Annotated in this window: 97 protein-coding genes, 1 pseudogene and 1 riboswitch (1 of these 99 running past the window's edge); of the genes and pseudogenes, 65 read left to right on the plus strand and 33 right to left on the minus strand. The window is 51.2% G+C overall.

Annotated features, from left to right (window positions below):
• Positions 1–350: 350 nt before the first annotated feature.
• Positions 351–545, minus strand: a complete 195-nt coding sequence (locus tag HEQ50_RS02170) for an LBP_cg2779 family protein (protein ID WP_168898831.1) — start codon at positions 543–545, stop codon at positions 351–353.
• Positions 546–807: 262 nt separating this feature from the next.
• Here HEQ50_RS02170 and HEQ50_RS02175 point away from each other — a divergent pair, with 262 nt between their 5' ends.
• Positions 808–978, plus strand: coding sequence for a hypothetical protein (locus HEQ50_RS02175; protein WP_168898832.1), 171 nt, complete (start codon positions 808–810; stop codon positions 976–978).
• Between the two features lie 738 nt (positions 979–1,716).
• On the opposite strand, the gene HEQ50_RS02180 is transcribed toward HEQ50_RS02175, so the two are convergent.
• From HEQ50_RS02180 to HEQ50_RS02200, 5 genes are all read right to left on the minus strand, one after another.
• Positions 1,717–2,079 carry a hypothetical protein gene (locus tag HEQ50_RS02180; protein WP_168898833.1) on the minus strand — a complete coding sequence of 121 codons (363 nt, stop codon included), beginning with the start codon at positions 2,077–2,079 and terminating at the stop codon, positions 1,717–1,719.
• Positions 2,080–2,124: 45 nt separating this feature from the next.
• Positions 2,125–2,814, minus strand: coding sequence for a thiaminase II (tenA, locus tag HEQ50_RS02185; protein WP_168898834.1), 690 nt, complete (start codon positions 2,812–2,814; stop codon positions 2,125–2,127).
• 33 nt (positions 2,815–2,847) lie between these two features.
• On the minus strand, positions 2,848–3,501 hold the full coding sequence (locus tag HEQ50_RS02190) for an energy-coupling factor transporter transmembrane protein EcfT (protein WP_168898837.1): 654 nt from the start codon (positions 3,499–3,501) through the stop codon (positions 2,848–2,850).
• A complete protein-coding gene (locus HEQ50_RS02195; RefSeq protein ID WP_168898839.1) occupies positions 3,498–4,910 on the minus strand; it encodes an ABC transporter ATP-binding protein in 1,413 nt (470 codons plus the stop codon). Before HEQ50_RS02195 ends, HEQ50_RS02190 begins: the two co-directional genes overlap by 4 nt.
• 231 nt (positions 4,911–5,141) lie before the next feature.
• Positions 5,142–5,696: an ECF transporter S component gene (locus tag HEQ50_RS02200; protein WP_168898841.1), complete on the minus strand. Its 555-nt coding sequence runs from the start codon at positions 5,694–5,696 to the stop codon at positions 5,142–5,144.
• 84 nt (positions 5,697–5,780) lie between these two features.
• A riboswitch (TPP riboswitch) is annotated at positions 5,781–5,872 on the minus strand.
• A 215-nt stretch (positions 5,873–6,087) separates the two neighbouring features.
• Between HEQ50_RS02200 and HEQ50_RS02205 the strand changes: the two genes are divergently transcribed.
• From HEQ50_RS02205 to HEQ50_RS02235, 7 genes are all read left to right on the plus strand, one after another.
• A complete protein-coding gene (locus HEQ50_RS02205; protein ID WP_168898843.1) occupies positions 6,088–7,260 on the plus strand; it encodes a D-alanyl-D-alanine carboxypeptidase family protein in 1,173 nt (390 codons plus the stop codon).
• A gap of 239 nt (positions 7,261–7,499) precedes the next feature.
• Positions 7,500–8,666: a serine hydrolase gene (locus HEQ50_RS02210; protein ID WP_168898844.1), complete on the plus strand. Its 1,167-nt coding sequence runs from the start codon at positions 7,500–7,502 to the stop codon at positions 8,664–8,666.
• A 354-nt stretch (positions 8,667–9,020) separates the two neighbouring features.
• Positions 9,021–9,836 (plus strand): HAD-IIB family hydrolase, encoded by an 816-nt coding sequence (locus HEQ50_RS02215; protein WP_168898845.1) that lies wholly within the window; start codon positions 9,021–9,023, stop codon positions 9,834–9,836.
• Between the two features lie 85 nt (positions 9,837–9,921).
• Positions 9,922–11,214 (plus strand): PTS transporter subunit EIIC, encoded by a 1,293-nt coding sequence (locus HEQ50_RS02220; protein ID WP_168898846.1) that lies wholly within the window; start codon positions 9,922–9,924, stop codon positions 11,212–11,214.
• Positions 11,195–12,004 carry an alpha/beta hydrolase gene (locus HEQ50_RS02225; RefSeq protein WP_168898847.1) on the plus strand — a complete coding sequence of 270 codons (810 nt, stop codon included), beginning with the start codon at positions 11,195–11,197 and terminating at the stop codon, positions 12,002–12,004. Before HEQ50_RS02220 ends, HEQ50_RS02225 begins: the two co-directional genes overlap by 20 nt.
• A gap of 61 nt (positions 12,005–12,065) precedes the next feature.
• Entirely contained in the window at positions 12,066–12,881 is an 816-nt protein-coding gene (locus tag HEQ50_RS02230) for a Cof-type HAD-IIB family hydrolase (protein WP_168898849.1), read from the plus strand.
• Between the two features lie 82 nt (positions 12,882–12,963).
• Complete coding sequence (locus tag HEQ50_RS02235) at positions 12,964–13,614, plus strand: hypothetical protein (RefSeq protein WP_168898851.1); 651 nt, start codon at positions 12,964–12,966, stop codon at positions 13,612–13,614.
• A gap of 111 nt (positions 13,615–13,725) precedes the next feature.
• Here the strand turns inward: HEQ50_RS02235 and HEQ50_RS02240 are convergent, their stop codons facing one another.
• A complete protein-coding gene (locus HEQ50_RS02240) occupies positions 13,726–14,682 on the minus strand; it encodes a nucleoside hydrolase (RefSeq protein WP_168898853.1) in 957 nt (318 codons plus the stop codon).
• A 169-nt stretch (positions 14,683–14,851) separates the two neighbouring features.
• Here HEQ50_RS02240 and HEQ50_RS02245 point away from each other — a divergent pair, with 169 nt between their 5' ends.
• On the plus strand, positions 14,852–15,895 hold the full coding sequence (locus HEQ50_RS02245; protein ID WP_168898855.1) for a PrsW family intramembrane metalloprotease: 1,044 nt from the start codon (positions 14,852–14,854) through the stop codon (positions 15,893–15,895).
• Here HEQ50_RS02245 and HEQ50_RS02250 read toward each other — a convergent pair.
• Positions 15,880–16,635, minus strand: coding sequence for an alpha/beta hydrolase (locus tag HEQ50_RS02250; RefSeq protein ID WP_168898856.1), 756 nt, complete (start codon positions 16,633–16,635; stop codon positions 15,880–15,882). The genes HEQ50_RS02245 and HEQ50_RS02250 overlap by 16 nt on opposite strands.
• A 49-nt stretch (positions 16,636–16,684) precedes the next feature.
• Here HEQ50_RS02250 and HEQ50_RS02255 point away from each other — a divergent pair, with 49 nt between their 5' ends.
• Positions 16,685–17,680 (plus strand): NAD(P)/FAD-dependent oxidoreductase, encoded by a 996-nt coding sequence (locus tag HEQ50_RS02255; protein ID WP_168898857.1) that lies wholly within the window; start codon positions 16,685–16,687, stop codon positions 17,678–17,680.
• A 538-nt stretch (positions 17,681–18,218) separates the two neighbouring features.
• Here HEQ50_RS02255 and HEQ50_RS02260 read toward each other — a convergent pair.
• Positions 18,219–20,309 (minus strand): LTA synthase family protein, encoded by a 2,091-nt coding sequence (locus HEQ50_RS02260; RefSeq protein WP_305066822.1) that lies wholly within the window; start codon positions 20,307–20,309, stop codon positions 18,219–18,221.
• A gap of 366 nt (positions 20,310–20,675) precedes the next feature.
• Here HEQ50_RS02260 and HEQ50_RS02265 point away from each other — a divergent pair, with 366 nt between their 5' ends.
• A complete protein-coding gene (locus HEQ50_RS02265; protein ID WP_168898861.1) occupies positions 20,676–21,341 on the plus strand; it encodes a histidine phosphatase family protein in 666 nt (221 codons plus the stop codon).
• Positions 21,342–21,356: 15 nt separating this feature from the next.
• The gene (locus tag HEQ50_RS02270; protein WP_168898863.1) at positions 21,357–21,791 is read left to right on the plus strand and encodes a GNAT family N-acetyltransferase; all 435 of its coding nucleotides are present in this window, start codon (positions 21,357–21,359) and stop codon (positions 21,789–21,791) included.
• 153 nt (positions 21,792–21,944) lie between these two features.
• Here HEQ50_RS02270 and HEQ50_RS02275 read toward each other — a convergent pair whose 3' ends face one another.
• Positions 21,945–22,424, minus strand: a complete 480-nt coding sequence (locus HEQ50_RS02275; protein WP_168898865.1) for a C40 family peptidase — start codon at positions 22,422–22,424, stop codon at positions 21,945–21,947.
• A gap of 202 nt (positions 22,425–22,626) precedes the next feature.
• Between HEQ50_RS02275 and HEQ50_RS02280 the strand changes: the two genes are divergently transcribed.
• From HEQ50_RS02280 to HEQ50_RS02290, 3 genes are all read left to right on the plus strand, one after another.
• Positions 22,627–23,097, plus strand: a complete 471-nt coding sequence (locus HEQ50_RS02280) for a MerR family transcriptional regulator (RefSeq protein WP_168898866.1) — start codon at positions 22,627–22,629, stop codon at positions 23,095–23,097.
• Positions 23,098–23,230: 133 nt separating this feature from the next.
• A complete protein-coding gene (locus tag HEQ50_RS02285; RefSeq protein ID WP_168898868.1) occupies positions 23,231–23,755 on the plus strand; it encodes a PadR family transcriptional regulator in 525 nt (174 codons plus the stop codon).
• 17 nt (positions 23,756–23,772) lie between these two features.
• Positions 23,773–25,215 (plus strand): MFS transporter, encoded by a 1,443-nt coding sequence (locus tag HEQ50_RS02290; protein WP_168898870.1) that lies wholly within the window; start codon positions 23,773–23,775, stop codon positions 25,213–25,215.
• Between the two features lie 101 nt (positions 25,216–25,316).
• Here the strand turns inward: HEQ50_RS02290 and HEQ50_RS02295 are convergent, their stop codons facing one another.
• Positions 25,317–28,091 (minus strand): MMPL family transporter, encoded by a 2,775-nt coding sequence (locus HEQ50_RS02295; RefSeq protein WP_168898872.1) that lies wholly within the window; start codon positions 28,089–28,091, stop codon positions 25,317–25,319.
• A 202-nt stretch (positions 28,092–28,293) separates the two neighbouring features.
• Between HEQ50_RS02295 and HEQ50_RS02300 the strand changes: the two genes are divergently transcribed.
• Together HEQ50_RS02300 and HEQ50_RS02305 are read left to right on the plus strand one after the other, a co-directional pair.
• Entirely contained in the window at positions 28,294–28,536 is a 243-nt protein-coding gene (locus HEQ50_RS02300; protein WP_168898874.1) for a hypothetical protein, read from the plus strand.
• A 204-nt stretch (positions 28,537–28,740) separates the two neighbouring features.
• Positions 28,741–29,718 carry a linear amide C-N hydrolase gene (locus tag HEQ50_RS02305; RefSeq protein WP_168898876.1) on the plus strand — a complete coding sequence of 326 codons (978 nt, stop codon included), beginning with the start codon at positions 28,741–28,743 and terminating at the stop codon, positions 29,716–29,718.
• 182 nt (positions 29,719–29,900) lie between these two features.
• Here the strand turns inward: HEQ50_RS02305 and HEQ50_RS02310 are convergent, their stop codons facing one another.
• A complete protein-coding gene (locus tag HEQ50_RS02310) occupies positions 29,901–30,887 on the minus strand; it encodes a YdcF family protein (protein WP_168898877.1) in 987 nt (328 codons plus the stop codon).
• A gap of 117 nt (positions 30,888–31,004) precedes the next feature.
• Between HEQ50_RS02310 and HEQ50_RS02315 the strand changes: the two genes are divergently transcribed.
• The gene (locus HEQ50_RS02315; protein WP_168898878.1) at positions 31,005–31,628 is read left to right on the plus strand and encodes a glycoside hydrolase family 73 protein; all 624 of its coding nucleotides are present in this window, start codon (positions 31,005–31,007) and stop codon (positions 31,626–31,628) included.
• A 163-nt stretch (positions 31,629–31,791) separates the two neighbouring features.
• On the opposite strand, the gene HEQ50_RS02320 is transcribed toward HEQ50_RS02315, so the two are convergent.
• Positions 31,792–33,111, minus strand: coding sequence for a class A beta-lactamase-related serine hydrolase (locus tag HEQ50_RS02320; RefSeq protein WP_232842653.1), 1,320 nt, complete (start codon positions 33,109–33,111; stop codon positions 31,792–31,794).
• Positions 33,112–33,358: 247 nt separating this feature from the next.
• Here HEQ50_RS02320 and HEQ50_RS02325 point away from each other — a divergent pair, with 247 nt between their 5' ends.
• From HEQ50_RS02325 to HEQ50_RS02345, 5 genes are all read left to right on the plus strand, one after another.
• Complete coding sequence (locus HEQ50_RS02325; protein WP_168898880.1) at positions 33,359–34,147, plus strand: TerC family protein; 789 nt, start codon at positions 33,359–33,361, stop codon at positions 34,145–34,147.
• 291 nt (positions 34,148–34,438) lie between these two features.
• Entirely contained in the window at positions 34,439–35,305 is an 867-nt protein-coding gene (locus tag HEQ50_RS02330) for an NAD(P)-dependent oxidoreductase (RefSeq protein WP_168898881.1), read from the plus strand.
• A 329-nt stretch (positions 35,306–35,634) separates the two neighbouring features.
• Positions 35,635–36,060, plus strand: a complete 426-nt coding sequence (locus HEQ50_RS02335) for a hypothetical protein (protein WP_211089172.1) — start codon at positions 35,635–35,637, stop codon at positions 36,058–36,060.
• 172 nt (positions 36,061–36,232) lie between these two features.
• Positions 36,233–36,520, plus strand: a complete 288-nt coding sequence (locus HEQ50_RS02340; RefSeq protein WP_168898882.1) for a type II toxin-antitoxin system RelB/DinJ family antitoxin — start codon at positions 36,233–36,235, stop codon at positions 36,518–36,520.
• 2 nt (positions 36,521–36,522) lie between these two features.
• On the plus strand, positions 36,523–36,831 hold the full coding sequence (locus tag HEQ50_RS02345; RefSeq protein ID WP_168898884.1) for a type II toxin-antitoxin system YafQ family toxin: 309 nt from the start codon (positions 36,523–36,525) through the stop codon (positions 36,829–36,831).
• 69 nt (positions 36,832–36,900) lie between these two features.
• Here HEQ50_RS02345 and HEQ50_RS02350 read toward each other — a convergent pair whose 3' ends face one another.
• From HEQ50_RS02350 to trpX, 5 genes are read right to left on the minus strand one after another with little or no spacing between them, the layout of a single operon-like run.
• Positions 36,901–37,206, minus strand: a complete 306-nt coding sequence (locus HEQ50_RS02350) for a hypothetical protein (protein WP_168898886.1) — start codon at positions 37,204–37,206, stop codon at positions 36,901–36,903.
• Between the two features lie 29 nt (positions 37,207–37,235).
• The gene (locus HEQ50_RS02355; RefSeq protein WP_232842654.1) at positions 37,236–37,694 is read right to left on the minus strand and encodes a GNAT family N-acetyltransferase; all 459 of its coding nucleotides are present in this window, start codon (positions 37,692–37,694) and stop codon (positions 37,236–37,238) included.
• Positions 37,678–38,448 carry an ABC transporter ATP-binding protein gene (locus tag HEQ50_RS02360; protein ID WP_168898887.1) on the minus strand — a complete coding sequence of 257 codons (771 nt, stop codon included), beginning with the start codon at positions 38,446–38,448 and terminating at the stop codon, positions 37,678–37,680. Before HEQ50_RS02360 ends, HEQ50_RS02355 begins: the two co-directional genes overlap by 17 nt.
• On the minus strand, positions 38,441–39,340 hold the full coding sequence (locus tag HEQ50_RS02365) for an ABC transporter permease (RefSeq protein WP_168898889.1): 900 nt from the start codon (positions 39,338–39,340) through the stop codon (positions 38,441–38,443). Before HEQ50_RS02365 ends, HEQ50_RS02360 begins: the two co-directional genes overlap by 8 nt.
• Positions 39,340–40,335: a tryptophan ABC transporter substrate-binding protein gene (trpX, locus tag HEQ50_RS02370; RefSeq protein ID WP_168898890.1), complete on the minus strand. Its 996-nt coding sequence runs from the start codon at positions 40,333–40,335 to the stop codon at positions 39,340–39,342. Before trpX ends, HEQ50_RS02365 begins: the two co-directional genes overlap by 1 nt.
• 693 nt (positions 40,336–41,028) lie before the next feature.
• Between trpX and HEQ50_RS02375 the strand changes: the two genes are divergently transcribed.
• The 7 genes and pseudogenes from HEQ50_RS02375 (at position 41,029) to HEQ50_RS02405 (ending at position 49,861) form a co-directional block, all read left to right on the plus strand.
• Positions 41,029–41,919, plus strand: coding sequence for a DegV family protein (locus HEQ50_RS02375; protein WP_168898892.1), 891 nt, complete (start codon positions 41,029–41,031; stop codon positions 41,917–41,919).
• A 791-nt stretch (positions 41,920–42,710) separates the two neighbouring features.
• The gene (locus HEQ50_RS02380) at positions 42,711–43,682 is read left to right on the plus strand and encodes an ABC transporter substrate-binding protein (protein WP_168898893.1); all 972 of its coding nucleotides are present in this window, start codon (positions 42,711–42,713) and stop codon (positions 43,680–43,682) included.
• Positions 43,683–43,697: 15 nt separating this feature from the next.
• Positions 43,698–44,666 (plus strand): ABC transporter permease, encoded by a 969-nt coding sequence (locus tag HEQ50_RS02385; RefSeq protein ID WP_168898895.1) that lies wholly within the window; start codon positions 43,698–43,700, stop codon positions 44,664–44,666.
• The gene (locus HEQ50_RS02390; RefSeq protein ID WP_168898897.1) at positions 44,596–45,366 is read left to right on the plus strand and encodes an ABC transporter ATP-binding protein; all 771 of its coding nucleotides are present in this window, start codon (positions 44,596–44,598) and stop codon (positions 45,364–45,366) included. Before HEQ50_RS02385 ends, HEQ50_RS02390 begins: the two co-directional genes overlap by 71 nt.
• A gap of 575 nt (positions 45,367–45,941) precedes the next feature.
• Positions 45,942–47,279: pseudogene (locus HEQ50_RS02395) on the plus strand (APC family permease).
• Positions 47,280–48,024: 745 nt separating this feature from the next.
• Positions 48,025–48,735, plus strand: a complete 711-nt coding sequence (locus HEQ50_RS02400; RefSeq protein ID WP_168898899.1) for a cyclase family protein — start codon at positions 48,025–48,027, stop codon at positions 48,733–48,735.
• A 13-nt stretch (positions 48,736–48,748) separates the two neighbouring features.
• Entirely contained in the window at positions 48,749–49,861 is a 1,113-nt protein-coding gene (locus HEQ50_RS02405; RefSeq protein WP_168898901.1) for a 5-methyltetrahydropteroyltriglutamate--homocysteine S-methyltransferase, read from the plus strand.
• A gap of 345 nt (positions 49,862–50,206) precedes the next feature.
• On the opposite strand, the gene HEQ50_RS02410 is transcribed toward HEQ50_RS02405, so the two are convergent.
• Both HEQ50_RS02410 and HEQ50_RS02415 read right to left on the minus strand, forming a co-directional pair.
• On the minus strand, positions 50,207–50,899 hold the full coding sequence (locus HEQ50_RS02410) for a CPBP family intramembrane glutamic endopeptidase (protein ID WP_168898902.1): 693 nt from the start codon (positions 50,897–50,899) through the stop codon (positions 50,207–50,209).
• Between the two features lie 35 nt (positions 50,900–50,934).
• Complete coding sequence (locus HEQ50_RS02415) at positions 50,935–51,318, minus strand: VOC family protein (RefSeq protein ID WP_168898903.1); 384 nt, start codon at positions 51,316–51,318, stop codon at positions 50,935–50,937.
• Between the two features lie 217 nt (positions 51,319–51,535).
• Between HEQ50_RS02415 and HEQ50_RS02420 the strand changes: the two genes are divergently transcribed.
• The gene (locus HEQ50_RS02420; protein WP_211089174.1) at positions 51,536–53,059 is read left to right on the plus strand and encodes an ABC-F family ATP-binding cassette domain-containing protein; all 1,524 of its coding nucleotides are present in this window, start codon (positions 51,536–51,538) and stop codon (positions 53,057–53,059) included.
• Positions 53,060–53,161: 102 nt separating this feature from the next.
• The gene (locus tag HEQ50_RS02425) at positions 53,162–53,755 is read left to right on the plus strand and encodes a L,D-transpeptidase (RefSeq protein WP_168898907.1); all 594 of its coding nucleotides are present in this window, start codon (positions 53,162–53,164) and stop codon (positions 53,753–53,755) included.
• 86 nt (positions 53,756–53,841) lie between these two features.
• Here HEQ50_RS02425 and HEQ50_RS02430 read toward each other — a convergent pair whose 3' ends face one another.
• From HEQ50_RS02430 to HEQ50_RS02440, 3 genes are all read right to left on the minus strand, one after another.
• Positions 53,842–54,753, minus strand: a complete 912-nt coding sequence (locus HEQ50_RS02430) for a proline-specific peptidase family protein (protein ID WP_168898908.1) — start codon at positions 54,751–54,753, stop codon at positions 53,842–53,844.
• Between the two features lie 89 nt (positions 54,754–54,842).
• Entirely contained in the window at positions 54,843–57,281 is a 2,439-nt protein-coding gene (locus HEQ50_RS02435; RefSeq protein WP_168898910.1) for a Xaa-Pro dipeptidyl-peptidase, read from the minus strand.
• Positions 57,282–57,581: 300 nt separating this feature from the next.
• On the minus strand, positions 57,582–58,982 hold the full coding sequence (locus tag HEQ50_RS02440) for an APC family permease (protein ID WP_168898912.1): 1,401 nt from the start codon (positions 58,980–58,982) through the stop codon (positions 57,582–57,584).
• Positions 58,983–59,459: 477 nt separating this feature from the next.
• Between HEQ50_RS02440 and HEQ50_RS02445 the strand changes: the two genes are divergently transcribed.
• From HEQ50_RS02445 to HEQ50_RS02490, 10 genes are all read left to right on the plus strand, one after another.
• Entirely contained in the window at positions 59,460–59,885 is a 426-nt protein-coding gene (locus tag HEQ50_RS02445; protein ID WP_168898914.1) for a bis(5'-nucleosyl)-tetraphosphatase, read from the plus strand.
• Complete coding sequence (locus tag HEQ50_RS02450; protein ID WP_168898916.1) at positions 59,875–60,435, plus strand: guanylate kinase; 561 nt, start codon at positions 59,875–59,877, stop codon at positions 60,433–60,435. The genes HEQ50_RS02445 and HEQ50_RS02450 overlap by 11 nt, the downstream gene beginning before the upstream one ends.
• 82 nt (positions 60,436–60,517) lie before the next feature.
• Complete coding sequence (locus HEQ50_RS02455; protein ID WP_168898917.1) at positions 60,518–60,982, plus strand: Fur family transcriptional regulator; 465 nt, start codon at positions 60,518–60,520, stop codon at positions 60,980–60,982.
• Between the two features lie 76 nt (positions 60,983–61,058).
• On the plus strand, positions 61,059–61,598 hold the full coding sequence (locus HEQ50_RS02460) for a hypothetical protein (protein WP_168898918.1): 540 nt from the start codon (positions 61,059–61,061) through the stop codon (positions 61,596–61,598).
• A 20-nt stretch (positions 61,599–61,618) separates the two neighbouring features.
• Positions 61,619–62,566 (plus strand): DUF6681 family protein, encoded by a 948-nt coding sequence (locus HEQ50_RS02465; protein WP_168898920.1) that lies wholly within the window; start codon positions 61,619–61,621, stop codon positions 62,564–62,566.
• A 534-nt stretch (positions 62,567–63,100) separates the two neighbouring features.
• Entirely contained in the window at positions 63,101–63,841 is a 741-nt protein-coding gene (locus tag HEQ50_RS02470; protein ID WP_168898922.1) for an amino acid ABC transporter ATP-binding protein, read from the plus strand.
• Between the two features lie 20 nt (positions 63,842–63,861).
• Positions 63,862–64,698 carry a transporter substrate-binding domain-containing protein gene (locus HEQ50_RS02475; RefSeq protein ID WP_168898924.1) on the plus strand — a complete coding sequence of 279 codons (837 nt, stop codon included), beginning with the start codon at positions 63,862–63,864 and terminating at the stop codon, positions 64,696–64,698.
• A complete protein-coding gene (locus tag HEQ50_RS02480) occupies positions 64,695–65,333 on the plus strand; it encodes an amino acid ABC transporter permease (protein WP_168898925.1) in 639 nt (212 codons plus the stop codon). The genes HEQ50_RS02475 and HEQ50_RS02480 overlap by 4 nt, the downstream gene beginning before the upstream one ends.
• A 19-nt stretch (positions 65,334–65,352) precedes the next feature.
• Positions 65,353–66,006: an amino acid ABC transporter permease gene (locus HEQ50_RS02485; protein ID WP_211089176.1), complete on the plus strand. Its 654-nt coding sequence runs from the start codon at positions 65,353–65,355 to the stop codon at positions 66,004–66,006.
• Between the two features lie 392 nt (positions 66,007–66,398).
• Positions 66,399–66,569: a hypothetical protein gene (locus tag HEQ50_RS02490; protein WP_168898929.1), complete on the plus strand. Its 171-nt coding sequence runs from the start codon at positions 66,399–66,401 to the stop codon at positions 66,567–66,569.
• Between the two features lie 85 nt (positions 66,570–66,654).
• On the opposite strand, the gene hflX is transcribed toward HEQ50_RS02490, so the two are convergent.
• Positions 66,655–67,932, minus strand: a complete 1,278-nt coding sequence (hflX, locus tag HEQ50_RS02495; protein ID WP_168898931.1) for a GTPase HflX — start codon at positions 67,930–67,932, stop codon at positions 66,655–66,657.
• A gap of 444 nt (positions 67,933–68,376) precedes the next feature.
• Here hflX and HEQ50_RS02500 point away from each other — a divergent pair, with 444 nt between their 5' ends.
• From HEQ50_RS02500 to HEQ50_RS02530, 7 genes are all read left to right on the plus strand, one after another.
• The gene (locus HEQ50_RS02500) at positions 68,377–70,008 is read left to right on the plus strand and encodes a peptide ABC transporter substrate-binding protein (RefSeq protein WP_168898933.1); all 1,632 of its coding nucleotides are present in this window, start codon (positions 68,377–68,379) and stop codon (positions 70,006–70,008) included.
• A 280-nt stretch (positions 70,009–70,288) separates the two neighbouring features.
• On the plus strand, positions 70,289–71,914 hold the full coding sequence (locus HEQ50_RS02505) for a peptide ABC transporter substrate-binding protein (RefSeq protein ID WP_168898935.1): 1,626 nt from the start codon (positions 70,289–70,291) through the stop codon (positions 71,912–71,914).
• Between the two features lie 758 nt (positions 71,915–72,672).
• The gene (locus tag HEQ50_RS02510) at positions 72,673–74,301 is read left to right on the plus strand and encodes a peptide ABC transporter substrate-binding protein (RefSeq protein ID WP_168898936.1); all 1,629 of its coding nucleotides are present in this window, start codon (positions 72,673–72,675) and stop codon (positions 74,299–74,301) included.
• A gap of 192 nt (positions 74,302–74,493) precedes the next feature.
• A complete protein-coding gene (gene opp3b, locus HEQ50_RS02515; RefSeq protein ID WP_168898938.1) occupies positions 74,494–75,423 on the plus strand; it encodes an oligopeptide ABC transporter permease in 930 nt (309 codons plus the stop codon).
• An 11-nt stretch (positions 75,424–75,434) separates the two neighbouring features.
• Positions 75,435–76,460, plus strand: coding sequence for an ABC transporter permease (locus HEQ50_RS02520; RefSeq protein WP_168898939.1), 1,026 nt, complete (start codon positions 75,435–75,437; stop codon positions 76,458–76,460).
• Positions 76,461–76,473: 13 nt separating this feature from the next.
• Complete coding sequence (locus HEQ50_RS02525) at positions 76,474–77,574, plus strand: ABC transporter ATP-binding protein (protein WP_168898941.1); 1,101 nt, start codon at positions 76,474–76,476, stop codon at positions 77,572–77,574.
• The gene (locus tag HEQ50_RS02530) at positions 77,574–78,533 is read left to right on the plus strand and encodes an ABC transporter ATP-binding protein (protein ID WP_168898943.1); all 960 of its coding nucleotides are present in this window, start codon (positions 77,574–77,576) and stop codon (positions 78,531–78,533) included. The genes HEQ50_RS02525 and HEQ50_RS02530 overlap by 1 nt, the downstream gene beginning before the upstream one ends.
• 424 nt (positions 78,534–78,957) lie before the next feature.
• Here the strand turns inward: HEQ50_RS02530 and HEQ50_RS02535 are convergent, their stop codons facing one another.
• Entirely contained in the window at positions 78,958–79,614 is a 657-nt protein-coding gene (locus tag HEQ50_RS02535) for a histidine phosphatase family protein (protein ID WP_168898944.1), read from the minus strand.
• Between the two features lie 99 nt (positions 79,615–79,713).
• Positions 79,714–81,570, minus strand: a complete 1,857-nt coding sequence (locus tag HEQ50_RS02540; RefSeq protein WP_168898946.1) for a cation:proton antiporter — start codon at positions 81,568–81,570, stop codon at positions 79,714–79,716.
• 805 nt (positions 81,571–82,375) lie between these two features.
• On the opposite strand from HEQ50_RS02540, the gene helD reads away from it, so the two are divergent.
• From helD to HEQ50_RS02565, 5 genes are all read left to right on the plus strand, one after another.
• Positions 82,376–84,673 (plus strand): RNA polymerase recycling motor HelD, encoded by a 2,298-nt coding sequence (gene helD / locus HEQ50_RS02545; protein WP_168898947.1) that lies wholly within the window; start codon positions 82,376–82,378, stop codon positions 84,671–84,673.
• 652 nt (positions 84,674–85,325) lie between these two features.
• Positions 85,326–86,249 (plus strand): type I pantothenate kinase, encoded by a 924-nt coding sequence (coaA, locus tag HEQ50_RS02550; protein WP_168898949.1) that lies wholly within the window; start codon positions 85,326–85,328, stop codon positions 86,247–86,249.
• 11 nt (positions 86,250–86,260) lie between these two features.
• Positions 86,261–86,851 carry a hypothetical protein gene (locus HEQ50_RS02555; RefSeq protein WP_168898951.1) on the plus strand — a complete coding sequence of 197 codons (591 nt, stop codon included), beginning with the start codon at positions 86,261–86,263 and terminating at the stop codon, positions 86,849–86,851.
• 150 nt (positions 86,852–87,001) lie between these two features.
• Entirely contained in the window at positions 87,002–88,543 is a 1,542-nt protein-coding gene (gene guaA, locus HEQ50_RS02560; RefSeq protein WP_211089177.1) for a glutamine-hydrolyzing GMP synthase, read from the plus strand.
• A gap of 822 nt (positions 88,544–89,365) precedes the next feature.
• The gene (locus HEQ50_RS02565; RefSeq protein WP_168898954.1) at positions 89,366–92,680 is read left to right on the plus strand and encodes an LPXTG cell wall anchor domain-containing protein; all 3,315 of its coding nucleotides are present in this window, start codon (positions 89,366–89,368) and stop codon (positions 92,678–92,680) included.
• 159 nt (positions 92,681–92,839) lie between these two features.
• Here the strand turns inward: HEQ50_RS02565 and HEQ50_RS02570 are convergent, their stop codons facing one another.
• The 4 genes from HEQ50_RS02570 to HEQ50_RS02585 all read right to left on the minus strand — a co-directional run bounded on the left by HEQ50_RS02570 (position 92,840) and on the right by HEQ50_RS02585 (position 95,537).
• Positions 92,840–93,982 (minus strand): hypothetical protein, encoded by a 1,143-nt coding sequence (locus HEQ50_RS02570; RefSeq protein ID WP_168898956.1) that lies wholly within the window; start codon positions 93,980–93,982, stop codon positions 92,840–92,842.
• 43 nt (positions 93,983–94,025) lie between these two features.
• A complete protein-coding gene (locus HEQ50_RS02575) occupies positions 94,026–94,445 on the minus strand; it encodes a hypothetical protein (RefSeq protein ID WP_168898958.1) in 420 nt (139 codons plus the stop codon).
• Positions 94,446–94,598: 153 nt separating this feature from the next.
• On the minus strand, positions 94,599–95,288 hold the full coding sequence (locus tag HEQ50_RS02580; RefSeq protein WP_168898959.1) for a hypothetical protein: 690 nt from the start codon (positions 95,286–95,288) through the stop codon (positions 94,599–94,601).
• Between the two features lie 42 nt (positions 95,289–95,330).
• On the minus strand, positions 95,331–95,537 hold the full coding sequence (locus tag HEQ50_RS02585; protein ID WP_168898961.1) for a helix-turn-helix transcriptional regulator: 207 nt from the start codon (positions 95,535–95,537) through the stop codon (positions 95,331–95,333).
• A 167-nt stretch (positions 95,538–95,704) separates the two neighbouring features.
• Here HEQ50_RS02585 and HEQ50_RS02590 point away from each other — a divergent pair, with 167 nt between their 5' ends.
• The 3 genes from HEQ50_RS02590 (at position 95,705) to HEQ50_RS02600 (ending at position 99,990) form a co-directional block, all read left to right on the plus strand.
• Complete coding sequence (locus HEQ50_RS02590; protein ID WP_232842655.1) at positions 95,705–95,989, plus strand: helix-turn-helix domain-containing protein; 285 nt, start codon at positions 95,705–95,707, stop codon at positions 95,987–95,989.
• A 133-nt stretch (positions 95,990–96,122) separates the two neighbouring features.
• On the plus strand, positions 96,123–98,657 hold the full coding sequence (locus tag HEQ50_RS02595) for a M1 family metallopeptidase (RefSeq protein ID WP_168898963.1): 2,535 nt from the start codon (positions 96,123–96,125) through the stop codon (positions 98,655–98,657).
• 256 nt (positions 98,658–98,913) lie between these two features.
• Positions 98,914–99,990 carry a hypothetical protein gene (locus tag HEQ50_RS02600; protein WP_168898964.1) on the plus strand — a complete coding sequence of 359 codons (1,077 nt, stop codon included), beginning with the start codon at positions 98,914–98,916 and terminating at the stop codon, positions 99,988–99,990.
• Positions 99,991–100,229: 239 nt separating this feature from the next.
• Here the strand turns inward: HEQ50_RS02600 and HEQ50_RS02605 are convergent, their stop codons facing one another.
• The 3 genes from HEQ50_RS02605 to HEQ50_RS02615 all read right to left on the minus strand — a co-directional run bounded on the left by HEQ50_RS02605 (position 100,230) and on the right by HEQ50_RS02615 (position 103,625).
• Entirely contained in the window at positions 100,230–101,633 is a 1,404-nt protein-coding gene (locus tag HEQ50_RS02605) for a C69 family dipeptidase (protein ID WP_168898966.1), read from the minus strand.
• A 100-nt stretch (positions 101,634–101,733) separates the two neighbouring features.
• Positions 101,734–103,110 carry an NAD(P)/FAD-dependent oxidoreductase gene (locus HEQ50_RS02610; RefSeq protein WP_168898967.1) on the minus strand — a complete coding sequence of 459 codons (1,377 nt, stop codon included), beginning with the start codon at positions 103,108–103,110 and terminating at the stop codon, positions 101,734–101,736.
• Between the two features lie 74 nt (positions 103,111–103,184).
• On the minus strand, positions 103,185–103,625 hold the full coding sequence (locus tag HEQ50_RS02615; protein ID WP_168898969.1) for a MarR family winged helix-turn-helix transcriptional regulator: 441 nt from the start codon (positions 103,623–103,625) through the stop codon (positions 103,185–103,187).
• A gap of 177 nt (positions 103,626–103,802) precedes the next feature.
• Between HEQ50_RS02615 and recQ the strand changes: the two genes are divergently transcribed.
• The 8 genes from recQ to araA all read left to right on the plus strand — a co-directional run.
• Entirely contained in the window at positions 103,803–105,587 is a 1,785-nt protein-coding gene (gene recQ / locus HEQ50_RS02620) for a DNA helicase RecQ (RefSeq protein ID WP_168898971.1), read from the plus strand.
• A 387-nt stretch (positions 105,588–105,974) separates the two neighbouring features.
• Positions 105,975–108,218: an excinuclease ABC subunit UvrA gene (locus HEQ50_RS02625; protein ID WP_168898973.1), complete on the plus strand. Its 2,244-nt coding sequence runs from the start codon at positions 105,975–105,977 to the stop codon at positions 108,216–108,218.
• A 175-nt stretch (positions 108,219–108,393) separates the two neighbouring features.
• Positions 108,394–108,984 carry a sugar O-acetyltransferase gene (locus HEQ50_RS02630; RefSeq protein ID WP_168898975.1) on the plus strand — a complete coding sequence of 197 codons (591 nt, stop codon included), beginning with the start codon at positions 108,394–108,396 and terminating at the stop codon, positions 108,982–108,984.
• A gap of 189 nt (positions 108,985–109,173) precedes the next feature.
• The gene (locus HEQ50_RS02635; RefSeq protein WP_168898977.1) at positions 109,174–110,271 is read left to right on the plus strand and encodes a GntR family transcriptional regulator; all 1,098 of its coding nucleotides are present in this window, start codon (positions 109,174–109,176) and stop codon (positions 110,269–110,271) included.
• Positions 110,272–110,886: 615 nt separating this feature from the next.
• The gene (locus HEQ50_RS02640; RefSeq protein ID WP_168898979.1) at positions 110,887–112,287 is read left to right on the plus strand and encodes a sugar porter family MFS transporter; all 1,401 of its coding nucleotides are present in this window, start codon (positions 110,887–110,889) and stop codon (positions 112,285–112,287) included.
• Positions 112,288–112,323: 36 nt separating this feature from the next.
• On the plus strand, positions 112,324–113,925 hold the full coding sequence (locus tag HEQ50_RS02645; protein ID WP_168898980.1) for a xylulokinase: 1,602 nt from the start codon (positions 112,324–112,326) through the stop codon (positions 113,923–113,925).
• 17 nt (positions 113,926–113,942) lie between these two features.
• Complete coding sequence (locus HEQ50_RS02650; protein WP_168898982.1) at positions 113,943–114,671, plus strand: L-ribulose-5-phosphate 4-epimerase; 729 nt, start codon at positions 113,943–113,945, stop codon at positions 114,669–114,671.
• 51 nt (positions 114,672–114,722) lie between these two features.
• A protein-coding gene (gene araA, locus HEQ50_RS02655) for an L-arabinose isomerase (protein WP_168898984.1) crosses the window boundary here: on the plus strand, positions 114,723–115,343 show its 5' portion. It continues 804 nt past the right edge of the window; the window shows 621 of its 1,425 coding nt (coding positions 1–621); its start codon is at positions 114,723–114,725; its stop codon lies off the right edge, out of view.

The raw sequence follows: 115,343 nt of genomic DNA on the forward strand, positions 1-115,343 counted from the left end.
AGTCAAATTTGGTCTCAGCCGTGGGATTTACCAAGCGATTTTTCTTGGTAAATGGCGTCTTTGAGACGCGGGCTGACGGCTCAAAGCGAGGGAAAAGACTGTACTTTGGCTTTTCCCGATCCTTCCCACCGCGATCCAGACCAAATTTGGCGAACGGTAAGGCGGCCAGTACGCGATAATCATATTATAATGGGTGATATTCTTGTCACACCAAGGATTCTAGCTGGTTTCTATCTTTCAACCTTTAGTCATTTAAGTTCAGGAGACACCAAAGCGTCTGGACGATTGGCCCAGACGCTTGTTTTTTGCAGAATGAAAACGGAATTTGTAAACTCGATGGCTGTAACTGGCTAATTAGGCTTGGTGGCGATCAGACTCTTCAAGGCACTTTGCTCGTCACTGGTTGGTGCGAGCTCGCCTGATTTGATGGCGTGATACTTTTCGACCGAAATGCGAGAGCCGAAAGCCATTTCACCGTCAGTTTTATCGTATTTCTTTTGGTAGGCGATGATTGCTTCAGCAAGATCATTTAATTCTTGACTCATTAATATCCCTCCAAATGATAATCCAAATTACTGCTTACGTTTATTATACTAAAGTTTTGCAAAAGCGGTGAAATAACCCTCGATATCTGCAAGTTTTTTTGCATTCTACTTGATGAACGGGCGAAAATTGCGTAAACTTATATCCAATATAACAATTCCTGTCGCATAGTGGGAAAATTGTTAACGCAATTTGGTCAACTTGTCACGGTTTTGTGATATTGCTGTCTTATGCTAGGCGGTAAAAAGATGAAGGGGTGCCAGGATGAATCTCAGACGTGTTATCTCTAGTTTGACCATGGCTGTGGTCGTGCTAGCCATTGTGAGCGGAATTTCCTGGTTCACTATGGGGAAGCGCACGATCACCCACGTGGTCACGCACGCGGAGACCGTCAATGTGATGCGTACGCGGGCCTCACAGATTCGTCTAAAATAAACGCGGGAACATGCCGCCACTGGGGTCGGGGAACCGGCTGAATCACTTTAAAATTCGGTAATCATATTGATTACATGACTACAGTCTCTTGTAGTTTATCAAGCGGGGAAACGGGCTAACTTCGGTTAGTCCGTTTCTTTTTCGGTTAAAAAGAAGTTTGTCGAGAAATAAAAAGGAGGCTAAACTGGCCGCCTTACCGTTCGCCAAATCTGGGCTGGAACGCTGGGGAAGGACCAGGCCAAGCCTGATGAAGCGGTCTTGGCCTTCGCTTGTAACCGCCAAGAAGCGGCGTTTCCAAGTCGTCCATTCAAGACTGGAAGTCCACCAGCCTTGAATGCCCCGGCTGAGCCCAGATTTGGTTCACTCACGGCTAGAATGGTGACGGACTTGTCTTTTGACCCAAAATGATGGGAGGGAGAAAAAGTTGGCCAGTATGCCGTGCTAATGGGTAGTATCGCCGGAGGAGGCCAGGGATGGAGCCAGTCGTGGGTGCAAAGTTAGCTGGTGTTTCTTAGCCAGGTTACTTTGCAGGACGACCTTGGAGACGTGATTTTCGGCTCTAAGGCGAGGGGCAAGACCGCTTTGTGGCTTGCCCCGGTCCCCACAACAGGCGGAATCCCTGGCAGCCGCAGGCGACTGTTGCCGGTCAAGAGCTAGCCTCGGATACATGGTGAGATTTCAGTGACCAAATAAAATCGCGCGCCCCGATTACCGGGACGCGCGACGTTTAGCTGTAAATTAGAAGTGAAACCAGTCACTTTGGTTGCGGCGAACCTCGCCACGTAGACCAAAGAAGTAGATCATAAAGGCGGCCACGAGAACGGCCAACACAATGGTCCAGAGCCACGCTTGGGTGTAAATAAAGGTGAAGTACGCAAAGCCCAACGTGCTCAAGATGATGAGCACCAGATTCACCGGCAGATTCTTGCTGTGAATAAAGGCGGTCGCTAGCGTCAAGACCACCGCACTACCGAACATGTTATCGCCGGATGCGCGACTACCCAGGCCGTTAAATAGCGCATAAACTGCAATCAGCAGTCCCACCAGTAAGGCCAGATAACCAAAAGACTGTAAGAACGTTAATTGTCGTAATCGTTTCATTGCCGACACCTACTTTCTCTCGTACGGTGCCTTTATTATACCGCATTAGTTTTCGGCTGAAAAATCTGACGGCTTTGTTGGGGTGGGCAAGTCCCAGGTCTCATGATCGAGGGCCATTTGCCAGAAGTTCAATTCATACCAGCTACTGCGCGCGAAGATCGTCAGGAGATCTTCCTGATTTTCCGGCGTGGCCACGTGGTTGGCCAACGCCAACTGATCGGTCATCATCCCGGTATAATCATCGGCATCGTAAGTGTTGAGCCAATCCTGGTAGATAGGCACGGGCGAACCGGCCTGGGCGAGCTCCTGTCCAATCTCGGCGTAGAGCCAGTAGCACGGCAGCAGTCCCGCCACGGCCCCCGCCGTTCCCGCCGCTGCCAGTGCGCGGTACAAATGACTCGTGTAGGCGTATCCGGTTGGCGCAATGGGCGTTGCCGCCACTTCAGCGGCCGTGATTTGCAGGCGGTCAAAGAATGTTTGCCGCACAGCGATTTCCCCCTGACGAAGGTGTTCGGCCCCGGCGTGGAGTTGGCGGGCAACCCGCGGATCGGTACTCTGATCGGCGGCTAAATCGTGTAGCTTGCCGAATTCTTGTAGGTAATAGTGATCCTGAATGAGATAGTACCGAAACGTCGCCAGTGGCAGGGTTCCTGCGCAAAGCTGCGTGATAAAGGGATGGTGTTTGGATGCGGTCCATGACGCTAATGTCGCTTCGTGTGCGCGATCAGTAAACATAGCAAAAAACTCCTTTGTGAACAGATAGTGAGACTAGGGTAGACCCACGAATAGGCCGACTTGAACCAGTAACAAGCTAATGCCGAATAACCACCAATCACGCGCCACGAGGGGCACCGTTAAGGCGTGTGTCCGCGGTGCGTCCTCGACGAATCCGTGTGACGTCATGGCGGCGGCCAGTTGATCTGACCAATTCATGGCGGCTAGGATAACTTTGAAATACAACCGGGGCGACCACACGTGCAGGACCTCACCGCGCATCAACGCAGCGGCGCGGACGGTTGCCACTTCCGCTTGAATCTTGGGCATCAGGTTAAAGGCCGCCAGAAAACCATAGGCGAACTTGCTGGGTAGCTTGGCGTTTTGTTCCAGCGAACGGGTCAGCCACAGGGGCTTCGTGGTCAGCGTAAACCAACCGCCCATGTAAACGTAGACGAACATCCGCGTGAAGAGTACGATCAGAAAGTGGGGCGAGGCATTCCCCCGTAGCATTAGGGACCACACCAACGTGCCGGCAAAGAATAGCGGAACCAGCGTCAACCAGAGCAATCGCCGCCAAGGGATGTGGTTAATGAGCATCAACCCTAGGCTAACCACAATCAGGGCCACGTTGACACTCCAAACTTGTGCGAAGGAGACCTCCAGCGCAATCAACACGAGTAAAGCGAGTTTGAGTGAAGGATTCATGTGCGCACCCCCTGATAAGTGAGTTGGTGGTCGGCCAGTTGTAAATGCAGATCGACCAGATCGTTTAGACCACTGAGCTGGTGGCTGATCAGAATTAGCGTGAGATTTAAGTCGCGTTGAACCGTCGTGAGAATGTGCATGACCGCTTGAATGGAAGCGTAGTCGAGACCTTTGAGCGGTTCGTCTAAGAGGAGGACTGCTGGGGCCATGATGAGCATACAAAGCAGTTGTAACTTCTTTTGTTGCCCACTGCTGAGCGAGTAGAGCACCCGATCATCGCGGCCCGCCAGGTTTAACTGCTGGAGCAGCTGTTGAATTCGGGTCGACGTGAAATAGGTACTGTTACCGTATTTCTGCGATAACGCCAGTTCCTCCGCCACCGTGACGTTGAGAAATTGTGCGGAAGCGGCTTGAAACATCAGGCCAACCTGCCGCGCGTAGTGCCGCTTATGAATCTTCTTGATATCGGTGTCGCGGTAGGCAATGTGGCCCTGATAGCGACCTAAGCGCACGAGGGCCTTAAACAGCGTGGACTTGCCACTCCCATTGGGGCCGGTGATCAGCGTGGTGCGATGCGCATAGAACTTGAGATTCTGTGGCGTCAACAGCTGCCGGTCACCGTGTGTCAAGCCTAACTGGGTGCCCCGGAGGCAGACGGTCAGTTGGTCGTTGGGTAGTTGAACGTGTGTCAGCTGAAGGCGTTGTGGCGTAAAGGCGGCAAACCGGGTTTGCGTTTCTGCGGTGGAGAGCAGGTGAAGTTGCCCGTCCGCTAAGACGGCGAGGTGGTCAACCCACTGCTGATAACCACTGAGGTCGTGATCGGCGAGGATAATCGTTTTCCCCCGTTTTGTGCAGAGGGCGACCAATTTTTCAAGTAAGACCAGTCGCGTTGGGGGATCGATGCTGGCGAAGGGTTCATCGAGGAGAATGACATCGCTGTCCATGGCCACGATGATGGCCAACGCCACTTTTTGTTGTTCGCCACCGGATAGTTGCATGAGTTTCCGGTGCTTCAGTGGGGTGATCCCAACGAAGGCCAGGGCCGCATCGCTTCGCCGTGGGATTTCGGTGGCGGGAACTTGTTGATTTTCCAGTGCAAAACGTAATTCGTTTTCCACGGTGTCCATGGTAAATTGCGTGCTAGGCTCCTGAAAGAGCATGGCAACGGTGCTGGCCCGCTGTCCGGGTGCAATAGCGCTGAGCGGCTGATCATCAAAGGTGATGGACGCCGGTTCATCGTTTGGGAGCAAGCCAGCGATGAGTTTGAGTAATGTAGACTTTCCGCCACCTGAGACACCGGTCAGCAGAGAAAACTTGCCCGCTGGAAAGGTGCCAGAAAGCCGATCCAACACAGGCCGAGCCTGCTTGGGATAGGTGTAAGTGAGTGCGTGTACCGTGACGGTTGCCAAATGAATTCCCCCAATACTTGACGTGACTTCATGGTTAAATGCCCGCGGCTGGCGCCATCTCCAGCCTTCTCCGGCTAGTGAAAATTGGGAACATCATGCGGTCATTTTTAGCCAATCGTTGCCGCATATAGGTGCGAATCCGATTAGCTCAAATGAGTGGTTGAGGCCGAACGAGAAGAAAGACTGCGCGATGATCGGCACAGCAGCCGTGGGCCAAAATACAAGCGCAAGTTAGTTCTTTAGAACGTGAGCCCGAACCAACAGATTGTTGATGAGCTTGGTCAGTACCCCGCCGAAAAGGAAGACGGAGACGAACCGAACGCAGACCAACAGGAGCAACAACGGCAGATGGTAGGCCGCATATCCGTTACGAAACAGGTCCCAAGTAAAGGTCACAACGGTCGTGGTCAGTGCGCTCAAAGCCAGCGTGAACCAGCCGTAGCGCTTGTAACCGGTGAAAATGAACCCGAGTTCGGACCCAAAACCTTGAAGGACACCGGAAATCAATGTGCTAGCGCCCCACATGCCCCCAAGAAACATTTCAACAACGGCTCCAAGCAGTTCACCGAGTGTTGCCGAACCCGGAATCCGAATAACAAAGCCGGCCAGTGGCCCCGCCATGACCCAGATACCGATGACCAATTCGTTCGCCAACGGTGACAGGCCCACGGGTGCTAGTGCCGCTTGTAGAATGGTGTAAACCGGCCCAATTGCCCAGAAAATAACTCCCATAAAAAATGCAATAATTGTAACCAAAATAATATCTCGAATATGCCAACGTTTCATAAACAGTCGCCTCCAAAATTTTAGACGCTGAGGGGCCACCAATGCTAAAAAATCCCCACTAAGTCCATTAGTGGGGTTCATTGATAGCTATTGATTACGCGTTCCCTTCGCTGGTATTAGCCAGAGCAGGTTCAATGGGTTTGTTCTCAGCCGCGATGGCACCCCAGTCGTATTTGATTAATTTCTAGCTTAACGAGTTCGCGAGAGAATTGCAACCATCGCTTAGAAAATTCGTTTCTAGCCTATAAGCAGTTGTGCCACGCAATAGTTTTTACGAATACGTTACATCAGCGTCGATGAGGGTCGTGTCGCCTATCACTGGGAGGGAAAGAGTGCTATTCTAATCATTAGTCAGCTTAATTATTGTAAGATTGGAAGGATTCGCAAGATCATGCGTAAATTACAGAAGAACCGCGGTTTAATCGCGTTTGCCGTTGCGATGATGGTCGGCGGTGTCGTCGGTCCCACGACGCCCGTTCACGCGGCAGCGGGGTATCGGACCGTGAGCACCAGGTCAATTAAGAAAACACCCTATCACAAGAAGAGTCGCCGGGGCGCCATTTTCAACAAGGCGCACACACGTAAGGTGATTAACCTAACTGCCCATCCCAACACCACGTGGTATGCCACCAAGCGGGCTACGCTAAAGCATGGGAAGACGCGGGGCGTTTACCTGTACGTTAGAAATGGTAAGGGCAGTATCAAGGGCTGGATCTGGCACAATTACCTCAAGGTGGGTAAGGCCCCCTTTACCTTGCGTAAGGCCAAGGCGGCAGTGGCGATGGATGCCAAAACGGGTAGGGTGGTCTGGGCCAAACACGCCAATACGGCGCGGCCGATTGCCTCCGTTTCCAAAGTGATGACGTTGTATCTAACGTTGAAGAAGATTGATGGTAAGGCCAGTAACTGGCATCATAAGATTAAGATCACCAGTCGGGGTTTGGTGTCCATGAGTCGAAGTGCAGCGTATGGCGGTTTTCACTTTAAATTAAACCACAAGTACACGGTGCGTCAGCTCTACTACGCGGCTTTCCTGGATTCGTCCAACAATGCGGCGATTGCGTTGGGACAGTGGGTCGGTGGCAGTAACGGTAAGTTCATTCGGAAGATGAACGCGCAAGCCAAGGCCTGGCACTTAGGCCAAGCACACTTCGTTTCCGCTTCCGGGCTGGAGAATAGCGATCTGCGGACTTACGGTTACGCCTATGGTAAGGCCAACGCCAACAAGGTTTCGGCCAAGGATGTCGCGTTGATGGCCCGCCACCTTATCACGCGCTACCCACGCGTCTTGAGGGATGGCAAGATTGGGTCGATGAAGGTCAACGGCCAGACCTGCCATAACTATAACAATCTGTTGAAGGGTCGGAAATACTACCGCGCCTCACTGAGGGTGGATGGTCTGAAGACCGGCTACACGCCTTTGGCCGGGTACTGTTTCGTTGGTACGGGCCAGAAATCCGGCAAGCACCGGGTCATTACGGTCGTTTTACACGATGAAGATGAATTTACGGAGACCAGATCGGTGATGACCCACGCCTACGGATTGCGGAGTATGAACAACTAATTGCTATTTAAAGTGCCTACCGGACAAAATGTGCGGGAGGCATTTTTGATCGAAACAGTCCTGCAACCACTTCACCGGATAAAGGTAAAGCTGATAAGTTGTTAAGCGTCCAAACGGTGGATTACGGGAAAATTACGTCCCCAACAACTAGGTTACAAAGCCGGCTTGCCCCTTGTTGCTTGGTCATTTTACATGGTAGGCTGGTTGATAGTGATAACCAAAGAGGAGATTTACATACGATGAAAGTTTCAAAGTTTAAAGGCGCGCTGATGGCCTTGCTCTTTACGGTGACGCTAGGGGCCGCCGTGAGTGTGCAAGTGACCGCCGACGCTGCAACGTATACGACTGTTTCGAGTAAGACCGTCAAGAAGACGGCCTACCACAAGAAGAGTATGTCGGGGGCCATTTACAATCAGGCACATAACAAACGGATTGCCACAATGAAGGGCTATCCAAATACAACGTGGTACGTGACGAAACAAGCCACGTTAAAGCACAGCAACTCCAAGGGCATTTACTTCTACGTGTCCAATAAGGGCGGCTCGGTCAAGGGCTGGATCTGGCACGGTTACCTGAAGAAGGGGAAGGCGCCGTTCGGCCTGAAATATGCTAAGAACGCCGTTGCGCTTGATTACACCACGGGAAAGGCCGTCTGGTCCAAGAGTGCCAACACGGCGCGGCCAATTGCATCCGTGTCGAAGCTGATGACGCTGTACCTGGTCTTGGACAAGGTCGACAGCGGTTCCGGTAAATGGACGGACATTGTGAAGACCAATAACAGCGGTCTGGTTGCCATGGGCAACAGTGCCAGCTGTGGCGGCTTTAAGTTCTACAGTAACCATAAGTACACGGTTAAAGAGCTTTACGATGCCGCACTATTGGATTCATCCAACAATGCCGCCATTGCGCTGGGCCAATGGGTCTCCGGAAGCAACGCCAAGTTCATCAAGAAGATGAACGCCCAGGCGAAGAGTTGGGACCTGGACAAGGCCAGCTTTGTCTCCGCCTCAGGCTTGGAAAACAGTGACCTGAAAGTCTTTGGCTACAGCTACGGTAAGGCTAACGCCAACATGGTTTCCGCCAAGGACGTGGCGCTGATTGCCCGGCACCTGATTCAGGACTATCCGCGGGTCTTAACGGACGGTTCCGTGGGCTCGAAGACGGTGAATGGTCAGCTCTGCTACAACTACAACAACATGCTGCCCGGTCGAAAATACTACAAGTCCAGCCTCAACGTGGATGGTTTGAAGACGGGGTACACGCCACTTGCCGGTTACTGCTTCGTGGGGACCGGTCAGAAGGCGGGTAAGCACCGCGTGATCACGGTGGTCCTGCACGATGAAAATGAATTCACGGAGACCCAATCCCTGATGAATCACGCCTACAGCTTGGGGATGGATGCGTAATTAACCATTACCGTTTGCGAAATCTAGGCTGGTGATTATCCGCGTCATCTGACTCAGACTGTCGTGGTTAACATTGGATGACTTAGCATCTGGTCATCGAGGTTTAGCTTAGATATGAATTGAATAGATTTGAAAATCACGTTAGCGGTCGCTGGCGTGATTTTTTGTGACCAACAATTTCTGTCGGCGACTAATTCAGTTAAATGTAATTCTGCCAACAAGTCGTTTACCCTACCGGAATCGCCGTTGTATCAACGTTTGTTTTATGATTTTATTTGTAGGATTAATGCGTTGTGCTCGGCGTTTTCATCAGGTATGCTGGGAGTATGTTCAGTTCAGAAAGGGTGGAGACGGATGCGACCCAAAGTGATTGCAACGGATTTAGATGGAACGTTTTTAGATGATGCGGGGCACTTTGCGGTTGCCCGTTTTGACGCACAGCTGGCCGCCTTGGCGCGCCGGGAGATTCACTTTGTCGTGACCACTGGCGATCCCTTAGACCACGTTCAGGCGTTATTTGCGCCCCTGAGTCGGCGGGCAAACCTGACTTATATCGTCGAAGATGGTGCGCTCACCGTGACGGGACAGGGTGAACAATTGCAGTCTCAAGCGATTCCGACGGATGATTGGCGTGCGGCCGTGAGTTGGCTGAAGACGACCCCGGTCATGGCAGGCTGTTTCGTCATTGCTTGCGGTCGGGATTGCGCGTATACCGAGCTATCGGCAACCAGCCAACGGTTTGCCGACTCCCAAGCGTTTTATCCGAGTCTGACGAGTGTTGCAGACCTCACACAGGTCACGGACGCGATTCTCAAGTTAGATGTGACGTGGCTACGGACCGAGGTGAGTGCGCAGGTTACCGCGTTCAACCAGCACTTTCAAAACTGCCTCGTGGGTACCAGCAGCGGTCTGGGCGGGATGAACGTCACGTTACCGCTGGTGAGCAAGGCGTCCGCCCTCCTCGCACTCGGACGAATTTGGGGCGTTTCGCCGGATCAAATGGCGGCGTTTGGTGACTCCGGGAATGATCACGCCATGCTAGAGATGGTGGGGCAGGGATTTGCGGTTGCAAATGCCGATCCGGCAATCATCACGGGGCCGGTCAAACGGTTGGCAGCGACGAACCAACAGGGGGCCGTGAGTCACCAGATTGATCAGTGGTTAGTTTAGGTGACTGCCACACGAACCGAGTGGCCTGATTAAGTCACGCCACTCCCTTTGCCGTACAATCAACGGTGTTGGGGGGATGACGGTGATGGTTGAACAAACAAGTGAACTAGGTCGGGGCTTCATTAGTCTAGAGATCAAGTTTCGACGCAATCGACAAATACGGGCGATTTACCAGGCCTTCCGTCTGATTTTTCCGTTAATTTTAGTCGGGACCTTGGCCGATTTCATCAATCAAGCTTGGCTACAGCGGAGTGGTTATTACTACCAGACTTTGCACGTGGCCAAGTGGGCATTTCAGCTTAATTTATGGCGGGATTATCTGGGCCTCTTAAGCGCAGGCGCACTGGGATTAACGGTCATCCTAGTGGCGTTTGCGGTGAGTTTCTACCTGGTGATCCCGGCCACGCCAGTGCTGGCTGACCGCTTAATGGCGGGAATCCTCGCCATGCTTACCCTCAGTGTCTGCAACGTGAACCGTCAATCGCTGGTGACGCATCGGCCCATCCAGTGGGTTGCCAGCAACTCGGACTTATCCGGGATTTTGATCGGTATTTTAGTGGGATTGATCGTTGGAAATGGGTATCGGTGGCTGATTAGACATCAACGGGTGACCCAGCATCCGTTAAGACAGACAGTGGGGACGGTCAGTCTCTGGCTCATTGTTTTGACGGGACTTGGTTTTGCCTGGGCCAGCACCCAAACGGTGGGCCTCAATGCGGCCGTTCAGACGTTGACACGGTGGCCCTTTCAGTTGCCCCATACTCTAGGAACCTTGTTGGGCTTTGGCCTAGTGACGGGCGTCGGTCAATGGCTCGGTCTGCTGGGGCCAATCGCCAGTGTTGGGGGCCAATCGGTAGCGGCAATTCAGAACTTAGCGGCCGTTTTAGATCATAGCGGTTGGCAGATTCCCCATCCCATTACGGTGCATACGGTCGTGGATGTGTACGCGACGAGTGGTGGGCCGGGGATGGTCTTAGCCCTGTTGCTGGCAATCTTTCTGGTACAACACAATCAACGACAACGGCGGCTGGGCTGGACTTGTTTGGTCCCGACATTAGGGAACTGTAACGCACCGCTGTTAATCGGTCTGCCCGTCGTCCTGAGCCCCATCTTACTGGTGCCCTTTATCTTGGCGCCACTACTCTGCATCGCCATGAGCTGGGGCTGTCTCGTGTTGCGGTGGGTCCCCGCTGTGGCTTACCCCTTAGCAAACGGCACACCGGGCATCTTGCAGGCCTATTTAGGAACTGGCGGCAGTTCGGCGGCTTTGTTACTATCAGTGATCGAACTCGTCTTGAGTACGATGATTTATTATCCGTTCGTGAAGTGGGCCAGCATAGCGGAGGAGGCGGTGACTCATGATCCAACGATTTCGTAGTGTGCTCGTGATTGGCTTGGCCCTCATCTTGCTGTGTGTCCCGGGATTTCTCTGGCGGCCACAGCAGCGCGCCGATGTTCAAGCGACCTATCGTAGTCAGATGGCCCCGGTCTTCTTAGTTCCCGGGTCGAGTGCCACACAGAATCGATTTGACGCCCTGGTTGCGGGTCTTAATCAGAAGACTCCCCGGCGGCACAGCCTGTTACGTGTAGAGGTCATGACGGATGGTTCTTTGAAATACACGGGGAGCATTCGCGCTAACGATACGCAGCCAATCATTGTTGTGGGGTTTGAGAATCATCACGATGGTTATGCGACGATTCAAAAGCAGGCCAAGTGGTTTACGATTGCCTTTCGAGCCCTTCAGCGGACATACCATTTCAATCACTTCTCTGCCATGGGGCACTCTAATGGTGGCTTAGTCTTGACCATCTTTTTGGAGGATGATTTGGCGAAAACGCAGGCCCACGCCGATCGGTTAATGACCATCGCCTCGCCATTTAACCTTGAGGAACCGGACCAGAGTGTCAACACCCCCTTGTTTAAGCAACTCATCGCGGGGAAAAATCGCTTACCTAAGGCGTTGACCGTTTACTCGATTGCCGGCAGCAAGGGGTATGATGGCGATGGTATCGTGCCCTTCGACAGTGTAAACCGCGGGAAACTGATCTTTCAGGGGCAAGTTAAGAGTTTTACACAAATGACGGTGACCGGTGCAAACGCCAATCACGCCGACTTACCAGAGAATCAGCAGATTATTACCCTTATCCGGCAGGACCTTTTAGCCTAGACGTGGTTCACTTCACGACCAGGAACGTGTAAACTAGAGGGTATACGGAGGACAAAAACGAATGATAAAAATGATTGCGCTCGACCTAGACGAGACGTTACTGAACACCGATAAAACGATCAGTGAAGAGAATGCGGCCACTTTACGGCGCTTGCATTCAGCAGGCATCAAAGTGGTATTGTGCACGGGACGCCCAATCAATGCGATTTGGGGTTATCTGGAACAGCTGGGCTTAACGACTAGCGAAGACTACACGATTACCTTCAATGGCGCGTTGGTCATCCAAAATACGACGAAGGAAGTACTGGCGCAGAGCGGGTTAAGTAAGCACGATTTCCAACCACTCCATGCGTTTGCGCAGGAGAATGGCTACCCGTTAGACATCTTGGACTTTGATCAAGTCTATCCTGTGGCGGATCTGACGCCCTCGGTCTATCAGCACATGCTAAAGGCCCCGATGGACTTCGTGCCGACCAAGTTCGCCGATTTACCGGATCACCTCTTCAGTAAGGCGGTTATGGCGACGGATGCCCCGATCTTAGATCAGGTCGTCAACAACTTGACGCCGGCCTTGCATGATCAGTACCACGTAGTCCGTTCACAGCCAAAGATTCTGGAATTCTTGGCGGCGGATATGGACAAGGCCGTTGGCTTAGGCCAATTGTTGACCCACTTTGGGTGGGACTTCAGTAATCTAATGGCCTTTGGTGATGCCGAGAACGACTTGGGCATGATTAAAGCCGCTGGCGATGGGGTGGCCATGTTAAATGGGCAACCGGAGATTAAGGCCGCCGCTGACCACCAAACACCAACGACTAATAATGAAGCGGGCGTGGCTGCATACCTGAAGCAACGTTTTGCAGATCTCTTAGCGTAACGGGAGCGATTCGTTGCAATTTTAGAACAGCCATGGCAGTATAAAAGATATATTGCGTGAATGAATAAGGAGGAGTATGGTCATGAAACGTTTAGTGGTTAAGTTAGGATTAACAGTGATGGCATTGGGGACTTTAGGTGGTGTGGTTGCGCCCAGCATTTCGGCGAGTGCGGCCAAGAAGCCAACTATTAACAATACCGATCTGAAACGGTACTACAAGAGTGCCAAATCCAAAACGGCTTTTTATTTTAAGACGTACAAATCAGGGGGCAAGACCGGATCTATGCTGATCCTGGGCGACTTTGGTTCGAAACCTAACGTAAAGTATGGTGTGCCAACGTCGACCAAACTCAGTAAGAATCGGCAAACGCTGACGACGAAGTATAAGCTGATCCAATTTAAGACGGCTAATAAGAAGACCACCACCTCGTTGACGAAGAAGACCTACACCTTCAAATTAACGAAGAAATCCAGTAACAAGTTCACCGCCAAAATTGCCGGAACCAAGGCCAACCGGCATTTGGCAACGACTGGTAAGACTTATACGTATACCAGAACCAAGACGAGTCCAGCAGCGGCTTATAGTAAGAAATATGCGCGGCCGGTCCTGTATAAGGAATACATGAAGGCCTTCTCATCCCTATCGGCAGCTCAACAAAAGAAGTTTGCGAACCAATATGCGGATAGTGGCGTTAAGACCATGACCAATAACTTTAATTACAAAGTCAAATAAGTGAAGCGCGAACGGTACTGCCAGAAGTGGTGGTACTGTTTTTGATTTTCGTCGCGTTAAAAAAGCCCCGTCCATCACGATCGATGGGCGGGGCTTCAAATCATTAAAGAATTAGTTCTTCTTGAACAGTGCCGTCAAGTATTCCATAAAGGTCTTCAAGTAACGGTCCTTATCAACCGCTACGGCAACCTTGACGTTGGTAGGTTCGTTCAACCGGTTATCATCACCGATAGTCCGGCCATAGGTTTCCTTGTTGTAGTTAACGACCATGTTCAGGTCGATTGTCGTCACGAAGCTTGGGTCCAAGGCTACCCCAACGGCGAGGGGATCGTGCAAAGCACAGCCGCCTAAGTTATCGTTGACGTCAACGTAGGCTTGGATGTAGTAGTCCACGATGTCGGCAAACTTTTCACCGGCATCGGTACCCAAGTCACGCCATTGTTGGGTTTCCTTCTTGGTTAAGAGGGTCCGTAGCGTCACGTCCAGACCCACCATTGTTGAATGCATAGGGCTGGTTAAAACGGCGTTAGCGGCTTCAGCATCTTGGTTGATGTTGGCTTCGGCGTAGGCCGTTACGTTGCCGGGAACCGTCAAGGCCCCACCCATGAAGGTCATATTGCCGATTTCCGTAGCAATTTCTGGGGCCTTCTTGATGGCAGCGGCCAAGTTGGTCATGGGACCAGTTGGGACTAACGTCAAATCTTTGCCATACTTGTGAACAGCATCGATTAAGAAGTCCACGCCGGATTCCTTTTCGATAGACCGCTTAGGTGCGGGAAGTTCGACTTGGCCGATCCCGTTTTCACCGTGGATGTCGGCACTCACTTGCATCCGGTCAAAGTGATCGCTGGTTGAGGAGTGACTTTCACCCAAGTATACGGGAATGTCGGTGTGACCGAGCAGTTCCAAAATCTTCAATGAGTTTTGGCCACCAGCTTCGACCACCACGTTGCCGTAAGAACCGATAATCCCGATTAAGTCTACGTCTGGAGCACCCAAGGCGTAAGCAATTGCCAAGGAATCATCGATACCTGTATCTAAGTCTAGAATCATTTTTCGTTTTGCCATGATTTCGTCTATCCCCTTTGATCGATATATATTAAATGGGCTGAACACCTACTTTAACTATAATGTAACGGTTTACATTTAGCAACCCTTGTTGGAAGCAAGTTGAAGCTAACCGGCATTCACGGTAAACTAGAAGCCAAGTCGAAGCACCGTGTAAGGGGAGTAGATCATGGCGAATAAAGAGTCTGTTAAGCCGGTTAAACGGCATTTTGAGTATCACAATCATTTATTGGACGATGCCACTAAAGAGATGAACGAGTGGACGGGCGAGAACAAAGTCGTTGAAATTCATTTATTTTCAATGTTTTCGGCCGTGTTTAAACATCATGATTTGGATGATGCCGAATCCCTATTCATCGTCGGCACGAAAGAAACCACGCCTTCGCTGGAGGCCGTCTCTGCGGCGCCAGTGAAGCCCTGGCTGTTTTCTCGTGTCTTTGCGGTGTTGGGCGCTAGCTTTGTCCTATTAGCCTTGTTGTTTCTGGGATTTCGGAGTAACAATGCCGTCCCGGGGATGATCTTTATCGGGTCGTTGGCCGTTCCGTTTTCACTCATGATTATGTTTTTTGAAATTAACGTCTTCCGCAACATTTCTGTCTACCAACTCATGGCCGTATTCCTAGTGGGGGGGATTCTGTCCCTGGTCGCCACGATGATTCTGTATTCGCTGATTCCGTCCGGCAACGGTGTATCGTGGGAGTCGGCGTTAATCGTGGGTTTTATTGAAGAGACCGCGAAGATGCTGGTGATTGCCTTCTTCATTAACCGCTTCCGGCTGAACTATATCTTCAATGGCCTGTTGGTGGGGGCCGCTATCGGTGCGGGCTTCGCCGTCTTTGAGACCGCCGGGTATACCGGTCAGTATGGACTGGTTACACTGTTGATGCGCAGTTGGCAGGCCATTGGCACCCATACCATTTGGTCAGCCATCATGGGAGCGGCGATTATTTTAGCCAAGGACCGGCACCAACCCGTCACTGGGAGTAATATGGTTGCGCCCAAGTTCCTGCGGTTCTACCTGTTGGCGATCTTGTTACACGCCGGTTGGGATTGGAACGCGCCGTTTGACGTGCTGGATATCCTGTATCTTCAGCAGTGGGCACTGATTGCCATCGGCTGGCTAGCCATCTTCGTGCTGATTAACGCCGGTCTGCGAGAGGTGCGCACGCTTCAGGGACAACGCATCTTGAAGAATAGTCAGCTTGGTGGATAGAGAAAGCGGATGATCTGCCGGTCGATACCCGGATTTTCGTGGAGCAAGGAATGTTGCATGTCCCAGATGGGGCCATCTAGCTCCTCGAAACGGTAACTGCCGACGCGACCGGCCACGAGTTGGCGTAGCGGCAGGGTCGTGTTCACGGGGACCTCGCTGTCGTTTCCCGTCCGGCCAATATTACCGGCTAGGTTGAGAATCTGCAGGTGGGGGTAGGTTGTACGTAGTGGTGCGCAGCCCGGAAAGTCGGCCGCAATGCAAACGATTCGGCTGATGGTGACGGGCGCGTGCTGAGATTGATTCAGATAGTCGTAGGCAATGGTGCCCCCGGAAGAATGGCCGATGAAGTTGACGTGGGTAATCCCGTAGCGGTCGTGAAGCTGTCGTAAGACGGGCACCAACTGAGTCGCTTCTCGCTGGGCGTGCGTGTTATCCTTAAAGAGGACGGGCACCAGCACGTTGGTGGTGAGGCGCTGGTGTTGTTGCCAGCGGACGTGGCCATTGTAAGCGACTTTAGCGGTTAAGGCAAAGTGGCCGAGGTGAGGGCGGTTGAGGCTGAGCACCATGTCGCGCATGGACAGCCAGCCACCGCTGTTACCGGGCAATAGTAAGGTTGCCGTGGTCGTTTGTGGGACGCGCAGGTTCGTCAGTGCCGCTTGGCGCGCGTGCCAAGCCCCGGCGAGACCGCCAAGGGTCAGTAGAGCGGTGAATAAAATTGTCAGACCACGCAGATGTTTCATGACGGTCATCTCCTCACAGAGTTAGCATTTCAAGAATGGAGTACAGATAATGACAGAAACTTATGATATTACGATTATTGGCGGCGGTCCGGTCGGCATGTTTGCGGCCTTTTACGCCGGTATGCACAACGCGAAGACCCAAGTGATCGAAAGCCTCGCAGAGCTGGGGGGACAGGTCAATGCCCTGTATCCGGAGAAAACAATTTTGGATGTGGCGGGTTTCCCCGGCATCAAGGGCCGCGACCTCATTGCCGGTCAACAGGCCCAACTTCAGCAATTTCCGTTGACGATTAAGACGGGTGAGGCGGTCACCAACGTGGTGGCCAATGCCGATGGGTTTGCGGTGACCACGGCTCACGAGACGAGCCAGACGCGGGCCATCATCGTGGCTGTGGGGAATGGCGCCTTTACGCCGCGTAAATTGAATGTGGCCAACGCCGACGCCTTAACGGGCAAGCATCTTTTCTACAGCGTCCGTGACCTGGAGCATTTTCGAAATAAACGGGTGATGGTTGCCGGGGGCGGGGATGCGGCCATCGACCAAGCCCTGATGCTGGAATCCGTGGCTAAGTCTGTGACGCTCCTACACCGGCGGGCCCAGTTCCGAGGGTTGGCGCACATGGTGGACCTGCTCGAAGCCTCCACGGTAAACGTACAGACGCCTTACCTGATTCGCGATCTTCAGACGACGGCGGATGGCGCGGTCGATGTCACGTTGAAGCCGGTTGGCGCAACGGCAGAGATGACCCATCAGATCGTTGATGATTTGGTCGTCAGCTACGGCTTTACGGCGGATCATTCGGCTCTAGCCGCGTGGGACGTAGACCTAGCTGAGGATCATCGACTGATTGCTGTTGACCGGCAGATGACCACCAGCGTCCCGGGCATCTACGCCATCGGGGATGGGGCCACCTATCCCGGCAAGTCGCCACTGATTGCGATCGGTTATGGGGAAGCGCCAATCGCCGTGCAGGCCATCATGTCCACGTACTTCCCCGAGCGCCGCGGGCCGGTGCACAGTACGTCGATTTCACTGAAATCGTAGGACTGAATTAAATCCGGCAGTTGGCGCCACGAGACGGACTGGACGCCTTGCCGTTCGCCCCAGATGAGCTGGAACGCGGTGGGCAGGACGGAGAAATCCTGAGAAGCGGTCTTTCTCCTCGCTTAGAACCGCTACAGACCGGCGTTTCTAAGTCGCCATTCCCTAACCGGCGAGGACCAGCCGCTAAGGGAATCCCACGGCTGAGCTCATCTGGAGCTTCACTCTCGGCTAGGTTAGCAGTTGACCACGGCAATTGGTTTAAGTGCAGGCCATGAGTGAACGTTGACCTGTCGTTGTACCTGCCAGCAGTGGTGGGGGTGTCCTTCCTCAGCACTCCAACCCAGACTCTGCGAATGGCAGGTCGATCGGCTCGGACGATGTCGACAAGAACGTTTGGCTAGGACCTATCGGTGAGTCCCGCTCAGGTCGCACCTCCAGTTAAACTTTAAAATGCACGCTGATTAAATGCAAAGAAGCTATCCACTCAACCTAACGATTGAACGGATAGCTTCTTTATTTTGTCCCGAGATAACCAGTTTTATTTACCGCTGGTGTCATCTGGGTTGGTAATCTTGATCCGGTTAGAATCGGTTTGCTTGTGGTTGAGTTCCGGTGCATCCGTCTTGTACAGCCCTTGCGTGGATTTATCGCCATTCCGAGAGAAGAGGCTTGTGGACTTCAGGCCCAACTTCTTCTCCAACTTCTCGGCCTTCTGCAGGCCATCGGAGTAGTTATAATCGGCTGGATCAACGGCCGTGAAGCCCTTTGGATGGTAGAAGCGCAACAGGTTCTTGGAATTCAAGGAATCCGAGTAATTCAGTCCCTGGTTCACGTGCTTCTGCATCTTCTCAATCTTGGCCTTGAGCTTGCCCGTCGGATGAATCTCCTGCTGGGTCTTATTGCTGTAGATGGTGCCATCAACGGAGGTGTAGCCCGGGCTTTCCCAGTCGCGATTACGGAAGGCCACGACCTGGTTGTGTTCGCTTGAGAACAGGTCGGTTCCAAACTGCAGGTACTTCTTAGTGTTCATCCCCATCAGGTGCATCAGCGTTGGCAAGACGTCAATCTCGCCGCCATAGGTGTGTTCAACCTTACCTTTGGTGTAGCCGGGCATATTAAACATCAACGGTACGCGTTGAAGCTGGGCATTGTCGTAGTCGTTCCAGTCGTCCGGATCGACACCTAGCAACTTGGCCAGACTCTTGTTGGACGAGTTAGAAATCCCGTAGTGGTCCCCGTAAATCATGACCAGCGAATTCTTTGCTAACCCGGATTTGTTGAGGTAGTGGTAGAATTCCTTGATTGATTGGTCGAGATAATTGGCGGTCTTGAAGTAATTATCGACCGTTTTATCCCCGGTATCCGGTGTCTTGAAGTTACTATCCTCACTATCCAAGGAGAACGGGAAGTGATTGGAGACGGTCAGGTATTTGACGTAGAACGGTTGTTGCAAGTGTTGGAGATACTTGACGGAATCATTGAACAACAGTTTATCCTTTAAGCCATAGCCTAATGATTTATCGCCAGAGGTATCGTAGTAGCTGGCATCAAAGAAGTACTGGTAACCGAGGTTCTTGTAGGTGTTGTTCCGGTTCCAGAAGCTCCCGACATTTCCGTGGAAGACCGCGGTGGTATAACCGGCTTGATTGAAGATCGCCGGTGCGGCCTGGAAGGTATTATCGTTCCCCAGCTGGGTGAACAACGACCCTTGTGACAGGCCGTACGTTCCTGTTTCCAGCATGGTTTCGGCATCGGAGGTCTTGCCTTGGCCGACTTCATGGAAGAAGTTGTCAAAGCTGTAGGTGGACTTGCTCCGGTAGAGCTTGTTCAGAAACGGTGTGACCTCTTGGCCGTTGACCTTCTTATTGATCAGAAATTGTTGGAAACTCTCCAAGTGAATGATGATGACGTTTTTCTTCTTGGCCACCCCGTAGAGCTTCTTGTCGGGGGCCGCGTAGTTTTTGTGGACGTATTTTAAAATGCCGCTGAGCTCGGACTTCTTGGCATGGGAGCGCATCTCACTGGTGTGTCCGGACTTGATGCCGTCGTACACGGTGAAAGCGTCGAGGCCTAGGTACTTGACCACGTAGGTCCGATCGAAGGTCCGCGTTAGGAGTTGTGGCCGGTCCATTTCGCCCAACGTCAGGTTGACGGAGAAGGCGAGAAGGGCGGCGGAGGTAACGGCCAACCCCACCCGTTTATTGACGGGACGAGGATCAACGTAGATTCGACGCATTAACATCAAGACCAAGACGATGACGAGGTCCAGCCAGTAAAGGATATCGTGTGGTGAGGTCAGCGCCAGGGAACTGCCGGAGAGTCCCTGATCCACCTTGGAATAGCCCAGTACGGTGCTCACGGTCATGAAGTCGGTGAATTCCCGGAAATAAATGACGTTTATGTAGAGCAACAGGGTATTTAAGATGTCAATCAGAAAGATAAAGGGGTAGAAGAACCGTGCCCGTTTAAGGTAGAGTGCCAGTCCGAAGAGCAGCACCGTGGTTGCGAGCGGGTTTAAAATGACGATGAGGAACTGGAAGGGGTCGCTCAGTCCTAATTTGAAGTCGACGAAATAGGCGACTAATGTCTTTAGCCAGAAGAGCACAACCAGCAGGGTGACAAAGCCCATTCGTGTGCCGGTTCTGGCCCAGATTCTTTTGAAACGTTCCAAGTTATTTCGCTCCTTCATTTGTAGATAAGTAGTCTTATTCTACCATAGTTAACGGCACTTGGCTGTTGCGCGTAACACGGGTATTTTCCCTATCCTAGCAAATAACGCCGCTAGATAGTAGCTCTAGCGGTAAGTTTAGGAAAAGTTTAAGTCCCGGCCGCCAACAGCTGGCTGAAATGGGGTCCCGCCCGCCGCCTTACCATTGGTGAACTCTAGGCTGGCATAATCATCTGTCTGACAAAGAAATCAATACCATTGTCAGCGTTATTTGGTACACTAGAGTCAGAGAAAAAAGTGTCAGTAAACGAAAGGTGTGAAGACGTTATGGACAAGCAAATCACGTTGTATGTGGTGCGGCACGGACAGACTTATTTCAACATCTATAATAAATTGCAGGGTTGGAGTAATTCGCCCTTGACCGATGCCGGGATTGCGGATGCCAAGGCAGCCGGTGAACGGTTGAAAGACGTGTCGTTTGCGGCGGCGTATTGTAGTGATACCACACGCGCTGAGCAGACGGCTAAGACGATTTTAGCGGCCAACCATTCTCAGCCAGCGGCTAAATTGACCACGGCCCCGTATTTTCGTGAAGAGTTCTACGGGTACTACGAGGGCACCGACATGGCGCAGGCGTGGTACGTGGCCGGGGCACCTCACGGGGTGCCAACATTTAAGGCCATCGAGGAGAAGTACTCTATTGGCAAGGCCAAGGATTTCTTAAAGGAAGCCGATCCCTTCCGTCAAGCCGAAAATAACGAAGAGTACTGGGCACGTGTCGATCAGGCCTTTGAGCTGATTCGTGCCAATCCAGACCTCAAGGATGGCGATAAGGTCTTGATGATCAGTCACGGTAACACTCTGCTGAGCCTGATGGAACGTTATGGTCAGGGAAAATACGACCTGAGTGTGCGGCCCGCCAATGGCAGTTTAACCAAGTTACTACTGACACCGGACGACATTCAGGTGTTGAGCTACAACCAAAAAGATTAGAACGAGGATGGTTTGATGGAAATTAGAATGGCTTGGGGTAAGTTGAACCCCGTCTATCAGGATGCCTTACAGATTCGTAAGGATGTGTTCATTGGCGAACAGGGGATTGACCCACAGATAGAGCTGGATGGCACAGACGAGGATAAAATGCACTACGTGGGCTACGTTGACGATCAGCCCGTGACCACCGCGAGAATTGACATGTTGGCGGGCAACCGCGTAAAGATTCAACGGGTAGCCACGGAAAAGGCGGCCCGGCGCCACGGGTACGCCGGTGAGCTCATCAAGCAAATTATGGCGGACGCTAAGAAGTCTGATGTCACTAGGGTGGAGTTGGATGCCCAACAGACGGCGTTGGACTTCTACCAAGAGCTCGGATTTACCGTAATCGGTGAGGTCTTTGAAGAAGCGGGCATTCCGCATCGGACCATGCGCTATACGGTAGCGTAAACTTAAATTTAAAAAGTCATCACTTGTTTGGGCGCAAACGCGACAAGTGATGACTTTTTTGGCGACACAAGACCCGTTACCGCAAGCCATCTGCTTACGCGTAACGGGTCATTTTTAAGATCGTTCATTTGAATTCATGAGGTTCAGACAGAACTAGTCGGCGTTAGTAGCGGTATCCACGCGGGCATAACCAACAGCGTGCCACCATGGGGCATGAACGGCTTCACGAACCACGCCACGGTTTTGGGCGTCAATCATCTTGCCGCCACCGATGTACATCCCAACGTGGGAAATGGAACCCTTGCTGTAACCGAAGAAGACCAAATCACCCTTTTGAATGTTCTTGTAACTAACGTGCTTGTACTTGTTGTATTGGGCTTGGGCCGTCCGAGGTAACGTGGTCTTAGCACCCTTCTTGTAGATGTAGCTGGTAAACCCAGAGCAATCAAATGCAGAAGGACCAGTGGCACCATAAACGTAACGCGCACCTAAGTGGGACTTCGCAACTTTGTAAACAGACTTAAAGTTAGAATTGGAACTGGCTGATGCCGTGGTTGTGGTACTCATCGAAATAGCGAAGGCCCCAACCAAAACTAACGCAAATGCGGCTAATAGTTTAACAACTTTCTTCATTCCTACTGACAACTCCTCATGAATTATTACAATTACTAGACTACCAATGTAATGTGACAAATATGTAACAACCCGTTTGCAAACGGGTTAAATGTCTTAAACAAATCGTTACTTTTTGCAATTTAGTTGCAATATTACCCCAAACCTTGGTATTATCTAACAGGATTGGTAAGTAAGTTAACATGGGGAGGAAGCGTGAGCAATGGCAGTATTTTCAGAACAGATTCGCGAAGCCTTTGACTTTCATCGGTTAGTTTTTCGCATCGGGGAGTTATCAACCATGACCGATGTGTCCGCCCGGCAGCTACGTTACTGGGAGAAGAAGGGACTCATCACGTCACGTGAACGGGACGATGGTCAACAGGCCCGCGTTTACACGTTTAAGACATTTATTAAAGTCTCGATCATGAAATATTTTCTGGACAGTGGGTACACGTTAGCCGGTGCGGCCAAACAGGCCCAGGCACGTGAGGACCGCGTTAAGGATATTCACAAGTTTATTTCGACCGGTATGAAAGGCTTTGCCCAGATTGACGGCCAGATGGCGCTTAACCTGGGGCGTTTTGATGACGAGCGGACGTTGATGGCCGTGTTGCCAGATGAAGGCGACGTGCAGTATAAATTGCTCCCCAACGCTGAAGCCCAACGGTTGACCGCCGAAATTGATATGTAATATTAGCTAAACGGACCTGAGATGACTGCATCTCGGGCCCGTTTTCACTTTCAACTGACGATTACCAACAGTTTTTGTGGTATATATCGGGCAGATATACTATAATGAGTCACCGATAAGGGAGTTGATGCGGGTGTACGAATTATTTATTCTAGGTCAGCTGATGGATCATGCCATGTCAGGCTATCAACTGCGCAAGGCCCTAGCCACGGTGGTGGGGCAAGAACAGACCGTGAGTTATGGTGTGCTCTATCCACTGTTGGAACGATTGGCACAGCGCGAACAGATTACGCTGGTGACCGAAGCGGGGCAGTCCCGTTCGAAAAAGGTGGCCCGAATCACGTCGTTGGGCCGAGAACATTTCGCCCAGCTCGTCATGGTTCCGGTCACAATCAACAAACAGGCCCAGTTGGTCTTTCAGATTAAGTGTAACTTCCTACACCTGCTTTCGTTGACCGATCAGCGGACGATTTTGCTGGATTTTCAGAAATTTAGTCAGTTACAATTGAAAAATTTACGGGCGGTGCGCGACTATCTCGCCGATCATCCCCGGATGGTGCCGACCGATGTCGTCGATGCCCAGCAGGTGAGTCAATTACAACAAGTTCGGGCACAGGCCCAAGCCACTTGGGTGGCCGCACGCCTCGCCGAACGGTAAGTAAGGGAGCATGGCCGATGAATGGTAAACGTTTTGCGGATGATCCGCAGATTCAAAAACATCGCTGGTGGATTCTGGTGGCGGTCTGCCTCTTTACCTTTATGTCCACTCTGGACGCGAGCATCGTCAACATCGCGTTGCCCGTCATCAGCAAGGACCTCATCATTCCGATGAATCGGGCGGAATGGGTGGTATCCATCTATTTAATTGTGATTTGTGCATTATTGCTTCTGTTTGGGAGGCTCGGGGATACCCGTGGGAAGATTCGGATTTTCAAAATAGGGTCCATCCTGTTTACGGTCGGCTCACTTCTCTGTGGTTTCAGCGTTGGACTGGGTTTTCTGCTGGTGGCACGGGCGATTCAGGCCGTTGGGGCGGCCATGACCATGGCGACCAACAGTGGCATCATCACCGAAGTCTTTCCGTTTAACGAGCGCGGCCGGGCCTTGGGAATGATTGGCTCGTTTGTGGCTTTGGGAAGTATTGCGGGCCCCGGTGTCGGCGGCCTGATTCTGGCACACCTGAGCTGGGGGTATATCTTCTGGATTAACGTACCGATTGGTATCGTGGCCTTTTTGATCGGGCAACGCATCCTGCCGCGAGACATTACCATGAGTCGGCAACCGATCGACCGGGCCGGTGCCACGTTGTTTGCGCTCATCATTGTGACGTTGTTTGCCGGCGTCTTTATTGGCCAAGAGATTGGGTTTGGCCGGCCGGCGATTCTGGGTCTTTTTACCATCGCCGCGATCACCACGATCGTCTTCGTGCGGCTGGAACTGCGGTTGGATCAGCCGATTCTGGCGCTTCATTTATTTGCCAATAAGCGCTTCACTATCAGCATTCTCTGCGCCTTTCTGATCTTTGTGGCCAACTTTTTCTTCAACGTCATTGCACCCTTCTACTTGGAAAACGCGCGTAACATGCCCGCCAATTACGCCGGGTATGCGTTGATGACCTTTCCCATTGTGCAGGTCGTAGTGGCGCCGATTGCCGGGACCATTTCGGATAAGATTGGACCGGAAATCTTGACGTTTGTGGGGCTAATCCTGATTGCCATCAGTCAGGTGGGCTACATGCTGGCCAATCTGGCCACGCCATTGTGGCTCTTCATGTTTTTTGTCGGTCTCGTTGGTTTCGGCAACGGTGTCTTCATGGCCCCGAACAATGCAATCGTCATGAGCTCGGTCCCCATGAAGCACCTAGGCGTGGCCGGTGGGGTCAATGCCTTGGCTCGTGAAATGGGGATGATTGTGGGCATCTCGGTGGCCACAACCGTCTTATTTTCGGCAATGGGCCACTATGCGGGGCACAAGGTCACGGCCTACCTGCCGGCACACCCGGATATCTTTATTGCGGGGATGCACGTGGCGTTTATGGTGTCGTTGGGGATCTGTCTGGTTGCCAGCGTGATCACCGGTTGGCGGGTCTTTCACCGTGCCACGCCGGTAAAGAAATAAGCTGTCCGGCTGCGATTCGAGTCATGTTTTGTGAACGGTGAGGCGATCAATTTCGACTAAAAAAGCAACGCCCATTTGTGGGCGTTGCTTTTGTGTAGTCGTTACTTCTTATCGGTTGTGTCGTCATGACGTTTGGCCACGCGAACGGGTTTACGATCGGCACGCTTGCGTTTCCGGAATTGCATCGGCTTTTGTGCCGGGATAATAACGGAAAGCTTACCGAAGGATGACGCCATCAACGGCAAGGCCAGGTTGAAGATGATGGCGGTGAAGATCGTGATCAGCGTCACGGCAGTCAACGTCTGGGATTCTGCGGCTAAGAGACCGAGAACACCCGCAATGATGATAAACAGTGAGTGACGCATGGTCTGACCGACCTCGTGAATTCCTGGCAATAACCAGTCGAGGAGGGGACCATCATTCAGCCGATAGCTCAAGGCCAACTGGGTCAACTCGACCACCGCGAGAACGGTGAGTGGAATGAAGGCCAGCAGAGGAACTTGCCAGTTGAATTCACTATTTCCGGTAATCCAGCCCATGATGAGTTGGGTTAACTGGTAACCTGCCGCAGCAGAAGCCAGGAACGTCAAGAACCAGTAACCGGCTTGAAGCAGCGACCGACTGAACAGAACGAGCAGGAGTAGCGTAATGCCAAAGACCAGAATTAAGACCCGTGGTAAGTCGTGTTGATATTGCGACTGGATGGTGCTAGCAACGACTGGCTGACCACTGAAGGTGAGTGTGGCGTTGTTCAGTACCGTCCCACGTAATTGACTTTGGGCAACTTGTTTGAGTTGCTTTAGGGTTTGCGTGGTGGTCTTCGCATTCGGTGCCTGCTTCAACGTAATCGTTAAGTAGGTCGATTGCACCTTGGCATCCGTGTAGTTGGTCAAGGATTGTTGGAAATCACCGCTGGCAATCTGCGTTGGTGACAAGTATAAGGACTTGGCCGCTTCAGAAGACTGCAAGCCACTGAGGTAAAGGTAAATCTTATTCAAGGACTTTTGCATGCTAGACACTTGTTTTCTGGACGTCTTCAAGCTATCGCTAACCGCCTTGATGGCTTCGGCATAGTTGCTCAGACTCGATTGCGCGTTGGTTACCCCGGTGTTCACCGTGCCGACAGAATTGGAGATGGCCGTTAAGTCGTTGACGGCGGTGTTTAACTCTGTATTGACGGCGTTTAACTGGTTGATGTAACGCGTGATCCGTTTAGACGTACTCGTGGTGCCCGCAGCAGTTGAACGACTCAGTGCTGCTTGGAGCGATGACTGCAAGACGTTACTGTCACTCATTAAGGCCGTAGTCTGCGTCGTTAACTTATTGAGGCGTTTGACTTCGGACTTCAGCGTAGACTGTTTCAGATTCGTCTTATCAGACTGGAGGTCATTGCGGACGGTGCCCAACTGACCGACGATTCCCGTAATATTTTCGTTAAGGGAACTCAGTTGGTTAGATACGTAATACTGTGTAATGGGCTGACCACCCGGTTGGGTGACGGAAGTGACCGAGGCAACCCCTGGTTGTGCCTGAAGTTTCTTGGTCAGATTATCCAGTTGATAGAGTTGATTTTGATTGTCGAGGCGTTGATTGGTTGAGATGTACAGCGTGACTGGCGTTGCTTTCCCTTGGCCAAAATGCGCACTTAAAACCCGAGCACCCTGCACGGCTTGATTATTCGGAATGTCTTGGGCGTTGTCATAGTTGAGGTTTGTCCGGTTGGCAAAGACAACGGGGACAATTAGATACAGAACCACGGCGACCGCAATCCAAGGTTGCCAGAGACCGAATTTGGTCAAATGGAACCATAACTTGTGATCCTTAAGCCGTGGCCGCGTCTTCTTCGGCCAGAAGAGACTGTTGCCCAGCATTCCCGTAAAGACGGGAACCAAGGTGACACTGGCGATCCCGGTGATGGCGAAGCCGATGCCCAATAAGCCAAATGCCCGAATGGTCGAGAAATCAAAGAGCATGAGACTGCCAAAGGCGATGGTTAAACTCAACGTACTGATTAAGATCCGATAACCCAAGTCATTGACCACTTTAGAGGTGGCGGCTTGGCTGTCGGCACCATCGTCCGTCAGGTTACGCAGTTCCCGGAAGAACCAGAAGCTGGTCAGTAACGTGAAGAGGCTGATTCCCAACAGCAGGAAGATCGGCGTGTACTCGGAGTACGCAAAGTTCCAGTGATAGGCCAGGTTGGTCGCCAGGGAGAGTGTCGCAATATAACTAATTAAAATAGCTAAAAATGTGATAATCGGGGCGATGATTGACGCGAATAAAATCCCCATGGCAATTAACGCAATCAGCATGGTCATCAAGATGACGATTAACGTGAATGATGAGATGTGCTCATTGGCGGCATCACTGATAATCTCGGGGCTCGTCACGTAGGTGTTCAAGCCGACCGTTGAGATCTGTGATTTCAGTTGTGAGGTGATTTGCCGTACGGTTCCTTGATTGTGGCTGACCTCGAGTTGAACGATTTCCGTGGATTTATCCTTGGAAAGGAGTTGGGTGCGGCTCGTTGGTGTGTTGGTCATGGTCGTGATCTTTTGGACACCATAGTAGCTGGACCGCTTCTGCAATTCGGACACAGTCTTGTTGACTGAGGCCAGTTGCTTGTTTGTGAGGGCACCATCAGGGTTGTTAAAGACCGCGTTGACAGTGTACGTTCCGTTCAGGTTACGCCCCCAGTTGTTTTTGAGCTGGGTCGCCTTAACGGGTTGACTCGTATTTGCCAATTGTGGTTGACCATCATATTGAATAATCGTCTTGACATTTGGCAAGGTGACAATGGCCGCAAAGACCACGATTAACCAGAATACGAGTGCAAAAATCCGGTTGTGGTGAAGCTTTCTTATCCGTTCTCGCATATGTAATCTTAGTCCTCTCTATCTAATCAAATTCCCGCCGTGCAAGCAGGGTGCAGTTCACTCTCAATTTTACCATATCAAGGGGGAATCGGGCCGATTTTGGCTTTATTTAAGAAAGTTTAAGAAACCCTTTCGTTGACACTGAGAATAAAGCGGGTAAAGTAGAAGACCGCATACTAACTAAAAGAAAGAACGTGAAAAAATGACGAAGCACCAACAGGCTTACCATAGTCCTTTCGCGGCCATGCTGACGCGTGACCGGTTTGCCCTAGCCACCCGATTGGCGGCCCAGTACCATCTCGACGAGAGTCAGGTGATGTTTGCGTACCTTCAAATCACGGCGGCCGTTGCCGAGTCAGGCAAGACGGTCACTGCGCGCCAACGAGAGATTGACCGGCGTTTCCAAGCATTCCTGGACGATGCGGCAACGCCGAAAACACTTTGATTGCAGTTTTAGGTGTTTTCCCGTAAACTTAATTAATTAGATTAATCTTGTTTTGGATGATGGGTTTGTGGGAATGCGGGTCACGGGGCAGTCAATCGACCGTGGCCGTAAGGTTGGGGCATGTTTCCGGCAGATTACCCGCGCTACGGGCGATAACGGACATAAATTTTTTGAAGTCAAGCATACGGAAGGTGGGCGGTTGCCATGTGTACCAGTATCTTACAGATTGCCAAGGATGGGAGTCACATCTTGGCCCGGACCATGGATTGGCATGCGCTCTACGTCCAACCCCTGTTTGTCCCGCGGGGGTATCGGTGGCAGAGTGTTTTTGATAACCAGTGGCATACCAATCGTTACGCCATGATCGGTGGCGGTGGGGCCCACCACCACGAGATTGATGTTTCGGATGGCGTCAATGAGATGGGGTTAAGTGTTCAGAAGTTGACGTTTGCCAACGGTTCACGGTTGGTTGAACGGCCGACCCCGGGACAGGTTCATCTGGCACCGTATGAATTCTCCTTTTATCTGCTGGCTAACTACGCTTCCGTGGCCGACATTGAAGTGCACCTGGCTGAGATTCAGTTGATGAGTGGGGCCTACGCCGTCAACAATATTGGCGATTCCGAGCTCCATTTTGCGGTGGTCGATCGGACGGGGCGTACCGTGGTGATTGAACCCACGCATTTCCCCATGCGTATTCGAGAAAATCCGTTGGGCGTGGTGACCAACAGTAAAGATTTTGAATTACAACTTGAACGGCTGGGACAGTACGTTAACTATACCGATGATTTTGAAATGGGGACGGTTCCGTTAAACGCCCCACGGGTGACGACCGGCCGCTTCTCCGGCAAGCCCGTGCCGAGCGGGTCCTACACGCCGGGTGGCCGCTTCGTGCGCGCCGCCTACTATAAGGAACGTGCCGATTTGCCCGCCGATGAATCGGAAGGAATTATCAGCGCGTGGCACCTACTGGACAGCGTGGCCGTTCCCAAGAGTCACCAGTACCGTCCCACGTATTCCGTCTACCGGGCGGCAACGTGCAGCGAGTCGCTGACCTATTACTTCCAGCCCTACAACCGGTTAGACGTGGTCCAGTTAAAATTAACCCCGGAAATGTTGGCGTGGACCAAGCCTAAATTTTACAATGTCAGCAATCAGTTGGCGGTTACGCCCCTGAACTAAACTAAGTGACAAACAGCAGCGTGGGCCCAGACTCACGCTGCTGTTTTAGGACTGAAGGTTGACAGGTAAAACACAGATTGAAGACCTGGTGTGTGACTATCATCATCCGATAGTCACGTACTGGCCGCCTTACCGTTCGCCAAATTTGGTCTGGGACGCGTGTATGAATGTTCGATCTCAATTTAAGGAAGCATCCACAACAGGTTGGTGGCGATCATGGCAATGAGAATGCCGCGATGCAGTCGTGGATGGAGCATGATCAAAGCGAGGAACTCCCTGGCCCAACCGATGACGATGTATCCTGGTCGGGTGGGAGCGGGGTAACCGCCGGCGTGGATGCCCAGTTGGTGCGCGAGAAGTCGGGTACGGAAGAGATGGTAGCCGTTGGTAATCAGAACCACGCGCCCTCCTTGATGGGGTAATCGCCACCAGAGCTTCTGGCTATTGATTAGGTTGGTCCGAGTATTGGTCGCAGCGGTCTCTTGAATGATGCGTTCGGCGGGATAACCGTGTTGCGTGAGGTAAGCGGCCATAGCGGCGGCCTCGCTCAACGCTTCGTCGGGGCCCTGACCGCCGGTAACCACCAGGGTGACGGGATGGTCCTGGCGTTGGGCAAAGGCTAAGGCGGTATCCAGCCGCGTGCCGAGGACCCGGCCAATTTGGTCTCCGTTGAGCAAGCCCGCGCCGAGAATGACTAAAGTATCGGCGTGCCGGGACCGCAAACAGATAACGCGCAGGTAGCCGACGAGTCCCGCACCGAAGAGAACGCCAAGGTAAAGGCTAAATGCGGGAATGAAGGTCAGCCAAGGCCACACGGTATCGTTGAAGGTGCCGTGACCGACCGCGTAGATCCAGGCGACACCCAGAAAGAGCCAGACCCAGATGCCGGCGAGAAGTCCCAGCGTTAAGCGTTCGCGTTTGCGGACAATCAGCCGGGGCGTTCCCAGGATGAGCAGTAGCGTGAACAGCCCCCAAGCACCAATCAACGCGATGATCAGGCGCCCGGTACCCGCAATAAGCGGTGCCCACGGCCGGTGGGACAGGGTGGCGAGTAGCGTGATTAAGCCACCGCTAAGAACGGTAACCACCGCACTGGTTAGGCCGTGGGGGTCCCAAATCGTTAGTAAAATAACCAAGCAAATTAAAACCATACTCGCACTCAGTAGCATGGGCGGTCTCCTTTCAAGGTAAAGTTTAAGTTTTGTTGAGGCTTTGGATAATTCATTCTATCTAAAGAAAAACTCGTTATAATTGAGAACATTATAACCGAGATTGGAGGAATCCGGGTGCCACAGCGTCGAAAAGCCAAAAGAAAAACAACCCACAACCCAGCAACTGCCACCTGGATCTTCGTCATGGTCTTACTCGTCTTGGGTGGCGGGCTGCTGGCTCGCGGTAAAATCAAGACGGAAATTCAGAACCAGCGCATTGCACAAACGGCGAATAGTTCTACTGATAATGAATCTGCGGCTCAAAAAAAGTTTATCACAAAAATGGCCAAGCCGGCGGTACGCGTCTATCGACAAAACGGTCAAGTGCTACCCAGCATCGTGATTGCTCAGGCCATTTTGGAGTCCAGTTGGGGGACCTCACAACTCTTCTTGCAGGCCAATAATCCCTTTGGGGTGAAGGGGAGTTACGAGGGCCGCACCAAGTCCTTTTTAACCAATGAATACGTGAATAATAAGAAGATTTCAGTGCACGCCAATTTTCGGGATTACCCGACGCTTACCGCGGCGATCTTGGATCACGATGCCTTACTGAAACGTAGCTATTTCAAGCAAACCGTGACGGATTACCAGACGGCGGCCAAGTTGCTACAGGAAAACGGCTATGCGACGGATCCCAGCTATGCCAAGAAGCTTACCAACCTCATTGCCACCTACAACCTTAACCAGTACGACACATAGACGAACGGTAAGGCGACCTGCGTTGCTGAAAGCTGGTGCCAGCCACAGGCACTCACAAGCTAATAATATGTAACCCAAAACGGGACGGTACCGGCAATTGTGCTGGTGCCGTCTCGTTTTGGTTGAGCGAGCCGTTGCCGACTAAAAATCCGGTCGGTCAAGTTTAGTGTTCGTCATAGTAGCGTGCCAGATCATAGAGCGTCTTGGCCAAGCCATCCATCGACCGTGTCGGTGCTTGGTTGGCGAACAGGACGACCCCGGACTTGTTGCCCTCCGAGCCGTACAGGACCGTTTCATAACCGGCGCCGCTGAGGGTTCCGCGAACGCGCTTCATACTGCCACTGTAATGGTATAGCCCACCACCATAAGTTAACTTATAGTCGTTGGCCAAATCGTAATACTGATTGGTCGTCAGGATCTTACCATTACGAAGGCCCTTTTGAATCGCGTAGTAGTCAGCCGGCGTTGAGTAGTAATTACCGGCGCCTAAAAGCGAAGAGACCAGCGCTTGAGAAGCGTTGTCTGGGTTATAGTTCTTGCCATTGGCGTAACTGTAACCATTGGCCACAACACCACTCTTGGGCAGGTTGCTCCAAGCGAAGGTGTGCTTGAGGTTCAGTGGCGCAATAATCCGATCTTGGACCAGCTGATCGTAGCTCTTACCGGTGACCTTAGAGGCGATTCCGGCTAACAACGTAAAGTTGGCATTCGTATAGTTAAAGCTACCACTTTTCCCAACTGAAAGCTGGTTTAGCGTATAGTTGATTTCGGCGGATTGTGTCGTTAACAGCGTCGAAGGCGTGGACTCGGACATGTCGATGCCGGAGCGTTGATTTAACAGTTGTCGGAGCGTAATCTGGTTACTATTCTTGATGCCAGGGTAGTAACGACTGAGCTTGTTGTTCAGCGACAGTTTTCCTTGACCAGCCAACTGTTCGATGAGGGCTCCCGTCATGATCTTCTGTAGCGAAGCGATGGGGTAAATGGTCGTCGACGAATTCAACGTCTTGGTCGTAGCATCGGCGTAACCGACGTTGACGTGACTCGCACCAGTCGCGTAACTGTTGAAGAGCATGGCACTCCCTTGAAAGTGGGCGTTGTTCAAGAGGGCTTTTGCATTTTGACTGCGACTAAACGGTTCTAGTGCGCGGACGTCAACCCAGCCGATCGTGTCGCCGTACCAGGAAAACTTCGCGAATTGCACCCCGTTAGACAGCGTCGCAATCTGACTGACCTTGACGAAGCGATGTTGCCAGTTTTTTCCACTGGCATCGCGGGTCTTGGCCGAGCGTTGCGTGTAGTAGGGGGCGTAGTAATAAATCCCGTCATTACGACTGCCTTGATTGACAAAGCGGGCGTTGTAACTGGTGTTCTTGGTACTCTTAATACCCAGGTAGCTGCTGGCATCGGCGGAAATCGTCGATAGACCACCAGCGAGGGCACAAGCGAGCGTGACCCCCAAAATTGTCACAAATTTCTTCAAAATCATCATCCATTCCCTTAAAGTTGAAGCTAAGTTTCTCCAAAGCCAGTTATATGGTAACGCGGCTCCGTTACATTTTCAACATTTTATCCAGTAAACGGGTTAAGTGAACTAACTAATGCTATAAGTGGTTGTGGGGCACACTGGATAAAACAGTCGCAAGTTTAGGGGCAGTGTGGTAAACTAATCCAGATAAAAATATATTTATTCTATCGTCAACATAGATATTGAGGAGCTGAAAACACCGTTGTTACACTTTCTGGGCCAACTCTATGGGCCTTTCTTTGATCTTCACAATTGGGAAACCGTGATTACCTCGGGTAACGATTGGCTAATTATTTTTTCACTGGTACTCATCGAATGTCTACTTTCCGTAGATAATGCCGTCGTGCTTGCTGCCCAAACGCAGTCATTGCCGACGCGTAAGCAGCAGGAAGAATCCCTGTTCTACGGGATTTGGGGTGCGTACATCTTCCGGTTTATCATCATTGGACTGGGAACGTATCTGATTAATTTCTGGGAAATTAAGGTCATTGGTGCACTATATCTGGTTTTTCTGGTGTTTCAGTATTTCACCAAGACGCGGGTTAAACACACCCGTAAGCTGGTTAAGGATAAGAAAAAACGATTCTTACCCTTATTCTGGTCCGTTGTATTACAGATTGAAATGATGGATATCATCTTCTCCGTGGACTCCGTTCTGGCGTCGTTAGCGATTTCCAGCAATCCCGTGATCGTGTTGATTGGGGGCTTGATTGGGATCCTAGCCATGCGGGGAGTCGCCGAGGTGATTATGAAGCTCATGCGGCGGATTCCGGAACTGGAACCGATGGCGTATATCTTGATTGCCTTAATTGCGGTAAAGCTCTTCGTCTCGATTCCCGCCATTGACATTGAGATCCCGGCCACGGCCTTTGGGATCATTGTGATTGGCGCGATTGTCGTGACCTTGATTATTCATGTGATTCGTAAGCGGCGGCAACCGGCTAAGAAAGCAACTAAGGCCAAGGAACCGTCAAATTCAACTGAATCGTAATCTCTAGGAGGTGGCCTGCGGGTCAGCTCCTTTTTTATGGAATCGACTTTTCCCCCTCTACTAATTACTAATGTAAAATTGGCCGAATTTGTTGCACATTTTTGCTAAATTTGTAAAAGCTATTCAGGGCTGAAGAAAAATTTGGTCTAGTGAAGTCAATTAATTTGCTGCAAATCGCCTAGTTGTGGCGGCGAATGTTTACGATCGGCCTGAACGCGGGGGACTTTATCCATAGTTGATGAATGAACGTGGTACCATAGAAAGCAAGATGAATGAAGGAGGTCACGTTTTATGCAAATTGGATTTATCGGAACTGGCGTGATGGGCACTGGGATCGTGTCGAACTTGTTAAAGGCGGGCAACGCCGTCGTGGTGTATAACCGGACGAAGGCTCATGCCCAACGCGTCTTGGATGCCGGAGCCACTTGGGCGGATTCTCCTCAAGCTGTGGCCCAACAAGCTAAGCTGGTGATGACCATGGTCGGCTATCCCAGCGATGTGGAAGCCGTTTATACCGGTGAGCATGGCGTTTTTGCCGGGACTCAGGCGGACAGTATCATCGTCGATATGACCACGAGTACGCCGGCGTTGGCGGTCAAGTTAACCGGTCTGGCGCATGACCACCACATTCAGGCGCTGGATGCACCGGTATCCGGCGGGGATGTGGGTGCCAAGAATGCCACATTAACCGTCATGGTGGGTGGTGACCGCGCCGCCTACGATCAGATTCTACCGATTTTTGAACAAATCGGGCAACGCGTGAACTACTTTGGTGCAGCCGGCAAGGGCCAACACACCAAGATGGCCAACCAGATTATGATTGCCGGAACAATGACCGGATTGACGGAGATGCTGGTCTACGCCAAGGCGGCAGGCTTGGACTTGCCGCAGGTCTTAGCCACGTTGAGCAGTGGGGGTGCCGACAACTGGAGCATGGACAATTACGTGCCCCGAATCTTAAAGGGCGACTACACGCCGGGCTTCTTCGCCAAGCATTTCCTAAAGGATCTCCGAATTGCCTTACAGGAGGCCGACCGGATGAAGCTAGATTTGCCGGCGACCAAACAAGCCAAGCTGCTCTACGAAGCGATGGTCGATGACTTCGGTTTGGGCGATGACGGGACACAAGGTTTGATTAAGACGTACGAACAGAAATAACGAAACGTGGGTCAAAAGGCGGTTGGCCGTCATTTGGCCCACGTTTTTTGTACTTTAACTAAGAGGTTGCAATCCTTAGCGCTTTAATTGTAGTGGTGTAGCGGGTCTGGAGCGGTTGTTCCCAGTCTTTTGATAATTCTCAAAAGTGGGGGCTTGACCATTTGCTTGTTGGGAGAAAATAAGAAGATCCATAATGATTTAATTGGGTTGCTAATACATAGGGCGAGCGGTACGATGAAGACATAAATAGCCTTAAAGACGTTTAAGACAGGCTGGTAAGACAGTTTGGATAAAATGGGGCTAAACATGAAATTGGATGGTAATGTCACATGATTAAAACGTATCTTAAAGGCTTATTTCCGTTTGCCTTAATCTTCTTTCTCCACAATCTCAATACCCAGAATGGCGACTGGTCGTTGGCCCTTTCGTGGTGGAATGTCTACCTTGTGGTGAGCTATCTGGTCTTCTTTCCGTTGCTTTACGGGCAGTTTTGGCGGCACGTTGACCAGTCAGCCGACAAGGGCAAGCAGTTAAATCAGCCCCGAAAGAACGCTGAGCAGGAATCCTTACGCATCGGGTCAAACTATGGTAATACGGGCCATTTTGGGTTTGCCCGCATTGGAGAGGCCGATGGTGAAGAGAATACGATCGAACGCTGGGGAATGAGTCTGGTGGTTCGTCTGTTCTTAATTCTAGCGGGTCCCTTGGTTTGGATCTATCTGTGGTTGAAGCGGCAACGGAAATTAAAAAAATAGACGAAACAAACACCCCCGTTCATCATGACTTGCGAGTAGTCTGTGAACGGGGGGGAGGATGCGGCTTGGACACTATGCTTTTTTGAAATTGTAAACAAAATGCCGTAGTCTTTCAATAAATGATGATGTCATTTGTATGTTATAATGATGTCATCAAGAAAGGGGAATAACTATGGCAACGAGTGCAACAACTATTCGGCTTGATGATGAGCTTAAAGCTAAATTGACAAAAGAGTTAAGTGCTACGGGATTAAGTATTAATGCTTACTTTAACATGGCCGCAAGACAGTTAATCATTCAGAAGAAAATTCCATTCGAAGTTTTAACTGAACCAGACGAACCGACAGAGAAAACCAGACGGGCTTTAGTCGCCGCTGAGGCCAAAGAGCTGGGAATCATTCCTGATAATGTCCCCGAATTTGCTCATGTAAAAGATCTAAAAGATTTTCTGGATAACTGATGGTGTATAAACTTAAGCCGGAACCTCAATTTAAAGAAGACTATCGCAAGCTTAAACGGACAAGCCCTGAGTTAATCACTGATTTAATGCGAGCTTTAGAGCAACTGCAAATAAATGGCGTCGTTAATCAGGCGTATCAACCACACAGGCTTAAGAATCAGGGCGGTAATTATAATGGCAACTATGAATTCCATTTATTAGACGGAAAAGTGGACATTCTGGTCATTTACATGCCCCATAAAACTAATCCCGTCATCCGCTTAGTTCGAATGGGTAGACATGACGAATTGTTTCGCGGGAAGTTAAATTAAAATCAAACACCCCCGTTCATTATGACTTGCGAGTAGCCAATGAACGGGGGTGTTAATTTTTGTAAACTGTTAGTGATTTAAGACGTCTGGAAAGCGGCCTTCCGCCGTAGCCGCGTGTTTGAACTGATCAACGAATTCGGCGGCAAAGTTAAAGTCGGGTTTAATCTGGACAACCTGTTCGGCACATTGCTGCTTGGATAAGGGTTGTCGTTTAACCTGTTTTTCGGCCACAAAATCCATGATGGCCTGACTCTCTTGAGCCGAGAAGTCGAAGTTTAACAGTACCAGACTGATGCAGTCGAGGTGGGCTTGGTCGGCGAGGCGATTGAGCACGTCCAGTATCAGTGCGGACCGGTCAAAACTATTAGTTGTCATAAGGCAATGCATCCTTTCTGCGTTTAAGGTTAAAAGTTCTTGTGCAGTACCACGACCGGCGCGCCGTCTTCGGCGAAGGGGCCGGCCGTGACAACGTAGCCACAGCGCTCATAGAAGCCTTGCGCGCTGACCTCGCCGTGAATGGTACCGGTTCGGTAGCCGTGATGGCGGGCCCAGTTTTCGGCCGCCGTCAATAGGCGACTGCCCAGACCCTGACCGCGCAAGTCCTGCCGGGTGCAAATCCGCCCGAAACGCATCACTTCGGGGGATTGAGGTTCCAGGCGCAACGTAGCCACGGGGTGGGTGGCATCCTGATACAGGGTGACGTAGATCCGGTCAGCCGTATCGCGGTCGTCGAATTCAACGTCGCGAGGGATGCCACGTTCGGTGACAAAGATGGCTTGGCGCAGGGACAGAGCGGCGGCACGGTTAAACGGGGCGTTGGAAATCACGAGTTCCATGGTGAGCCTCCTATTCAATCTCGGCAAAGAAACTGTAGAGCTTCTCGGTCGTCAGGGCCTTCTTCTTAGCACCCGCCACATCGAAGGTCACCTTGCCATGATGCAGCACAATCAGGCGGTTCCCGTAGGTCAGGGCATCCTCCAAATGGTGGGTAATCATCAGGCAGGTCAACTGCTGTTCTTGAACCCGTTCGTTGGTCAGGTGCATGAGGTCTTGGCTGGTCTGTGGGTCAAGCGCAGCCGTGTGTTCATCCAGAAGGAGGATTTCAGGGCGTTTGAGGGTGGCCATCAGGAAACTCAAGGCCTGACGTTGCCCCCCGGAAAGGTTCCCGGTGGCCGTGGTCAGCCGCTCGTCCAGGCCGTTATGCATGGTGGCCGTGATTTCCTTGTAGCGGTCGAGTTGCTTGTTCAGGTGGCGTGGGGCCAGCGTTCGACGTTGTCCGCGGCGTTCGGCCAATAAGAGGTTTTCGGCCACGTTCATCCGCGGCGCCGTCCCCAGCTTGGGATCCTGAAAGACCCGGGCGAGAAAACGCGTGCGTTTCTCCACGGATTCGTGGGAAATGTCCTTGCCGTTGAGGAGAATCTGCCCGCTGTCAATGCTGAGGTCGCCCCCAATAGCGTTGAACAGGGTGGATTTTCCGGCCCCGTTAGACCCAAGTACCGTGATAAAATCACCGGCGTTGATGGTCAGATTCAAGTGGTCGAGAATCATAATCTCCTCGGGCGTGTTGCGGTTGACCTTAAGGACGACATTTTTTAATTCGAGTAATGGTTTAGTCATTGGTATCCAACCCCCGTTTCAAAATGTGCTTGAAGTTCAGCGTCTTCTTGAAGACCGGCAACATCATGCAGAGTGCCAGGATGATCGATGACAACAGGTTGAGGTCGTTGGCGCTGAAACCCAACTTGAGGACAATCAAGAGGACGAAACGGTAGAGAATACTCCCCAGGGTGACGGCTACGAGGCGCTGATTCAACGTTAAATCCCCGAAGGCCACTTCGCCGATGATGATGGAGGCCAGGGCGATCACGATGATCCCAATCCCCATGTTGACGTCGGCGTACCCGTTATTTTGCGCCACCAGAGCGCCGCCAAAGGCAATCAGACCGTTGGAAACCATCAGGCCCATAATCTTCATGTTATCGGTGTTAATGCCCAGTGAGCGGGCCATCGTCTGGTTGTCACCGGTGGCGATGAACCCTTGCCCCAGTTGCGTTTGTAGGAAGTAAATCACGAGTCCCGTAATCACGACCATGACCAGTGTCCCCAGAAAGACGCTGTCAAAATATTGTGGTAATGATGCGAGAAAATGGTTCTTAAATAACGTGGATTTTCCCAACAGTGACACGTTGGCGCGGCCCATGATCCGCAGGTTAACGGAGTAGCAAGCGGTCATGACCAGGATACCGGCCAACAGGATGGGGATGTGTCCCTTGGTGTAGAGCAGGCCAGTAATCAGGCCGGCGATGGCGCCGATTGCGAAGGCCAGTAGCGTGGCCAGCATGGGGTTCATCCCGTTACTAATGGCAGCCACGGCGGTCGCGGCCCCGAGAGGAAAGGTGCCTTCAACGGTCATGTCGGCAAAATCTAGAATTCTAAAGGTGAGGAATAACCCAACACCCAGGACGGCCCAGAGCAGGCCTTGTCCAATTGCGGATACAAATAAACTCATTAGCGGTAAACCTCCCCATGTTGTTTGGCTTCTTTAACGACCGAGGCGGGTAAGGTAATCCCGAGCTTCTGAGCCGTCTTCAAATTAATGGTCATTTCACCTTTGCGGACGAAGTGGATCGGCGTGTCGGCGGGCTTCTTACCCTTCAGAATCGCGGCGGTCATCTTCCCGGTCGTCACGCCCAGTTTGTATTGGTTGATGCTGAGCGTTGCCAAGCCCCCAGCCTTCACCATGGTATCGACAGCGGGGAAGACCGGCACCTTCTTGGCCGTTGCGGTGGCGACCAGCGTTTGCATGGCACTGGCAACGGTGTTATCGGTTGGCACGTAAATGGCATCGACTTGGCTGACCATCTGTTGACTGACCTGGTTTAAGTCGTTGGTGTTGGCGATGGAGTAGCCCTTGAGCCGGACGTGTTCTTTTTTACACAGCGCCGCGAATTGGTGATACTGCGCGGTGGCCGAGTCATCGGACGAGGTGTAAATAATCCCCAGCGTCTTCATATCGGGCATGATCTTTTGAATAAGCTTGAGCTGCGATGCCAGTGGCGCTTGGTCGGAAACCCCGGTGACGTTATTGCCGGGATGGGCGTTGCTCTTGACCAGGTGGGCGCCCTTGGGATCGGTGATGGCGCCTAGGACAACCGGCGTCGTCGAGCTAGCATTGGCTAAGGCCTGAGCGGCGGGCGTGGCAATCCCAATCATGGCGTCGGCGTCTTCGTTGACGAAGCGCGCGCTCATGGTCTTCAGATTACTCTGGTCGTTCTCGGCGTTTTGAAAATCAATCTTGACGTTCTTTCCCACGTGATAGCCCTCTTCGGCCAATCCGTGGATAATGCCCTTGTGAATCGCATCCAGTGCCGGGTGGGAGAGTAGTTGTAGAATCCCCACGGTCGGCACAGCCTTGGTCTTCGCGGCTTCCTGGTGGCTTTCCTTGACGAAGGCAAAGCCAAGAAAGACCACCAGAATGGCGATGAGTCCGTACAATCTTTTCATGGTACAATCAACCTCAATTCTCTAAGTGTTTGGGTTCTAGGTGACGGGTTATATGTAGATCCTTGTTTTTTACTACTGCATAGTGGAAACGTGTTTCATCAGGCAGGCCCCTGCGCTTAACGTCAAGAAGGCCAAAAGCCAGGACTAGGCTTTTGGCCTTCTTGACGTTAATGCTCGGAACCTAACCGCCTGATTCCAAACTCTTAAACAAAAAGAGCACCCAGTCAGTCCGGCTGGGTGCCCAAGAAAAAGGCCCGCAATACCGGATAGAAGACATCCGTGCGGGCTATTGCATCAGAAAGTTAGCCGGCGCAGATGCGAAAATCGCTCTGGGAGCTCAAGTCGCATCTACAGCGATGACGACTTGATTACCGGCTTTGCCAACGTCCATTAAGTTGAATACCAGACAGTTGCATCTAACTTTCCTTCCTTCCGTTTTCGAATAATTTTAGTGTACGGCATTGCTGAAAAAGCGTCAACCTTATTTTCATTTTTTTCGCACCGAAAACGGTGTCTTTCTTCGAGAAGTGCGGGGTGATCGGGATTTTCAGACCGTTGATTGACCGCCGCTGGTAATTCTTTGGTGACTCGTGAAGGTCTTTGGTATACTGTAGGGTAATTAAGTGAAGCGCGGTGGTTATCGAACGATAGTCATCAGTGAGACGTGACCTTCAAGGAGGCGGCCTGAAAAAGATGAAAATTGCAGTGATGACGGATACCTCAGCGGGCATTGATTTTGTCGAAGCCGAGCAGCGTCAGATTACCTTATTACCAGCGCCGATAATGTTTGGTAATCGTCAGTACCATGAATACCAAGACCTATCGACGGCGGACTATTATCGGTTGATGCGGTTGGCCAAGACCAAAAAAGTGGTGCCGACCGCGCCCCAACTTTCGATGAAGACGATTCAGGCGGCGTGCGATGAGTTGGTCAAGCAGGGGTATACCGACGTTATCATCATTGGTCCGTCGCTAGGTATTTCTGGTTTTGTGAATACCCTGGCGGCCTTTGCCGAAAGTATTAAAACCATCCATGTGTGGCCGTGGGATTCCCGGGGCATCTTGACGGTGATGGGCGATCAGGTTCGTCTGGCTGCCGCGTTGGTGAAACAAGGCGCTACCGTTCAGGCGGTCTTTGATCAGCTGACGTTGTTGCGACAAACCATCCACAGTATTTTTGTGGTGGATTCCATCAAGCCACTGTTGCGGACGGGGGAGGTCAATCCCAGTCGCGGACCGGGGAGCACGCCGCTGCATGCGGGAAAGCCAATTTTAGCTTTTGATTCATCCGGTAAGATGCGGTACGCCGGGAGCACCTTGCGATGGCGGGGGGCTCGGGGCGACTTTCTCGACGACTTGGCGCAGGATCTCACCGCCACGGTCCCTGTTAGGGCCACGATCCTCAACGCCGACCAGCCGGAGGCCACGCAACGCTGGTTAGCCGCGGCTCAGGAGCGGTTCCCGACGGTGAAATTTGACGTGGCGCTGATTGGTCCGAGTTTTGGCGTCCACGTTGGCGATGGCGCCATGGGGATGGCGTGGTCCCAGGACTTTCGGAGCTTAACCGTTGATGATGAGAGATAGATTAGAAAATTAGGGTTGACACGACTATTCTTTAATGGTTTACTAGTACTTGTAAATTGATAAATGAAAGGAACTTCACTCATGAAGCAAAATAACCTCACTCATTTGAATAGCCAATTTGCCTTTAGCTTTTTCTTTAGATAGCGTTTGTATTCACCTCGTTGGATACGAACGCGCCGCACAACTGCGTTTGTATCTATCGAATAGCTAAAGTTTTTCAACATGACTTAAGCGCCAGATAGATACGGGTACAATCTATCTGGAGAAATATTATCGGGCCCGATAACACCAGGTAGATTCTACTTAGAATCTGTCTGGTGTTTTTTTGTTTAGAGCGTGAAGGCGGGCGGTAGGTCCTGAGCATTAACGTAGCTAAGTGCCCGCTCGGTGGAACCGAGCCGGTGCTTAGCTGGGTTAAGCGCAGGGACCTGCCCGACTGAACGCGTTTCGAAAGCCGCAAGTTTCCGAGCATCCCCAGCGATCGCCAAGTCTTAGCGATAAGCAAAGGCGTAGCTGCGAGGCTCACAGCCCATTAGAACTGATCCGGAGCAGTTCTACAGGAATTTCGTAATCCCGACTCAGCGGACGCGCTGAATCGACGAAATGGCTAAACTTGTGGGTCCTAAACAAGCGTCACGTTGAATCAATCTGTGGGCAGGCTTGCCCGTATGTCGGGTAAGTCGCACGACGCATTTATCAAAAAACCAAACGTTTTCAGCAAGTCGCTTCACTTACAAATCGCGTCAACAAATTCGGTCCCCGCGACCGATCAAACTCTGGAGGCATTCATTATGAAAAAAATTATCTTATCAAGTCTTGCATTATTGGGCCTAGGGCTAACCTTGGCAGGGTGTTCCAACAAATCTTCTGCCAGCAGTAAAAGTACCCTCAACGTCGGCATTCTACAGGTGGTCCAACACGGATCGTTGGATGAGGCGCGCCAAGGCTTCAAGGCCGGTTTAAATCATGAATTAAAGGCCCATAACAAGTCTGTGAAGGTCAAGTATCACTACTTAAACGCGCAGGGCGACCAATCCAACTTGAACACGATGAGCCAGCAATTGGTTCAACAAAAGAATGATTTGTTGCTAGGCATTGCGACGCCGGCCGCCCAAGCCCTGGCTAAGAAGACCACGACGACACCGACATTGGTGACGGCCGTCACGGATCTCAAGGCCGCGGGCTTGGTCAAGTCCGACAGCCAACCCAAGACCAACGTCAGTGGAACCAGTGATTTAACGCCGGTGGGCTTACAGTTAAAGTTGCTTGCCAGCATGCGTCAGGGCAACAAGCCACTGGGCGTCATGTACAACTCGTCCGAAGAGAATTCCGTGCTCCAGGTGAAATTGGCCAAGGCCTACGCCAAGAAGCACAACCTGAGTTTGAAAGTCGTTAGTGCCACCAGCACCAACGATGTGACCAGCGTACTCGCCGGCCTAGAGGGCAAAATTTCTGGTCTGTATTTGCCAACGGATAACCTGATGGCCAGCGCGATGAAGACTATTGGCCAGAAGGCGAAGGCCGCTAAGTTACCGGTTGTCACTGGCTCGATTGAAATGGCGCAGGATGGCGGTACCGCCACTTACGGCATCAACTACTACGATTTAGGGAAGCAAACGGGGAAGATGGCCTACGATGTTTTGGAAAATAACAAGAAACCCCAAAGCATGGCCGTTCAAACCTCAAAGAAACTCCACATGTACATTAACAAAGCAAATGCCAAGGCCATTGGTTTGAAGACCAGTCAGATTCAAGAACCGTAGAAAGAAGGAGAATTTATGTTAATCACGAGTATCGGACAGGGCCTCCTGTGGGCGCCCCTTGCCATCGGCGTTTTCATTACATTTCGAATCTTGGATATTCCCGATCTGACCACGGAGGGCAGTTTCCCGTTGGGGGCGGCCGTCACGGTCAGTGCCATGGTCAGCGGTCAGTCCGCGCTGGTGGCTAGTCTCTTAGGGTTTGTCGCCGGTTGTTTGGCCGGTTGGGTGACGGGAATGTTGGACACGAAGCTACGGATGCCCTCGTTACTTGCCGGAATCCTGACGATGACCGGTCTGTACTCCATCAACATGCACGTGATGGGTAAGTCCAACGTGCCCCTGTTGAACCAACGCGTGCTGACGAGTTATCTGCCCGCCGGTTGGTCGATAGATCTGCAGACCATCATCGTCGGCGCCGTGATTACCGGCGTGGTCATGGCACTGCTGATCTGGTTGTTCAAGACGCGGTTAGGGCTGTCTCTGATGGCAACGGGGAATAATTCGGCGATGAGTGCCGCCAATGGCATTTACACCGACCGCATGGTGATTATCGGCTACATGGTCTCGAACGGCTGCATTGCCTTGTCGGGTGCGCTGATTGCCCAGAGCAACGGTTACGCCGACATCGGCATGGGGATCGGCACCATCGTGATTGGTCTGGCTTCCGTGCTGGTGGGGGAAATCTTCCTGCGCGGGCGTCAGATGTGGGTTCGCCTGTCGGCCATGGTCGTGGGTGCCATTATTTACCGCTTCTTACTCACGGTGGCGATGGGCCTCGGTTTCCCAGTCGATGACCTGAAGATTCTGTCCGCAGGCATTCTGGTCGTGGTGATCTGCCTGCCTCTATTACGGCAAAAGTACCAAACCAAGCAACAGTTGAAACGTTATCTCAAACAGATTGGAGTCGATTCGCATGCCACAGAAACCAGCAGTCTTAAGCGTCAAGCATCTCCAGAAGGTCTTCTTTCCCGGGACAGCAAATGAGCGCCACGTCTTAAAGGACGTCAACCTTACGATTGAACCCGGTGATTTCGTCGCTGTGATCGGCAATAACGGGGCCGGGAAATCCACGCTCCTCAACACGATTGCCGGGACGTTGCCGGCGGACGCTGGCGAATTGACATTGGCAGGCCACCGCATCACCCGCAAGCCAATTGCCTCCCGTTCACGGTGGTTATCGCGGGTCTTCCAGGACCCCAAGATGGGGACGGCGGGTGAACTCAGCGTTGCGGAGAATCTAACGTTGGCCGCACAGCACACGGGCAGTATGAGCCTGAAGCGCTATCGGCGTCACGGGCAGACGGCGGCCTACCAGAACCTGTTGCAACCGTTAAATATGGGCTTGGAGGATCGTTTGACCACGCAGGTGAAGTATTTGTCTGGTGGACAACGGCAGGCCTTGTCGTTACTGATGGCTACGTTGAGCCAACCGGAATTACTGTTGCTGGATGAGCATACGGCTGCCCTTGATCCACGAACCAGTCAGAAAGTGATGGCGCTGACCCAAACCATTGTGGAGCAGCACCAGTTGACCACGATGATGATCACGCATAAGATGAGCGATGCCTTGAAGTACGGCAATCGCCTGGTCATGGTCCAAGATGGCCAGATCAAATTGGATGTCCGCGGCGAGGCCAAACAAAATTTGCGGCAGGAAGAATTATTAACGCTGTTTGCCGAGTAGAGTTGACCCGGTGATTGATCCACGAACCCACGCGATGGCAATTGTGACTAAATTTTCAAGCCGGTCATGTGGAAATTAGAAAATAATGTGAAAATTCCCTTGACAATGAGAGACATGCTCACTATTATCTAATGTATTGAATCGCTGCGCAGTGATTTGTAAAACTAAATTGAAAAAGTCGCGAGAAGAAGAGTAACGACGTGGATTTCCTTTAAGAGAGCCCCCAATGGTGTGAACGGGTAGAAAGAAACGTGGTGAAGATGAGCTTCGACATGACCGGTATTCGTGCAAGCGGGTATCGCGGAAGGATCCGTTACCATCCCTGGTATCATAGTGTACTGTTGAGGCATCAAGTGATTGATGCGAACAAAGGGTGGTAAAGCGATAATTCGCCCCTTAATCGTTGGTTAAACAACGTTTAAGGGGCGAATTTTTTTGTTTCCAGTAAGCTAGGCCAACTGCAGTGGCTGGGATTGCTGGGCAATCAGCCGTCGCCCCCGAGAGAATTGATTCAGTCTTTTCGGTCCACCGGTTGATGGGGGACCAAACCAATAATTGCATAAGAAGATGACGAGATGGAAAGTACGACTTCAGAATTAAAAGTGAGTTTATCGACCAAAGATTTAGTGATTTATGGGGTGACCTTCATGATTCCGGTGGCGCCCTTGGCCTTTTACGGATCTTTTTTGACCCCGGCCAACGGGATGGTCTCCCTGGCCTACTTGGTTGGGATGATTGCCATGTTATTTACAGGCTTTAGTTACGCCACAATGGCTGGGCGGTATCCCTTCTCTGGGTCCGTTTATACTTATGTTCAGCAAGGCACGACCGCAGGCTTAGGTTTTATCAGCGGCTGGGGAATCGTCTTGGATTATCTCTTGATTCCGACGATTACGTACCTGATCACGCAGTCATTCGGGAAGTCCCTAATTCCTGGCATTCCCGGTTGGGTGTGGATCGTAGCCCTGGTGCTCTTCAACACCACGATTAATATTTTAGGCGTCAACATCGTGACCAAGATCAGTTGGGCCTTGATTGCGCTGCAAGCGTTTGTGCTACTGGCCTTTGTGGTTGGCACGGTTAGCGCGCTGATTCACGGCACCATTCATCCCAACGTGGTGGCCTTCTACAATCCGGCCCACTTTAACTTTCAAGGCGTGCTCCAAGCAACGGGGATTGTCATTGTGAGTTACTTAGGGTTTGATGCGGTTAGCACGCTGTCGGAAGAGACGGAGAATCCGTACCATTCGGTTGGTCGGGCCATTATCCTATCGATCGTCAGCATTGGGTTACTCTTCGTCTTTATCACGGCACTAGCGGGATTTGTCGCACCGGACTATCAGAATTTGAATCCCAACATGGCTTTTCTGGGGATTCTTGATCGGGTCGGTGGTTCCTGGTTGGTTAAATTAGCCGACATTACCATCATCTTATCGTTTGGTTTTGCCAGTGGTCAGGAAGGGCAGACCGCCGTTTCCCGGATTCTCTACGCGATGGGCCGCGATGGCGTCTTACCGGCCTCACTGGCCAAGTTACACAAGCGGTACTAAACGCCGGTTGTCGCCATCATCTTAGTGGGTGCCGTGTCATTGGTCCTGTCGTTGGCTTTATCTCAAGACATGGTATCCAACCTCGTTAGTTTTGGCGCGTTATTTGGATTCATGGTGCTCAATCTATCCGTGATCTGGAAGTTTTACATCACGGGGCAGCACCGAACCGTGAGTGATTTGTTGAAACACTGTATTTCACCATTGATTGGTTTTGGCGTCAGCGCCTGGATCTTCTTGAACCTGTCGATTGACGCCAAGCTGGTGGGCGCTGCGTGGCTGGCCGTCGGGTTGGTGATCTTGATCATCAAGACCAAGTTCTTCAGCGTCCGGACGCCCAAGCTGGACTTCACCAGTAAGAATTGATGGACTAAAAGCCACATGGTCGGAAATACAGTCAAGTTTCCAGCTGACAAAGTTTATTACCATTAGGCTAGTTATCAAGGGTCACCTGCGTCAACCAGAGATTCCAGTGCTGTGGGGAACGCCTGCGGCCTGAGAAGCGGTCCTCCGGCTCGGTTTGAAGCCTGACCAGAATCGTCAGTCTCCAAACACGTCCTGCGATGTAAGCTGTTGTACAGCTAACATCGCTGTCACGGCTACCTACATCTCTGGCTGCCTCCGGTTACGATGGTTGAAAACCACTAAACGTACGGTGACATCGCTGGAGTGACCGTATGTCCCCCATGTTAATTTGGGACATCACATGTAGCCGTGAGTGAGTCAAATTTGGTCTCAGCCGTGGGAGTTTCCAAGTGTTCTGCTTGGAAACTGGCGTCTTTGAGACGTGATTTTCGGCTCAAAGCGAGGGAAAAGACAGGGTTTTGGCTTTTCCCGTCCTTCCCACAGCGTTCCAGACCAAATTTGGCGAACGGTAAGGCGACCAGTACGCGACTATCGGATGATGATAGTCACTCACTATCCTTGTCACACCAGGGATTATAGCTATTTTCTATCTTTCAACTTTCAGTTTAGAAGTTAAGTATCAATTGATTCATAGCGCATTTTACCTAAGACATCACTATTGGAGGATGACACAATGACGACTAAAAATAATGAAGCAACAAACACCCAAGCACCCGTTTCTCCCGTCGCTCAGACCATTGAATAATTGAAAGCCTATAACTGGGTGGATTTGACCCATACCTTCGGGCCAGATAGTCCGCGGTTCCCATCGTTTGCGAAGCCGGAGTTTAAGACGATCTTTACCCACGCGGATGGCTTCTTCGTTAAGCAGTACACGTTCCCCGGCCAATTTGGGACCCACATCGATCCGCCCATTCACTTTGACGCTCATCAAGATAAGTATGTCGAAGATTTGGCGTTAAAACAGTTGGTCTTGCCGCTGGTCGTGATTGACCGGTCGGCCGCCGTGGCCAAGAGCCCGGATGCCTCGTTGAGCGTGGCCGACATTCAGGCGTGGGAGAAGCAGCACGGTAAGATTCCTGCCGATTCCTTCGTAGCGCTACGTACCGATTGGGGCAAACGTTGGCTGAGTCAAGCTAAGTTTGAGAATTTAGACGATCACGGTCAGGCCCATTATCCCGGCTGGGACTTAGAAGCCCTGAAGTTTATTTACGAACAACGTCACGTGACGGCCAATGGGCACGAGACGTTTGATACCGATACGGCGGTCAAGCAAGAAAACGGCCTGGTTGGCGAATACTACGTCTTGTCCCACGGGCACTATCAAGTGGAGTTACTGGATAATTTGGATTTGGTGCCGGCGACGGGCGCTTACATTTTCATTTCCGTGCCAAAAGCGGAGAAGGCACCGGGCTTTCCCGTGCGCGCCTTCGCTGTCGTTCCGGATACAAAGTAGGGAGGAATCGCAAATGACCGAAGCAACACAGATAAAGTTTCCGTACCATTACGATGTTGTTGGAAGTTTACTCCGCACGCCGGCGTTAAAGCATGCTTTGGCTCAGTTTAACCGCGGTGACATTTCGGCAGCTGAACTGAAACAAGTTCAACGGGCCGAAACCAAGACGGTCGTGGATCAAGAGGTCGCTCTGGGGTTGAAGGCGGTCACCGATGGCGAATTCGACCGAAACTGGTGGCACTTGGACTTTTGGAAAGATCTGACCGGGATCAGCAAGCACTTCAAGGAATCGATTTCGTTTGCCGGTGGGGAAAACAAACTCCATACGGCCCAGTTGGTGGACAAAGTTGCCTTTAATCCGGACCATCCGTTCTTTGACGACTTTAAATACACCCAATCGCTGGTGCCAGCGGGCGTGACGGTTAAGCAGACGATTCCATCGCCAACGTTATTGTTTGGCGCCAACTGGCACGATGTTTATGCCGATTGGGATGCCTACCTCAGCGATCTCGCGGACGCTTACCACCAAACGATTCTACAGTTCTATGCGTTGGGAAATCGGTATCTCCAACTCGACGATACCAATTGGGCCTACCTCATTAGCGAGCTCAACGCCACCGAGGATGATCCCGGCGCCCATGCGAATTTCGAGAGCCAGGCCCAGGACGCGGTAGCCCTGATTAACGCCGTCTTGAAGGACTTGCCGGCCGATCTGACGACCACCACGCACATTTGCCGGGGAAACTTTAAGTCAACGTATGTCTTTTCGGGAAGCTATGACGTGGTGGCTAAGTACCTGGGGCAACTGAACTATGATGGCCTCTTCCTGGAGTACGACAGCCAGCGGGCCGGTGGGTTTGAACCGCTCGATGAGATTTGGCACAATGATGCCAATAAACGCTTGATTCTGGGATTGGTGACGTCCAAGACGCCTGAACTCGAATCGAAAGAAGCCTTGATTCAGCGCTTAAATGAAGCCGCCACCCACGTTCCCTTAGAGAACCTGGGTCTCTCAACGCAGTGTGGTTTTGCCTCGTCCACGGTGGGCAACCTGTTGACGCAGGAAGAGGAATGGAATAAATTACAGCGGGTCATTGACGTTGCCCGGCAGGTCTGGGCCATTTAAGGTACTCAGTCGCGCCGTGTTAGGGCGTGTGGTCGGCGTTGCCGGCAATCCGCGCCGCTTGTCTTCGTCACCGCACGGCACCTTGCGGGATATGTGGGAGTTTCCTATCCAACCAACCCAACATGGTCTATACTGTAACCAGATTCACAGGTCACGGGCTGTTGGTGGCCGGGAGAATCTGCATTTAAAGCTGAGTGGAGCGACTGCAACGCGCATTAAACGGGGATTCCCGTTAGCGTTGCCCAAGAAACGTAACGGACGCGAACCGTGAGAACTAGGAAATCATGGGGCAGCGGCCATACATAAAAAAGCTCGGGGCGACTGCCTCGGGCTTTTCATGTGTCCTCAGATAAGGGACATGGCATTATTTAAGAAATGCAGGGTCATATCGTAACGAATATCGCGGAAATGCAGGTAGCTGTAGCCCAACACCCAGCCCAGTGCCGAATACATCAGCAGGGTTGGCGTGAAGCTCGCAACGTGCATGAAACCAAAGATGATGCCGGAGACGAAGATGCCCAGGAAATTCATCAGCTTGGTATTCTTACTGAAGAAGTAGTTGAGGAAGATGCCGCGGAAGATGAGTTCCTCAATCACCGGGGCCAACAGAATCGCGTAGGCTAGATTCCAGAAGGGCAATTGGGTGACCTGTTGATTAATCGCCTGTTGGTTGGCCGGACTCGGGAGAATGTGGGTGGCAATGAGAATGGTCCACGCATATTGGATCGCCAGCATCAGGATAAAGAGGCCAATGAGCTGACTGACGGTCTTACCGGTAAAGGGGGTGCGGCCAAATTGTCGCGGATTGTGCCGCTGAAGCTGTTTCTGATAGCGCCAGGTGATGAACCCCAGAAGAAGACCGGTGTAAATCAGCATCATCCCGATGGTACGGTTAGTCGCGGATCCGTGGCTGGCCTGCAAGGTGGCCTGGGTGAGAAAGAGGCTGTCTATCAGGTAAAGTAACAGGAAACCCAGCCATTTGAGGTCTCGAAGTACCCAGTCAAGCAGCCAGTTGAGACCCTTGTTCAACAAATTCATGCAAGCAGTCCTCCAATGTTAGTGAGTGAATGTGGTTAGTTGTCGTATTTACCAATCTCGATGAGGTTCTCATCGGGGTCGCGGACGTAGACTGAGGTCATGGGACCCAGGGCGCCCTGCTTGGGGATGGGGCCGTCAACGATTTCGACCGCGTAGTTGGTGAGGTGGGAGAGAATGTTAGCCAGCGGATCGGTCGCGATGATGGCGAAGTCTGCGCCACCGACCGTCGGGTGCTTGGCGACTGGTAGATGTAGATCGTCACTTTGCTGAAAATTTAGCTTTTGCTTGCCCAGTTTAACGCCGCGCCGGCCATCGTCAAGTTCGATGATGGGCAGGTCAAAAACTTCGTGGTACCAGCGCACGGAACGCTCGATATCGCTGACGGTCAGGGTAATGTGGTCAATGTTTCGAATATTCATGAAAGCTTCAGTCCTTAGAAGTAAATTTTCACTATTATAGCATAGTTTTCAGGAAAGACCCTAAGCCGTGAAGTTGACGAACCCGGGCGTTTCGTGGTAAGTTACTACTTATATATTGTCGTTTGGGAAGAGGCCTTGACGTTGTCGGGGCTTTTTTCTTGCGTGAGAGAAGAAGGGAAGGATACACGTGCCATTACTAGAAGTTGACGACCTGAGCATGAGCTTCGCCGATAAGAAGCTCTATGAGGGGGCCAGTTTTACCCTGGAGAAAGGCGAGCACATGGGCGTCGTTGGGCAAAACGGGGTCGGCAAGTCAACCTTAATCAAGATTATTACGGGACAGGAGTTGCCACTGACGGGTTCAGTGAAGTGGCAAAAGAAGACCCACGTGGGCTACTTGGACCAATACGCGGACATTCCAGCGGGGATGACGTTGATTGACTTTTTGCATACCGCCTACGCTGATTTATATGAAATGAATGACCGGATGACCGCATTATACACGGAATACGCCGAAAGCATGGATGATAAGCTCTTGGAACGGGCCGGTCGGATTCAAGAAGAACTGGATGCTCGGAACTTTTACGACGTGGAAACGCAGATTGAACGGGTGATTTCCGGGTTAGGCCTCGATGACATGGGCCGTGACCATGAAGTGGCCAAGATGTCCGGGGGACAACGGTCGAAGATTATTTTGGCGAAATTACTGCTGGAAACGCCGGACGTTATTTTACTGGACGAACCGACCAACTACCTGGATACGGCGCACATTGCGTGGCTAGAGGATTACCTGAACGGATTCGATGGCGCAGCGTTGATTGTGTCCCATGATTACGATTTCTTGCAGGACGTGACCAACTGTATCATTAACGTGGCGTTCGGCCAGATTACCAAGTATCGGGGTAACTTCAAGCAGGCCATGCGGCAGCGGGGCGAAAAGGAAAAGGCCCAGCAACGTGAGTTCGACAAGCAACAGGTTGTGATTGAAAAGGCCGAACGCTTTATTCGTAAGAACAAGGCCGGGTCCAAGTCAACCATGGCGAAGTCCCGGGAAAAGATGCTGAACCGGATGGATCGGGTCGATCCGCCCTCGACCAATATTCAGGCGCACTTCGATTTCCCTTATCAGGAAACCGGGTCACAGAATGCGTTGGTGGTCGATCAACTCTCCGTGGGGTACGATCGTCCGTTGTTGAAGCCCGTGACGTTCTCCGTAACGACCGACCAAAAAGTCGGCCTGACCGGGTTCAACGGGGTCGGCAAGTCAACGCTGATTAAGTCCATCCTAGGGATCATTAAGGCCAAGGGTGGGGAGGCGTCCTTCTCGCCGTCCGCACGCATCAGCTACTTCAGTCAGGATTTGGTTTGGGATAACAATCGGCAGACGCCGCTGCAGATTATCCAGGCGAAGTATGAAAAGTTACCGCAAAAGGCCATTCGGGGAAAGTTGTCCAAGTGTGGCTTGGATTCCGCGAACGCCATGAAGCCGATCGGCGAGCTCTCCGGGGGCGAACAGACCAAGGTCAAGTTGGCGTTGCTGGAATTTGAACCGGCTAACTTCCTAATCATGGACGAACCCACGAACCATTTGGACGACGAGACCAAGCAGGCCTTGAAGGAAGCCATCGCAAACTTTCCGGGAAATGCGATTATCGTCAGCCATGAGGCTAGCTTCTACACGGGATTAGTCGATAAGATTTTGAACGTTGAGAAGCTGAGTTTGAAGAACGTCCAAAACTAACGTTGCAGGAAGATTACGTTTCGGTAAAAATCGTTTCCTTTTCTGGGAAAATCCGTTAAAGTTGACGGTAGAATAAAGTTCAGGAGAAAGGGACGGCAAAGCATGAGACGTTTCAGACAATTAATGGTGATTGTGATCTTAGTCGTCGTGGCGGCCCTGGGGATTAACCGGGTCATCCAACACTCGTCGGCGGATAAGACGGCAACAACGCAAACGACTCAGAACACAACGCCTAAAAAAGCAACGGTCAAAAAGATTAATTGGCGTGAGCCATCTGAGGACAAGGCTTATCCCAACTTGAAGCAGCACCCGAATGCCTGGCTGGATGTGAATACCAGTAAGCAACGGGTCTACATTAAAGATGGGAACCAGACACTCTATACCATGTACTGTTCCACGGGAACGGGCAAGGAAAATGGCACGCCACACGGGACCTTCTACATTCAGGCCGAACGCGGGAAATTCTTCTACAATCAGTCATCTGGTGAAGGGGCGAAATACTGGGTTTCCTGGAAGGATCATGGGATTTATCTCTTCCACAGTGTGCCAACCGACCAGAATGGAAAGTTCATCAAGAGCGAGGCCGAAGAACTGGGTAAGACGGCCGCTTCACACGGCTGTGTCCGGTTGTCAGTCGCTGATGCTAAGTGGGTTTATACCAACGTGCCTTATGGGATGAAGGTTGTGATTCACTAAGTCGGTTCAGTTGTTAAGCAAATAAAATTAAAAAATCGTCCAGCCAATTCTCAATGGGAATTGACTGGACGATTTTCGTTTAACGTTTAAGCATTAAAATTATCGTTTTCCACATCGCGGATAAACGTTGCCAAGTGATCGTAATAAACGGGAGCGTTGTCGATCATGTGGTGGTGGCCCCCTTCAGGCGTGGTGACGAAGCGAGAGTGGGGGATGAGTTCGGCCATCTTCTTACCGGTGGCGATCGGCATGGTTTCGTGTTCTCCAAAGGTTAACAGGGTTGGGACCTTGATTTCCTTCAAGTGGTCACGGAAGTTCCATTCCTTCAGCTTACCCTTGATGACGAATTCGTTGTCACCCTGGAAGGCACCGTAAACGTCGGTAGCCATCGTGCTGATTAGGTGGGAAATGGCGGCCGGCTTCTTCCGGTCCACGTAGCCATCGTTTAAGATGTCCACGTAGCTTTGGTAGGTCGGATCGTCATAGTTGCCGTTGGCTTCGACTTGTTTCATGTAGGCCACTTGGTCGGCGGATAAGACCGTTTCCCGGATATGGTTGATGCTTTCAACGTATTCGTCAATGTTATCAACCATGGAAGAAATGATCGCGCCCTTTAAGTGTTGACCGTACTTAGCGGCGTACATTTGAACTAAGGCGCCACCCCAGGATTGGCCAATCAGGTAGAACTTGTCGATGCCCAACTTTTGGCGAACTTCTTCGACTTCATCCAGGAAGTAATCATAGGTCAGATACTTCTTGGCCGTCTCGGGGTCGCTATAGTCGGGTTGATCGGAGTACCAGGACCCCAATTGATCGTACATGTGGACCTGAACGTTCAGGCCTTGGGCGGCTAATTGCTTGGCTGTGTCTTCCCAGTATTCATGGTTACCACCAGGGCCACCGTGAAGGGCGAGCAAATGAATGTCGCCGGTGCCTTGGGTGTTGGTCCAGAGGTGGTAGCCGTTGTCTAAGGTAATAATCGTCGTGCCTTGTTTCATAATGAAATTCCCCCGTTTCTAATGAGTTAATCATAGTTTATCACTGTCAGTAAAATTCCGAAACCAAAGTTGATGGTGGTGTCGCACGCTTATTTTTCAACAAATGGAATCGTCAGTGAGGATTCGCCGAGTTGGACGGAGTATTGCAGGTCCTGATTCCCCCGAACCGTCATCCCAAAGTCCGTGGCGTAGACCACCAACCCCAGTTGATGTCCCGCCAGCAACTTGTAATGTGTTGGCTGTAGGGTGACGCTTAAATCGTAGAACTGATTAGGCTTGAGCGGGTCGACGTGGTAAGCGTTGGTTCGGTTCTGCAGGTTCCGGTGGCCCTTGGTGATCATCTTCCAGGGCGTGACCTTAGTGGTCTGGAATTCACGCAGGTTGTCTTCGCGCCAACGGTAGCCTTCATCCAGATTAATTCGCAGCGGCGTTGGACTGACGCCCAGCCGTTTCGCCTCGCCATAGTCCACAATCTGGAAGCTGAGCATGCCGACCGGTTGGTTGACCGCCACCTGAAGCTTGACGGTTGGCTTGCCGTCTAGGATCAAATCGTCCTTTAAGACGGCGGACTTGAAGATTAAGCGGTGACCGAACATGTCGTTATGCTTGTCGCCCAGTAAGGCCGTTTGCCAAGCCGCAATATCCTTGGTGTAGTGCTGGTACTGAGCGGTTGGCAGTTGGTCGCTGAAGCTGGTGGCAAATTCCATGGGTTCGTGGGTCGCCTGATCGACCAATTCATCGTGTTGCAGGTTGAAGACGCGTTGGGGATTGCTAGGGGCATCCCAGTCGGTGGTGGCATGCCAGGTTTCTGGTGTCACGTTGTCCTGAATAATCACGTTGGGCAACAGCGTTTCGGCCTGGTTGTCGACACCGAGCAACTCGTGGGTCAACCAAAGATTGACGATGTCCGTGTAGTCAATCGAGCGAAAGGCATTGATGTAGATGTGTTGCCCCTGGTGTAAGATCAACTTTTTGGTCACGGGCAAATCTCGAACGGCATTCCACAAGTTGTTGACGTTGCGGGGTTTAACGTTCCAGTCGTTTAAACCGTGAACCAGCAGCAGATCGGCCTTGATGTTCTTGACATTCTTCAAATAGTTCCGGGCGTCCCAGAAACGGTTGTAGTTCCCGGTTGCGCGGTCCTGACCATGCGTGATAGCGGCGAGATCAGCCTGCCATTTCGCCTGAATCCGGTGGTAGTCACCGGCCTTGAGCTGACGACTGAAGGTTTCTTCGGCTAATACGTCGGTATCTTCGCCAGGGAAACCGCCGGGAGCAATGACTAACCCACCATCGCGGTAGTAGTCGTACCAATTTGAAATGGCAGCTTCGGAGATCACCGTCTTTAGCCCCGTGACGCCAGTGGTGGCGGCGGCAGTCGCTAACGTTCCCAGGTAGGAACGCCCGGTCATGGCGACCGCGTGATTGCTCCACCAGGCGGGAATGGCTTGCGTAGCCGCACGACTGGTAAAGGCGGTACGGTTGCCGGCCAACCACTCAATAATGGCAATGGTCGAGGTGGTTTCCTCAGGATCACCGGTGGTACGAACGCCATCGGAATCAAGCGTCCCAATCCCGGCGGCGTAGACGACCGCGAAGCCGCGCGCGAGGAAGTAGTCGTTGAGCGTGTAGGATTGCTCGCGCGCGAAGGTTTCTTCGGCCGTCTTGGTCGTGGTGGTGACGGGACGGGGCGCGGGAACCGGCGTGGTAGCGGGTTGCGCGGTAACATCTTCGGCCGTCAAATCGTTGGGCTGTTTGGGCTCCAGCGGTACGTTGACGTTGTGCATCATTTGGTCGCCCGCCTCATCGTTGGTACCCTGGTTGTAGGGGCTCGCCGTGTACAGAACGGGCACCTTGAGGCCATCCTCTGTTTCGGCTGGGCGAATGATTTCGGCTTTGAGCAGATCACGTTGACCATCGCCATCGGTGTCTTGGGGACTTTCAACGTAGACGACCTCGCGAATCAATCGCGTGGTGTCGAAGACGGCTTGTGCCTTGCCATTGAAGAGCAACGGCTTTTCCACACTGGCATCGTGGACAAAGGGGGCAAAGTACCCGTGTGTTGTCAGATGATCCAAGAAGGTTTGACCATCCTTGGTGTGCGTGGTTAACAGCAGGTACCAGGCTTGCTTAAGCTCAGCCAGGGTAAAGTCTTGACCGGCGTGGGGGGCCACGGGCAACTGGATCTTAGCCATGGCGGCTAACGGATCGGCTAATTGAAAGTCTAAGCCCGGTTGGAAGTTCAAACGTTGTAGTGCCAGATTATAAAAGACCGTGACGGGGACCGTTTCGTGCGTGGTTAAGAAGTCCAGCCCATCAACATCTGGCGTCGCCATGAGGTTAGCAAGCTGCTGATGAACGACCGTGGTCGTGGTGTATTCCGGCCAACTCTTAGCGTAAAAATCTTGAAGCAAGGCACTACTACTGGTTAATTTCTGGTTCGTCGCCGTTAAGAAGTGAATCCGTTCAAGCTCGCGTAGGGCCGTCGCCGGCTGCGTGGGACGAATGGCAAATTGTTGATTACGCAAATGAATCACCCTCCTAAATTAGTTAAGTGCAGTGAAAATTGATGATGATTGAGGCGGTTGTTAAGATGGGACATAAGAGACCTGAAGGCTGAAAACAAAGTCAAGCTAGAGGCCTAGATGCGACCAAACGACAACTATAATTATATGATAGTCGTGTCTTAGTCACCTTATCATGTGTCAAATTTGGTTTATTCACGGCGCCATGAAACTTGACCAATTAAACCGGCTGAACGTTGTCATACCAGTAAATGCCAATATGCTCTATCAGCTGGGAATTGAGTCGTGTTAAACTTCAGCAGTCTAGTCTTGTGAGGAATCGTTGAGCCGACTGTGGCGAATGCCATAGGTGAAGTAGATGACGAGTCCCAGCGCAAACCAGATTGACGAGGCAATCCAAGTCTCTGCTGGTAACTGGAGCATCATGCCAAAGCACAGCAGGCCAGAGACGATCGGTAACACGGGATACCAGGGAACCTTGAAGCCGGAGTTCTCCGGGAGTTCCTTGATGTGCCGCAAGCGGATAATGCCAAAGGAAACGAAGAGAAAGGCCACTAAAGTCCCGATGTTAACCAGGTTCGTCAATTGCGCCAGTGGGACGAAACCACCGAGCAAGGCAATGACAACGGTGATGACCGCTAGACTATTCTTCGGTGTGCCATTGGTGGCATCAATCTTCCCCAGAAATTTGGGCAACAGACCATCCCGACCAACCGCGTAGATTAAACGGGACGAGCTGTAGATCATCGTGACCATCATCGTAAACATGCCGGCCAGTGCGCCCAGGGAGATGATCCCTGAGGTCCAATTTTGATGGACAAGTGTGAGCGCAAAGGCAACGGGGTCGGCGACGTTCAGCTTGGTGTAGTGCACCATCCCGGTTAAGACCACGGCGACTAGCATGTAGAGCACGGAGGCCACAATCAACGTGCCAATGATCCCAATGGGCATGTTCTTCTTGGGATTCTTCACTTCGGCGGCCGAGGCCGAGACCACGTCGAACCCTAAGTAAGCGAAGAAGACGGTCGAGGCGCCACGTAGAATTCCCTTGGTGCCAAACGGGGCGAAGGGCTGCCAGTTGGCGGGCTTCACGTAAAAGATCCCAACCAATACGAAGAGAATAATAATGGCAATTTTGACAAAGACAATCATCGTATTGATTCGCATCGATTCACGCATGCCGCGATTGAGTAGCCAGCTGATGAGCAAGACCACGAGAATCGCGATCAGGTTACCGTATGTACCGTGAGCGGGGTCGTAAGGACCGGTGAGCGCCGTGGGAAGTGAGACGTGGAACCCAGCGATAAACGAGTTAAAATAGGCCCCAAAGGAGTTGGCCACGGCGGCCACAGCCAGCACGTACTCCAGAATCAAGGCCCAACCCAGAATCCAGCCGATGATTTCGCCAAAGGCAAGGTTACCGTAAGAATAAGCGGACCCGGCCACTGGTAGAACAGAGGCAAACTCGGCGTAACACATGGCCGCTGTCGAACAGACAATGGCCGCTAGTAGAAAGGATAAGACAATTCCGGGCCCGCTATACTGTGCGGCAATGGTCCCAGGAAGAATGAAGATCCCCGTTCCAATCACCGCACCAATGCCCAATGACATCAGGTCTTTTGCCGTCATGGTCTTGGCAAAGTGCTGGTCACTTTTTAAATAATTATCTAAGCTTTCGCGGCGAAAAATTCGCGAAATACCCATAAAAAGCCTCCTTAATAATGATGATATCTCGGATAGTGTACCCTAGACTTAAATTAAAAGTCAATGAGAGTTGGCCAGACTTTTGCGAATTCTCGGCTAAATTTTACCCATAAAGGCATGTTTCGGGATAGAATAGAACAGATATGGTCATCGTGAGCTTGACCTAAAGGCTATCCGAAAGCGGAAGAAAGGCGTTAGTGGTAGGGAATAAACGCCGTGGTTGTGCCATTTGATGGCGATGAGTTGATCTGACCGGGGGGGACGATAATCCAGGATAAATCGTCTGGTTCGGGTTTGACGGTCGCATGGCGTCACCGTACCCATTTTTTCTGAAAAATTTCGCCGGCCGTCGATGTTCTGTGTTAAAGTTAAACTTCACGCGAACTGTTGCTTACGGTTTGGGGTGAGGCACCGGTGGTCGGCGTGGCCTTTAGCGTCAATCCGCCGTCGATCAGTGAAAGAGGAGGCAACTTTAAAATGATTACTGAAAATGCAAGCGGCGCTGTGGTCTACCGACTCGTGGACCAGCAACCGCAATATCTATTATTGAAGAGTGCAACGAGCGACTTCTGGGGATTCCCCAAGGGGCACGTCGAGGGGACCGAGACCGATATTGACACGGCCGTGCGCGAAATTCGCGAAGAAACGGGCCTCAACGTGACGATAAATCCCGAGTTCCATGCCGACCTAGATTATGATATGAAAAATGGTCATCACAAACACGTGGTGCTTTACACGGCCCAGGTGCCCGCTGATGTTCTGATTGATCGCCAAGTCGAGGAAATTAGCGACTTTGGCTGGTTTGATTTTGCGACGGCCCACGAGCGGCTGAGCTATCCCAATCTGCAGAATTTATTGACCCAAGCCAACACCTTCTTAACGGGAGCACAACATGGCAAATAAGGTCTTAGTGATTACGGGCGCTACTGGAACGGGAAAGACCACGGTACAGGATTATCTGGTTGACCAGTACCCTGTTACGAAGGTGATTACGCATACGACACGGCCACCGCGGCAGGGTGAAGTTAATGGTCGAGATTATTATTTCGAGACCGATGAGAGTTTTCAGAAGAACCACTACCTGGAGTCCGTCTTCTATTCGGGCTACCACTACGGGTCATCCCGCGAAGGCTTGGCCGCCGGATTTGAACGGGCCCCCTTTGTGGCGATCGTCTTGGATACCAAGGGCGCCATTACCTATGCGCAGGAGCTGGGTGATCAAGCGGTCATCATCTTCTTAACGGTCAGTCAACCGGATGAGCTCTTGACCCGTGTGACGCAGCGTGGGGATGACCGGGCAATGCTCAAACAGCGCTTTGCCAGTCCCGAATATCGGCGAGATCTGACCATGCCGCTGGCTTTACGGGGGACCGCGATTCAGTTGAACAATGATAACTGGCAACAGACGCAGATTAAACTGGACACGTTGATGAAACGCTTACAGGCTGAATAGCTTGCACTTTGGTTGAGTTTCGTTGGGAAATGTGCGAAACTAACTAGGAATTCGGACTAAATTTTAAGAGGAGGCCACCATCATGGCAGATACGTTGAGCGCCGCCGTGGCGATTTTAAGAAAGAATAAATTCAAGTTGACCAAACAGCGGCACGCGTTGCTCGAGTTCTTATGGACCAATCAGGGCCATTATACGGACGTGGTGGCTGTCGATGCTTACATGCGAACCGAGTTTCCGGGAATGAGCCACAACACGGTCTACCGCAACCTGAAGGAATTTGAGGAAGTGGGCATTGTTGAGCAGAACACGGAACAGGAGCGGGCGCGCGTTAAATACCAATGTGACTTCCATCATCAGCACCATCATCACTTTGTCTGCCAGAATTGTGGTAAAGTCACGGAACTGCAAATGTGCCCGATGGACTTTTTCTGCGATCAATTACCGGGCTATGAGATTACCGGGCATAGTTTTGAGCTGTACGGTATCTGTGCGGAATGCAAAGCGGCCGGTGTTAAGGCAGCACCCAAATCTTTAGTCAAAAATTAAGAGAATTTTGAGAATTTCTTGTCTTTAACGTGCGATAATAATAGGCATTGAATAAACGTACAAGGAGGAATGTAGCATGGCGTACCGGACACCACCCTTTATCACGCCGTTTGCCATTGTTTCGATGGCACTCGCGCTCGGGGCTACCAACGTCGTGACCAATTCCGTCACGAAGACCAACGAAGGGGCTTCACGGACGTCGACGAGTTCATCACTGGTCGTCAACCAATCCAACGATTCGAAGAAAAAAGCCAGCGACGATAGTAAGAAGAAGGCTTCCGATTCTTCTAAGAAAGACAGTAGTGATTCATCTAGCAAGGATAGCAGTAGCAGTAGTAGTTCGACCACGGATACGGAAAGTTCGTCGGCTAATTCCACATCGGAGACCGGAACCAGTACGGCGGGAACCACGGGTTCAACCGGCACTACAGGGGCGAATACGTCTTCCAAGAAGAAGCCATCATCCACAACCACCAGTTCAACGACGGATGATAATACGACAACTGATGACACGGGGAGTACCAGCGACGATACCACCGGTGACACTGGGTCGAGCACGTACAGTCACGCAACGACGACCAACAATACGAATGACACCACGACTACGGGTCAATAAAGAAGGAAGGGGGACCGATCATGCTGAGTTTTCTTGATATGGTCAACCATTATCTAGGCTACATCAACGTAAGCGTGAAGATTAAGAACCGCATCTACGTTATTTTGGGTGCATTAGGGGATCTATACCTGTTTTACATCGGCGTCCGTTACCTTCAAAATGGGCATCCATTCTGGGGCCTGTTGATTTTACTGGTCGCCATTATTCTGTTGTATTTTGCTTACCTCAACACGGTGTATTACTTCACGAATAAGAAAGCACCATTTGATATTTCGCCGAAGATTGAGAAGCTCCTCCACATGAAGCCTAAAGAGGCCGAGTTGGATCAGCCTAAGCGAACCATGGGTGGTCGAAACATTCCAGCCAATGGGTATTTCGATGAGAAGAAAATATTACCTGGGAAATTAACGTCAACACCGATTGAACAGGATAATATTCAAAATCTGGCAACACGGCTCCAGCAAAATCAGTTATTACAGCTGGACTATTCCGGATTAGGCGACCGCGAGATTACGGAACAAACACGTCAGAGTGGAAAACCGGTCTATGCTTCTGGTCCGGGCGCCTTAATTCCGTACTTTGAGATGCAATCCGAAAATCACCAGCTGGTGGTTTATGCCGGCATGAATCAGGCCGAGAAACAACGGGTCGGCGTGGTCAGCACGGTGGGGTTACAGAACGTTGCCGATGTCCGTGATCAGTTTGAATTGTACCTCGCCAACGCCACGTTGGTTGGCGGTCCCTTTAAGGTTTTGGGACGGACCTCGGTGATTGAGCAGGAGAATGATTTTCAAGTGGCCGTACAACTGGCCTACAAGCATCAAAATGATTCGACCGGTCGGAGCTCTGACACGGGCCGAACCATGCGTGAGACGCCAACAACGTCGCGACGGGCACGGTATGACCAGGGGCCTTCGTCAGAACGTGACGCTGAACCGATGACGCGGACCTCACGTTACCATCACTAAATGCAACTTAAATAGCATACATGAACGCGTAGGGCCAAGGCTCTAGGCGTTTTTGATTTGGCTGCTAAAGGTCACCATGACGCCATAGGCAATGAAGATGACTGCAACAAGTGACGTGCTTGGAGCCTGACGGGGCTTGGTCAGACTTCAAAACGCACCTGAGGACCGCAGAACGAAGGTGGTCCCCACAGCACCGGAATCTCTGACAGACACAGGCGGTCATTAATAACGCCCCAGACTCTTTGGCTTTAGGGCAAGAATGTTCGGAAATTCTTGCCACTTATGTCAGCTTTTCTAACACGGTGGTGCCACACACGATATTTTTTTTGAAGGGGACGCGTCAGGCGCCAACCCGTGGTACGCCTAATCTTTTTATCCCTGAATCGTTTGCGGGGGTGGTCACACCGAGTGTGTTTATTTTGACCGGGTTATTTTTTTGGTTTAAACTTGATTTTGGACACAAAAAAATCCAGATGCATGGCTGTCGGGGACGACTGCATGGCAACTACTTTAGGTATGTGGAGGGAAAGACTTATGTCAATGATTGAATTTCACAACGTTGAAAAATACTACGGTAGTTTTCACGCATTACACAACATTAACTTGACGATTGAAGATGGGGAGACTGTGGTGCTGATTGGCCCTTCTGGGTCAGGTAAGTCGACTTTAATTCGGACGATCAATGGTCTTGAATCGATTCGGCACGGTCAGTTGATCGTTAATGGTCAAGATCTGGCGAATCCCAAGACGGATATGAACCGAATCCGGAAAAACGTGGGCATGGTGTTTCAACACTTTAACCTTTATGCGAATAAAACAATTCTAGAAAATATCATGTTAGCCCCACGGATCGTCCTGCATCGTAACGAGGATGAAAATAAAAAAGTGGCCATGGAGATGCTCGATCGCGTGGGCTTGGCCGATCAGGCGCCAAAGATGCCGTCGCAACTCTCCGGTGGTCAGCAACAACGGATCGCGATTGCCCGCTCGCTGGCGATGAAGCCCAAGTGTCTGTTGTTTGATGAACCGACCAGTGCCTTGGATCCCGAAATGATTGACGATGTGCTCAACGTTATGAAGACCATCGCCAGAGATTCCAGTATGACCACGCTTGTCGTGACCCACGAAATGGGCTTCGCGCGTGAAGTGGCCAACCGGGTTATCTTCATGGCGGACGGCCGCATCCTGGAAGACGACTCCAAGGAGACCTTCTTTGACGGCCAACCAACTAACGAACGGGCCCGTCAATTCCTAAGTAAAATTATCACACACTAAACCGGGGGAGGAATTTAGCAATGAAAAGATTGATTCGAAATCTTGGCCTCTTGCTGGCTCTGGTGACGGTCTCACTGATGGTAACGGCTTGTGGCAATCAGTCGTTAGCCAAGAAGAACGTGTTAAAGACCGATCAACAAGAGAAGACGATTACGTGGGGCGTCAAGGCTGACACCCGACTGTTTGGATTGTTGGATACGAAGGATAATAAGATCAAAGGCTTTGAAATTGATTTGGCCACGGCCCTAACAAAACAGATGTTAGGGAAGGACGCTAAGGCCAAGTTCATTCAGGTCACGAGTTCTACGCGGATGCCGATGCTGAAGAATGGGAATATCGATGCCATTATGGCCACGATGACCCCCACCACGGAACGGCGGAAGCAAGTGGCCTTTTCCAACCAGTACTTCATGGCGGGCCAGTCTTTGCTGGTCAAGAAGGGCAGTAGCATTAAGAACGTCCATGATTTAAACAAGCAAAAAGCCACGGTACTTGGGGTGGTTGGCTCCGATTCCGTTGAAAACGTGGCCAAGGTGGCGCCGCAGGCTAAAGTGCTTCAATTGACCGACTATGCCCAAGCCATGACGGCGTTGAAGTCCGGCCAAGGCCAAGCGTTGACTACCGATAACGGGATTCTTTACGGGATGTCGCTACAGAACCCGGGGTATGAGGTAACCCGGGGATCCTTCATCTCCGAACCCTATGGCATTGCCATGAACAAGAACCAAAAGGACTTCCGCTTAGCGGTCAACAAGGCGTTGAAGCAGGTTCGTGCGAGCGGCGAATACAACCGGATTCTTCACAAATGGTTCCACAATGTGAAGGGCTTCGACTACAAGGAGGCGGCTAAAGAATGATTCATATTTTTCAAGCTTACGGCGGCACGTTACTCTACGGGCTCGGCCAAACATTGCTGTGTAGCTTTATTGCGTTAGTGTTTAGTTTGATTATTGGGACACTCTTCGCCTTACTTGAAGAATCACCCAGTAAGGTTGCCCGGCATTGCGCGCGCGCCTACATCGAACTTTTCCGGAACATTCCGTTGCTGGTCATCACAATGTTCTTCTACGTGGTGTTCCCGCTGTACGTGGTTAAGATGAACGGGTTTACCGCCGGCACCATTGGATTGACACTGTACACGTCATCCTTTATTGCCGAAACGGTCCGCGCGGGGATTCAATCCGTGGATCCCGGGCAAATGGAAGGCTCACGGGCCAATGGTTTAACATATTGGCAGGCGATGCGCTACATCGTCTTGCCCCAAGCCTTTCGGTACGTGATTCCACCACTGGGGAACCAATTCGTCAACCTGGTGAAGAATTCCTCCACGTTAGCCTTCGTTGGGGGCTTCGATCTGATGTATCAAGGTAACGTGATTGCCTCGAGTTCCCTGCAAACCATGGCGGCTTATGCGTCGGTCGGGGTGCTCTACTTGATTATCACGATGCCCATCAGTTACTACATGCGTTATCTAGAAAAACGGCTAGCTTAAGGGGAGGAGATTCATTATGCTGCAAAACTTTATTGATGCTTATTCTCCCGACAACCTACGCTACCTGTTCGGTGGACTGGGCATTACCATCCTAGTTTCCGTGATTTCGATTATTGGGAGTTTTATCATCGGGTCGGTTCTCGGTGTGATTCGCTACGTGAAGATTAAATACGTTTCGGCCATTGTCGGTTTTATCATCGACGTTATCCGGAATTTACCATTACTGTTGATTTTATTTTTCACTTACTTTGGTCTGCCCAACCTGGGCGTCAAGCCGGAAATTATTCCGGCCGCAATCTTAGCCATGACCATCTTTGAGTCGATGATGCTGGCTGAAATTGTCCGTTCCGGGATTCAAGCGGTCGACCCCGGTCAGATGGAAGGGGCCCGGGCCAACGGGCTGACTTACTGGCAAGGCCTTTGGCACATCGTCTTACCCCAAGCGTTGGTCAAGATGATTCCAGCTATCGTTAGCCAGTTTATCTCGTTGGTTAAGGACACGTCACTGGCAACGATCATTCTCTTGCCAGAAATGCTATTCCGGTCACAGATTATCTACGGTCAGAACACCAACTACATTATTCCTATGTTCGTGGCTATCGCGTTGATGTACTTCATCGTCTGCTACCTACTCTCGCTATTGGCCAGCTACTTGGAAAAACGGCAGGCTTAATTCTGCTTAAACGAACAGCGACTGACATTCCCAAATTCACGGGGATGCCGGTCGCTGTTTTCGTGTCGTTAGCACTGAATATAGTCCTTCGCAGCCGCCTTACCGTTCGCAAAATATGAGCTGGATCGCGGTGGGCAGGACGCGCCGAGCCTGAGAAGCGGTCTCGGCACTCGCTTGGAACCGCCCCAGACCGGCGTTTCCAAGTCGCCATTATCTAACCGGCTGACGCCGTTCAGATAATCCCACGGCTGAGCTCATATTTTGCTTCACTCTCGGCTCCGGTGGTGGTTGTCAGTCAGGCAGATACATCAAATAGGCCGAAGACTGACTCCGGATGTTGCGGTTGTTACTGACATTCAGTGAGCGTACCGCTACGCCGGAGGAGGCTAGTAATGGAGCCAGCCGTGACAACGGTGTTAGCTGGCGTTCCTGGCCAGCTTAGACCGTGGGACGACTTGGGAGACTTGTGGGTTATGCAAGGCTTCCAAGCGAGCCGGAAGCCCGTTTTTTGGCTGCAGGCGGAATTGCTGGCAGCCGCAGGTAACTGGCGTGAGCACTACTGAACGTCAGGCGGACAGCCGGCAACAACGAAGCCGCCAAAAATTGACCTCTTGGCGGCTTTGATAACTGGTTGTTTAGATGATGAGGCTAATCGGTGACCACAAACTTCTGGAAACGGTCGAAGTCTGCCTGTTGGAGCTCGACGCGTAGGGCCGTACCCTCGGCCTCGTAGCTGGTGTCGAGGACGTTGGCGTTTTCGTTTAAGTAGGACACGATTTCGCCATCAGAGAAGGGCACCAGGAAGTTGGCCGTCACGTAGTCGTGGAAGACCTTTTCCTTCATGGCCTTGACTAACATGGCGACGGAATCGGGATCCTTGGCCGACAGGATGAGTTGGTCGCCCACGCGGCTAGGATAACTGGCTTCGGTCAGATCGGCCTTGTTGAAGACGGTAATCATCGGCACGTCGGTCACGCCAATCTCTTCCAACGTCTTTTCTGTAGTCGCCATCATGGCTTCGCGGTTCGGGTCGGCGTAGTCCACGACCTGAACCAATAGGTCGGCGCTGGCGGCTTCGGCCAACGTGGAACGGAAGGCCTTGACCAATTGCGTGGGCAGTTGGCTGACGAACCCAACCGTATCGCTGAGCAACAGCTTCTTTTGATCCGGAAAGACCAACTGACGGACGCTGGTGTCCAGGGTGGCGAAGAGCATGTCCTTGACGAAGACTTGCTTGTCCTCACTCTTGCCAAATTCGCGGACCAGCGCGTTCATCAACGTGGATTTGCCGGCGTTGGTATACCCGACTAGCGCGACGGAAGGCAACTGATTACGTTCCCGTTGTTGGCGTTGCGTGGCCGCCGCTTGGTTAATTTCTTTGAGTTCGTGATTGACGTGGTTGATCGAGCGTTGAATGGTCCGCCGACTCATTTCGGTCTGCGATTCACCGGAACCACGGTTGGTGAAGCCACCGCCGCCACCGCTACCGGTTTGCTGGTCCAGCCGTTGAGAAGCGCTGGTGTGCAGCCGGGGCAGTTGATATTGGAGCATCGCCAATTGAACCTGTAACTTGGCCTCGCGTGACTGGGCACGGTTGGCGAAGATTTCTAGAATCAAACCGGTCCGGTCAATGATTCTCGCCTTGGTTCCGTTCTCGAGGTTCCGAATCTGGCTGGGGGTCAGTTCGTCGTTGACCACGATGATGTCGACGCCGTCATCGGCCACGATCGTTGCCAATTCCTCGACCTTCCCCGTCCCAAAGTAAGTCCCGGGATTGGGCTTGGTCAGCGATTGTTGAATTTCCTCGGCCACGGTCATGTTATTAGCCTCGACCAAGTTTCTAAGCTCCGTCATGGAATAGTTAAACGTGGCCTGTCCAGCGTTTAGCCCAATCGTAATGACGGGTGTTCGTGGGGTTTCTTCCAAAAGATCACCCTCCTTTAAAGTCTATGTCCTGAGTATAACATGTTTAATCCTGAGCGAATAAGGATTAGCTGGGGTAAGTGGGGAACCTGAGCAAACGCGTAGGGGGCCGGAAGAACGGTGAACCGAAGATAGACGTGCCGGGGAGTCGGAGATGAGGAGACTTTAATCATTTAGTCGACGACGATTTGAACGAGCCTTACGGTGAAAATCCCTTATGTGGCAAGGCCCCTAGCCATCATCAGGCCGGCTAAATAGGGTCAACGCAACTAACTTTTAGTAATTAAATTGAATAAAATTAAAATATAGTATTGATTCTAATTTAATTTTAATCTAGAATAGTTCCTGTTGTCAAAACAACGCGGGTTATCGGTTGTGGGCTTTAAAGAGCAACCAAGCTTAGAGCTGGCGGCGACAGAAATACATATTTAGAGGGGTCGGAATTTTATGAAGGTTAAGTCAATCGTCAAGTTAGGGACGGTGGCCACATTAGCGGCGATTTCATTAGCAGCGTGTGGGACGTCTTCTAGCAGTAACAAGCAGGCTAAGGATCAAACCTTAACTTGGATGGAAAGTTCGACGTTACCAACGATGGATAATTCATTGGCAACGGACGTGGTTTCTGGTGAAACCTTGAACAACACCGGTGAAGGTTTATTGAAGTTCGGTAAGAATAGCAGTACCCATCCCGGGGTGGCCAAGAGCTACACTAAGTCTAAGGACGGGAAGACTTATACGTTTAATCTGCGAAAGTCCAACTGGAGCAACGGGGATAAAGTCACCGCTCAAGATTTCGTTTACGGCTGGCAACGCACGGTCAACCCGAAGACGGGGTCACAATACGCCTACCTGTACGCCGATGTTCAGAATGCCAACGCCATTATGAAGGGCAAGAAGGCCGTCTCCACGCTGGGGATCAAGGCCGTCGGGGATTACAAGGTCAAAGTTACCTTGGTTCATCCCGTTAGCTACTTCCCAACCTTAGTGGCCCAAACGGCCTTCTTCCCACAGAACGAAACGGTGGTTAAGAAGTACGGCAAAAAGTACGCCACGAATGCCAAGAACAACGTCTACAACGGGGCTTTCAAGCTGACCTACTGGACCGGGACGTCCGACAATTGGACGTTAACCAAGAACAGTAAGTACTGGGATGCCAAGAAGGTTAAGCTGCACCAGATCAAGTTCAGTGCGGTCAAGGACCCTCAGACGGCTTTGAGCCAGTACCAGAGCGGCAAGTTGGACGCCATTTACCTGAGTGGCCAGCAACCGAAGAACTACAAGAACAACAAGGATTACCACGCCCGGAACAGTTCTCGGGTAACTTACATCGAATTAAATGAAAAGAAAGATTCCATGATGCGGAACCAGAAGGCCCGTCAAGCCCTGTCTCTGGTCTTGAACCGGAAGCAATTCGTCAACAAGGTCATGGACGACGGCTCTAAAGTGGCCACGGGAATCGTGACCAGCGGGTTAGCTATCCGAAATGGCAAGGACTTTGCCAAGGAAGGCACGATCCCAGCCGCAACGGAACACAACGTCGCTAAGGCGCAGAAGTTGTGGAAGGAAGCTCTGAAGGAAACCGGCCGGAAGAGTTACTCATTGACCTTGATGGCCGACGATACGGCCCAAGGCAAGAGTACGACCGAATACGTTCAGAGTCAGTGGTCCAAGCTGTCGAACTTCAAAGTAACCAACTCTAACTTGCCATACAAGACCCGGTTATCTCGGTCTGCCTCTGGCCAATTTGACGCCGTTGTCACGCTCTGGGGGGCCGACTTCCCAGATCCAATCACCGACCTGTCGCTGTTCACGTCGGATAATAGCTACAACAACGGGAAGTGGTCCAACAAGACTTACGACAAGCTGATTAACGAAGCCACGACGACGAACGCCAACAAGCCAGCCGCACGTTGGCAGAACCTGATTGACGCGCAAAAGATCTTACTGAAGGACCAAGGGATCATCCCAGTTTCGCAAAGCGGGAAGCCACAACTGGTTAAGTCCAAGGTCAAGGGGGTCATTTACTTCCCTGTCAGCTCTAACTGGGACTTCAGTCGCGCTTACATTGCGAACAAATAGGTCATCAACTAAAAATGTTCTAGCGAAATAAGGGAACGAAAGCCCGTAGAAGTTATTTTTGACTTCTGCGGGCTTTTTGAGGCCGTTAGTGCGAGTGCAACAGGCCAATAAATAGTGGTGATGTAAAATTTTTGCAGGTGTCGAACCCCGCCTTTGCGGCATTTGTGGGATAAATAAGCTATCAGCATTAAAATTCGCTATTGATTCTAATCGTTCTTTAATTTAATATGTTATTCAACGTAAGTCACTGAGGACAATTTGTGAAGGGGTCGGAACTTTTATGAGGATTAAAGCAATCGCCAAATTAGGTGCGGTGGCTGGTATCGCCACGATCGCGTTAGCCGCGTGTGGTACCAGCTCCCAAACGAATAAGGCCAAGGATCAAACGATACACGTGATGGAGACCTCGGCGTTATCCTCAATGGATAATGCGAAGGCCACGGATATTATTTCCGGTGAGACGCTGAATAACACGGGTGAGGGCCTGCTGCGGTTCGGTAAGAACAGTAAGACCTTACCGGGGTTAGCGAAGAGCTATCACAAGTCGAAGGACGGGTTAACCTATACGTTTAACCTGCGGAAGTCGCAGTGGAGTAACGGTGAGAAGCTCACGGCCCAAGACTTTGTCTACGCATGGCAACGAACCGTGGCGCCGAAGACGAGTTCCCAGTATGCCTATTTATACGCAGACATTAAGAATGCCAATGCCATCATGAACGGCAAGAAGGCGCCGTCTACCTTGGGTGTTAAGAAGGATGGGGACTACAAGTTGGTGGTGACCTTAGCCCACCCGGTCAGCTACTTCCCAACGTTAGTGGCGCAACAATGTTTCTACCCGGTTAACAAGGGCGCCGTGGAGAAATATGGCAACAAGTACGCCAGCAACGCCCAGAAGAACGTTTATAATGGGCCGTTCAAGTTAACGTCATGGTCCGGAACCTCCGATACCTGGACGTTGACTAAGAACAAGAAATACTGGAACGCCAAGGTTGTTAAGCTCCAGCACGTTAAATACAGTGCGGTCAAGGATCCTCAAACGGCGCTGAGCCAGTACCAGAGTGGCAAGTTGGACATCATCTCCTTGAGTGGTCAACAGCCTAAGAACTACAAGAACAACAAGGAATTCCATTCCCGGAAGAGTTCTCGGATTAACTACATCGAATTAAACCAACGCAAGGATACCATGTTGAAGAATACCAAGGCCCGGCAAGCCCTATCCCTGGTGCTGAACCGTAAGCAGTACGTCAACAAGGTGCTGCAAGATGGGTCAACGCCGGCAACCGGGATTGTATCGACGGGGTTGGCCATTCGGGACGGCAAGGACTTCGCGAGTGAAGCCACGGTGCCATCGGCTACCTCTTACAATTTAGCCAAAGCACAACAACTTTGGAAGCAGGCGTTGAAGGAAACCGGCCGGACCAGCTACAGTTTAACGCTGTTGGCGGATGACACGCCGGCGGGTAAGTCAGCGACGGAGTACATCCAGAGTCAGTGGAACAAGCTGGATAACTTCAAGGTGACAAACTCAAATATTCCGTACAAGACGCGGTTGTCGCGGTCACAAAATGGACAATTCCAAGCCGTAGTTAGTGGCTGGAGTGCCGATTTCCCTGACCCAATCACCGACCTGTCGTTGTTCACGACGGGCAATACCTACAACAACGGGAGATGGTCATCCAAGGCTTATGATAAGCTGATCGATGACGCCACGATTAAGAATGCCAACCAGCCAAGTGCCCGGTGGCAGAATCTCGTGGACGCGCAGAAGGTCCTGTTAAAGGATCAAGGGATCATTCCGTTTTACCAGACGGGGATGCCACAATTGGTCAAGTCGAAGGTTAAGGGGGTCGTGTACTTCCCTGTCGGCGCCAATTGGGATTACAGTCGGGCTTACGTCGCCAAATAACGTTAGCCACAAGAATCAGCAAATTTAGCTTGATGAAGAGTCTTCAAAAGTGCTTTCTGACTTTTGAAGACTTTTTTGGTGGAAATTGGATTTCGCGTCAGATACATTCAGAGGAGACTAGCGCGGTTTTGTGGGAGAAAGGGCATAAAGGACACGTTGACTTAAGTTAATGACCGTTTAGCAGAATTTAAAACGGTTTAAGGCTCTTTCAAGCGTCGACTTGGCCCGTTAAAAATAGTGGCAAGTTTCTCATAAAGAGAAATTCTCTAAGATCTGTATATTATTCATCGATTAAGTCGTCAGGTGGACGCCATCGACATGATCAGTTTACGCGAACTCGTGCTCTGAGGCACCTCAATATCCGATACTAAGGAGACAGACTTTCCCGGTTTAGTTGGAAAAGATAACCCTTGGGAGTCGTTGCTTCGGGAGATTAGGCTGAAGGACAAGCGGTAGGGGTGGTCGGGTTAAGCGCAATGGCCGGTGTGGCGACCAGGTCGTCGAAACCGTTGTGAATGTATAATAGGTAAATATTAATGTAAGCGTTATCTTGAAATTATTGATAAAATGAGAAAAAAACTGAATTTTAATTTTATTTTTGCACGATAAACGCCGATATAGAGGCGTTTATGATTGCATATTTAAATTTTATTAGTTTTTACCATTGATTTTAATGGTTTTCTAATATACAATTGGAAACATCAAATTTGAGGATGTCAATTTATTTCACTTACAACACATAGAGGGGTTGGATATTAATGAAAATCAATTCGGCAGTCAAACTCGGGACGGTGGCGACGTTCGCGGCAGTATTACTTGCGGCGTGTGGGTCATCATCCAGCAGTTCCAATGAAGCTAGTAAACAAACGTTAAACTGGATGGAAAATTCCGCATTACCATCCATGGATTCCGCGACGGCAACCGACGTGGTTTCTGGGGAAACCTTAAACAACACGAACGAAGGTCTGTTACGGTTTGGTAAGAACAGTAGCATTCACCCAGGGGTAGCTAAGAGCTATAAGGTCTCCAAAGATGGTAAGACCTATACCTTCAACTTACGAAAGTCTAACTGGAGTAACGGCGATAAAGTTACCGCCAAAGACTTCGTTTACGCCTGGCAACGCACCGTCAATCCGAAGACCGCTTCGCAATACGCTTACATGTACGCACCGGTTAAGAACGCCAACGACATCATGAAGAGCAAGAAGCCCGTTTCTAGCTTAGGCGTTAAGGCGGAAGGCAATTACAAGTTGGTCGTAACGTTATCCCAGGCCACGAGTTACTTCCCATCCTTAGCGGCTAGTCCGATGTTCTTCCCACAGAATCAATCAGTCGTTCAGAAGTACGGCAAGAAGTACGCCACGAACGCCAAGAGCAACGTTTATAACGGGCCCTTTAAGTTAACTTACTGGACCGGGACTTCTGATAACTGGACCTTGAGTAAAAACACTAAGTACTGGAACGCAAAGAATGTTAAACTGAAGAAGATTAACTTCAAGACGATGAAGGATCCACAAACTTCTCTGAGTCAATACCAGAGTGGCAAGTTGGACGCAACTTACTTGAGTGGTCAGCAACCGAAGAACTACAAGAACAGCAAGCAATACGTTGAACGTAAGGGGGCTTCGACTTTCTACATTGAATTGAACCAACGGAAAGACACGATGATGAAGAACAAGAAAGCCCGGCAAGCATTGTCACTGGCAATCAACCGGAAGCAATTCGTCAACAAGGTCTTGGCCGATGGGTCAACCCAAGCCAAGGGGCTGGTCTCCACGGGATTAGCTTCTTACAAGGGTGAAGACTTCACCAAGGCAGCCGCAGTACCTTCCGCTTACTCACAAGACTTAACGAAAGCTAAGAAGTTGTGGAAGGAAGCCTTGAAGGAAACCGGTCGTTCGAGCTACAACTTAACGTTGATGGCCGATGATACGCCGGCTGGTAAGAACGCCACTGAATTCGTTCAGAGTCAATGGTCCAAGTTGGGCAACATCAAGGTTACCAACTCGAACTTACCATTCAAGACGCGGTTGAGCCGTTCTGAAAATGGGCAATTCCAAGCCGTTGTTTCTGGCTGGGGTGCCGATTACCCTGATGCCATCTCCTTCCTGGAAATGTTCACTTCCACTAACTCTTACAACCGTGGTCAATGGAAGAACAGTTCTTACGACAAGGACATCGCCGCTGCTGATGGCAAGGATGCCAACAACAAGGCTGCCCGTTGGAACGACATGGTCAGTGCCGAAAAGACGTTGATGAATGAACAAGGGATCATCCCACTTTACCAACAAGGGAAATCACAACTGGTTAAGTCCAAGGTTAAGGGCGTAATCTACTTCCCAACAGGCGCTAACTGGGACTTCAGTAAGGCATACATTGCCAAATAATCACATCTAAATTAGTCATTACGCGTAAGAGAACGTTATAGTGTTACATCGGGGAGTAAGGATTAACGAGGCAGTTAGTCCTTACTTTTCGATATTTAGCAATTATTTATCGTCTTGTTGTTTTCATATAATTCTTGTTAAGCTTGACAACTTAACGATAACGAATAAGTCTACTGATTGAGAGGTAAACAAATGGCAAAGTACCTAGCAAAACGGATCTTCTACCTGATCCTGACCTTATTCATCGTGATTACCGTCACCTTTTTCCTGATGAAGCTGTTACCGGGGACGCCATTGACCAACCAAGCCAAGCTCTCCAAGAGTCAGATTGCGTTGATTTATCAGCAATACGGCTTGGATAAGCCTGTTTGGCAACAATACCTGCTGTACCTAGCAGGCGCCGTCAAAGGTAACTTCGGAACATCATTCCAATTCAGTGACCAACCCGTGTCCTACCTGCTTTCGAGCCGGATCGGACCTTCCTTACAGATTGGGCTGCAAGCCATGATTTTGGGCGTCATTGTTGGGATCATCATTGGTGCTCTGGGCGCGATGAGACAGAATACGTGGGTCGACACCACGACAACCGTTGTTTCTATTTTAGGGATTTCCATTCCTTCCTTCGTTCTGGCCGTGCTGTTACAGTACTACCTGGGATTGAAGTTAGGGTGGTTCCCCATCGCCGAATGGGGTGGCTTTATCTACACGGTCTTGCCAACCTTAGCGTTGGGCGCGACACCGTTAGCCGAGTCGGCGCGGTTCGTGCGAACGGAAATGGTGGATGTGTTGAGTTCAGATTACATTGAGTTGGCTAAAGCTAAAGGGCTAAGCCGGATGGGGGTTATTTACCACCATGCGCTGCGGAACAGTTTGATTCCGCTGATTACGATTGTCGGCCCCTTAGCCGTTAACATCATGACCGGGTCGATGGTTGTTGAAAACATCTTCTCGATTCCCGGGATTGGGGAACAATTCGTGAAGTCCGTCTTGACGAACGATTACCCAACCATCATGGGCTTGACCATCATCTATTCATTCATGTTATGTGTCGTTCTGTTGATCACCGATATCCTCTACGGAATCGTTGACCCACGGATTCGGATCACAGGAAAGGCTAACTAGGAGGTAAATAAATGGCAGATACAGTAAAACTCCCAGAAGATAGCTTTAAGCCGATTACGGCCGATGACCGGGCGGCTTTAGATAGTGAAAAGATTGCGGCACCGTCATTAACCTTTACACAGGATGCTTGGCGGCGGTTAAAGAAAAACCGGGGCGCCTGGATCTCATTAATTATCTTGGGAATTATCTTCATTATGGCTTTTGGTTCACTCTTCTTCTCACCGCACAATCCTAACGCCGTTAACCCATCGTACGCCAACTTACCATCCAAGATTCCTGGCGTGAACATCAACGGGTTCAACGGGACGTTGGTTCAAGCGGGTGAACGAGTGGACGCCTACAAGCAGGCTGGGGCTTCTAGCCTGCACTACATCATGGGGACCGACTACTTGGGTCGGGACCTGTTCTCTCGGGTCTTGTATGGGACACGGATTTCCTTAATCATTGCGTTAGTGGCGACGTTGTTTGACCTGACCATCGGGGTGACCTACGGGTTGTTCTCCGGTTGGAAGGGCGGCCGGGTCGACACCATCATGCAACGGATCATTGAAATCATCCTGTCGATTCCTAACTTGGTTGTTATCGTCCTGCTGATTTTGATTCTGAAACCCGGGATGACCTCAATCATCATCGCCATCGCCTTAACCTCCTGGGTCAACATGGCCCGGCTGGTCAGAGCGCAGACCTTGGAGATCAAGGAACAAGAGTACGTCTTAGCGGCCCGAACCCTGGGCGAAAGTTCGCTGAAGATTGCGTTTAAGCACCTGTTGCCGAACTTGTCGAGTGTGATCATCATCAACACGATGTTCACCATTCCAAGTGCCATCTTCTTCGAAGCCACGCTGTCCTACATCGGGATCGGGATTTCCTCACCACAAGCGTCACTGGGGACCCTGTTAAACGATGGGCAAAAGAACTTCCAGTTCCTGCCTTATCAGATGTGGTGGCCGGCACTGATCCTATGTATCATCATGTTAGCCTTTAACCTCTTAGGTGATGGGTTGCGAGATGCATTCGATCCGCGGACGAAAGAGTAGGTGAAATAACGTCATGGATAATGAAAAAGATATTTTAGAGGTCCGGAATCTACAAGTTAACTTCAAGACCTATGCCGGTGACGTTAAGGCGATCAGAAACGTTAACTTGGATTTACGGAAGGGTGAAACCTTAGCGATCGTGGGGGAATCGGGTTCCGGTAAGTCCGTGACCACGCGGACCATTATGGGCTTGAACGCCACGAACGCGGACATTGTCAGTGGGTCGATTCTTTACAAGGGACAGGATCTGTTAAAGAAGAGCGAGAAGGAAATGCAGGCCATTCGGGGCCAAGACATTGCCGAAATCTTTCAGGATCCGATGACCTCGTTGGACCCGACCATGAGAATTGGGCGGCAAATCGCCGAACCATTGATGGTGCACAAGGGCATGAAGAAGGAAAAGGCGTTAGCACAAGCCTTGGAAATGATGAAATTGGTCGGGATTACGGATGCTGAAAACCGGATTAACGACTATCCGCACCAATTCTCAGGTGGGATGCGGCAACGGATCGTCATTGCGATTGCGTTGATTAACTACCCCGAGGTCCTCATTGCCGATGAACCAACGACGGCCTTGGATGTGACGATTCAGGCGCAGATCCTGAACTTGATGAAGGAATTGCAGGACAAGATCTCCACGTCGATCATCTTCATCACCCATGATTTAGGGGTGGTGGCTGGTATGGCCGACCGGGTGGCTGTCATGTACGCGGGTAAGATCGTGGAATATGGGACGGTTGATGAAATCTTCTACAACCCGAAGCATCCGTACACGTGGGGCCTGTTGAGTTCCATGCCGACCTTGGATTCGAGTGGCGATTCATTGCCATCGATTCCTGGGACGCCACCGGACTTATTGGACCCACCAACTGGGGATGCCTTTGCCGCGCGGAACGCGTATGCTTTAAAGATCGATACCGAAAAGGAACCACCGTTCTTCAAGGTTTCCGATACGCACTACGCCGCGACTTGGTTACTCCATCCGGATGCACCAAAGGTGACGCCACCGACACAAATCGTCGAACGACAGAAGAAATATGCCAAGATGCAAAAAGACTGGTTAGCGTCTCAAAAGGCGTCGACACCAATTGAAGAAGAGGAGGAACAGCAATAATGGATTACGAAAATGCCGAAAAAATCCTCCAAGTCAAGCACCTCAAACAGTATTTTAACGTCGGTAAAGCGGATGAGGTTCGCGCCGTTGATGATATTTCGTTTGACATCTATAAGGGTGAAACCTTTGGTCTAGTCGGTGAATCCGGATCTGGGAAGACCACGACTGGCCGGGCGATCATTCATTTATATGAACCAACGTCTGGTGAAATCTTATTTGACGGTAAGAACGTGGATTCCTTTACCAGTAAGCAGGATCAACACGATTTTCGTCAAGAGATGCAGATGATCTTCCAAGATCCGTACGCCTCATTGAATCCCCGGATGAAGGTTAAGGACATCGTGGCCGAGGGAATTGACATCAACCACCTTGCCAAGGACGATGCCGACCGGACCAAAAAGGTGGAAGACTTGCTGGAAACTGTGGGACTGAACAAGGACCATTCCAGTCGGTATCCCCATGAATTCTCTGGTGGTCAACGGCAACGGATCGGAATTGCCCGGGCATTAGCCGTCAACCCCAAGTTCGTGATTGCCGATGAACCAATCTCCGCGTTGGACGTGTCGATTCAGGCCCAAGTGGTTAACCTGATGAAGAAGTTGCAGCGGGAACAGGGCTTAACGTACCTGTTCATCGCCCATGACTTGTCCATGGTGAAGTACATCTCCGATCGCATCGGGGTTATGCACTACGGCCGGATGTTAGAGATCGCCGATGCCGACGAAATCTACGCCCACCCGTTACACGACTACACCAAGAGTCTACTGTCGGCCGTCCCAGTTCCCGATCCAGAGTTCGAACGGACGCGAGAAGAGATTGCCTACGACGGTAGCGGCGAAAATGACGGCAAGGAACGACACTTAGTCGAAATCTCCCCCCGGCATTGGGTCCGCGCAGCCGACGATGAAGTGGCGTTGTACAAACAACGTGCGGAAGAAGCGTCGTTGATTCAAAAATAGAGTGTGGAGCGAGGCTGGGAGTCGGCGAGCATTAACGTCATTCAGGTTGAAATCCCGGGTTTGGATTTTGGCCTGAATGGGGTTAAGCGGAACCGGCTGCCTCGCGGAACACGTTTCGACACCAGCACGTTTTAACGAAAGTCCGAGAGCCAGCATGGTTCTCGGGCTTTTGTATTATCTAAGCTAAGTGGAAATCCCACGAGTTGGTAAACGGCTTATCATTGTCCACCAACTCATGATTTCAATTCACTCGGGTCCGTTCACCTCGAGCGGACCCTCTACTTATTACTAATGTAAATTCGCCAATTTTTGTTGCACGATTTTTCGAACAATTTAAATCGTCGTCCTTTTCCCCGCCCAGCTTGGTGTGAAAAAAAGACGCCCAACCGGTGAAGGGTTGAACGTCAGGTTTAGAAGGTACGGGTTAAAGCGTGCCCTCAGAATTATTGTAATAGTCCACGTGATACTGCCCGTCCGTGACGGTGATCTTCGTGATGCTCCCGTTGTCGACGGGAATCGAAATGTCGATGTTGGAGAACTTAGAAACGGTACTCCGAATCGTCGTGCTGTGCGTGGCGATAAGTACCTTGTCACCATCCTTGGCCGCGGCGATTACCCGGTCAAAGCCGGGCTGCAGGCGGGCCCAGAAGGCGGCATTGTCTTCGGCATCGCCGTATGGATCTTGGGCGTGGAACATGTCCTTGGTTTTCTCAATGGTTAAGCCGGCAATCATGTCGTCAAAGGTGTGAAAGCCCTTGGGACTACCCACGGTGTGCCAAGTTTCACCTTCGTCCATGCCTTCGAAAAAGCCGAAACTCTCTTCGCGAAAGGCCGGGTCAACCTGCAAGGCTTGAACGTCGAGGCTGTTGGCCGCCAGAATGATTTCGGCGGTCTTCTTCGCGCGCGACATGTCGCTGGTGTAGGCCGCGTTAAAGGGGATATCTGCGAGTCGTTTCCCAGCCCGTTTGGCATCAGCCAGGCCCTTGTCGGTTAACGGGGCATCGATCCATCCCTGAATACGGAAATACTTGTTCAAAAAGGTTTGGCCGTGACGCACCAAATAAAGTTCAACTGTCGCCATGTCATTCGCTCCTTTTAGTTTAGCTCAACGTGATTGGTCCGCCTGCCACGGGGACAGGTCCAGACCACAATCAACGGTGCGGGTCTCATTGTAACAGTTTTAGTTCAGAATGCCTAGTTCGCGCCGAATTTCACGTGCTTTTTCCGGCGAACTGGTGAAGATAATTCGGTCATTAAATTTCAATAGCGTACTACCCGTTGGTCGAACGAAATGGCCGTTGCGGAAGATCTGACTGATGGTCACGTCGCCGACAAAATCCAGATTGCGAATCTGTTGGTCGGTGTAGCGTCGATTGCGCAGGGCCACCTCGTACACGGCGGAGGTGGAGGCCGTCATCAGCCGCAGCGTCGTTGGTGCCTCAATCAGACTACGTAACATGGCGATGTTGACGTTGGGCGTGTTGTAGACCTCGATGCCCAGGTCGGTCAATTCGTCTTCTCGTTCGTCCAGTACGTTGCGGTCCTCGAAGCGCACGATCACCCGGTTGACGCCATAGGCTTTCGCCGCCTTGGCCAACTCGTAGTTCTTATTGGCATTGAAATGCCCCAGCACCACGATGTCGGCGTCAAAAACGTCTTGAGCGGTCACATAATCCGTATCCAACGAGTCCAAGAGGGAAACGTTGACTTCGGAGTTGTAGGTCTTGTAATTGGCGGGTTTATCGGTATACATGCTGATGTCATACCAGCTATCAGCCAGTTGTTGGGCTACGGGAACGGTGAGTAAATTGGTTCCGATGAAGTGAACCGTGGACTTCTTCAGGTCCTCGGCCTCGGCGGAGTAGCCCGTGTTAAAGAGCAGGGGTCCCAACACACAGGTTAAAATGGCCGCCAAGAGGAAGGCCCCGGACTGTTGGCTAGTGACCACCTTCATGGTCTTGGCCACCTGCAAGACGGCCAGTACCATGGTGATTGTGGCCGACGTGATCGCCATGCCGGCGAAGGCGTTGCCGCGTTTGAACCGCAAGCGCAGGATGAAGTAGACCGCGGCCTTCGCCAGTAAATAGGCCACCAGAAAGGCCGGAATCAGGAGTAGCGTGGCCGAATCGGCCAACAGCGTCCGCAGGTTTAAGTCGACCCCGCTCATCATGAAGAACATGGGGATGAAGAAGCCGTAGCCAATGCCGTCCAGCCGGGTACGCGTGTCTTCTTGGGGTTGGAGAAGCTTCATCACAATTCCGGCAACAAAGGCCCCCAGGATACCCTCGGCCCCCACGGATTCGGCGATGACCACCATGCTGAAGATGAGGAAGAAGGCCAGGCGAATGTCCAGTTGGGTCGTGGACTTGTTGATGCGTTCGAAGAAGGTGAAGAAGGGTTTGAACCGCCGAAAGAGAATGCCGGCGGCCAGAAAGACCAGCAATAGCAGCCACAGGGATTTCCCGCCCTTGCCGAAGATTGACGCGTAGATGGTCAGGGCAAAGAGGGGCACGATTTCCCCCAGAGCGGCAATCAACAGGACCGTTTGGCCAAAGGGCTTGCTCAGGAGCTCCTTCTCCTTGAGCGTGGCGATGACGATTCCCAGCGAAATGGTCATGAAGATAATGGCAGCCAACCACGGGTCCTTGAACAGGCCGGTCCACTGACAAACGAAGCCCAAGAGAAGGGCGCTCGCGGCAATGGCAACGTAACTACTAACGGCAATGAAGACCGGTGAATACTTGGGCGCGTTGCCGGCGGCCTTGGCGGCTAACGGCGTCTGTGGTCGTTTCCGGCGATTGAAGAGGCTGAAGTCAATTTCCATCCCACTGAGGAACATCAAGAAGATGACCCCGGTATTGGAGAGCAAAGTTAACGTGGCATTGGTGTGCACCACGTTGAAGAGACTGGGTCCCAGCATAATACCCACCAGGATTTCCACGACGGCGGTTGGTAGAACGGTAAGCTTGAATTTCGCCATCACTAACGGTGTTACCAGTGCGGCAGTTAAGATAATTAATAAAGACACTTGATCCATAGAGTCACCCCCGAAAAAATTTCCACTCAATTATACCAAAGTTGCCGACAGATGACTGAAATTAAGCCATCCTAAATGATTGACGATGTTGGCCGCCTTACCGGTTTCAGCTGATAAGGGAGGTCATGATCCACCTACGTCAGCCAGAGATTCCGGCGCTGTGGGGACCGCCTGCGGTCTGAGAAGCGGTCCTCCGGCTCGGTTTGAAGCCTGACAAAGTTCATCAGTCTCCAAACACGTCCCGCGCTGTAAGCTGCTGCACAGCTAACACCGCTGTCACGGCTGCCTACACCTCTGTCTGCCTCCGGTTACGACGGTTGGAAACCACTAAACGTGCGATGACATCATTGGAAAGGCAGCGTTTATCCCAATTAATTGGCGATATTCTATGTAGCCGTGAGTGAGTCAAATTTGGTCTCAGCCGTGGGAGTTTCCACGTAATTTTACTTGGAAACTGGCGTCTTTGAGACGTGGGTTATCGGCTCAAAGCGAGGGAAAAGACAGGGGTTTGGCTTTTCCCGTCCTCCCCACCGCGTTCCAGACCAAATTTGGCGAACGGTAAGGCGGTCGCTGCGAGTCAATTTAATGGCGTCAAACCTTGTTAGCTGGGAATTTGTCAACGTTTTGGGCGTTTCGGTCTTTCGGCGGTCACATTTCTTTATTTATAAGGGGATTAAGTGTAGAATGGTAAGTCGAATTATTGTGATGTATCCGGGTAACCACGGGGGAGCATGGGGATTCGGAGGCTGACAATAATTGTTGATTTGGATGACTGATTTGCCCATTAATTCGAGGAGGGATTGGCTTGCCAGATTCAATTAAGGCTCATGAGCAAGAACATTTAGATACGGTGGTCGCGAAGATTAAGGTCGCACAAACCGAATCCAAGAAGCGGATCGATTCTGCCGAGAATGACGAGGCGGGGATTCGCAAGAACTTTGTCAATGACTTACGGATCAAGACCGACAGCTACGAAGGTATCCTGGAAACCGCACTCTCCGTTCGCCAGCAACAACAGATGTTGGCCGAACGGCAGAACAGCTGGCAACACGCCACGACCGAGTTGAGTACTCTGAAGCGTTTGGAGAAGAAGGCGTACTTTGCTCGAATTGATTTTCAAGAAGACCCCAAAGCGAAGCCTGAGACCATTTATATCGGGTTAGGCTCGTTCTCCGATTCACCCGACCATTTCTTAATCTACGACTGGCGGGCCCCCATCTCTAGCATCTATTACGATGGCGAGTTGGGCAATGTCAGCTACCAGACGCCAGACGGCGAGCAAACCGTTGACGTACAGCTAAAACGGCAATTTCAGATTGAAGACGGCACCATCGTTACGCTGTATGATACCGATCAAACGGTGACCGACCAGATGCTACTGTCGGCGCTGAGTGAACACTCCGACACCAAGATGAAGAGCATCGTCACCACCATTCAAAAGGAACAGAACCGGATTATTCGGGACACGGGTTCCGACTTGCTGTTCGTCCAAGGGGCCGCGGGGTCTGGAAAGACGGCCGCTATCTTACAACGGGTCGCCTATCTGCTGTACCGCTACCGGGGTCACTTGACGGCGGGACAGGTCATGCTGTTCTCGCCGAACCAATTGTTCAACGACTATATCGACCAGGTCTTGCCCGAACTAGGTGAGCACAACATGGTCCAGATGACCTACTACCAGTACGCTGGTCGTCGGTTACCCAAGATTGACGTGGAAACGTTGGCGCAACGCTTTGGCGAATCGAATACGCCAGCCCAACAACGGATTAACCGGTTGAAGGGAAGTCTCGACTTCTTTGATGCCGTGACGGGGTACGCCGATCATTTGGAAAGTACCGATATGGTCTTCCGTAATATTAAATTCAACGGGAAGGTCTTTATCCCGAAAGAAAAAATTCAAGAAATTTATTATAGTTTCAACCGCAATTACCATTTGGCTAACCGGCTGCAGGCGACCAAGGAGTCACTGATTCGGATTCTCAATCGCCGGATCTCTAGTGAAATGCGGGCCAAGTGGGTTGAGGAAAAGATTCAGGACCTCGACCGTGAACAGTTGAACGCGTTGTACGGGGATGACCCACGGGAATTTGAATCCGCGGATAAGGAATTCCAATTCTTAGCGCGTAAGGTGGTCATGCAGGCTTTTAGTCCGATTCGTAAGGCGATTGTCCGGGCCCGGTTCCTGAGCATTAACAACCAGTACGTGCACATGCTCAGAGATATTCCGAAGCGGATCGACTTGCCGGCCCATCACATCACCGTGGCCGATTGGCAGGCGAGTGTGGAGGAGACCATTGCCAAGCTCAGGGATCACACCATGCAGTTGGTCGATACCACGCCGTACCTGTACCTCTACGATAAGATGACGGGGAAGACCGGTGAACGCGACATGCGCTACGTCTTCTTGGACGAAATTCAAGACTACAACGCCTTCCAGCTGGCTTTTCTGAAATACAGCTTCCCACGGGCCCGGTTTACGATGCTCGGGGATCTGAACCAAGCCATCTTTACCAAGGAAAATAGTCGGACGTTGCTTCAGGAGCTCAGTACGATGTTTGATCCGGACAAGACCAAGGTCGTTCAGCTCACGCAGTCGTATCGTTCAACGCAGCAGGTCACCGATTTTACCAAACACATTCTAAAGAATGGTGAGGCGGTCACGGCCTTTGATCGCGAGGGTGAACTGCCAACGCTCACGGTAGCGGGGGATGAACAGGCGGCCCTGCAACGGGTCATTGCCCAGATTAAGCAGAACAACGCCGAGGACGAGACAACGGCCATTATCGGGAAGGACCTGGCGGACTGCCGGGCACTGACTGAACAGTTGCGGGCACAAGACGTTGCGGTCACGCTGATCCAGTCGGAAAATCAACGACTGGCACCGGGCGTCATCGTGGTGCCATCGTTCCTCGCCAAGGGATTGGAATTCGATGCCGTCATCGTTTGGCACGCGTCGGCCAGTCGCTATGGGGCAGATGACGAGCGACAGTTGCTGTACACCATCTGTTCGCGGGCGATGCACCGGCTGAGCCTGGTCGCGGTTGGCGAGGCCTCACCGTTGTTGAGCGATGTACCGACCGATGAGTATGAAGTATTGTGTTAATGCAGACAAAGTTGGTGTGCCACGAATGAAGTGAAAATTGGCCGCCTTACCGTTCGCCAAATTTGGCCTGGAGTGCGGTGGGAAGGACGGGAAAAGCCAAAGGGCTGTCTTTTCCCTCGCTTTGAGCCGATAGCCCGCGTCTCAAAGACGCCAGTTTCCAAGCAAAACACTTGGAAACTCCCACGGCTGAGACCAAATTTGACTCACTCACGGCTACATGAGGCGTATCCAATTAAACTGGCGGAACGTTGCCACCCCAGCGATGTCACGGCACGTTTGGTAGGTTTCAACAAACGTAACCGGAGGCAGCCGGAGATGTAGGCGGTCCCCACAGCGCCGGAATCTCTGACTGACGCAGGTGGTCGTTGATGACTAGTTTAATGGCGATAGACCCTGTCAGCTGAGGACTGGATCGTGTTCACGAACTTTAAATATTAGTTTAGATAAATAATTCCCATAATGGCGTTTGCGACGACGCTGATTTCATATCGGCGCGTTGCATCGGGGGCCACTTGCTAGTCATAGCGGGTGGCCCTTTTGCTATGTGTTGAAACGAAAAATTCCGCCATTTTTTCTCGCGGAAGCACAAGGAATTGGTCCCCATCTGCGGTATAATGGGGCTAATTATTTCTGAAAAAGTTGAGGTGTCCCCATGTCAGATCCCATCAATTACAATGCGTTTACGCGTGCACAGTGGCGGGCGTTTTCCGACGATGCGACGTTGCCGTTGACGCAGGAAAGCTTACGGCAGATCAAGGCGTTTAATGATCGTATCTCATTGCAAGATGTTCAGGATATTTACATCCCGCTGATTCACCTACTACAGCTGGAATTCGACCACTATCAGCAGTTACAGCAGGATAAGGCCCGTTTTCTCCAACAGGCGCCACACCGCGTTCCATTTATCATTGGGATTGCCGGGAGCGTGGCGGTGGGGAAGAGTACCACGGCGCGGTTGCTGGAAGTGCTGCTGAACCATTATTTTAAAGGCCAACGGATTCAGCTGATTACGACCGATGGCTTCTTGTACAGCAACGAGGAATTGAAGAAACGCAATCTCATGGCGCGCAAGGGGTTTCCGGAGAGCTACGATATGGCGGGACTTATTCGGTTCTTAAATAACGTCAAGGCCGGCAAGCCACTGATTAAGGCGCCGGTGTATTCGCATAAGATTTATGATATTGTCCCGGAACAATTCGACTACATCGTGCACCCGGACGTTTTGATTGTCGAGGGGATTAACACGCTGCAGTTGCCGACCAATGAACAGATTTATGTCAGCGATTTTACCGACTTTTCCTTGTACGTGGATGCCGATCCCGGGCTGATTGAGGACTGGTTTCTGGAGCGCTTTGACTTGCTGCTGAACACGGCCTTTCAGGACCCGACCAATTATTACTATCCGTATGCGATTGGCGGGCATGATCAGGCGATCGCCAAGGCCAAGCAAGTCTGGCACGATATCGATCTGAAAAATTTGGAAGAATATATTTTACCGACGCGCAACCGGGCGGATATGATTATTCACAAGACGTTCCATCACCGCGTGGATCGCCTGCTACTGCGGAAATACTAGGAGGTGACGGCATGTTACGAGACGCGACGATCGTGGATGCCGACTCGGTGGCCACGCTGGTGCTTCACGAGCTGGAGCGCCGACAATTGCGCCGATTGCGGCGGCTGAGCAAGGAACAACTCTCCCAGCTGCTCTTCGTGGGGTATCACCAGCCGCGGTTTCGCTACGGTTACCCGCAGGCCCGCGTTTATCAGAATCAGGGCGTGGCCGTGGGCGTCGCGTATGGCTACCCGGCCGCGGTTGAACCGACGTTGGATAATCAGTGGTCGGCGCTGTTTGCCCGGCTACAGGTCACCCCGCCCCAGCAGCTGGTGGTGACGCCACGGGCGCGACCGGATGAGTGGTATTTGGATCTGCTGACGGTGCGGGGACGGTATCGGGGCAAGACCTACCAAGGACAGTGGTTTGATGAGTGGCTGATGGGCGATGCCATTCACCGGGCCAGACGCAGTGGGCTGGCGGCGATGGGGCTGGACGTGCGCCCCGGCAGCCAGTTGGCCAAGTTGGCCGCGCAGTACGGCTTTGTGGCGGTCGAGCGGCGTAAATTGGACCGGCAGACGTACTACCATTTGCGGCTGAACCTACACGGGAATCGCTGGTAATCAGCGACGAAACCCTGACCGAGTAGATTAACGGGTGAACTAATTTCGCCCGATTTCTGTTGGATTTAGATTGACCCGTGTTTGAGAAATCGGTATGATAGATACAATGTTGAGAAAGAAGAAAGGGTGAATGGCTTGGCAAACGTTGATATGTCCAAATTCGATAAGATTATCGTCTTGGACTTCGGAAGTCAATATAATCAATTGATTACGCGCCGGATTCGTGACATGGGCGTTTACTCCGAACTGAAGGCCCACACGATGAGTGCGGCTGAGATTAAGGCTTGGGGCCCCAAGGGAATCATCTTCTCTGGTGGACCGAATAGTGTGTATGACAGTAGTGCCTTCAATGTTGATCCGGAAATCTTCGAATTGGGGATTCCAATTCTGGGGATCTGCTACGGCATGCAGCTGATGGCGCATAGCTTGGCCGGTGGCAAGGTTGAATCCGCCGATAACCGGGAATACGGTCGGGCGGACATTACCGTCTTGAGTGACGAGGCAAAGCTGTTCAAGGGCACGCCGAAGACTCAGACGGTGTGGATGAGCCACGGGGACTTGGTCACTCAAGTCCCAGATGGGTTTGAACGCGTGGCAACGAGTGAAAATTGCCCGATCTCTGCCATGCAGGATACGACCCGGAACTTCTACGGGATTCAATTCCACGCGGAAGTTCGGAACACCGAATATGGGAATGACATCCTAAAGCATTTTGCTTTTGATGTCTGCCAAGCAACCGCCAATTGGTCGATGGATGACTTCATTGACCTACAAATTGAACACATCCGTGAAATGGTTGGCGACAAGCGCGTTCTGCTCGGGTTGTCCGGCGGGGTGGATTCCTCCGTGGTTGGCGTGCTCTTGCACAAGGCCATTGGCACGCAATTGACCAGTATTTTTGTCGATCACGGTCTGTTGCGGAAGGGCGAAGCCAAGCAAGTCATGGATAGCCTGGAAGGCAAGTTCGGCTTGAATATCGTCAAGGTGGATGCGCAGGACCGCTTCTTAAGTAAGCTGGCCGGCGTGACCGAACCCGAAAAGAAACGGAAGATCATCGGTAACGAGTTCATCCAAGTCTTTAACGACGAGGCCCAGAAGCTCGATGGCATCGACTTCTTGGCCCAAGGGACGCTGTACACCGATGTCATTGAAAGTGGCACGGATACCGCCCAGACCATTAAGTCCCACCATAACGTGGGTGGCCTGCCGGAAGATATGCACTTCCAGTTGATTGAACCTTTACGTTCGTTGTTCAAGGATGAAGCGCGGGAACTGGGCGAAAAGCTGGGGATGCCCAGCGACTTGGTTTGGCGTCAGCCATTCCCTGGTCCCGGTTTAGGGATTCGGGTTCTTGGCGAGATTACGCCAGAAAAGTTACAAATCGTCCGCGATAGTGACTTGATCTTGCGTGAAGAAATCAAGAAGGCCGGTCTCGATCGCGATATTTGGCAATACTTTACGGTCTTACCAAACATCAAGAGTGTCGGCGTCATGGGTGACGGCCGGACGTACGACTACGCAGTCGGCATCCGCGCGGTTACCTCGATCGACGGCATGACTGCTGACTTTGCCCGTATTCCGTGGGACGTCTTACAGGAGATTTCCGTGCGGATCGTAAACGAAGTAGATCATGTGAACCGCATACTGTATGATGTTACGAGTAAGCCGCCTTCGACTATTGAATGGGAATAATTCCCATAGACAAATTGAGTTGTGAATGCCGATAAGACAGCGTTTTAAGGGGCTATACCTAGTCAAAATTGGTTTAAAATCAAGTAGTTCCCCACCAAAATACCCACCAGAAATTTGTGGGCGGATGCTAAAAAAGACAGATGCTAGAGTTACTTCTAGTACCTGTCTTTTTTAAATAGGGACGCTTGCAGCAGTTCAGGTCCGCTTTTTTATGGATATTTTTATTTGCCTATTGATTAGTATCAAGTCTGTGAATGAAATTTTCATAGAGCCAATTCATTGTCAGTCTCCACTAAGCTCGTGAATCGCCTTTGGTATCCGGATTGGCAATCCCAATAGTTTCATTTTCGTATAGGGAGGGGTCAGCAATAATCGTCAAGACGGCATCGGCCATGCTCTTACAAGACCCAGATACGCCAGCAAACTTCTCGCCCTTTTTAGTAATTGCGTAGTGGACGCCGGATCATTCATTAACCAGCCGAAACGCGTGGTTGTAAAGGTTAAACCTGATTGTCGTAATAATTCATCGGTGTAACACATTGCGTGAACAAAATAGTCCGTTTAACGGTTTACACGTGTCAGCAAAACAACGATTATTGTTACCGTTTAATATCATACCTAACAAACATTAACATGTGTTGTTGAATTTGCGAACCGCTTGTTTTCAAGGATAACAGTACTTTTAACAGATATTTATCCCCCAAAAAGCTTTATGCCATTGATTACACCTCACAACCTGTCTATAATGGATAATGACAATGATAACAAAAAGTGCTTATGCGGAAAACATTTAATCAGGTCATCGTTAAGAGGGGGATTATCATGAGGAATGTGGAACGGAAAACACATTACAAGATGTACAAGTCACATAAGGGCTGGCTGGTTGCTGGTATCACAGTAACCAGTATGGCGGTTGGGATCATTGCGGGACCCCAGGCCACGCCAACAGCTCAGGCGGCCGACAATGCACCGGCAACAGAGGCGGCTAGTGACCAGACGGCTGGCGATCAGCCCCAGGAAGTCGCCTTGAAATCGGCCAAAAGTGTTAGTGGCACAACGGGGGATGGCGCAGTTGATGATGGAAGCGGTATCAAAGACGATGTCAACAACGATGGGGCTTTGAAAGACGGGTCATCTACGTCGGGCAATCAACAAGCCTCCGAGGCACCGGCTAACGATGCAACGGAAACACCAACGACTGGTCAAGGCGATGCTGGGAATACCACCCCGGCACCTAAAGTTCAGGGGAATGGCGGCTCTGGAGTAGCTGAAACGCCAGGTACACCGGAGGCCGAAAATGAGAACATCGTTCCGGCCGACGCAACACTCAATGTGGCTACTCCGGCCGAAGCTCCGGCAACCGTGCAGACGGGAATTACCGTTCAGAACCCGGATAATTTGACGGATAAGGTCACGGGACAACCGGTCTTCAACGTCAGCAAGACCCAGCGGTTACAGTACACGTATGACCATACCGATGCTGATGGGGTCAGCACGGATTTACGGGCCTACAACGGCTACAGTGCGAAGTATCAGGCGCAGGGGGCAGGCACGTGGCTAGGTGAAACCTACGCCAACAACATTGCCCAAGACGCTAAGGGCATGGATGTGAATTCGCCATTACAGTATTCTGATGGGACACGTCCCCTCTACATTGATGAGTGGATGCCCGATTCTGGACTACAATATTTTCTTTGGCAGAGTAATTTCGCCAAGAAATACGCCACGATTAGTGACTTTCGTAATAATTTCACCAAGGCCGAATTGGCTACGGTGACGAGTATTTCAAGCAATGAATTGTTACAGTCAGTCAACGGTGCTGGGAAACAGTATACCAGTTACTACATGGCGTTAATGTCCATGACGACATTGGAAGGCCTTCAGAACGCTACTAATCTCCAGACACTCTACTTGCAACCTGCTCTAATGGTGAGCATCAATACGTTTGGAAATGGCTTTCAGTCAGGTAACCTGTGGGATATTCGAGCGTTGAGCAATTTAAGTCAGTTACGGAGCGTCGATATCACCTTGTTCTCTGTGAATGATATTTCTGCTCTGAGCAACAAGGACCAGTTGACCGAGGTCAATATGCCGTATAACCAAATTACGGATATTTCGCCACTCGCCACAGATAAAAATCTCAATATTAAGACGGGGACCAGTCTCTTTAATCAACACATCTTATTGGCGCCGATCACGGTTAGCACCAAGCTTGCCCCGGGGCAGAGCGCCACGACCGATGGGGCACTCACTTACACGACACCTTCGTTCATCATCAAAGATTTAGGGGCCAGCAACCTGCCGATTAAGGGCTTCGACAATGCTGGGAATACTAAATATCCGTCCTTATTCCCATCCAGCGCCGATGCCGGTAACGTCAACAGTAACACCTTATCTTGGTACAATTTACAAGTCGCCAACAACGGTAATTACGGCAGCCTGTCAACCACGTGGGCAGATCCCAACAGTGACTTTGCCGGATACATCATTCAACCCTATGACCTTGCCGAAAATGTCAGTGACTTAAACGTTAACGTGCAACTTCTACAGGCCGATGGGCAACAGTTAACGCTGGCACCATCGACGTTGATCTCGGGTGAGGTTGGCTCTGACGTCAATGTTCAGAGTAACGCGACGATCATGTCTTTCCTGAACCAACAGCTCAGTAAGGGCTACACCTTCTCCGGCCTGATTCTAGACGGCACGGGTCTGTATTCGGACTACTTGGCCGGCAACGGCAAGGCCACTGCTCAGCCAAGCTGGACGACTACGCTGACCGATGCGTCTAAGAACTGGACGATTCTCTTCTACAAGGATGTCTTGCCTTGGAATCTCGCGGTTAGTTATGGTACCGAGGATGCTACGGGTAACTTTACACCGATCACGACTGAGGATGGGATGCCGGTGACCGACAGCTATAGTGGCACGTCGGATACGCCACTCGCACTGAATGGGTATCAAAAAGACTTTCCAGATTACGTTTACACGGGTGCCGAGACCAGCACCGATGGTCAGACCTGGACGGACATCAGTTCAGCCACTGACATTCCGTTCGTTGGGGCGAAACAGGCCGTGCGAATGGTCTACGCACAAGCCAAACGGGCCACGGTAACGGTGAAGGACGCCACGACTGGCAAGACCATTCAAGTCTTGGATTACACGACCAATCCCGAACTTCGTGGCGCCATTGGGACCACCAGTACCTTTGATTCCGCGGCGATTATTGATCCCGAGGTGGCTAAAGGCTATACCCTAGTCAGCGATACCACCAAGAACGCGGATGGCACGAGTGCGATTGTCTTTGGGCAAGCCGACGATACTAATCTGGCCTTCACGATTACGTTGGCCCACGCCTTCAAGACGACCGAAAAAGCCGTCAATGAAACGATCACCTATCAGGATCAGCAACAGAAACAGGTAGCCAATCCGGTTACCCAGACGATGACCTTCGCCACGGTGACGGATCAAGTGACCCAAGACGCCGTGACCTATAGCAATGCGGCGGCTACGGGAACGCCAGAACTAGATGTCACGGGTCAGCCAACGGATCCAAGCTGGGTCGTTTACCAGACCGGTGATGCCCTGACCTTTGCCGGGGTTAAGAACCCAGCAGTGACGGGGATGCACGTCGTTTCCACCACGGATTCCGCCAATGATTTGACGCAGACCACGGCACAAGCGGTAACACCGGATAGCGCTGACTTGAGCATTGTCGTCACCTATGCGGCCAACACCACGACCGGTGGTGGGGGCGACACCGGTGGCGAAGTGACGCCACCGACCGAGCCGGGAAACAAGCCAGCAACTAAGCCAGCAACCGGTGGCAATGGCGTTAAGGTTGCCGATAAGGTAAAGCCAAAGGCGCCGGCTAAGCAGCCAGAGAAGAAACCGACCGGAAAAGTGGTCAAGAAAGTTACCACGTCGCGTACCGGTGGTCAGGCAGTCAAGGTTACCAGTCAGCCACTGGCTAGTGGTCAAGCCGCTAAGGTCCAGAAATTAGCAGAGCCAGTCAAGTCACAATCAGCTGCCACGTTGCCACAGACGGATGAGCGCCAACAGTCAGGTCTTGCTGTGATGGGGCTACTCTTACTGGGTGCCTTGGTCGGAACGCTTGGCTGGAAGAAACGGGAACATTAGTAATATTGAATCATGAGAAAAGCGTTGCTCGAGCAATCGGGTAGCGCTTTTTTAGTTAGAATGAGTTGGCCAGAATGGTTTAAAATGAACTGTTTTTCCATTGCTGGTCGAAAAAAATAGCCCTACAACCAACTATATTGGCTGTGGGACTATCCTAGATTACTTCACATGAACATCGATTCGTTCAGATAAATCAGGGTTATTGACACTGCGGACGGTGAAGCTGGTATCACCGGCGCTTAAGGCCGTGATGTCAAAGTTTCCGTTGCTGATGCTTGTAGGAGCAGTCGCAATAGCGGAGTTGGCACTCGTGATCGTATAAGAATTTAGCTGAGTATCACTTAACTTGATATTATTGTAGGTGCCGGCCCACATGATAATGTGTTTACTTTGGCCGGGTGCTAGATAGACAATGTAAACGTTAGAGGAGATGTCCGCAACGCGATGACCAGCAGCGGCCTCACTTTCCTTGGCATTGTCGAAGTTGGTGGTATCGGGAATCTTATCCCGAATCGCTTGGCCAACCTCCGGATTCGTTGGGTGGTAGAGGGCATTCTTATCACTTAAGTAGTAAGTGTTGGATTTATCCGGAATTGCCGCGTAGGCAGCGGACGTAAATTCACTCTTGATTTGGGTGACCTCGATCGGAGAAGCACTGCCCATCTTGTTGGAAACATATGGGAAGCCATCCTCGTCGTAAGGGACATTGTCGACATTGTAGAGCGGAATGCCGTTACCTTCCGTGCCAAATGCTGGTAGATTCAACCACTGTGACCAGGTGATGTGCTTGGTCGCGTTGACGTACATTTTTCCAGTACTAGTTGTTTTAGAACCGGATTTCTTGGCAGTGCTCTTAGACTTTGATGCAGTTGTTGTTTTGGAAGTCGTTGTTGCCTTTGAGCTAGTGGCAGACTTCTTCGCAGAAGTCTTCACCCAACCCGTTAAGTAGTTGCGGTTGACCCAAACCATCTTCCCTTTCTTACCAATCCGTACGCCATAGTAAATACTGTGGTCAATCTTAGCGTGGCGTAAGGTGGTCAAGAAATTCACCTGGTACTTTGAACTACTAAGTTTGGCCGCGGTTTTGAAGCGGTAATGTTTGTTAGAAACTTTCTTCAGAGTGTAGCCTTTCCATGATGACTTTCGGCCGTTAACCGCGACCTGATGATGCTTCATGGGCTTGTTCCATTTAACATAGTGGACTTTCGACGCGTTGGCAGTGGTAGGTTGCGCGGCGGCTAGGCCGGCAAAACTGACGAGTGCCAATGCTGTTAGCGTGAATCGTTTAGCAATTCTATTCATGATGTGCTCCTCCGATTGTTCAATTTTTTAGCATTATACGATCTTAATCTGCATGTGCTTTGTATAAGTGGCCAGTCTTTAGATTGACCAAACTGCGGTAGTCAACGATGCTCCCGTCGCCAGTTGGTTGACTAACGAACATGGCATAGTTGCCCTTGAGCTTCTTGCCACTACGCCAAGAACCACCTTGCCAGTGTCCAGTGTGCGCATCGTTAACAATCGCAAAAAAATCATTATAGGTCGTCGAATATCGCATAGCACCATGGCCATGATAGGTCTTCCGGTATTTCAAATGGTATTTTTTACGCATTTGTTTAATCGTGTACTTTGAGCGGTAGGTTTTGCCCTGATAGGTAATGTGGTGCCACTTCGCTGCTTGAACAGTGGTTGGTGCGGATACTGCTAGGACGGCAATGATGGCTAAAAACATCAGTAGAATAAAACCTTTGACTTTGTGTGTCATGAACATCTTCCTTAAAAATTATTGTGGGTTCTTTTCATTAATTCAGCTGCCTTATTAGTTAAGAGGTAGCTAACACCATTACTTGCAAATTGTCTATTTTGTGATTGATTGCAGGTGTAAATTTGCTAAAGATGTGATTGTGCCAGTTGAAGACTAGCGTCTATTAGCATTGGCTGCGAAGAAGCTAGCGGCCATGGCCCAACCTTTAGCTGCACGGGCCTCCATCTCGGCTTGACGGGCAGACTGGTAAGTCAGGTCAGAATTCTTCTTCATCTGATCGTGATACTTATCCGTTTCCAGAACGTTCAGCGCTTCCTTAAATGTATCGGCGCGGCCAACGGATACGATATCGAATAGTCGTGCGGGATCGTAGTTGTACAGATAACGGTCGGGATAATTGACGGTTGCGGCCAACTTTTGCAGACCGTTTTGGTTGTACGTAATGTCGCTTTGGATGGTCTGTAACTGATTCATCACGTTAGGACTTGCCGTGTTGTGTTTTCGCAAGTAGCGATTGTGATACCACGCCTCAATACTGAAGATTTTATCAATCAGCTTGTAGACGAGCCAGTTGACGCCCCACACGATCAGAAAGCCAACAAGTAACATAAAATAATTTTCCGCCGCTAGGAGTCCGCCAATCGAGGGTAGGGTAAAAATTCCAGTGATCTCAAGAACTCGTCGCTTGTACTGTTTATCCGCCGCGTCGTTGGTTTGCTGCTGCCAACGTTGGTTGACCGCAGCCTTCTTGGCGAGGGCCCCCTCATAAATTCTTTCCGCCTTATCGAGAACGGAAAGTGTATCCAATAATGACTCCTTAGACATTGCTTGAATGTCGTCCATGTCTCCACCTCCGAAATATGTAAAATGTGCCAAACGAAACGATTACGGCTTAAAAAACATTGAAATTTGGTCGCGATCGATCCCAATGACCGTAAGGATGGATGCAAATTCTTTGACATCAATGGGAACCGTGCCGGTTTCACGTTTCCAGTAGGAACTTCGACTCATTCCCAACCGTTGCGCCATCTCGGCCTGCGTGATCCCGGATGCGACACGTTCTGCTTTGATTCGTCTTAAGTCAAAATCCAAAGTATCCAGCCTCCTTTTTACAAATAAACAATACCGTTATCGTTCCCGATTGTCAACGAAACGTTCCGGCTTCGCGTCAAAAGTTTATGTGTGGGAACATTTTTGGTATACTTCAATCAATTAGTCGGGAGGTGAGGATCGTTAGAACAAGTGATGAAGTAATCGACTTGATTATCAAAATTAGAACGGAGCAGGCGATCTCACTTTCCGAGTTGGCGCGAAGAACAGGGATCGCGAAATCCACACTGTCACGCTATGAAAATAAAACGCGAACTTTTCCGTTAAACGCGGTGGATCGCTTTGCGACGGCATTGAATGTTCATGTTGGTTACCTGTTGGGCCTGCGCGATATGGAGATTACCGAGTGGTATGAGCAATTGAATGCGGTTAATCGCTACAAGGCTCGGTTGTATCTACAGAAATTGTTGGCGGAGCAGAAGACTAAAGGCTGACTCATCCTGACAAACGGCACGGCATCTTTCTCATAATAGTGTATAATGAGAATATTCTAATGTTAGCGCCCATCATCAGTTGGCGACGCCTTCACGTCCCAACCGCGCAGCATTATCCTATTAGGAGGCAATCATGGCAAAATCGACACATTTCTATGAGTTATTCCAACCCGAACACTACAATATTTACTTAGACATTAATCGGGCAACCAAGCAAATTGCTGGGACATCCACCATCACGGGGGATGCTAAAGCCACCAAGATCGCCATTCATCAAAAGTACATGACGATTAGCGCCGTTAAGGCCGATGGACAAGCCGTTCCGTTTACCTTTGACGACAAGACCGAGGGCATTCACATCGACCTCGGCAAGACCGGGAAGACCACGTTAGCCATCGACTTCACGGCGCCCCTGACCGACAGCATGATGGGCATTTACCCGTCCTACTACGAACTCGACGGTGAGAAGAAACAGATTATCGGGACGCAATTTGAAACGACCGCGGCCCGCCAAGCCTTCCCGTGTGTCGACGAACCCGAAGCCAAGGCCACGTTTGACCTGGCCATTAAATTCGATGAACAACCCGGTGAGACCATCATCAGCAACATGCCCGAGGTGAAGACCGAAAACGGCGTCCACTACTTCGACACCACGGTGCGGATGTCTTCCTACTTAATCGCGTTCGCCTTTGGGGACATGCAGAGCAAGCTGACCACCACCAAGAGTGGGGTCCAGGTCGGTGTCTTCGCCACGAAGGCGCACCAGGCCAAGGAACTCGACTTTGCGCTGGATATCGCCAAGCGTTCCATCGAATTCTACGAGGACTTCTACCAGACACCTTATCCACTGCCACATTCCTGGCAGATGGCCTTACCCGACTTTTCGGCCGGGGCCATGGAGAACTGGGGCCTGGTCACGTACCGGGAAGCTTATCTCTTAATCGATCCGGACAACACGGCCTTTGACCTGAAGCTGCGGGTCGCCACCGTGGTTGCCCACGAACTGGCTCACCAATGGTTCGGCGATCTGGTCACCATGAAGTGGTGGGATGATCTGTGGTTGAACGAAAGTTTCGCCAACATGATGGAATACGTCGCCATCGATGCCATCGAACCGACGTGGGGCGCCTGGGACGCCTTCCAGTCCGGCGACGTGCCAATGGCTTTACAACGGGACGCCACGGATGGGGTGCAATCCGTCCACGTGCAGGTCGAAGATCCCGCCGAAATCGATGCGCTGTTTGACAGTGCCATCGTCTACGCCAAGGGTGCCCGGATGCTGGTCATGGTCCGCGCCCTGATCGGGGATGACGCCTTACGTGCCGGCCTCAAGGCCTACTTTGCCGCTCACAAGTACGGCAATGCCCGCGGAACCGATCTCTGGTCCGCACTGGGCGAGGCGTCCGGCTTAGACGTGGGGGCCATCATGAACTCCTGGCTCGAACAACCCGGTTATCCGGTCGTTACGGCGAAAGTCGTTGACGGAAAATTAACGATTGCCCAACAACAATTCTTTGTCGGTGACGGTCAAGATGCCGGCCGGCAATGGCAGATTCCGCTGAACAGCAACTACGCCGCCGTGCCAACGTTACTCAAGGATGACAGCCTCAGCCTGGGCGACTACCAAACGTTACGGCAAGCCAGTGGCGAACCGTTCCGCCTGAATGTTGGCAACAACTCACATTTCATCGTCCAATACGACGACACGTTGTTGCAGGACATCTTGGCCAACGTCAACACGCTCGATGCAATTTCACAACTGCAGCTGTTACAAGACTTGCGCTTATTGGCCGAGGGTCGGCGGATCTCCTACGCCGACGTCGTCCCGTTACTCCAACAATTTGCCGATAGCAAGTTCACGGTGGTCACCAGTGCCCTCTACACGGTGGCGGGCAACCTCCGGAAGTTTGTGACGCCGAACTCTCCCGAAGAAACGCGGATCAAGGCCTACTACGATCACCTCAGTGCCAAGCAGGTCGCCCGGTTAGGCTGGACGCCACGGGCCACGGATGGTATCGATGATGAGTTGTCCCGGCCAACGGTCTTGAGTGCCGCCTTATTCGCTCACAATGGCGCCGCGGTAGCCGCAGCGCACGACCAATTTACGGCTCATGCCGACGACTTGGTTAATTTGCCAGCCGCCACCCGGCCATTGATCCTGGCCAACGAGGTGAAGAACTACGGGAGCGCCGACCTATTCGACACGTTATTGGCCGCTTACCGTAACTCCACCGACGCCAGCTACAAGGCCGACCTGTCTGCGGCTCTGACCAGCACCACGGATGCCGCCTTGATTGCCAAATTAATCGCGGTCTTCGAGGATGCCGACACGGTCAAACCGCAAGACTTACGGGCCTGGTTCCGGGGAGTGCTCGCCAACAGTAAGGGTGAACAAGCCGCTTGGGACTGGATCAGAAACGACTGGCAATGGCTCGAAGACACGGTTGGTGGGGACATGGAATTCACGACCTACATCACCGTCATCTCACGGGTCTTCCGGACGCCGGAACGGTTGGCTGAATTCAAGGCCTTCTTCGAACCGAAGATTAATACGCCGGGCTTAACCCGGGAAATCACGATGGACATTAAGGTGATTACCACGCGAGTTAACCTGATTAAGGACGAACAAACGGCCGTCAACGCTGCGATTGCGGCAACGGTGAAGTAAGCTTTCCAACAAGTTATTAAATGATGGACCGCCTGGATAAACCGGGCGGTCCATTTTGGTCTCCTTACTCATTACTAATGTAATTTTGGGCGGTTTTGTTGCACGATTTTGCCAACCATCGTATTAAATGATTAATGGTGTCGGGGGGACAAGATTGTGGTGAGTCACCGCCAAGAGTTTCCACTATGGTATACTGGTTTATGACAAAAATTGACGGTGGGTGCTGAGCCCGCCTGAGACGAGAAAGAAGGGTTCCATGAACGACGTCATCGACTACTTCCAATCCATCAAGATTCGCGGGATGGGGTGGATTTTACTAGGGTGTCTGTATTTATTTGCGAATCAGCCCATTTTAATTATTGTGTACCTCTACGTGGCGGCGATCATGGTCCTACGCACGTGGCTGGCCCAGTTCCCGCACGCCGCCAAGATTGGCTTGACCGTGGCGTATACGCTCCTACTGGTGATTCAGATTATCTTCATTTCGGTCGCCGTCTTTCCGTTACGCGGGGCGTCGATCGTCTACTTCGTGGGAAAAATGGTCGGCGTCGGGCTAGTGGTGCTGCCGCTGTGGGTGGAACGCTTCGTGACCACCAACAATCAAACGGTCTTCTATTTACCCACGGTGGAAGAGGCGGCGACGGTGAGCTTCGATGAACTGCGCCAGAGTGCCGACAAACTTAATGATCTGATGAGTGAGGCGGCCTCGGCTAAAGACAAGGTGTCGGTGGCTCACGTGAAGACGATTATCGAGGATTTGCCGCGTCACAGCGCCGTTCACTACATCAACCACGGCACGCTCACGCCGGCTTACTTTGAGGCGGCGAACGCGACGTTAGCCGATCCCCAATTATACTTAGCGGTGTCCAATACCGGGAGCGCGGCCAGCGAGATGATCTCGGTCTTCACCCGCAAGCAATTCAACCACGTGTCGCTGGCCTTTGACCGCGACTTGGAAACCATCATCAGCTACAACGGCGGCGACAACGTTTACCCACCGGGGATGAACGCGGAAACGCTGGAGTTCTTTCACCAAAAGGCGGGGGCCTCGGTTCTGGTCTACAGTCTGCCCGTCACAGTGGCGCAGAAGCAGTTCGTGATCGATAAGATTGCTGAAATCAATCGTGAAGGCAGTGCCTACAACATGGTCGGTCTGGTGTCGAAGCATTCGGCCAAGCCCAACATCATGTTCTGTTCGCAGTTCGTCTACACTATGCTCAAGCAGGCGGACGTGGCCTACTTCGACATGAAGCCCGGTGAGGTGCGACCTACGGATTTTATCGAACAAGATTACTATAAGAAATTAAAGTTTGAATATGAATTGAAGTTCTAAATGGTTATAGAGAGATGGACCGAGATCAAACGCTCGGCCCATTTTTTGGTAGCCGGTAATATGACGGCGTATTTGGGGGGATTCAACCTTCGTAACCGGAATCTCTGGCTGTCACGGTGATCGTGTAATGACGATAAGCCCGGTCAACTGGAAGCCGGTTCGTGTCCTTTAGCCCAGATCAAAAAGGTAGCGACCGCCATCATGATTAATGGCAATCGCTACCTTTGCGTTTAGTTCATTTAGTCGTTCAAATTGTACCGTAACTTCATGTGTTCGGAACCAAACGTGACCATGTCACCGAGTAACTTGGTCTGGCGTTTGAAGGATTCGTCGGATAGTTTTTCGTTGGCTTCCTTCAGAATAGTTGTGTCGGCTCCATCGACAATGGCGGCATCCGTCTCGTGTTGAATCTGACGGTAAGCGGACATTGCTTCCAAAGCGAACGTGTTCCGGAAGTCTTCGTACAGGCTGTAATCCGTGTCACCCAGAAGGGCGGTGGTGCAGCTCAACCAGTACATATGATTCATGTTAAACGTTCCATCGGCATCTTTGTAAGCGGCCGGCGTATCGTCAACGTTGGCGTAGAATGGAACCACCGTGTTGAACGTGTTGGCGCCAAAGGCTAACCAGTGAATGCCGGCAATGCTGTCGGGCACGTTATTTCTGATTTGTAAGATGTGGACATCGTGGTTCCGGTTGATGCCGATTGGCCGGAAGAGGGTCTTGTCGTCTTCGGAGCCGTGACCGTAAACATCGTACTTCGTGTTTTCGTAGTGGGAACTCAGCACGAATTTCACATCGTCAATCGAAATCTTCCGGTTGGCGTGGCAGATGAACGGCAGGTCTTGGTCTTGGGGATCGTGGTCGATTTCAGGATTGAAGTATTTCTGACCGAACCAGGCCCGCGGGTTGTTGTAGACCGTGTCCTTGATCGTGGCACTCCCAAAGATGTGCCGTAAGTTGACGTGGTCGAAGTCGGGGTTCAGGTTGTACTTGGCGATTAGGTCTTCCAAGTCGTCTGAAGCCAACGTGTCTTCGGCGCTGAAATCAAAGTCGTCAATGTTCATGCGGTTAGGGGCAACCACGTAAGCATCATCCGGAATCCGCTTAGCGGCCCAGTGATGCCCACCAATGGTTTCTAACCACCAAATTTCGTTGTTGTCGGAAAAGGCAATCCCGTTCGGTTCGTAAGTCCCAAATTCTTCCAACAGGCTACCTAAGCGTTTAACGCCATCACGAGCACTGTGGATGTAAGGGAGAACCAAAGTGACCAGGTCTTCCTCGCCAATCCCACCAGCCACGTAAGGGTCGATGCCCAGGACACGGGAATTCGTGGTAATGGTTTCCGTGGCGGACATCGCAACGTTCTCACTGTTGATCCCAGCCGCTGGCCAAATGCCATTGGTTAGAATGGAGTTCGGAATCGACGTGTACCGTAAGGGGTTATCGGGCAAACTAATCTTGACGCCGCTGATCACCGCTTGGTAATCGCGGGGTTGATCGTCGGGGTTAACCACAACAAAACGTTCTGGGTCAAGGGCCTCGTGGCCATCATCGTTTCGTGAAATGATGGTGGAACCGTCTAAAGACGCCTTTTTTCCTACTAAAATGGTCGTACATGAACCTTTAATTCTTTTCGTCATACAAGCAGCACTCCTTTTAACCAACATTATAGCATTTGAAGCGAGTGCGTTGAAGTGGTTGGTTAGTCGTTATTGGTGCCCGAGTCTGGGTAACAATTCGTTAGGCATCGAGCCGCATCTTTGTGGCTGGTGTGGCGGGGGTCAGGGCCGGTAGGAGAGCGTCGATGATGCCCTGAACCGGGGTGGGGAAGGCGAAGACCATCTTTGACAGTTCAGTTGCCGTCAACCGTTGATCGATCACCATCACCAGGACGTTGACCAGATCTGGCGCGTCCATGCCGTAGAGGTCGGCGCCGACCACGTGATGCGTGGCGTCCAACACCACGGTCATCTCGGCCTCGGTTTCGTTCTTGTACTCAAAGCTGAAGAGCTTTCCGTAAGGCAGATGGACAATGTGGTAATCGGGATTACCGGCGGCCTCGGCGGCACTGACGCCGACCCGTGCGATCCGCGGCAGGGAAAAGAGCACGCTGGGGATTGCCGGATAATTGATTGGGGCCGTTTCGCCTAAAATTTGACCCGCGATATAATTTGATTCAAAAGTTGCTGTGGGGGTTAACTTTGCGACGGACTTGTCCACGACATCGCCGCTGGCATAGATATTGTCCCCGTTAGCGCGCAGATGATCATCCACGACAATACCACGATTACTGGAATGAATCCCGGCGTTTTCTAAGCCCAGCAGGTCGACGTTTGGTCGCCGACCGGTAGCGGCTAAAACGTAGTCGGTCGCGACTACTAGCCCACTGTCGGTGGTCACGTCGTAGCCGGCAGTCGTACTGGTCACGGCCTTGACGGGCTCGTTGAACCGGATGTCGGCACCGGCGGTCTGTAATTTCACTAACAGTTTGGTGACGTAGCGGGGCGCAAATCCCTTGGCCGCACGGTTGCCGTGCGCGAGGATCGTCACGCGGGTCCCGAGCTGGAGCACGAGGGCGGCGAATTCCAAAGCGATGACGCCGGCGCCAATGATGGTGATGTGGGCCGGCAGATGCTTCAAGCTGAGAAAGTCACGGCTGTCGTGGAGAAATTCCTTGCCGGGAATGTTGGGTTTCGTGGCGTGTTGGCCGGTCCCCAAGACGATGTTTTGAGCCATCACCTTTTGTTTACCGACCTGAATCATGTGGTCACCCATCAGAATTCCCGTGCCGTGAATGATGTCGATCCCCAGTTGGTCGAAGAGGGCCGTCATCTTGGTCGGCAGGGCATCGATGACGCGGTGCTTGTAAGCCATGAAGTCCTCCCAGTTAAAGGCGGGCGTTTCGTCGACGCCGATGCCTTGATATTGCTTCATCTGGGCGAACAATTCGGATGGACCATCCAGTAAGATCTTGGCATCACAGCCATAGTTGGTGCAGGTGCCAGCGATCAGGTCTCGTTCGATGAGGACCACCGACTTGCCAGCTTGACGTAAAGCGACGGCAGCGTGCCAAGTGGCGTGACCACTACCGATAAATGCGACATCATATTGAATCATTAAATAAAATACCTCTTTCTTATAAAAACCATTCAGAAACAGTCGTGTGCGACCAGTCTAACAAAATAAAAATGCTAATCTAGCATTTTTTCCAAAGTAGCAATCAAGATGTGGTTTCGCGCCAGCAGATCTTGATAGTCTGCCGGGTCAATTGCTTGCTGCCGAACGCAGATGCGAATCGATTGAAAAATCTCAGTTTTACTCGTTCTCCCAGTCTCGGTTAATTGGATAATTAACTGACGGTGATCGGAGCTTGCCAACTCACGGGTGATCCATCCCTTATTCTCCATTCGCTTGAGCAAGGGGGTGAGGGTGTTACTCCCGAAGTCCAGCTGCTCACCAAGTGCATGGAGGGGCTGGCGATCCTCTTCCCACAGCGCCAAAAGAACCAAGTATTGCGGATAAGTCAGGCCAAACGGTTGGAGGGCCTGCTGGTAAAACTTGATAAAAAGGCGACTTGCGCGGTACATCGAAAAGCAAAGTTGGTTCGCCAGCGTCATGTCTGAATCTTCCATGATGGGTGCCTCCAATTTCAATTGCGTACGATTTAATTTACTATAATCTAATATGTATGAGCTGTCAACTATTTCAGGGTAATTTGTGAAAAAAGACTGTTCGCGGTCCGTTCGGTTGTATCCACTAAGATTTGCCAGTAGAATAGAAACATTGAGAAAAAGGAGCAGGACACAGTGATGGATTTAACGGCAGCACAAAAAATTTTAAAAACAACGTTTGGCTACGATGCCTTTCGCCCCGGGCAAAAGGCCGTCATCGAACACGTGATGGCTGGCGAGAATAGTCTGGCCATCATGCCGACCGGTGGGGGCAAGTCCCTGTGTTATCAGATTCCAGCATTATTGTTTGACGGCATCACCGTGGTGGTCTCACCACTAATTTCACTGATGAAGGATCAAGTGGATGCGCTCAATGATAGCGGGATTCCCGCAACGTTTATTAACAGTTCGTTGGACTGGCCGGATATTCAGGAACGACTAGCGGGTCTGCACGACGGGGCGTATAAATTACTCTACGTGGCGCCCGAACGTCTGGATTCGGCGGCCTTCTTACAAGCGCTCGGCCAATTGCCGATTGACCTGTTGGCGGTCGATGAGGCGCACTGTATTTCCCAGTGGGGGCACGACTTTCGGCCGAGTTATCTGGCCTTGAGTACGGCGATTGAACAGCTGCCGACCCACCCCCAGGTCTTGGCATTGACGGCCACGGCGACGACACAGGTGGCCGCCGATATTTGTCAGCAGTTACAGATTGATCCGCAAAACGAGGTCAACACGGGGTTCGCCCGGGACAACCTGGATCTCACGGTGGTCAAGGACCAGGACACCGACCGGTTTATCCTCGATTATTTGAAGGTGAACCAGGGGGAAACGGGAATTATCTACGCCAGTACGCGCAAGGAAGTCACGCGCCTCACGGCTTTACTGACCCGGCATCACGTCCAGGCGGCGGCCTACCACGCCGGGCTGAGTGACGATGAACGTCGACAAAACCAAGAAGACTTCTTGTACGATCGGATTCAAGTTATGGTGGCCACCAACGCCTTTGGCATGGGGATTGATAAGAGTAACGTGCGGTTCGTCATTCACGCGCAAGTACCGGGGACGCTGGAGGCCTACTATCAGGAAGCCGGTCGGGCCGGTCGAGACGGCCTTCCCAGCGAGGCAATCTTGCTCTACCGGGCCCAGGACCTACAGATTCAACACTTCTTTATCGACCAATCGGAACGCGATGAGGCCAATAAGCAACGCGAATACCAGAAACTTCAGGTGATGAGTCAGTACGCCAACACCCAGGGATGCCTGCAACAATTTATTTTAGCTTACTTTGGTGAGGATTCGGCCCCGTGTGGGCGGTGCAGCAATTGTCGCGATGACCGCGAGGCCCAGGACATCACCGTCACGGCACAGAAGGTTCTATCCTGCGTGGTTCGGCTGCGGTCCCGTTTCGGCAAGGGTATTGTGGCTCAGGTCTTGACGGGTGCGCACAATCAGCGGATTCGGGATAATCATCTGGAGACGTTGTCCACGTACGGCCTCCTGAACGGTCAGCGGCAAAAGAGTGTCGGTGAACTCATCGATTTTCTCACGGCGGCCGGTTATCTCCAAAGCGTGGGTGGGCAATATCCGACCCTAACGATTACCCAGCAGGGCGCGAACGTTCTGAAGGGTGAGCAACAGGTCTTCCGGAAGATGGCCCGGCAAGCCAAACGGTTGGCACCGGTGGACGATGAACTCTTCGGTAAGCTCCGGGAACTGCGGCGTCAATTGGCCGAAGAGCAACACGTGCCACCATTTGTCATCTTCTCCGACCGGTCGCTCCACGACATGTGTGACGTGCTGCCCCAAGATGAGGCCGCGTTCCTCGAGGTCAAGGGTGTCGGCCAGAGTAAGCTGGCGAAATACGGCGAGGCGTTCATGGCGATTATTCGCGAGGACCAGAGCGGGACAACAGGCGGTTAACTGGTGAGCATTAACGCTGATAGGCGGATAATCCCGCCTTTGGATTATCTGTCTATCAGTGCTAAGCGGAGCCAGTTGCCTGTTGGCGCACGTTTCGGCTATGTTGATGACAAAGCAACAGCGATTCTTTGGCTCAAAACGAGGGAAAAGACGATGTTGGACCACCAGATCAAATTTGGCAAACGACAAGGCGGCCAGTTTAGCTAATGATGCTTTTATTCTATTTTTCAGCCATTTAATTGCAGTGATACGAGGCGTCTGGATGGCTTTCCAGACGCCTTTTTCGTCACCGAAATTAGCGGGTCGCTTCGCTTGGTTCAGGGGGCGGCGTATGCTAATCTTAAAGTCGCTGCATTGGTTGATGCTTCGCACATAGGAGGGATAACGATGTCCGATCCAGACTTCATTGAAATCGTGAATGACCGCGAGAATAACTTGCAAAATATTAGCCTCAAGATTCCGAAGAACCGCCTGACCGTCTTTACCGGCGTTTCCGGCTCCGGTAAATCGTCAATCGTTTTTGATACGATCGCCCAGGAAGCCGGGCGACAGCTCAACAGTACATATGATAGTTTTACCCGCACTTTCTTACCGGATTACCGCCGGCCGGATGTCGATGACGTGCGGCATCTCTCAACGGCCATCGTGATCGATCAGAAGCCACTGGGCGGCAATGCCCGCTCAACTCTCGGAACCGTCAGTGACATCAGTCCGCTGCTGCGGCTCTTGTTTTCCCGTTTCGGTCAGCCCCATTACGGTGAGGCCAGTAATGCCTTTTCCTTTAACGATCCGGCCGGGATGTGTCCCGTCTGTGAGGGGATTGGCAAGACCTACGTGGTGAAACGAGCGGCAATTCTGGATCCCAATAAGTCACTGAACGACGGGGCGATTCTCCTGCCCGGTTATGGCCCGCAGACCTTCTTGTTCCAGACCCTGAAGGCCACGGACTGGTTCGATTTGGATCAACCGGTCCGTGACTTTTCAGCAGAGCAGGTAGATCGCTTGTTGAATGGTGAATGTCCGGTGCGGGTGGCATATAAGGAAACCGTCCTTGAAGTTAAGTTTGAGGGTATTGAACGCCTCTTTTACCGTCAGAACCTCAAGGTTGGCAAGGGAATGAGTGAGGGTGCCCGTAAGAAAATCGCGAAATTTGCGACCATGAGTCCCTGCCCGGCTTGTCAGGGGCGGCGGTTTAATTCGGAAGTTCTGGCATCCAAGATTGCGGGATATTCGATCTATGACCTGACGGCGATGCAGCTGACCGAGCTCCAGGGGGTTCTCGCCGAATTTGACGATCCACGGATGGTGAATGTGATCAGTAGCATTCAGGAACGGGTGGGCGGTTTGATTGATGTTGGGTTAGACTACCTCAGCCTGACCCGTGAGACCACGACCCTGTCCGGTGGGGAGTCCCAGCGAGTCAAGACGGTCAAGTATTTGGCCAACAGTTTAACCAATATACTTTATATCCTAGATGAGCCCAGTACGGGACTTCATCCGCGCGACGTTCACCGGCTCAATGACCTGCTGATTAAACTCCGACAGAACGGCAATACGGTTCTCGTGGTGGAGCACGATCCCGATGTGATTCAGGTGGCCGACTATATCGTAGATATTGGGCCACGGGCCGGTATTCACGGCGGGCAGATCATGTTCACGGGGACCTATCCGGAACTGTTAGCGTCGACCACGCTTACCGCGCAGTATTTGAATCGACACCTGCCCCTTAAGACGAATCCACGGCAACCCCAGGCCTTTCTCACCAGCCAGCCTAGCCATCGGCACAACCTCAAGGGGGCCGCGTTAGCCATTCCTGAGGGGCTCTTTACCGTGGTAACCGGGGTGGCGGGCTCTGGTAAGAGTACGCTGGTGGAACAGGTCTTCGCCCAGGAACATCCCGAAGCCATTCTGATCGATCAACGGCCGCTGCACGCCAATAGTCGGTCCAATCCGGCCACCTACATGGGGGTGTTGACGGATATTCGAAAATTATTGGCGACGGCAAACGGCGTCAGCGACAGTCTGTTTAGCGCCAACTCAACGGGCGCCTGTCCCCAGTGTGGAGGCAAGGGCACCGTTGAGTTGAATCTGTCCTTCATGGAGAATGTCACGGTGACCTGTTCAAAGTGTCACGGGGGACGTTTCGATCCGCACGTTCTGACATATCAGTTCCAGGGCCACAACATCGAAGAGATCATGGCGATGACGGTCGAGGAGGCCGCGACGTTCTTTGCGGACACAAAGGTCGCAGCGAAGCTCAAAAATGTGCTGGCCGTGGGGTTGGCGTATCTGGCCCTGGGCCAACCCCTCAGTACGCTTTCCGGTGGGGAGGGCCAGCGCCTAAAGATTGCCAAGGAATTGAACAAGCGGGGGAACATTTACATCTTAGATGAACCCACGACCGGCCTGCACCCTTCTGACATTACGGTAATTATCAAAATTATCAATGATTTAGTGGGCCGGGGAAATACGGTGATCGTGATTGAACATAACCTGGACGTTATGCGCAGTGCCGATTGGTTAATCGATATTGGTCCGGATGGTGGCACCAATGGCGGTGAGGTCCTATATGCGGGACCCGTTGCTGGCGTGCGACAAGTCCCGCGATCGGTGACCGGTCAATACCTGTAGCGTAGCTTTCAATAAATTTTGTGGCGGGCCGATGACGGGCACCGCCACTTTTTTGGGCCATATATTTATACGGATGAATCAAAACAATCCATTAATTGGCAAATAAATATATTGTAATCGCTTACATGGTGTGCTACCATTATCCTCATAAATTAACGCGAAGGATTGACGAAGAATGGCGAAAAGTGAATTTCAAAAAATGATGGCTCAAGAACTCTACGACGTGAATGATGAAAAGTTGGTGCACGACCGGTTTGCGGCCCGCGATTTATACGAATCATTGGATAAAATTCCGTTCCGCGAAAAGGACCGGGCAACGGCGGTGATCAAACAGTTATTTGGTACGGTCGGCAAGAACGTTGAGATTCGCCCGCGGTTCGTCTGTGACTACGGCTACAACATTCATGTCGGCGATAACTTCTTTGCCAACTTTGACTGTATCTTACTGGATACCAACGAGATTACGATTGGCGATAACGTCTTGTTAGCGCCACGGGTGCAGATCTATGCGGCCGGCCATCCCTTTAATATCGCCGCGCGGACCTCTTGGCTGGGGAATGGTGCCCCCGTAAAGATTGGCAACAACTGCTGGATCGGTGGCGACGCGGTCATCGTGCCCGGCGTGACGATCGGTAATAACGTGATTGTCGGGGGTGGTGCCGTGGTCACCAAGTCCTTTGGCGATAACGTGGTGATTGCGGGGAACCCCGCCCGGATCATCAAACATTTGGACGCCAAGGGAAACGTGATCCCGGCGGAGAAGTAGATTTATCCGAATAAACTCGCGTTAAATTGGCAAACCGGCGGAAGTTTGCTATGCTAAGGGTAACCAGATAAATTACGAACAAATTTGTAACAGCCGATTTGGGTGCGGGACGCTTTGCGCAGAGTCGCTAAAGCGTTACCAACGGGAGTGCTGCAGTGCATATTGGTTACAGACTATGGGAGAGTAAACATGGAAAATAAATACCAACGGGTCAAGGACTCCCTTAAAGAAGCGATTCTTTCGGGGAAGTATCCGATTGACGAAAAGCTACCAACTGAGACGGAACTGATGGAACAGTTTAAGGTTTCGCGTTATACCATTCGACGAGCCGTGGGGGACTTAGAGACGGAGCATTTCATTTACCGCATTCAAGGCGGGGGAATGTTCGTCCAGGACTGGCACAAAGATTGGACCACCGAGAATGATAGCAAGATGATTGGGGTCATTACGACCCACATTGCCGACTACATTTTTCCACAAATTATCTACGGCATGGACAAGGTGATCTCCGACGGCGGCTACTCGCTGTTGCTGGGGAACACGCATAACAACCATGATAAGGAACGCAAGAACCTGATCAACATGCTGAATAGCAAGGTGGCGGGGCTCATCATCGAACCCACGCAAAGTGCCTTGCCCAACCCCAATATGGACCTGTACCAGGAGATTAAGGACGACCAGATCCCGGTTCTCTTCATTAACGCGGCCTATCCACAACTGGACTTTCCGTACGTGACCACCGCGGACGTGAGTGCCGAGAAGAAGCTCATCGACCACCTGTTGCACATTGGTCACGAGAGCATTCTGGGCATCTTCCAGGTGGATGATATTCAGGGCGTTCACCGGATGAATGGGTTCGTGCAGGCGTACCAAGAACATCCGGATATTTCCTATAAGAGCAATCTGATTATGTACCAGTCGGGGGATGACTTTGCCCGGATTACCAGTCGGATTGCGTCCTATCTCAAGGATGCGGAACGGCCGACCGCCATTGCCTGTTACAATGACCAATTGGCGATTCCAGTCATGGCCTTCGTGAAGGAACAGGGTTTCCGGGTGCCACAGGACATCTCGATCGTGGGCTTTGATAACTATCAAATGTCCCAGTACATGAGTCCGGGGCTGACCACGCTCAACCATGAGAAGGAAATCATGGGTGAGGATGCTGGCCGGATGATGTTCCAGCTTCTGAACAAGCAACCGGTGCAGTCGATTACCTACGAACCGGAATTGGTGATTCGCCAGTCCACCGGGGCACCGAAGTCGGCCTCAGATAGGTTAGGATGAATTTTGAACCAACCTCGGTTGTTCGGCTGTGATAAATGAATAAATTGAGCCAAACCTTGGCGTGCCGCTCTTTGGCACGCTTTTTTAGTAAATTAATGCATTGACTGCTGGGGAGTAGGACTGGACCACCAGAATCGTGGCCGGCTAAGCAGGCTTGCTCATCAAGGGAATGGCGTCACGCGTGGGGGTTCGTGCGTTTAGTAATGATCACCCGATTACTGGGGCCAACCGAATGGTGACTTGTCAGCTATCGAATAAATTGCAAGGAATGGAGAATTATTGAAAGTGATGCGATAAACGTAAAACGCTTAACTTAACACGATTCGGAAACGCTTTCAAAAAAATAAATCAATTAAAACCGCGTCATATCAAGGGATTACCCCCAATATTAATCCGCACATAAAAAATAAGTGTTGATTTATGCGTATAAATATAATACACTAAGTTTGTTCAGAAATGAAAACGCTTCACAAAGTTAATCGTTAATTTCGTGCTGGCCGGCCAGTACAAACGACGATTAAACAGGGGAGCGGTTGCATTTCTATCAATAGTTAAGCGGGAAAAGCCATTATTTGTTTTTTATCTTTACCCCTTTAAACTTAGGAGGAACGAAATTTGGAAGCGAAAGCGAAAAAGAAAGTCTCAAGTGGTTTCATATTCTTCTTTGGATCATTTGGTGGAATTCTCTTCGGTTACGATATCGGTGTTATGACCGGTGCCTTACCATTCTTGAAGACCGACTGGGCGTTGACTAACGCGTCATTAATCGGTTGGGTTACATCATCAGTTATGTTCGGTGCCATCTTCGGTGCCGCAATTGCCGGTCAATTAGCCGATAGATTAGGTCGGCGGCGGATGATTCTGATGTCATCCTTAATCTTCGCCATTGGGTCAATCCTTTGTGGGTTCGCGCCTAACGGTGGGACTTACTACTTAATCGGGATGCGGATCTTCTTGGGGTTAGCCGTTGGTGCTGCCTCAGCCTTAGTCCCAGCCTACATGTCAGAAATGGCACCGGCACGGTTACGTGGGAGTTTGTCAGGGATTAACCAGACCATGATTGTTTCTGGGATGTTGATTTCTTACATTGTCGACTTCGTTTTGAAGGATTTACCTGGCAACTTGTCATGGCGGTTAATGTTAGGTTTGGCTTCTGTGCCTGCCTTCATCCTCTTCGCCGGTGTTCTCCGGTTGCCTGAATCTCCACGTTTCTTAATCAAGTCTGGTCAGTTAGACGAAGCACGGACGGTTCTGTCCTACGTTCGTAAGCCAGACGAAGTTGAATCAGAAGTTAAGTCCATTCAAGATACTGCTAAGACTGAAGAAAGTAACTTGGAAAAGACCTCATGGGCAACCTTGTTCAACGGCAAGTACCGTTACTTGGTTATCGCCGGTGTTGGGGTCGCTGCCTTCCAGCAATTCCAAGGGGCCAACGCGATCTTCTACTACATTCCACTGATTGTTGAAAAAGCAACTGGGAATGCCGCAAGTTCTGCTCTGATGTGGCCAATCATTCAAGGTGTTCTGTTAGTTCTTGGGTCATTACTCTACATCTGGATTGCTGAAAAATTCAATCGTCGGACGCTGTTGACTGTGGGTGGTTCAGTAATGGCTTTGTCCTTCCTGTTACCAGCTATCATTAACAAGTTAGTTCCTAACGCAAGTCCAATGATGATCGTTGTCTTCTTATCTATCTACGTTGCGTTCTACTCATTCACTTGGGCACCACTTACCTGGGTTCTGGTTGGTGAAATCTTCCCATTGGCTATCCGGGGCCGTGCATCTGGTTTAGCTTCATCCTTTAACTGGATCGGTTCATGGGCTGTTGGTTTGATCTTCCCAATCATGACGGCTGCAATGTCACAAGAAGCTGTGTTCGCTGTCTTCGGTGTCATCTGTGTCTTGGGTGTTCTGTTCATCCGCTTCTGTGTTCCAGAAACGCGTGGTCACACTCTTGAAGAAATCGAAGCACGTGGGACTGCTCATGCTGCTAAGAAAGAAGCAGCTAACAACTAGTAATTCTCGATTTAAAATTATTGGGAGGTAAGTTAAATGAACTTAGTTGAAACGACTCGCGCTATCGAAGCCGGTGAGGTTTCCTTAGGGATTGAGTTAGGTTCAACCCGGATTAAAGCGGTATTGGTCACTGATGACTTCAATACTATCGCCTCAGGCAGTTATGTTTGGGAAAACCGCTTTGAAGACGGTGTCTGGACATACCCGATCGACGAAGTTTGGACGGGAATCCAACAAAGCTACACACAAATGGCCGCTGACGTTCAAAGCAAGTACCACAGTGCTTTGACCAAGATTAGTGCCGTTGGGGTTAGTGCCATGATGCATGGTTACTTGGCCTTCGATAAGAGTGGCGAACTGTTGGTACCGTTCCGGACTTGGCGGAACAACATCACGGAACAATCCGCTGATGAATTGACCAAGTTGTTCGATTTCAACATTCCACAACGGTGGAGTATTGCCCATCTGTACCAAGCTATCCTGAATGGTGAAGACCACGTTCGCAACGTCAACTTCATCACCTCATTGGCTGGGTATGTAACTTGGAAATTATCTGGCGAAAAGGTCTTGGGTGTTGGGGATGCTTCCGGTGTCTTCCCAATCGATGACAAGACGGGTTCTTACGACAAGACGATGTTGAAGAAATTCAGCAACCTCGACAACGTTAAGCAATACCCTTGGGACATCGAAGATATCTTGCCTGATATCTTACCAGCTGGTAAGGTTGCCGGTCATTTGACCGCTGAAGGGGCTAAACTCCTGGATGCTAATGGCAACTTGGAAGCCGGTTCTGTGATGGCCCCACCTGAAGGGGATGCTGGTACCGGGATGGTTGGTACAAACAGTGTGCGGAAGCGGACTGGGAATATCTCCGTCGGGACCTCATCCTTCTCCATGAACGTTTTAGACAAGCCTTTGACCAAGGTTTACCGCGATATCGATATCGTGATGACGCCAGATGGCTCACCAGTAGCCATGGTCCACATTAACAACTGTTCTTCAGATATTAATGCTTGGGCCAGCGTCTTCAACGAATTTGCGCAACGACTCGGGGTTGACTTGAAGCCAGACCGTTTGTACGAAACGCTCTTCTTGGAAGCAGCAAAGGCCGATCCAGATGCCGGTGGCTTAGTGAACTACAGTTATCAATCTGGTGAAAACATCACCAAGATTAAGGCTGGTCGTCCATTATTCGTCCGGACACCAAACAGCAAGTTTAGCTTACCTAACTTCATGCAAACGCAGTTATACGCTGCCTTTGCACCACTGAAGATTGGGATGGACATCTTGATTAATCAAGAACACGTTCATACCGATGTGATGATTGCCCAAGGTGGTTTGTTCCGGACACCAGTTATTGGTCAACAAGTCTTGGCCAATGCGTTGAACGTTCCAATCACTGTTATGAGTACTGCCGGCGAAGGTGGTCCATGGGGGATGGCGGTCTTAGCTGTTTATGCTAAGCGCGATACCGATGAATCACTGGAAGACTTCTTGGATCAAGAAGTGTTCACCAACCCAGAATCCATGACGTTGAGCCCAGAACCTGAAGGGGTTGCGGGTTACCAGAAGTTCATCGAAAAGTATCAAGCTGGCTTGCCGGTGGAAGCTACCGCTGGCGATGCAATTAGCGACTAAGAGAGGAAGTTAATTGAATGTTAGAGGAATTAAAGCAAGAAGTTTACGAAGCCAACATGAAGCTGCCTAAGCTTGGCCTGGTTACCTTTACTTGGGGTAACGTTTCCGGAATTGACCGGGAAAAGGGTCTGTTCGTCATCAAGCCTTCCGGGGTTGACTACGACAAGTTAAAGCCTAGCGACTTGGTCGTCGTAAACTTGAAGGGTGAAGTTGTTGAAGGGGACATGAACCCTTCCAGTGACACCCCGACGCATACGGTACTTTACAACGCATTTCCAAATATTGGTGGGATTGTGCACACGCACTCTCCATGGGCTGTTTCCTTTGCTGGCGCCAACTTAGACGTCCCAGCTATGAACACGACTCACGCCGACACGTTCTACGGTGATGTTCCAGCGGCCGATGCTTTGACCAAGGAAGAGATCGAAGAAGATTACGAAGGCAATACGGGTAAAACCATTGTCAAGACCTTCAAGGAACGTGGCTTGGATTACGAAGCCATTCCAGCTGCCTTAGTTAGCCAACACGGACCATTTGCCTGGGGACCAACCGCAGACAAGGCCGTGTACAACGCCAAGGTCTTGGAAGTTGTTGCTGAAGAGGATTACCACTCCATGCAATTGACGCACAAGAATCTGGAATTGCCACAATATCTGTTGGATAAGCACTATTACCGTAAGCACGGTAAGAACGCTTATTATGGGCAAAACAATGCCAAGTCGCAGAGTCATGCGGCGCGTGAATAATTGGGTATCAATGCTTTACTAACAATCATATATAGAAGGAGTGCTTAAATTATGTTATCAGTTCCTGATTATGAATTTTGGTTTGTTACCGGTAGTCAACATCTCTATGGTGAAGAACAATTAAAGTCTGTTGCCAAAGATGCACAAGACATCGCTGACAAGTTAAACGCCAGCGGCAAATTGCCTTACAAGGTTGTCTTCAAGGATGTTATGACGACTGCTGAAAGCATCACTAACTTCATGAAGGAAGTTAACTACAACGATAAGGTCGCCGGGGTTATTACCTGGATGCACACGTTCTCTCCAGCCAAGAACTGGATCCGTGGGACTGAATTGTTACAAAAGCCATTACTTCACTTGGCTACGCAATACTTAAACAACATCCCATACGCTGACATTGACTTTGATTACATGAACTTGAACCAAAGTGCGCATGGTGACCGTGAATATGCTTACATCAATGCACGTTTGAAGAAGAACAACAAGATCGTCTACGGTTACTGGGGCGATGCTGAAGTCCAAGACAAGATTGCTGCTTGGGAAGATGTTGCCGTTGCCTACAACGAAAGCTTCAAGGTTAAGGTTGCACGTTTCGGAGACACTATGCGTAACGTTGCCGTTACTGAAGGTGACAAAGTACAAGCACAAATCCAAATGGGCTGGACTGTTGAC

This window comes from Lactobacillus sp. HBUAS51381 (assembly GCF_012641095.1).
GTDB lineage: Bacteria > Bacillota > Bacilli > Lactobacillales > Lactobacillaceae > Levilactobacillus.

Excerpts from the sequence above, each read along its gene's own strand:
- HEQ50_RS02525 (WP_168898941.1), top strand. The coding sequence starts at position 76,474 with ATGGATAATGAAAAAGATATTTTAGAGGTCCGGAATCTACAAGTTAAC.
- HEQ50_RS02505 (WP_168898935.1), top strand. The coding sequence starts at position 70,289 with ATGAGGATTAAAGCAATCGCCAAATTAGGTGCGGTGGCTGGTATCGCC.
- HEQ50_RS02275 (WP_168898865.1), bottom strand. The coding sequence starts at position 22,424 with ATGAAGAAAGTTGTTAAACTATTAGCCGCATTTGCGTTAGTTTTGGTT.
- HEQ50_RS02175 (WP_168898832.1), top strand. The coding sequence starts at position 808 with ATGAATCTCAGACGTGTTATCTCTAGTTTGACCATGGCTGTGGTCGTG.
- HEQ50_RS02405 (WP_168898901.1), top strand. The coding sequence starts at position 48,749 with ATGACCGAAGCAACACAGATAAAGTTTCCGTACCATTACGATGTTGTT.
- HEQ50_RS02360 (WP_168898887.1), bottom strand. The coding sequence starts at position 38,448 with ATGACTAAACCATTACTCGAATTAAAAAATGTCGTCCTTAAGGTCAAC.
- HEQ50_RS02630 (WP_168898975.1), top strand. The coding sequence starts at position 108,394 with ATGGCGAAAAGTGAATTTCAAAAAATGATGGCTCAAGAACTCTACGAC.
- HEQ50_RS02490 (WP_168898929.1), top strand. The coding sequence starts at position 66,399 with ATGGAGCCAGCCGTGACAACGGTGTTAGCTGGCGTTCCTGGCCAGCTT.
- guaA (WP_211089177.1), top strand. The coding sequence starts at position 87,002 with ATGTCCAAATTCGATAAGATTATCGTCTTGGACTTCGGAAGTCAATAT.
- HEQ50_RS02420 (WP_211089174.1), top strand. The coding sequence starts at position 51,536 with ATGAGCTTCGCCGATAAGAAGCTCTATGAGGGGGCCAGTTTTACCCTG.
- HEQ50_RS02415 (WP_168898903.1), bottom strand. The coding sequence starts at position 51,318 with ATGAATATTCGAAACATTGACCACATTACCCTGACCGTCAGCGATATC.
- HEQ50_RS02200 (WP_168898841.1), bottom strand. The coding sequence starts at position 5,696 with ATGAAACGTTGGCATATTCGAGATATTATTTTGGTTACAATTATTGCA.
- HEQ50_RS02635 (WP_168898977.1), top strand. The coding sequence starts at position 109,174 with ATGGAAAATAAATACCAACGGGTCAAGGACTCCCTTAAAGAAGCGATT.
- HEQ50_RS02530 (WP_168898943.1), top strand. The coding sequence starts at position 77,574 with ATGGATTACGAAAATGCCGAAAAAATCCTCCAAGTCAAGCACCTCAAA.
- opp3b (WP_168898938.1), top strand. The coding sequence starts at position 74,494 with ATGGCAAAGTACCTAGCAAAACGGATCTTCTACCTGATCCTGACCTTA.
- tenA (WP_168898834.1), bottom strand. The coding sequence starts at position 2,814 with ATGTTTACTGATCGCGCACACGAAGCGACATTAGCGTCATGGACCGCA.
- HEQ50_RS02510 (WP_168898936.1), top strand. The coding sequence starts at position 72,673 with ATGAAAATCAATTCGGCAGTCAAACTCGGGACGGTGGCGACGTTCGCG.
- HEQ50_RS02205 (WP_168898843.1), top strand. The coding sequence starts at position 6,088 with ATGCGTAAATTACAGAAGAACCGCGGTTTAATCGCGTTTGCCGTTGCG.
- HEQ50_RS02430 (WP_168898908.1), bottom strand. The coding sequence starts at position 54,753 with ATGAAACAAGGCACGACGATTATTACCTTAGACAACGGCTACCACCTC.
- HEQ50_RS02235 (WP_168898851.1), top strand. The coding sequence starts at position 12,964 with ATGAAACGTTTAGTGGTTAAGTTAGGATTAACAGTGATGGCATTGGGG.
- HEQ50_RS02255 (WP_168898857.1), top strand. The coding sequence starts at position 16,685 with ATGACAGAAACTTATGATATTACGATTATTGGCGGCGGTCCGGTCGGC.
- HEQ50_RS02330 (WP_168898881.1), top strand. The coding sequence starts at position 34,439 with ATGCAAATTGGATTTATCGGAACTGGCGTGATGGGCACTGGGATCGTG.
- HEQ50_RS02595 (WP_168898963.1), top strand. The coding sequence starts at position 96,123 with ATGGCAAAATCGACACATTTCTATGAGTTATTCCAACCCGAACACTAC.
- HEQ50_RS02610 (WP_168898967.1), bottom strand. The coding sequence starts at position 103,110 with ATGATTCAATATGATGTCGCATTTATCGGTAGTGGTCACGCCACTTGG.
- HEQ50_RS02280 (WP_168898866.1), top strand. The coding sequence starts at position 22,627 with ATGGCAGTATTTTCAGAACAGATTCGCGAAGCCTTTGACTTTCATCGG.
- HEQ50_RS02190 (WP_168898837.1), bottom strand. The coding sequence starts at position 3,501 with ATGAATCCTTCACTCAAACTCGCTTTACTCGTGTTGATTGCGCTGGAG.
- HEQ50_RS02600 (WP_168898964.1), top strand. The coding sequence starts at position 98,914 with ATGAACGACGTCATCGACTACTTCCAATCCATCAAGATTCGCGGGATG.
- HEQ50_RS02310 (WP_168898877.1), bottom strand. The coding sequence starts at position 30,887 with ATGCTACTGAGTGCGAGTATGGTTTTAATTTGCTTGGTTATTTTACTA.
- coaA (WP_168898949.1), top strand. The coding sequence starts at position 85,326 with ATGTCAGATCCCATCAATTACAATGCGTTTACGCGTGCACAGTGGCGG.
- HEQ50_RS02265 (WP_168898861.1), top strand. The coding sequence starts at position 20,676 with ATGGACAAGCAAATCACGTTGTATGTGGTGCGGCACGGACAGACTTAT.
- HEQ50_RS02250 (WP_168898856.1), bottom strand. The coding sequence starts at position 16,635 with ATGAAACATCTGCGTGGTCTGACAATTTTATTCACCGCTCTACTGACC.
- HEQ50_RS02210 (WP_168898844.1), top strand. The coding sequence starts at position 7,500 with ATGAAAGTTTCAAAGTTTAAAGGCGCGCTGATGGCCTTGCTCTTTACG.
- HEQ50_RS02220 (WP_168898846.1), top strand. The coding sequence starts at position 9,922 with ATGGTTGAACAAACAAGTGAACTAGGTCGGGGCTTCATTAGTCTAGAG.
- HEQ50_RS02540 (WP_168898946.1), bottom strand. The coding sequence starts at position 81,570 with ATGGATCAAGTGTCTTTATTAATTATCTTAACTGCCGCACTGGTAACA.
- trpX (WP_168898890.1), bottom strand. The coding sequence starts at position 40,335 with ATGAAAAGATTGTACGGACTCATCGCCATTCTGGTGGTCTTTCTTGGC.
- HEQ50_RS02500 (WP_168898933.1), top strand. The coding sequence starts at position 68,377 with ATGAAGGTTAAGTCAATCGTCAAGTTAGGGACGGTGGCCACATTAGCG.
- HEQ50_RS02290 (WP_168898870.1), top strand. The coding sequence starts at position 23,773 with ATGAATGGTAAACGTTTTGCGGATGATCCGCAGATTCAAAAACATCGC.
- HEQ50_RS02580 (WP_168898959.1), bottom strand. The coding sequence starts at position 95,288 with ATGGACGACATTCAAGCAATGTCTAAGGAGTCATTATTGGATACACTT.
- HEQ50_RS02240 (WP_168898853.1), bottom strand. The coding sequence starts at position 14,682 with ATGGCAAAACGAAAAATGATTCTAGACTTAGATACAGGTATCGATGAT.
- HEQ50_RS02245 (WP_168898855.1), top strand. The coding sequence starts at position 14,852 with ATGGCGAATAAAGAGTCTGTTAAGCCGGTTAAACGGCATTTTGAGTAT.
- HEQ50_RS02390 (WP_168898897.1), top strand. The coding sequence starts at position 44,596 with ATGCCACAGAAACCAGCAGTCTTAAGCGTCAAGCATCTCCAGAAGGTC.
- HEQ50_RS02295 (WP_168898872.1), bottom strand. The coding sequence starts at position 28,091 with ATGCGAGAACGGATAAGAAAGCTTCACCACAACCGGATTTTTGCACTC.
- HEQ50_RS02615 (WP_168898969.1), bottom strand. The coding sequence starts at position 103,625 with ATGGAAGATTCAGACATGACGCTGGCGAACCAACTTTGCTTTTCGATG.
- HEQ50_RS02340 (WP_168898882.1), top strand. The coding sequence starts at position 36,233 with ATGGCAACGAGTGCAACAACTATTCGGCTTGATGATGAGCTTAAAGCT.
- HEQ50_RS02440 (WP_168898912.1), bottom strand. The coding sequence starts at position 58,982 with ATGGGTATTTCGCGAATTTTTCGCCGCGAAAGCTTAGATAATTATTTA.
- HEQ50_RS02230 (WP_168898849.1), top strand. The coding sequence starts at position 12,066 with ATGATAAAAATGATTGCGCTCGACCTAGACGAGACGTTACTGAACACC.
- HEQ50_RS02365 (WP_168898889.1), bottom strand. The coding sequence starts at position 39,340 with ATGAGTTTATTTGTATCCGCAATTGGACAAGGCCTGCTCTGGGCCGTC.
- HEQ50_RS02180 (WP_168898833.1), bottom strand. The coding sequence starts at position 2,079 with ATGAAACGATTACGACAATTAACGTTCTTACAGTCTTTTGGTTATCTG.
- HEQ50_RS02520 (WP_168898939.1), top strand. The coding sequence starts at position 75,435 with ATGGCAGATACAGTAAAACTCCCAGAAGATAGCTTTAAGCCGATTACG.
- HEQ50_RS02470 (WP_168898922.1), top strand. The coding sequence starts at position 63,101 with ATGTCAATGATTGAATTTCACAACGTTGAAAAATACTACGGTAGTTTT.
- HEQ50_RS02465 (WP_168898920.1), top strand. The coding sequence starts at position 61,619 with ATGCTGAGTTTTCTTGATATGGTCAACCATTATCTAGGCTACATCAAC.
- HEQ50_RS02170 (WP_168898831.1), bottom strand. The coding sequence starts at position 545 with ATGAGTCAAGAATTAAATGATCTTGCTGAAGCAATCATCGCCTACCAA.
- HEQ50_RS02460 (WP_168898918.1), top strand. The coding sequence starts at position 61,059 with ATGGCGTACCGGACACCACCCTTTATCACGCCGTTTGCCATTGTTTCG.
- HEQ50_RS02305 (WP_168898876.1), top strand. The coding sequence starts at position 28,741 with ATGTGTACCAGTATCTTACAGATTGCCAAGGATGGGAGTCACATCTTG.
- HEQ50_RS02215 (WP_168898845.1), top strand. The coding sequence starts at position 9,021 with ATGCGACCCAAAGTGATTGCAACGGATTTAGATGGAACGTTTTTAGAT.
- HEQ50_RS02645 (WP_168898980.1), top strand. The coding sequence starts at position 112,324 with ATGAACTTAGTTGAAACGACTCGCGCTATCGAAGCCGGTGAGGTTTCC.
- HEQ50_RS02455 (WP_168898917.1), top strand. The coding sequence starts at position 60,518 with ATGGCAGATACGTTGAGCGCCGCCGTGGCGATTTTAAGAAAGAATAAA.
- HEQ50_RS02570 (WP_168898956.1), bottom strand. The coding sequence starts at position 93,982 with ATGAATAGAATTGCTAAACGATTCACGCTAACAGCATTGGCACTCGTC.
- HEQ50_RS02260 (WP_305066822.1), bottom strand. The coding sequence starts at position 20,309 with ATGGGCTTTGTCACCCTGCTGGTTGTGCTCTTCTGGCTAAAGACATTA.
- HEQ50_RS02575 (WP_168898958.1), bottom strand. The coding sequence starts at position 94,445 with ATGACACACAAAGTCAAAGGTTTTATTCTACTGATGTTTTTAGCCATC.
- HEQ50_RS02650 (WP_168898982.1), top strand. The coding sequence starts at position 113,943 with ATGTTAGAGGAATTAAAGCAAGAAGTTTACGAAGCCAACATGAAGCTG.
- HEQ50_RS02425 (WP_168898907.1), top strand. The coding sequence starts at position 53,162 with ATGAGACGTTTCAGACAATTAATGGTGATTGTGATCTTAGTCGTCGTG.
- HEQ50_RS02625 (WP_168898973.1), top strand. The coding sequence starts at position 105,975 with ATGTCCGATCCAGACTTCATTGAAATCGTGAATGACCGCGAGAATAAC.
- HEQ50_RS02410 (WP_168898902.1), bottom strand. The coding sequence starts at position 50,899 with ATGAATTTGTTGAACAAGGGTCTCAACTGGCTGCTTGACTGGGTACTT.
- recQ (WP_168898971.1), top strand. The coding sequence starts at position 103,803 with ATGGATTTAACGGCAGCACAAAAAATTTTAAAAACAACGTTTGGCTAC.
- HEQ50_RS02445 (WP_168898914.1), top strand. The coding sequence starts at position 59,460 with ATGATTACTGAAAATGCAAGCGGCGCTGTGGTCTACCGACTCGTGGAC.
- HEQ50_RS02535 (WP_168898944.1), bottom strand. The coding sequence starts at position 79,614 with ATGGCGACAGTTGAACTTTATTTGGTGCGTCACGGCCAAACCTTTTTG.
- HEQ50_RS02385 (WP_168898895.1), top strand. The coding sequence starts at position 43,698 with ATGTTAATCACGAGTATCGGACAGGGCCTCCTGTGGGCGCCCCTTGCC.
- HEQ50_RS02335 (WP_211089172.1), top strand. The coding sequence starts at position 35,635 with ATGATTAAAACGTATCTTAAAGGCTTATTTCCGTTTGCCTTAATCTTC.
- HEQ50_RS02480 (WP_168898925.1), top strand. The coding sequence starts at position 64,695 with ATGATTCATATTTTTCAAGCTTACGGCGGCACGTTACTCTACGGGCTC.
- HEQ50_RS02225 (WP_168898847.1), top strand. The coding sequence starts at position 11,195 with ATGATCCAACGATTTCGTAGTGTGCTCGTGATTGGCTTGGCCCTCATC.
- HEQ50_RS02270 (WP_168898863.1), top strand. The coding sequence starts at position 21,357 with ATGGAAATTAGAATGGCTTGGGGTAAGTTGAACCCCGTCTATCAGGAT.
- HEQ50_RS02450 (WP_168898916.1), top strand. The coding sequence starts at position 59,875 with ATGGCAAATAAGGTCTTAGTGATTACGGGCGCTACTGGAACGGGAAAG.
- HEQ50_RS02565 (WP_168898954.1), top strand. The coding sequence starts at position 89,366 with ATGAGGAATGTGGAACGGAAAACACATTACAAGATGTACAAGTCACAT.
- HEQ50_RS02380 (WP_168898893.1), top strand. The coding sequence starts at position 42,711 with ATGAAAAAAATTATCTTATCAAGTCTTGCATTATTGGGCCTAGGGCTA.
- HEQ50_RS02605 (WP_168898966.1), bottom strand. The coding sequence starts at position 101,633 with ATGACGAAAAGAATTAAAGGTTCATGTACGACCATTTTAGTAGGAAAA.
- HEQ50_RS02375 (WP_168898892.1), top strand. The coding sequence starts at position 41,029 with ATGAAAATTGCAGTGATGACGGATACCTCAGCGGGCATTGATTTTGTC.
- HEQ50_RS02300 (WP_168898874.1), top strand. The coding sequence starts at position 28,294 with ATGACGAAGCACCAACAGGCTTACCATAGTCCTTTCGCGGCCATGCTG.
- HEQ50_RS02475 (WP_168898924.1), top strand. The coding sequence starts at position 63,862 with ATGAAAAGATTGATTCGAAATCTTGGCCTCTTGCTGGCTCTGGTGACG.
- HEQ50_RS02555 (WP_168898951.1), top strand. The coding sequence starts at position 86,261 with ATGTTACGAGACGCGACGATCGTGGATGCCGACTCGGTGGCCACGCTG.
- HEQ50_RS02350 (WP_168898886.1), bottom strand. The coding sequence starts at position 37,206 with ATGACAACTAATAGTTTTGACCGGTCCGCACTGATACTGGACGTGCTC.